We start from the raw sequence: 107,748 nt of genomic DNA, 5'->3' as shown, positions 1-107,748 counted from the left end.
ACACCTCCTTGTGGCGCCTAGTGTGAGGCTCTCGTGGTGTCTAGGAAAGGAGGGGCGATTCAAACTGCAAACCGGCGATCTCTTCAGGTCGGGCGCCGGTATACAGCATCAGCAACGGAATCCAGTAGCTCGCCTCACCTACCTGCCCTTGCGAGCGCAATTGGGCGTTGGTGTAGATCGGGCAACAGAAAATTGCTTCAAGTTCTTCCGTGGTAAACGGTAAACGAGACTTAGTCAGCTTGCCGCGTACGCTTTCCCTAAAGCCCAACGTATCTTGTGCCGGGTTAGTGAGCAGCAACTGCCGACCTACGGCTACCCGAAAAATCGCTTTGATCTTCGCTAATCGTTCATTGATTGTGCCGATCTGCAGAGTCTTGCTCGCACGCATGTACTGAACGAATTCAGTCATCGACGTCGCAGTCAGATCGGCCGGACAGAACAATTTCCGAGTATCGGCGAATTTCATCAGGTCACGCCACGCCGTCTGGTAAGCCAGCACCGTCGACTTGGGTCGCTGTTCCACGAAACTTTGCCAGACATCAAAAACCTGTTGCCAGGATACGCTCGCAGACTGAGCCCGAGCTTGCTGATCGAGCAGCAACTGCGCCGGAGGCTTCACCAAGTCCGGCGCGACCACTTCGTGAGTTTCCCTGATCTTGCCGTCGTGGCGCTCAAGTTGTACGTCAAGCGCACTGATCACAGACTTCAAAAAGCCACGCAACACCTGCGCCCGCTCGTCATCGGAAATCTGTACGCTGACCCCGCACAGATGCAGGAATGCCAAGAACGCGGGCTCGATCCGATCAAAGCAGCCCTGTGCCAGCATGCGACCAAGTTCTTTGCGCTGAGCGCTCAACTTATCGCCAAGCTCGTCAAACTGCTCATCATCCAGCCCCGCCAACCGAGCCGCATCATCGCTAAGCAACACTTGCTGCACCCAAAACCGGCCGAGGTTCTCCACGAAGGGTGCACTCAAATGAGGAACCAGGATGGGTTCTGCAGGGTCCAGCAAGGCCGCGTGGCGCTTGCGCAGGTCAGCGAAGGTTTGGTCGAGTTCGACCATGCACGCGCGCCAGCGCTGGAGGGTGATCGACTCGTCCGAAGTCTTCAAACTGCGCAGGATTTCGTGGCGTCCGCCGTACAAGCTGACGAGATCGTGAGGGACTCGGCGACGGCAGTAGAACGTACCTTTTTTGCCACGGCGGTAAAAATTTTCTGAGACAACTTTCATACGACTTGCACTCCCTGTATGTGTAACAGTTCGTGTAGCAAATCGTTTTATCCACGCAAAAAAACCCTGATTTCCTTGGAAAATCAGGGTTTTAGCTTGATATGGGGTGGATGATGGGACTCGAACCCACGACAACCGGAATCACAATCCGGGACTCTACCAACTGAGCTACATCCACCAACGAACCTGGCGCGCCCGACAGGACTCGAACCTGTAACCCCCGGCTTAGAAGGCCGGTGCTCTATCCGGTTGAGCTACGGGCGCAAGTCTGAATACAGACGCTTGAATTCTTGGTCGGAGTACAAGGATTCGAACCTTGGACCCCCTGCTCCCAAAGCAGGTGCGCTACCGGGCTGCGCTACACTCCGACATCAGAGGCGTGGACTATACCTGCGGGCAGCCACCGCGTCAATCCCCATTGAGCAGGCTGGCATATAAATGCGAAAATATACAGCTTGATATCCCGCCCTCCACTTCGGAAGCCTTACACACATGTCGGCACAAATCATCGACGGCAAAGCCGTCGCAGCAGCACTGATCGAAGAAGTCCGCGCAGGCGTTGACGCCCGCCTTGCCGCAGGCAAGCGTGCCCCTGCCCTCGCCGTCATCCTGATCGGCGACGACCCGGCGTCGGCCGTTTACGTGCGCAACAAGAAAAAAAGCTGCGAGAAGGCCGGCATCCGTTCGCTGGCCTGGGACCTGCCGGCGTCGACTACGCAGGAAGAACTGCTGGCCATCGTCGACCAGCTGAACGCCGACAACGAAGTGGACGGCATCCTGGTCCAGTTGCCGTTGCCCGAGCACATCGACCCGCAGGCCGTGATCGAACGCATTGCCCCGCACAAGGACGTGGACGGCTTCCACCCCTACAATATGGGCCGCCTCGCGATCAAGATGCCGCTGCTGCGCCCGTGCACACCGCGCGGCGTGATGACGCTGCTGGAAAAATACGGCATCGACCCGAAGGGCAAGAAGGCGGTGATCGTCGGTGCGTCCAATATCGTCGGCCGCCCGCAGGCACTCGAGATGCTGCTGGCGCGCGCGACGGTGACCGTCTGCCACAGCGCGACCGAAAACCTGGCCGCAGAAGTGGCGGCGGCCGACATTGTCGTTGCCGCGGTCGGCAAACCCGGCTTCGTCAAGGGCGAGTGGGTCAAACCTGGCGCGGTGGTGATCGACGTCGGCATCAACCGCCTGGCGGACGGCACGCTCGCCGGTGACGTGGAATTTGCCCAGGCTAGCGAACGCGCGGCCTTCATCACGCCGGTACCGGGCGGTGTCGGCCCGATGACCATCGCGACCCTCTTGCAGAACACGCTCGATTGCGCGAACCTGCACGCATGACCTTCTGAATACCCGAGCTCGACGCCACCGCCCACGGGTGCGTGGCGTTTTGCTTTCTATGGATACCTCACGGACACCCCATACGATGAACTCGAAACCCGCCACCGCCACCTTGCTGGTGAGTTGCCCCGACCGCAAGGGGCTGGTCGCAGCCATTGCCAACTTCCTGCTGACGTATAACGCGAACATCATGCACGCGGACCAGCACCAGGACCTCAGCGAAAAACTGTTCCTGATGCGCGTGCAGTGGGAACTGGAGGGCTTCACCCTGCCGATGGAAAGCTTCGGCGCAGCCTTCGCGCCGATCGCCGCCGAACACCAGATGCAATGGCGTGTTTCGCTGTCGACCCGCAAACCGCGCATGGCGATCTTCGTCTCCAAATACGAGCACTGCCTGGTCGACCTGCTGCACCGCTGGCGCATCGGCGAGCTCGACTGCGAGATTCCGCTGGTAATCTCCAACCACGAGGACTGCCGCCGTATCGTCGAATTCAACGGCATTCCCTTCCATGTACTTCCGGTCAACAAGGACAACAAGGCCGAAGCCGAGGCTGAACAGTGGCGGCTGATGGAAGAAGCCGGCGTCGACTTCATCGTGCTGGCCCGCTACATGCAGGTGCTGTCCGAGCGCTTCGTCGAGCGCTACCCGAACCGCGTGATCAACATCCACCACAGCTTCCTGCCGGCTTTCGACGGCGCCAAACCCTACCACCGCGCGTTCGCGCGCGGCGTGAAGCTGATCGGCGCGACCAGCCACTATGTGACCGAAGACCTCGACGAAGGCCCGATCATCGAGCAGGAGGTGACCCGAATCTCGCACCGCGACAGCGTGGAAGACCTGGTCGAGAAGGGTCGCGATCTTGAGAAAGTGGTGCTGTCCCGCGCCGTGCGCTGGCACATCGACAACCGGGTCCTGTCGTACAGCAACAAGACCGTCGTGTTCGACTGAGCATGCAGGCCATCTTCCACGACGCGATCGACCTGATCCGCGGGCGGGTGCAGCCGCTCGCCCATTACAACTACCCGCCCTGGCAGCCGGCGATCCTGCTGCTGCTCAGCGGTCTGGTCGGCGCGGCCGGCGCGACCGACCTGGGCGACGACATCGCCGGCCGGCTGATGCTGTTCACCCTGCTGGGCACCGCCGAGAGCATCCTGCTCGCCGGGTTCATGCGCCGCTGGCTGAAGTTTGCCGATACCGGCGCGCAACGTCCGCTGTTCGGCATCATCGTCGCCGTCGGCGCGGTGCAGTTGCTGAGTCCGTTGGCCAGCTGGCTACCCGGCGACGTCGCCGACGCGGTCACCATGGTGATCGCCCTGTTCGGCATGCTGATGATGATCAACGCGCTCGCGGCAGTCAGCGGAAACACCCGCATGCGCGTGCTGCTGGGCACGCTGCTGTTCAGCCCGATCGCCGCGCTATTGATGATGCTGGCTTTCTCGGCGGGCGAGTCGCTGGGCTGGGTCATCCTGCCGGTGACGGCTGCGGCCGGCGGCTGAAGCCTCCCCCAAATGCAAACGGCGCACCCGGATAAGGGGTGCGCCGTTTTTTTGCCTGCAACGCGCGTCAATCGACCTTGGCGATATAACGAGCCAGCGCGAGAAAGGCGCGGACCGCCTCGCTCTTCGGTCCCTCTTCCCCGCGCAGCTTTGCATAACGGCGCAAGATCGCGCGCGTCTCGATATGCAGGTCCTGCTCCGTGTCCGGCGAGGCGACCAGCGCCATGCGCGCCATTTCCCCCTGCGGACGCGCGGTGCCCTGCCCGATGCACAGGTAGACCTTGTGCGCGTTGTGCGCGGTGATGTGGTCGAACAGGTAAAGCATGGAGTTGACGCGCAAACCCGTCTCGTCTCGGATATGGCGCAGCAAGGCCTGCGAACGCAACTCGCCGCGCTCGGCACGGCCGCCGGGCAAGGCAAAACGCCCCCCCAAGGGCGCCGTCACCAGCACGCCGTCAGGCATCTCGACGATCGCCGTCGCCCTGCGGATCAGGGACGGGGACAACTGGCGCTCGGGTCTTGTTTCTCGATGTGTATGCATGGATTCCAAAATCAGTTCGAACGTAGTGCCAATGGGCTCGTGACCCAACTCCGACACGCAAAGATTGTACAAGCATCAATAATTGCGCTCAAATGCTTTTGTTAATAACAAAGCAAAGGAGCATAACGTTATAACCACTACGCCTGACCTACAAGTAAACAGCAATCCCCATTTGCAAAAGCCCGGCACGGCCGAGCTTTTGCATGGGACGCAACCGTGCCGCCGCCGGCACGGTCTGTCCGTCCTTACACCAGCGCGGCAATCAGCGTGTCACGCACGGCGTCGACGGTCTGGGTGCCGTCGATACGCACATACTTCGGCGCGCTCGCGTCGCCACCGGCGGCCATCTTCGAATAGAAGCCGACCAGTACTTCGGTCTGCTCGTGATAAACGTCGAGGCGCTTCTTGACGGTCTCTGCCTTGTCGTCCTCGCGCTGGATCAGCGCTTCGCCGGTCTCGTCGTCCACGCCTTCGGCCTTGGGCGGGTTGTACTTGACGTGGTAGGTGCGACCGGACGCCACGTGTACGCGACGGCCCGACATGCGGTCGATGATCGCCTCGTCCGGCACGTCGATCTCGACCACGTAGTCGATGGTCACGCCAGCAGCCTGCATCGCCTCGGCCTGCGGGATGGTGCGCGGGAAGCCGTCGAACAGGAAGCCGTTCGCGCAGTCTGCCTCGGCGATGCGCTCCTTGACGAGACCGATGATGATGTCGTCACGCACCAGGCCGCCCGCGTCCATGATGGCCTTCGCCTCGAGGCCCAGCGGCGTGCCAGCCTTGACTGCGGCGCGTAGCATGTCGCCGGTCGAGATCTGCGGGATGGCGAACTTTTCGCAAACATACTTGGCTTGGGTGCCCTTGCCGGCGCCCGGTGCGCCCAACAAAATCAGTTTCATGGTCTGTGACTCCGTGTCTGGATAAGGTTGTTCAGTTTGTCAGGATGGCTCGCACCCGCTCGAGGTCGGCAGGCGTGTCGACGCCGGCCGCAGGTGCCTCGTCGACGGTCACCACCGCGATGCGGTGGCCATGCCAGAGCACGCGCAACTGCTCGAGCGCTTCGAAAGTCTCCAGCGGGGACGGCGAGAGCGTGGCGTAGACGGACAAGAATCCCGCCTGGTAGGCGTACATGCCGATATGCCGCAGCGCCGGCAAGCCGGCTGGCAGCGTGTCCGTGCGTTCGGCAAACGCGTCCCGGGCGTAGGGGATGGGCGCCCGGCTGAAATAAGCAGCAAGGCCGTCCTGATCCAAGACCACCTTGACGACGTTCGGGTTAAAGAAGTCGGCTGCCGAGTCGATCGGGTGCGCCATGGTCGCCATCGGCAACTGCGAAGAAACGAGCGCACCGGCCAAGCGGTCGATCAGGGCGGGTTCGATCAGCGGCTCGTCGCCCTGCACGTTGACGACGACCGCGTCGGCGGGCAGCCCGAGACGGCCGGCCACCTCGGCCAGCCGGTCGGTGCCGCTCGCATGGTCTTCCCGGGTCAGCATCGCCTCGACGCCATGCGCTGCGCAAGCATCGACAATTTCCTGATGGTCGGTCGCGACCACCACCCGCGCGGCACCGCTTTGCGCTGCGCGCTCAGCGACCCGCACGACCATCGGCTTGCCGGCAAGGTCGGCCAGCGGCTTGCGCGGCAGGCGGGTGGACGCCATGCGCGCGGGAATGACCACAGTAAAGCTCATTGACCGACCTCTTCGTCGGCCGGCAGTTCGCGCGCCTCGCTCTCCAGCATCATCGGGATGCCGTCGCGGATCGGGAACGCCAGGCGATCGGGCTTGCAGATCAGCTCTTGCGCGTCCTTGGCGTAGAACAGAGGCCCCTTGCACAGCGGGCAGACCAGGATTTCAAGAAATTTTGCGTCCATTCGCGTCTCTTAATTTCAGTTGCGCGGCGATCCACCGGGCAAGGTCGGGCGACAGCCTCGCCCTGACCGGCAAAGCCCATAGTCTAGCATGATTGATGCCGTACAATTTGACGGCATCCTTGGTGGTCACCACCAGTGCGTCGGCCTGTGGCAGGTCCGCAGCAGTGAACGCATGGTGGTCCGGGAAAGCCAGTGTCGCATCGCAACGCAGACCGAGCGATGCCAGCGTCGAAAAGAAGCGCTCCGGATGACCGATACCGGCCAGGGCGACCACGCGCTCGCCGGAAAAATCGGCTGCCTGGCGCCGGTTGCCAGGTTTGCCCACCTCGAAAAACTCACCCGCCTCAAGCGCCATCGTAAAGCGCGGCACGCCCGCCACCTCGGGCAGCGGCCCCGTCGCTTCGCCGTTGACCACCAGCGCGCCAACCCGACTCAGGCGCGAGGCGCGCTCGCGCAGCGGCCCGGCCGGCAGCAGGCAACCGTTACCCAGACCACGCGTGCCGTCCAGCACGACCAGCTCCAGGTCACGCGCAAGCCGGTAATGCTGCAGCCCGTCGTCGGACAGGATCAGGTCAAGTCCGGGGTGAGCCGCCAGCAGCAAGGCGCCGGCCGCGACGCGGTCGCGCCCGGTGGCTACCGGCACGCCGCTTTGCGCGAAAAGCAGCGGTTCATCGCCGACTTCGCTGGCCGTATCACCTGCACGCACGAGGCCAGGCTCGCGGCGCGAGCCGCCATAACCGCGGCTGATGACGCCGACACGCAGGCCCAAGGCCTGCAGCGACTCGATCAGGGAGAGGGTCAGCGGGGTCTTGCCGACGCCGCCGACGTTGATATTGCCGACCACCACCACCGGACAGGCCAATCGCGCCTGGCGCAAGAGACCAAGCCGGTAGGCAAGACGCCGTAAACCGCTCACCAGCGCGAACAAGGCCGAGAGCGGCCACAGCAACACAGCCAGCCACGGACGCGGCGCGTACCAGTGGCGTTCGATCACACCCGCCACCTAGCCTCCCGCGTCGGTACGCGTCGCGAAGGTCAGCTGGGTCAGCCCGGCCTGGCGGGCGGCCTCCATCACGTTGACGACCCACTGGTGCTCGGCGCGCGCGTCGGCGCTGATGACCACCACCGGGTTCTGCCTGCCGCTCGCGTCCGCCTGCAAAAGCTCGGTCAACTGGCCAAGCGAAGGTTTGGCAAGGCGCGTCTTGCCGACAACCACTTCGCCGCCGGCGCTGACCAGCACGTCCATCTCGGCGCTCTTTTGTTCGGCCGCGCCGGAGTCGGCCGTCGGCAGGTTGACCTCGATCTCCGAGTAACGCGAATACGTCGTCGTCACCATCAGGAAGATCAGGATGACCAGCAACAAATCGATCAAGGGGATGAAGTTGATCTCGGGCTCGTCCCGCTGCTGTCCGCGTCTGAAATTCATCGCCGTTTACCCGCCGCTCCTCAGCCCTTGTACGGCCTCGACCAAGCGGATCGCCTGCGCCTCCATCTCGACCAGCAGGCTGTCGACGCGGGCGCGGAAGTAGCGGTAGAAGATCATGCTGGGAATCGCGACAATCAGGCCGAAGGCCGTGTTATAGAGCGCGACCGAGATGCCGTGCGCCAGCTGCTGCGGGTTGGTGCCGGTCGGCGACTGCGAGCCGAAGATCTCGATCATGCCGATCACCGTCCCCAGCAGGCCGAGCAGGGGCGACATGGCCGCGATGGTGCCCAGCGTGGTCAGGTAGCGTTCGAGCTCGTGCCCGACCAGACGGCCTTCGTCTTCGATCGCTTCTTTCATCACTTCGCGCGAGCGCAAGGCGTTGCGCACGCCAGCAGACAGCACCCGCCCCAGCGGCGAATGCGCGGCCAGTTGCTGCACCAGCGCCTCGCTCGGCCCCGACGCGCGGCAGGCGGCAATCGCGTCATCGGCAAGCCCCGCAGGGGCTATGCGGGAAGCCCGCAGGGTGAACAGGCGCTCAAGGATGATGGCAAGAGAGATCACCGACGCGGTGATAATGGTCCAGATCGGCCAGCCGGCAGCCTCGATAATCGCCCACACAGAGTGTTCTCCAACGCTTGTCCAAGCGCTAGACTCTAGCCGCGAACGCCGGCAACGGCAAGCCGGCAAGGACAAACGGGAATAACGCTCAAGGATGCGGGGCTGGCCGCAGCCAGAACCGACGGCAGGAATTCGCCGCAAGCCACTGTAGCAAAAGCATTTTTCTGATGCATCCACAAATTCTGTGGATAACAATGTGTACAAAACGGCGCAAAGGCTGATGCAGCAAGCGCTGCGACTGTCTTGCACACAATTGCGTCAGTCCGGCAAACCATTGATTTTATTGGACAGGTGCCGCCCCTGACGGCACGGGCAACCGGAAATCGCCTTGTCCGACAATTGAAACCCGCCAACCCCGCCCCTGTGGATGACTTGACAAGCATGCTTTTTACCGACCAGAGCGCCGACATCATCAGCGTCAGCACGCTCAACCGCATGGCGCGCAGCCTGCTGGAAAACGGCCTCCCGCCGCAGTGGATCGGCGGCGAGATTTCCAACCTGACGCTCGCGGCCTCCGGCCACGCCTATTTTTCGCTGAAGGACGCCAGCGCACAGGTGCGCTGCGTGATGTTCCGCCAGCGCATGTCGCGGCTCGCGTTCACCCCGCGCGAGGGCATGCAGGTCGAGTTGCGCGGGACGGTCACCCTGTACGAGGCACGCGGCGACTACCAGATCGCCGTCGACACCATGCGCGAGGCCGGCCTTGGCCGCCTGTTCGAGGCTTACGACCGGCTGCGCCGCCGCCTCGCCGAGGAAGGGCTGTTCGACGAGGCGCGCAAGCGCGCGCTGCCGCCCCACCCCAGGGCGATCGGCATCGTCACCTCGCCCGCTGCCGCCGCGCTGCGCGACGTCGTCACCACCTTGCGCCGGCGCATGCCGTCGATTCCGCTGGCGCTCTACCCGACGCCGGTACAGGGCAGCGACGCCGGCCGCCAGATCGCGCAGGCGATCGCCACGGCCAGCCGGCGCGACGAGGTGGACGTGCTGATCGTCTGCCGCGGCGGCGGCAGCATAGAGGACTTGTGGGCGTTCAACGAAGAGGCCGTCGCGCGCGCGATCGTCGCCTGTCGGATCCCGGTGGTCAGCGGCGTCGGCCACGAGACCGACACCACCATCGCCGACTTTGCCGCCGACCGCCGCGCGCCCACGCCGACCGCGGCGGCCGAGCTGGTCTCCCCCAGCCGCGACGCGATGCAGTTCCAGTTGGAGCGCAGCCGCCGCGCGCTGATCCGTGCGCTCTCCCGCCTGATCACCGACAAGCAGCAGCGGCTGGATTTCTGCGCCCGCCGCCTCGCCCACCCGGGCGAGCGCATCCGCGCCCAGCACCGCCAACTCGAACAGACCAACAGCCGGCTACGCTACCTGATCCACGCGAGACTCACGCTTGCCCGCTCGCGCGGCGACGCACTGGCCAAGCGCCTGCGCAAGCCCGACCTCGCCGCCCGTTCCGCCCGCCTGCGGGCGCTGGAGACGCAGCTGGCACAACACGCCACGGCCGCGGGTTCGGCGCGGCAGCTGCAGCTGGCCCGGCTCGAGGCCGCGCTGGAGGCGATGAACCCGCATGCCGTGCTGTCCCGCGGTTACGCGATCGTGCGCAACGACCGCGGCGAGACCGTACGCGGGGTCGAGCAACTGAGCAACGGCGAGCATGTGACGCTGCAGTTGGCGCACGGCGAGGCCGGCGCACGGATCGAGCTTGCGCGCGGCGCGCAGGGCCAGTTGCCGTTCTGACGCCACAATACTTGACATCAGCATTGCGCTTGGCGACGATGGCTGCCTGTTAAAACGGCCGTTTGAACCATGCGCATCAGCCCCTCGCTCTTCAAGACCCTGATCAACCTGTGGCCGCCCTACCTTGGCGCCGGCATCCGCGTGGGACATATCGGCCACGACTGGCGCCGGGTCGAAGTGAAGATGAAACTCGGGCTCGCCAACCGCAACTACGTCGGCGTCCACTTCGGCGGCAGCCTGTACTCGATGACCGACCCCTTCTTCATGCTGATGCTGATGAAGGCGTTGGGTCGCGACTATATCGTGTGGGACAAGGCCGGCAGCATAGACTACCTGAAGCCCGGCAAGGGGACCGTGCGCGCGCTGTTCAGCATCGACGACGCGCTCATCGAGCGCATCAGGGCCGAGACCGCACACGGCGACAAGACGCTGCCGCAACTAAGCGTGGAGGTGCAGAACGAGCAGGGTGAAGTGGTCGCCCGCGTGCACAAGACGCTCTATGTGAGGCGCAAGCAGGAAAAGAAGGAAAAACAGGACCGCCCGGATTAGGCGTTTATACGACATGCACGACCCGGGCGGCAGCGGCGGGCCGAATGCAGGCGACCGTGAAAGCCGCCCGGAAATTTATGCGAAGAAGGCTTAGTCGCCGAAACCGCAGAACACTTCGCGCATCATCTTGAGCACCTCGAGCGTGCGGATGTCGCCCACCCGGTAGTACACGCGGTTCGCGTCCTTGCGGGTACGCAGGACGCCCTTGTCCCGCATGATCGCCAGGTGCTGCGAAATATTGCTTTGCGAGGTCCCCACCTTGTCCACGATATCCTGCACGCTCACTTCCTGGTCCTCGAGGACGGAAATGATCTTGAGTCGCAGCGGATGGGACATGGCTTTCATCGCACGCGATGTCTGCTCAATCTGATCGTCGTTAAACAGCAAGGTATTTCTCCGGTAGCGGTATTTTTATCTGGATACAGCGATTTTGTTTACAATAATACCGATCTCGGCAGTTAGCATCAAGAAGCTCTAATATTCTGAACGTATACCAGACATGCGCGCACAAACTCCCGTTCTTCTGCTGATTCTCGACGGATTCGGCGAACGCTCCGACAGCGAGCACAATGCGATCCATCACGCCCACACCCCCAACCTCGACCGGCTGCGCAAGGCGTACGCCTTCGGCACCATCGACGCTTCCGAAGGTTACGTCGGCCTGCCCGGCGGCCAGTTCGGCAATTCCGAGGTCGGCCACCTGAACATCGGCGCCGGCCGCGTCGTCCAGCAGGACATCAGCCGGATCGACACCGACATCGAGGCAGGCCGCTTCGCCGCCAACCCGGTGCTGGCCGAAGCGTTCGCCAAGAGCCAGGGACACACGCTGCATGTGCTGGGCCTGCTCTCGGACGGCGGCGTGCACAGCCACGAGGCACAGATCTTCGCGCTGATCCGCGCGGCGCAAGCCGCCGGCGTCGGGCGCGTCGCGCTGCACGCCTTCCTCGACGGCCGCGACACCCCGCCGCGCAGCGCGGCGACTTACCTTGCCCGCCTGGACAAGGTGCTCGCCGATTGCCCGGCGGCACGGCTCGCCACCGTAAGCGGCCGCTACTGGGGCATGGACCGCGACAAGCGCTGGGAGCGCGTCGAGCCCGCGTACCGGCTGATCGTGGACGGCGAGTCCCCGCTCACCGCTAACAGCGGGCTTGAGGCGCTCGACGCGGCGTACGCGCGCGGCGAGAACGACGAATTCGTCGCGGCGACGCGCATCGGTGCGCCCTGCCCGATCGTAGACGGCGACGTCGTGCTGTTCATGAACTTCCGTGCGGACCGCGCCCGCCAGCTCACCCAAGCGCTGACCGACCCGGCGTTCGGCGGCTTCCAGGCCCGCCAACCGAAGCTTGGCTTCTTCGCGACGCTCACCAGCTACGGCGAAGCCTACCCGAACCCGGTGCTCTACCCGCCGCAGACCATCCGCAACGGCTTCGGCGAGTACCTCGCCGCACAGGGGCTCGCCCAGCTGCGCATCGCCGAGACGGAGAAGTACCCGCACGTCACCTACTTCTTCAACGGTGGCGAAGAAGCGCCCTACCCGGGCGAAGAGCGCATCCTGGTGCCCTCGCCCAAGGTCGCCACCTACGACCTGCAGCCGGAGATGAGCGCGCCGCAGGTCGCCGCGCATATCGTCGACGCGATCGCCAGCGGCCGTTTCGACGCCATCGTCTGCAACTTCGCCAACGGCGACATGGTCGGCCACAGCGGCAACTTCGACGCGGCGGTGAAGGCGGTCGAGGCGCTCGACATCTGCGTCGGCCAGTGTGTCGACGCCATGCTCGCGGCCGGCGGCGAAGTGCTGATCACTGCGGACCACGGCAACTGCGAGGAAATGTTCGACCACACGCACGAGCAACTGCACACGCAGCACACGCTCAACCAGGTGCCCTTCCTCTACGTAGGGCGCAAGGCGCACATCCGCGCCGGCGGCTCGCTGCGCGACATCGCGCCGTCGCTGCTCTCGATGATGGGCCTGTCCCAACCCGCGGAAATGACCGGCCGCTCGCTGATCGAATGGCAGTGAAGACCCCGGGCAGACTGCACGTCGTGCTGCTGGCGCTGGCTGCCGCCACCGCCAGCGCCAACACGCCGCAGCTCGCGCCGCACCAGCAGGATCTGAGCTCGGTCCGCAAGGAAATCCGCTCGCTCAAGCGCGACATCGCGCAGAAGGAAGCTGACCGCAAGGAAGCGCAGGACGCGCTGCGCGAATCCGAGCGCGCGCTCAAGGCCACCCACCAGGCGCTGGGCGAACTCGCGCGCAAGCGGCAGGATTCCGGCGCGCGGCTCGCAGCCCTGACCCGCGAGCTCGAGGCGACCCGCGACAGCACGCTGGACCTGAAGACCCGCATCGCCGACATCCTGCGCCGCCAGTACCGCGGCGGCCACCACGACGCCCTGCGCCTCGCGCTGAACGAGGGCGACCCCAACCGCAACGCGCGCGACCTCGCCTACTACCGCCATATCGCGCGCGCGCAGCAGGCGCTGGTCGCCCGCCTGCTCGAACAGGAACAGGCGCTCGCCCAGCTGGCCGACGAGATCGGCCGGGAGCTCGAGCGGCTCGGCCTGCAAAGCCACCTCGCCGAGAGCCAGCAGGACAAGCTGCAGCAGGCGCGCGAGGAGAAACAGCAGCAAACTCAGGCGCTGGCCAGCGAGATCCGCAGCAAGCAGGGCACGCTGACCAAGCTGCAGCAGGACGAGCGCCGCTTGAGCAGCCTGATCGCGCAGATCAACCGCCAGATCGAGGCGCAGCGCCGCGAGGCGGCGAGAAAGCGCGCCGAGGAACGCAAGGCGCGCGAACTTGCGCGCCAGCAGGAAAACGCGCGCCGCCGCGAACTGGCGGCCGAGGCCAAACGCCAGGGCAAGACCCTGCCCACCGAGCAGACCCGCCAGATCGCGGCCGAACCGGTGGACAGCGTCGCCGACGCCAGCCTGTCAGGCAGGGCCTTCCGCAGCCTGCAAGGACGGATGAAGCTGCCGGTCGCAGGCTCGCTCGCCGGCCGTTACGGCTCGGCCCGCCAGGAGGGCAGCAGTTGGAAGGGCCTGTTCATCCGCACCGGGCCCGGCCAGGCCGTGCGCGCGGTGGCCGACGGCAGCATCGTCTACGCGGACGCCTTGCGCGGCTTCGGCAATGCTGTGATCATCGATCACGGCGGCAACTACATGACCGTTTATACAGGCCTCTCCAGCATCGGCCGCAGCAGCGGCCAGCAGGTCAGCGCAGGCGACACGGTCGGCCTGACCGGCTCGCTCGACAGCGGCGAAACCGGTCTTTACTTCGAATTGCGCCATATGGGCCGCCCGATCAATCCGCAAAGCTGGATGCGTTAAGTCCGGCACCGAGATTACAGATGAAAAAATTCTCCCTCAGCAAGATCGCCCTCGTCACCGCCGGTGCCTTCGCCGGCGCGATGCTGACGGTCAGCCTGCAGGCCGTCGCGGACAAGAGCCAGCCCTCGCCGCTGCCTCTGAACGAGCTGCGCACGTTCGCCGAGGTGTTCGGCCGCATCAAGCAGGACTACGTCGAACCGGTCGAAGACAAGAAGCTGATCAACGACGCGATCCGCGGCATGCTCACCGGCCTCGACCCGCACTCGGACTTCATGGACGAGGAAGAATTCAAGGAGCTGCGCGAAGGCACGCAGGGCGAGTTCGGCGGTCTGGGCATCGAGATCGGCGCCGAGGATGGCCTGGTCAAGGTGATCGCGCCGATCGAGGACACCCCGGCGCAGCAGGCGGGCATCAAGAGCGGCGATCTGATCATCAAGATCGACGACACGCCGGTGCGCGGCCTGAGCCTGACCGACGCCGTCAAGAAGATGCGCGGCAAGCCCGGCAGCAAGGTCACGCTGACCGTCGCGCGCAAGACGGAGGCCAAGCCGCTCGTCTTCACGCTGACCCGCGCCATCATCAAGACCCGCAGCGTCAAGTCGCGCATGCTCGAACCGGGCTACGGCTACGTGCGTGTCGCCCAGTTCCAGGAGCGCACCGCCGAGAACCTCGTGCAGGCGCTGGAAACCCTGTACAAGGACAACAAGGCACCGCTCAAGGGCCTGGTGCTCGACCTGCGCGACGACCCGGGCGGCCTGCTCAACGGCGCGGTCGGCGTCTCGGCGGCCTTCCTGCCGAAGAACACCCTGGTCGTCTACACCGAAGGGCGCACCGAAGACGCCAAGATGCGCCTGAGCGCGCTGCCGGAGAACTACCTGCGCCAGGGCGAGCGCGACTACCTCGCCCGCCTGCCCGCAGGCGTGAAGGACGTGCCGCTGGTCGTGCTCGTCAATGCGGGGAGCGCCTCGGCGTCCGAGATCGTCGCCGGCGCCCTGCAGGACCACAAGCGCGCGGTCGTCGTCGGCACCCAGACCTTCGGCAAGGGCTCGGTACAGTCGGTGCTGCCGCTGGCCGGCAGCGGCGGCATCAAGCTGACCACCGCCCGCTACTTCACACCGAATGGCCGCTCGATCCAGGCCAAGGGGATCACCCCCGACGTCGAAGTCGCCGAGAGCACCGTCAACGGCGTCAGCAACCCGCTGCGCGTGCGCGAGGCCGACCTCGACCACCATCTGGCCAACCCACAGGACAAGGGCGGCGCCGGGGTCGGCGGCAAGCCGCAGCCGTCCGCCGCGCCCGTCCCGAACGGTACGGAGCCGGACAAGCCGGTTACCCCCGCCAAGGACGACAAGGGCGTCGGCAACGACTACCAGCTCTCGCAGGCCTTGAACATCCTCAAGGTTCAGCAGATATTGATGCAGAAGCAAGGCAAGAACTGAGGGCGCTTGGGTGCGCCCGGAAGGGCGCAGCCATGAATACGACCGGACTCTACAAGTGCAGGACACTGGCCCTGGCCGACGCCCGCGCGGTGGAACTCGCAGCCGCCTTGCTGTCGGCCGACGGCTACGCCTGCCTTGCCCTGCCTGCGATGCACCGACTGGTGGTTTCCTACGCGCTACCGGAGCACACCCTCGAGCGCGCGCTCGCGCTTGTCGCACCGCATGGCCTGCTGCCGCCGGCAGGCTCGCTGCAGGCCTGGCACCTCAAGCTGATCCTGTTCGCCGAAGGCGTGCAGCTCTCCAACCTCGACACCCCCGTCCCCGACACCAAGGGGCGGCAGGCGTTCTCGCGCATCTACCAGCACCACCCGCACGGCGACCACGACGACACCCCCGAAGAGTTGCGCCGCGAGCGCTAGCCCAATGACATCGCGGCAGGCTTCCTGCTAACCTTGCGGTTTTCCGTCGACCCATGGGATAGCCGGATGCTGCAACCCGAATTCGTGCTGGCCTTCCGCGAGGCGGCGCCGTATATCAACGCCTTCCGCGGCAAGACCTTCGTCGTCGCCGTCAGCGGCGAATGCCTCGCCGCCGGCGACTTTCCCCGCCTCGCGCAAGACCTGAACCTGCTGGTCAGCCTCGGCGTACGCATCGTGCTGGTGCACGGCATCCGCCCGCAGATCGACGCGCAACTCGCGCTCAGGGGCGTCGAGCGGCGCTTTCACGCTAACCGCCGCATCACCGACGCTCAGACGCTCGCCTGCGTGAAGGCGGCGATCGGCGAGGCGCGCCATACGCTCGAGGCGCAGCTGTCGATGGGCATGCCCAACTCGCCGATGCACGGCGCGCACCTGCGCGTCGCCAGCGGCAACTTCGTGATCGCCAAGCCGCTGGGCGTGCTCGACGGCGTCGACATGCAGTACTCGGGGCAGGTGCGCCGCATCGACGCCAGCGCGATCGCAAGCAAGCTCGAGGGCGGCGAACTGGTGCTGCTCTCGCCGATCGGCTACTCGCCGACCGGCGAGGCGTTCAACCTGACCATGGAAGAGCTGGCCTATCACAGCGCGCTCTCGCTGGGCGCCGAGAAGCTGATCTTCATGGTCGGCTCGGCGGGACTAATCGACCGCGGTGGCCACTTCCACGGCTCGATCACCTGCGACGAGGCACGCGCGCTACTCGAGCAAGGCCTCAGGAGCGACGAGGTCGCCACCTGCCTGCCGTGGGCGATCCGCGCGACCGAAGACGGCGTGCGCCGCGCCCACCTGGTCGACGGCAACGAGGACGGCGCCTTGCTGGTCGAACTGTTCACCCACTACGGCAGCGGCACCATGATCGTGCGCGACGAGCTGGTGAAACTGCGCGAGGCGAACATCGACGACATCGGCGACCTGCTGGCGCTGATCGGCCCGCTCGAGGAACAAGGCGTGCTGGTGCGGCGCAGCCGCGAACACCTGGAGATGGACGTCGACCACTTCACGCTGCTCGAACACGACGGCAAGGTGTTCGGCTGCGTGGCGCTCTACCCCTTCCCGGACGAGCGCATGGGCGAGCTCGCCTGCCTGGTGGTCGCCCCCGAGCGGCGCGCCAGCGGCTTCGGCGACAAGCTTCTCGAGCATGTCGAGAAGCGTTGCCGCGCGTCGGGCATCGACACCCTGTTCGTGCTGACCACGCGTACCGCGCACTGGTTCGTCGAGCGCGGCTTCGAGGAAAAGCCGCCGGCCATCCTGCCGCTTCGCAAGCGCGAACTCTACAACGGCCAGCGCCGCTCCAAGGTGCTCGTCAAACCCCTGTAGAGGCAGGGCGGGCATGGTTGGAGGCGGCTTGCGGCTGTGACACAATACCGGTGTTAACCACCGATACCCCGAAACAAGGATTTGTCATGGCAAGAATGGTCAACTGCGTGAAACTCGGCCGCGAAGCGGAAGGCATGGACTTCCCGCCGCTGCCGGGCGAGCTGGGCAAGCGCGTGTTCGAAAGCGTCTCCAAGGAAGCGTGGCAGGGATGGCTGCGCTACCAGACCATGCTGATCAACGAGAACCGCCTGAGCCTCGCCGACGCGCGCGCGCGCCAGTACCTCGCGCAGCAGATGGAAGCGTATTTCTTCGGCCAGGGCGCCGAAATGCCCGCCGGCTTCACCCCGCAGGCCTGACCTGCCGCGCGCCGGCTTGCCCGGCGCGCCCCGCCCTTCGCACGCGCCCGCAAAAGACTAAAGAAGAGACCATGAACACCCCTGCACAAGACCTGCTGCTCAACCGCGAACTGGGACTGATCGAATTCAACCGCCGCGTGCTCGCGCAAGGCGAGGACGAAACCCTGCCGCTGCTCGAGCGGCTGAAGTTCTTGTGCATCGTCTCGTCCAACCTCGACGAGTTCTTCGAGGTACGCGTCGCCTGGCTGAAGGACAACGCCCAGCACAACCCCGGACGCATCCTCGCCGACGGCAACACGCCGGGCAGCACGCTCGAGCGCGTCACCGACGCCGCGCACAAGCTGGTCGCCGGACAGTACGCGCTGCTGACCGACGTGATCCTGCCCCAGCTTCGCGAGGAAGGCATCGTGTTCCTGCGGCGCCGCGAGTGGACGGCCGCGCAGCAGGCGTGGATCCAGGCGTTCTTCTTCCGCGAGCTGATGCCCATCCTGACGCCGATCGGCCTCGACCCGGCGCACCCCTTCCCCAAGGTCCTCAACAAGAGCCTGAACTTCGCCGTCGAACTGGAAGGACGCGACGCGTTCGGCCGCGCCTCCGGCATCGCCATCGTGCAGGCGCCGCGCATCCTGCCGCGGGTGATCCGCCTGCCGGCCGAGGTGTGCGACGGCAACCCGAACACCTTCGTGTTCCTGTCGTCCATCCTGCACGCGCATGTGCACGAGCTGTTCCTCGGCATGACGGTGAAGGGCTGCTACCAGTTCCGCGTCACGCGCAACAGCGAGCTGACGGTCGAGGAAGAGGACCTGAAGAACCTGCGCACCGCCTTGCAGGGCGAGTTGCGCCACCGCCAGTTCGGCCAGGCGGTCCGCCTCGAGATCGCCGACACCTGCCCGGCGCATATGGAAGAGTTCCTGCTCACCCAGTTCAACCTGCAGCCGCAGGACGTGTTCCGCGTGAACGGGCCGGTCAACCTGGTACGCCTGATGCAGGTGCCCGACCTGGTCGAGCGGCCCGACCTCAAGTTCCCCGCCTTCGTGCCTTCGCTGCCGCTGGCACTGCAGAACAAGGCCAACCTGTTCGACGCGGTGCGCCAGGGCGATTTGCTGCTGCACCACCCCTACCAGAGCTTCCAGCCGGTGATCGACCTGTTGAACCTGGCCGCGATCGACCCGCAGGTGGTCGCGATCAAGATGACGGTGTACCGCACCGGTACCGACTCGGTGCTGATGGACTCGCTGATCGCCGCCGCGCGTGCCGGCAAGCAGGTGACGGTGGTGCTCGAACTGATGGCGCGCTTTGACGAAGAGGCCAATATCGGCTGGGCGAGCCGGCTGGAGGACGCCGGCGCGCACGTCGTGTACGGCGTGTTCGGCTACAAGGTGCACGCCAAGATGCTGATGGTGGTTCGCCGCGAAGACGGCCTGCTGCGCCGCTACGTACACCTGGGCACCGGCAACTACCACCCGCGCACCGCCCGCCTCTACACCGACCTGGGCCTGCTCACCTGCAACGAGGACATCGCCAGCGACGTCAACGACATCTTCGTGCAGCTCACCGGCCTCGGGCGCGCAAGCAAGCTCAAGCAACTGGTGCAAAGCCCGTTCTCCCTGCACGGCACCATGATGGCGGCGATCGCGCGGGAGGCCGAACACGCCAAGGAAGGGCGGCCGGCGCGCATCATCGCCAAGATGAACGCGCTGCTCGAACCGCAGATCATCCACGCGCTGTACCGGGCGAGCCAGGCCGGCGTCAAGATCCAGCTGATCGTGCGCGGCGTGTGCGCGCTGCGCCCCGGCGTGCCCGGTCTGTCCGACAACATCACCGTGCGCTCGCTGGTCGGCCGCTTCCTCGAACACCCGCGCGTGTTCTACTTCTACAACGACCGCGCCGAAGACCTCTACATCGCCAGCGCCGACTGGATGGGCCGCAACTTCTTCCGCCGTATCGAGACCTGCGTGCCGATTCTGGATGCCCGCATCAAGCGCCGCATCATCAAGGAGGCGCTGCGCCTGGGGCTGACCGACAACGTGAACGCGTGGGAGATGCAGCCTGACGGCAGCTACCGGCGCAAGGGCGGGCGCGGCAAGGCCATGTGCGCGCAGCAGGCGCTGCTCGCCGAATACGTGCGTCAGGGCTGAACGTCATGGACATGACGATGCTGGGTTACTTGGGCGCGGCGCTGCTCGTGCTCGTCGGGCTGGCCGGGGTGGTGCTGCCAGCCCTGCCCGGCCTGCCGCTGATGCTGGCAGGCTTCGTGCTTGCCGCGTGGCTCGACCAGTTCCAGCACGCCGGCACGATCACGCTGGTGACTCTCGCGGCGCTCACGGCGGTGGGCATGGCGGCCGACTTCGTCGCCGGCCTCTTGGGCGCCAAGGCCTTCGGCGCCAGCCGGCAGGCCCTGTGGGGCGCGTTCGCCGGTAGCGTGATCGGGCTCTTCCTCGGCCTGCCCGGGCTGATCCTGGGGCCGCTCGTCGGCGCCAGCGTCGGCGAGTTCATCGCGCGCCGCGACGCGCTGCAGGCAGGCAAGGTCGGCGTCGCGACCTTCGTAGGCTTCTTGATCGGCACCGCGGCCAAGGTCGGCTGCGCGCTGGCCATGCTGCTCGTGTTCGGCGGCGCCTGGCTCTTCTCTTGAACCCCGCCTACGCGGCGACGCGCTGCAGGCGGTGCGCCATGCGGTCGACGAAATGGCGGCCGCAGGCGAGCCCCATCCGGTAGTCGTTCTCCAGCGCGTCCTGCGAGCTGCCCAGCACGTTGCTCGCCAGCGGTACCCGCGGCGCGAGCTCGACCACGCACACCTGCGGCGGCGGCGCGTCGATGAACGCCTCGGCGTCGCAATACCCCTTCTTGTGGCGGATCATCACCTGCGCCATCTCGCCCAGGCGGCCACTCTCCGGCAGACGCCCCTCGCCGCGCATCGGCTTTTCGCGGTGCGTATACGGCACCGTACGGATCACCACGATCAGGTCGGCGCCCTGCTCGTACGCCGCGCGCACCGGTACCGCGTCGGCGACGCCGCCGTCCCAGTAGCGGCGCCCGTCGAGTTCGACCCCGCCGCGGTAAAACATCGGGATCGCGCTGGACGCCTTGATCGCCGGCATCCAGCCGCGCTGGCGCGGCGGCAGGTACTCCGCCTGCAGGGTGTCGACCCGGCTCGCGCACATCAGCAACTGGCGCCCCTCCAGCCGCTGCTCGGCCCGCTTGAGCTCCAGCGGCAACTCGCTCCTCGCGATTTCCATCAGCCAGTCCAGGTCGAGTAGATGCCCGCCGCGGATAAAGCGCACCGGGCTGAAGAATTCCTTGCTGGTGGAAAAGCGCGTAATCAGCGTACGCGCGTAGCCGCGCTGGGCGGCCACGTACGCGGTCAGGTTCTGCGCGCCGGCCGAGGAGCCGATCATCAACTGGAAGGGGAAGTAGTCCTGCTCGAGGAAGGCGTCGAGCACGCCTGCGGTGAAGATGCCGCGCTGGCCCCCGCCCTCGCACACCAGCGCGAGACGGCGGTACGGCAGGTAGCCGTTTTCGGCGGCACGGCCCGAAACACGGATATTGAACGGCATGAGGAGCGCTCCGGCAGATTCGTTTTTATCCGTACAGTTTAGACAGCGGAGACATCGCTGCAAAACGCGTAAAAACAAAAAACCCAGCCAAAGGCTGGGTTTTTCTTAATCTGGCGTCCCCACGGGGAATCGAACCCCGGCCGCCGCCGTGAAAGGGCAGTGTTCTAACCGCTAAACTATAGGGACTTTGGTGCACCCGGAGCGATTCGAACGCCCGACCCTCTGGTTCGTAGCCAGATACTCTATCCAACTGAGCTACGGGTGCGTTTTCTGGCGGAGAAAGAGGGATTCGAACCCTCGATACAGGTTTAAGCCCGTATGCTTCCTTAGCAGGGAAGTGCCTTCGACCACTCGGCCATTTCTCCGTTCAGAGAGCCGCAATATTACCGGCGACCCTCTGATCCGTCAAGCGGAATTACTCAGAAATTTTCTGATCGAGGCCAAAAGCCTTGTGCAATACGCGAACAGCCAATTCCAGATACTTTTCGTCGACGAGCACCGACACCTTGATCTCGGAAGTCGAGATCAGCTGGATGTTGATGCCCTCTTCGGCCAGCGTGCGGAACATGGTCGAGGCGACGCCGCAGTGCGAGCGCATGCCGACGCCGACGATGGAGATCTTGGCGACCTTGTCGTCGCCCTCGACGCGGGCGGCGCCGATATGGGTCTGCACGTCGCGCAGGATGGACAGCGCCTTGTTGTATTCGCCGCGCGGCACGGTGAACGAGAAGTCGGTCGCGCCGTGGTCGCCGACGTTCTGGATGATCATGTCGACTTCGATATTGGCGTCGGCGACCGGCCCCAGGATCTGGTAGGCGATGCCCGGGCGGTCCGGCACGCCCTTGACGTTGATGCGTGCTTCGTTACGGTCAAAGGCGATCCCCGCCACTACGGCCTGTTCCATGCTTTCGTCTTCCTCAAACGTGATCAGCGTGCCCTCGCCTTCGTCCTCGAAGCTGGAGAGCACACGCAGTCTTACCTTGTATTTGCCGGCGAATTCCACCGAACGGATCTGCAGCACCTTGGAGCCCAGGCTCGCCATCTCGATCATCTCCTCGAAGGTGATCGTCTTCAGGCGGCGCGCCTCGGGCACCACGCGCGGGTCGGTCGTGTACACGCCGTCCACGTCGGTGTAGATCTGGCATTCGTCGGCCTTGAGCGCCGCGGCGAGCGCGACGGCCGAGGTGTCCGAGCCGCCGCGGCCCAGCGTGGTGACCGCGCCGTCCGCCCCGATGCCCTGGAAGCCGGCGACGATGACCACGCGACCGGCCGCGAGGTCTTCTCGCATCGGGCCGTCGTCGATGGCCGCGATGCGCGCCTTGCCGTGCGCGCTGTCGGTCTCGACCCTGACCTGCCAGCCGCAGTAGCTCTTGGCGTCCAGGCCGATTTCCTTGAGCGCCATCGCCAGGAGGCCGATGGTCACCTGCTCGCCGGTGGCGATGACGACGTCGAGTTCGCGCGGGTCAGGCTCCGCCTGGATCTCCTTGGCCAGCGCGATCAGTCGGTTGGTCTCTCCGCTCATCGCGGAGACCACGACCACCACGTCGTGCCCCTGTGCCTTCCACTTGGCGACACGTCGGGCGACGTTCTTGATGCGCTCGGCCGAGCCCACCGAGGTGCCGCCGTACTTTTGTACGATAAGTGCCATGCTGATTTATGTATTTAGGGTTAAATGTCGAGCTTCGATTCTGTCCATATATTTGTCCTAAATGCAAGGCCACAGCCGCCCGCAAACAGGCTTTTTTTCACGCCGCAGCAGCAGGGTTTTCCCTGACTGGATCACAACAGCCGCTCGGGGTGGCTGTAGACGTTGGCGCGCCCGGGACGCACGAAGCCCGCCAGCGTCAGCCCGTGCCGCGTCGCCAGTTCGACGGCAAGCGACGTCGGCGCCGATACGGCCGCGAGCAGTTCAACCCCACAGCGCACGCACTTGTCGACCATCTCGTAGCTCGCACGACTGGTCACCAGCGCGAAGCCGGTACGCATACCGGTACGCGCGCGCCAACCCAGCAGCTTGTCGAGCGCCACATGGCGGCCGACGTCCTCGAAACAGGCTTCAAGCGCACCGTCTGCCCGCACCCAGGCCGCCGCATGCGTCGCACCGCACGCACGCGCCATCGGCTGTGCGCCATGCAAGGCTGCGAGCGCCGGGTCGAACACGGCGCGCGAAAAACGCTGCGTGAGCGCAAGGGTCGGCAAGGGCTGGAACAAGGCGTCGAGTTGCTCGACGCCGCACAAGCCGCAGCCGGTGCGTCCCGCCAGTTGTCGGCGGCGCGCCTTGAGTTCGGCAAAACGACGGGTCGCCAGTTCGACCCGTACCTCCATCCCCTGACAGGCCGGCCGCACTTCGATGTCGTACACCTCGGCCGCGTCGGCAGCGATGCCTTCGCTCAGGGTGAAGCCGAGCGCGAAATGCTCAAGGTCCTGTGGGGACGCCATCATCACCGCGTGCGACAACCCGTTGTACACCAGCGCGACGGGCGTCTCGACCGCGAGCGCGTCGTCGCTCGCCACGGCCTCAGGCAGGCGCAGGATACGCGACACAACCAATACATCAGACATAAGGGAAATCCTGACTTAGGACTGGTTTGAGCAAGATTAAAGAGACTGTCATAATAACCACACTGCAATCGGTATCTATCGAAATATCGAAGGCCAACGCATAACAACAAACTGCAATTTAGACACCCTCCCCCGGAGATCGACCATGCAAGTCAGCAGACGACAGTTTTTCAAACTGTGCGGCGGCGGCATGGCAGGGACCACCGTGGCGGCGCTCGGCTTCACGCCGGGCGTGGCGCTGGCCGATACGCGAAGCTACAAGCTTCTGCGCGCCAGCGAGACACGGAACACCTGCCCCTACTGTTCGGTAGGCTGCGGCATCCTGATGTACAGCCTCGGCGACGGCGCGAAAAACGCCAAGTCCGAGATCTTCCATATCGAAGGCGACGCCGACCATCCGGTCAACCGCGGCGCGCTGTGCCCGAAAGGCGCCGGCCTCGTCGACTTCATCCATAGCCCGAACCGCCTGAAGTACCCCGAGGTCCGCGAGGCGGGCAGCACGGAATTCAAGCGCATCTCCTGGGACGAGGCGTACAGCCGGATCGCCCGCCACATCAAGGCGGACCGCGACGCCAACTTCGTCGAGAAGAACGCCGACGGCGTGACCGTCAACCGCTGGCTGACCACGGGCTTCCTCGCCGCGTCGGCCTCGAGCAACGAAACCGGCTGGCTCACGCAGAAGTTCGTGCGCTCGCTGGGCATGCTGGCAGTCGACAACCAGGCGCGCGTCTGACACGGCCCGACGGTGGCAAGTCTTGCCCCTTCATTTGGCCGTGGTGCGATGACCAACCATTGGGTTGACATCAAGAACGCGAACCTGATTGTCGTCATGGGCGGCAACGCAGCCGAGGCACACCCGGTGGGCTTCCGCTGGGCGCTCGAAGCGAAGACCCGCAACAAGGCGAAGATCCTCGTCATCGACCCGCGCTTCACGCGCACGGCGTCGGTGGCCGACTATTACGCGCCTATCCGTACCGGCACCGACATCACCTTCCTGTCGGGGGTGATCCGCTACCTGCTGGAGAAGGGTGCGTACAACAAGGAATACACGCTCGCGTACACCAACGCCGCGCTCCTGGTGAACCCGGACTTCGCTTTCAACGACGGCCTGTTCTCCGGCTACGACGCCGAGAAGCGCAAGTACGACAAGGCGACCTGGAGCTACCAGCTGGGCGAGGACGGTTTTGCCAAGCGTGACGATACGCTGGCCGACCCGCGCTGCGTCATCAACCTGCTCAAGACCCATGTCTCGCGCTACACGCCCGAGATGGTCGAGACGATCTGCGGCACGCCCAAGGACGCCTTCCTCAAGGTGTGCGAGTACCTCGCCGAGACCGGCGCGCACGACAAGACCACGTCATTCCTGTACGCGCTGGGCTGGACGCAGCACTCGATCGGCGCGCAGAACATCCGCACCATGGCGATGATCCAGCTGTTGCTCGGCAACATGGGCATGGCCGGCGGCGGCGTCAACGCGCTGCGCGGGCACTCGAACATCCAGGGTCTCACCGACGTCGGCCTCTTGTCGCAGAGCCTGCCGGGCTACTTGCGCCTGCCGTCCGAGAAGGAAACCACCCTCAAGGACTTCTTCGAAGCGACCACGCCCAAGCCGCTGGCCGACGGCCAGATGAACTACTGGCAGAACACGCCAAAGTTCCATGTGTCACTGATGAAGGCGTTCTGGGGCGACAACGCGACCGCGGATAACGACTGGGGTTACGACTGGCTGCCCAAGTGGGACAAGGGCTACGACGTCCTGCAGTACTTCGAGATGATGAACGAAGGCAAGGTCAACGGCTACTTCTGCCAGGGTTTCAACCCCGTCGCGTCGTTCCCGAACAAGAACAAGGTCGTCGCCTCGCTCTCCAAGCTCAAGTTCCTGGTGATCATGGACCCGCTGGTCACCGACACCTCGACCTTCTGGAAGAATCACGGCGAGCACAACGAAGTCGACAGCGCGAGCATCCAGACCGAGGTGTTCCGCCTGCCGACCACCTGCTTCGCCGAAGAGGAAGGCGCGATCGTCAACTCCGGCCGCTGGCTGCAATGGCACTGGAAAGGTGCCGACGCGCCGGGCGAGGCGCTGACCGACGTCGAGATCGTCGCCGGCATCTACACCAAGCTCAAGGGGCTGTACGCCAAGGAAGGCGGCGCCAACCCCGAGCCGATCATGAAGCTCTCGTGGGCGTACCGCGACGCGCATGACCCGAAAGCCGACGAGCTGGCCCGGGAGCTGAACGGCCGCGCGCTGGCCGACCTGCCCGACCCGAAAAAGCCGGGCGAATTCCTCGCCAAGAAGGGCGAGCAGCTGCCGGGCTTTGCCGCGCTGCAGGACGACGGCAGCACCATGAGCGCGTGCTGGATCTTCGCCGGCAGCTGGACGCAGGCGGGCAACCAGATGGGGCGCCGCGACAACGCCGACCCGTCCGGCCTCGGCAACACGCCGGGCTGGTCGTGGGCGTGGCCGGCCAACCGCCGCATCCTGTACAACCGCGCGTCCAACAAGCCGGACGGCACGCCGTGGGACGCCAAGCGCACGCTGATCAAGTGGAACGGCGAGAAGTGGGCCGGCATCGACGTGCCCGACTTCAAGGCCGACGAGCCGCCGGGCAGCAAGATGGCACCGTTCATCATGCAGGCCGAGGGTCTGGGCCGCCTGTTCGCGCTGGACAAGATGGCCGAGGGCCCGTTCCCCGAGCACTACGAGCCGTTCGAGAGCCCGATCGGCACCAACCCGCTGCACCCGAAGGTGGTCCACAACCCGGCCGCGCGCATCTTCAAGAAGGATGCCGAGCAACTGGGCAACAAGGCCGACTTCCCGTACGCGGCGACGACCTACCGCCTAACCGAGCACTTCCACTACTGGACGAAGAACGTGCTGCTCAACGCGATCGTGCAGCCCGAACAGTTCGTCGAGATCGGCGAGGGTTTGGCCAAGGAGAAGGGCATCGCCCACGGCGACATGGTCAAGGTGTCGAGCAAGCGCGGCTACATCAAGGCGCGCGCGGTGGTGACCAAGCGGATCCGTACGCTGAAGGTGAACGGCCAGGACGTCCACCATGTCGGCATCCCGATCCACTGGGGCTACGAAGGCGTGGCGAAGAAAGGCTTCCTCGCCAACACGCTGACGCCGTTTGTCGGGGACGCGAACACGCAGACGCCGGAGTTCAAGTCCTTCCTCGTCAACATCGAGAAAGCTTAAGGGGAGACGCCTATGCAATCGCAAGACATCCTGCGCCGCTCCGCGAGCCCGACCCAGCCGCCGATCGCACGCGCGCATAAGACCGAGGTCGCCAAGCTGATCGACGTGACCACCTGCATCGGCTGCAAGGCCTGCCAGGTCGCGTGTTCGGAGTGGAACGACCTGAGGGACGAAGTGGGCAGCTGTAACGGCACCTACGACAACCCGACCGACCTCTCCGCGCAGAGCTGGACCGTGATGCGCTTTAGCGAGCACGAGGAAGGCGACAAGCTCGAGTGGCTGATCCGCAAGGACGGCTGCATGCATTGCGCCGACCCGGGCTGCCTGAAGGCGTGCCCGTCGCCGGGCGCGATCATCCAGTACGCCAACGGGATCGTCGACTTCCAGTCCGAGCACTGCATCGGCTGCGGCTACTGCATCGCCGGCTGCCCGTTCAACGTGCCGCGCATCAACGCACGCGACAACAAAGCGTACAAGTGCACCCTGTGTTCCGACCGGGTGACGGTCGGCCAGGAGCCCGCCTGCGTGAAGACCTGCCCGACCGGCGCGATCCGCTTCGGCAGCAAGGAAGACATGAAGGTCCACGCGGCCGAACGTGTCGCCGAGCTGAAGACGCGCGGTTTCGAGCAGGCGGGCCTGTACGACCCGCAAGGCGTCGGCGGTACCCACGTGATGTACGTGCTGCACCATGCCGATAGGCCGGAACTGTACGCCGGACTGAAGAAGGACCCGGCGATCAGCACCACCGTCAGCCTTTGGAAGGGCGTGCTCAAGCCGCTGTCGACCATCGGCCTTGCGGTGTCGGTGCTATTCGGCTTCTTCCACTACATCGGCGTCGGCCCCAACAAGGCCGATGACGACGAGGAAGAAACCGGCAAGCCCGAGGGTGGCCAGGGCAGCAAGGAGGACAAGGCATGAAGGAAAAGCTGATCCGCCGCTACAACGCGGCCGAGCGCGTCAACCACTGGATCGTCGCGGTGTGCTTCATCGTGCTGGCGATCTCGGGGCTGGCCTTCTTCTACCCGGCGTTCTTCTGGCTGACCGGCGTGTTCGGCACGCCGCAGCTCGCGCGCATCGTCCACCCCTTCGTCGGCGTGGTGATGTTCGTCGGCTTCTTCGTGCAGTTCCTGCGCTACTGGCACCACAACTTCATCGACCGCGAAGACGTCAAGTGGATGAAGTCGGTGAAGGAAGTGCTGAGCGGCCACGAAGTCGGCGACATCGGCAAGTACAACGGCGGCCAGAAAGGCATGTTCTGGATGATGACCCTGTGCATGCTGGGGCTCTTCTCCACCGGCGTCGTCATCTGGCGCCCGTACTTCGCCCAGTACTTCCCGATCGACCTGATCCGCGTCGCGCTGTTCGTGCACGCCTGGGCGGCGCTGGCGCTGATCGCGGGTATCATCATCCACGTCTACGCGGCGATCTGGGTACGCGGCACCATCCGCGCGATGGTCGAAGGCGTGGTCACCGAGGCGTGGGCGAAGAAGCACCACCCGCGCTGGTTCCGTGAAGTGAAGGCCCGCCAGGAGCAGGAAAAGTAAATGAGCATCCGCATCGTCCCCGAGGGCGAGCTCAAAGCGGCGGCGGGAGAGATCCCGCCGCTTTTGTTGCCCGACCCGCAAACGCTGTACCTCGCCCGTGCCGAGCGCCTGGAGAAACTCGCTGCAGGCCACCCGATGGCCAACTACCTGCGTTTCTGCGCCAGCGTCGCCCGCGCGCAGCACAAGCTCGCACAGCAGCCGCTCGCCTTGCCTGCGCGTGACGCCTACCTTGCGCAATGCGCCGAACACGAGCTGCCGCCGCTCGCGCCGCCCGGCTGGGCGCGTGACGCGCGCTGGCAGGACGGCCTCGCCGCCCTGCTCGCCGACATCGCCCCGGCCTGCCAAGGCCCCGCTGCCGACGCCGTCGCCCGCTTGCAGGCGATGGACCACGCCGAAGTGGAGGCCATGGCCGACGCGCTGCTGGCCGGCCACTTCGGCGACGCCGACCCGGCCGCCGCGCCGCTCATGTGGGCCGCGCTGTCGGTCTACTACAGCACGCAGGCGAACCAGTTGAAGGTGACCGCCAGGCCCGAGCCGGGCGACGCGCGCGAGCTGTGCCCGGTCTGCCACCAGGCGCCGGTCGCGAGCGTCGTGCGCATTGGCGACAAGGCCGGCCTGCGCTACCTGCACTGCACCTTGTGCGAGAGCGAGTGGCACTACGTGCGCGCGCAGTGCAGCGCGTGCGAATCGAGCCGCGACATCGGCCTGTGGACGCTGGACGACGCGCGCGCTGCGGTGCGCGCCGAGACCTGCGGCGAGTGCAACAGCTACCTCAAGCTGATGGCGCTCGACATCGACCACCAGCTCGAACCGGTCGCCGACGACCTGGCCACCCTCGCGCTCGACGCCGCAGTCGAGGAGCAGGGCTTCGCGCGCAGCGCGATCAACCCCTTCCTGTTCCCCGCGCACTGAGCGCTTCCCCCGGCCGCCGCGAGGCGGCCGGAGTATTTTCCTGATCGCCTCCTCTGCCCTCCGGCAGTTGCACGCCTTGACCAAGTATTAATACCATATGCATTATGATGGCTTGCCATGACTGCTGTCGCCCCATGCCTGCCCAGTCACTCAAACGCTGCTTTCGCGAACCTATTCCCGAAATCCACGAAGCCGCCCGCTATCTGGACGCGGCTATCAGCGCACATCTGGCCGGACGGCACGCACTGACCCGCGAGTTGCTGGCTGCCGCCGACGACCCGGCGGTGTGGGCCTGGACCGACTCGGTATGGGGCGCGCAAAGCCCCTACGTGCAGATCAGGCCGCTGGCCAGTCAGCCGACCACGCCTAAAACCACCGCACGCATGCCGACGGCCCAGCAAAAACGGGAACTGCTCGCACGCGATGGCTACCGCTGCCGGTATTGTTCGCTGCCGGTCATCCGCGCCGAAGTCCGGCGCAAGATGCACACGCTCTACCCTGACGTCGTCCCTTGGGGAAAGCGGAACGACCTGCAACACGCAGGCTTCCAGTGCCTGTGGGCACAGTACGACCATGTGGTACCGCACGCACACGGCGGCAGCAACGAGCTGGACAACCTGGTGCTGTCATGCGCCGCCTGCAACTACGGGAAGACTCACTACACGCTGGAGCAACTCGGGTTGGCCGACCCGCGCGACTTTGCACCACTCATTACAAGCTGGGATGGGCTCGAGCGGCTGTTCAATAGCACAGCCCGAGCTTAGGGTGGGTTAGCCGCTGACCGTGCACAGCAAGAGAAGCGGCGCGAGGGAATGGCGGCGTAACCCACCGCTTAGCCCCGCGGTAAATGGTGGGTGACGGTCTGCGGCCTGTCCCACCCGACCCAGCAGCCCAACCCCGCCCCATCACTTCACCGGCGGCGACAGCGGCCGCAGCGGGATCGGCGTCGACATCACGATCGAGGTGCGTGTCTCGCCGAAGTGGTTGATCGCGCCGACCAGCGCCTCGAGGTGGGCGATGTCGCGGGTGACCACCCGCAGCATGTACGAGTCCTGCCCGGTCACGTGCACGCACTCGATCACCTCCGGCATTTCAGCAAGTTTCGCGAGCAGCTTCTGCTTGCCCGGCTGCGGCGTCGTCATGCCGATCAGCGCCTGCACACCGTAACCGACCGCGACCGGGTCGACCAGCGCCCGGTAGCCGCGGATCACGCCGGCTTCTTCCAGCCGCTTGAGCCGCTCAGACGTCGCCGGCACCGACAGGCCGACCCGTGCTGCCAGTTCGGTCAGCGAGAGCCGGCCATCCTGCTGGATCGCCTGCAGCAACGCCCACGCCTTGCCATCTATTTCCATATTTAGGCCCCCGTTACTTTGACTAACGCTTTTTCAGGCAAATTAAAAATTTACCTGAATAATTGCATTCACGCGACGTTGGTTCACCTTGAAAATAAAGGCTCCACAAGCAAAGGAGCAAGAAATGTCGTCGGCTACATTGTTCTGGCAATCGGCGCTGGTCGGGCTGTCGGTCGCGGCGCCACTGGGGCCAATCGGCCTGTTGTGCATGCAGCGCTCGCTCGAATCCGGCGCGCGCCGTGGCTTCGTCAGCGGACTGGGCGCGGCCAGCGCCGACGCGCTGTACGCGCTGTTGGGTGCACTGGGTGCTGGCACACTATTGCGGATGTTCGCCGGATGGGAGGGCTGGCTTGCCGGAGCCGGCGCCGCCTTCATGCTCTGGCTGGCGGTGGGCATACTGCGCGCACCCGCTGCGGCCGACGCGGCCGGCGCGCGTGAGAGCGGCGGACTGTTGTCCGCCTACACGTCGGTGCTCGCGCTGACAGCGACCAACCCGCTGACGGTTTCCTCGTTTATCGCGATCTTCGCGACGCTCGGCGTGCAGCAGCAGACTGGCACTAGCAGCCTGCTCTTCGCGCTTGGCGTGTTCGCCGGCTCGGCCTTGTGGTGGGGGCTGCTCAGTCTGGGCTGTGCCCTGCTTGGCAGGCAGGTGACCATGCCGCTACGCGTGCGGATCAACCGTTTCGCCGGCCTGCTGCTGGCGGTCTTCGCTCTGTTCAAGCTTACGCAACTACTTGCCTGAGTCTGGCGGGCTGCTCTCTCCGGACAGCCCGCCCCTGCCCCCTCTGCCGCCTTCTGGCAGGGATCACGCTTTGCCCCTCGCAAGTCCGGCGTCGTCCTGCGCAGCCCCGGCCAACCAGACATTCCATTGTTATTAACGGATGCGGCTATTTTTTCATCCGCAATTAAATACACGCAAAAAACTTAAATACCGGATAAACACTTAGACCAATCCGCCATAAATCACAACATTAAAATACCACTATCGGGCGGGCAAATATAAAACATCGCCCTACACTGTGAAAATCGTGAACAGCCCAAAGGAATCAACGGCTTCATTCATTCTCGCGATTCTCTTACAAAACCCTTAACAGCGCTACGTAATCCATCGCATGCGGAACAATCTCCGTGCGGGTGACGCATGTCCGTTGCGCGGGAAGCTTAAACCCTAGTACTGACCTAACACATTAAAAGGTTACCCAATGACAGTCCAGTTTATTCGTGGAGAGGTTATCAGTTTCAAGGACGATCCTTTCCTTTGCGGTTCTGAAAGCGCCATTGTGCACGAGGAAGACGGCTTGATCTGCATCGAGGACGGCAAGATCAAGGCGTTCGGCAGTTACAGCGAGATCAAGGGAATGATCCCGGCCGACGCAAGTATTACCCATTACAAGGACTCGATCATTTGCCCGGGATTTATCGATGGCCATGTGCACTATCCGCAAATCCAGATGATCGGCGCCTTTGGCGAGCATTTGCTTGACTGGCTGAACAAATATACCTTCCCGACCGAAAGTAATTTCGCCGACAAGTCTTATGCAGACGATGTCGCCAAGCGTTTCCTGAAAAAACTGATCGGCGCCGGCACGACAACCGCCGCCGTCTATTGCACGGTGCACCCGCAATCAGTCGACGCCTTTTTCGAGGAATCTTCGCGCTGGAATACGCGGATGGTCGCCGGTAAGGTCCTGATGGACCGCAACGCGCCCGAATGGCTGCTCGACACCGCGCAAAGCGCCTACGACGACTCCAAGCGGCTCGCCGGGAAGTGGCACCATGCCGGCCGCCAGCTCTACTGCGTGACGCCGCGTTTCGCACCCAGCTGCTCGGACGAACAGCTTGAGCTGGCCGGCCAGTTGCTGAAGGAACAAACCGACCAGCCCCTGTTCATGCAGACCCACCTGGACGAGAACGTCGACGAGATCGCCTGGGTGAAGCAGCTGTTCCCCGGCAGCAAGAATTATCTCGACGTGTACGACAAGGCCGGGCTGGTCGGTCCGCGCTCGATCTTCGGCCACGGCGTGCATTGCGACGAGGACGAATTCCACGTGCTGCACGAAAAGGGCGCCGGCATCTGCCACTGCCCGACCTCGAACAACTTCCTGGGTAGCGGCCTGTTCAAGGCCTTCGTCGCCAAGGACGAGAAGCGTCCGGTGCGCGTGGGCCTCGGCACCGACCTGGGCGCCGGCACTTCGTTCTCGCAACTGAGCACCCTGAACGAGGCGTACAAGGTTTCCGAGCTGAACAACACCAAGCTCGACGCAGTGCACGCCTTCTATCTGGCCACTCGCGGCGGGGCCGAACTGCTGTATCTGGAAGACACGATCGGCTCGATCGCACCGGGCATGGAGGCCGACATCACCGTCCTCGATTGCGGCCACGACGAATTCACCCAGTGGCGGATGGGTTACGCCAACGACCTGAATGAACGCCTGTTTATCCTGATGTGTCTGGGCAATGAACGGAACGTGAAATCCACCTATGTCTACGGCCGCTGCGTTTATGACCGCGACCGCGCGGAGCCTTTCCAGTACCCGCAAGACTGAACGGTCTTCCCGATAGCAGAAACCGGCGCCAGCCATCCACAGCGGGTGGCTGGCATAAAGGCGGTTGACGCACCTCCATTCAAAAACATAGGGAAAAACATACCATGGAACACCCTATCATCGAAGGCAGCCAGTACAAGCAAGGCGGTGGCCGGGCCTGGCTGGTCTGGGGCTTATGCACGATCTTCGTCCTGTATGTATTCGGCGCGCAGACCATTTTCGCCGTCGTGCAAGGTTCTATCCAATCCTCGCTTAGTTTGAATCTCGCGCAGATTGCCCTGGTCGGCTCCGTCTATACCTGGGCTTTTGCCGTCTGCCAGTTTTTCAGCGGTCCGATCCTCGATAACTTCGGCTCACGAAAATCGATGATCCCGGCCGTCGCGCTGGCTGTGGCCGGGGTCTGGCTTTATGCGACCGCGCAGAACCTGCCGATGCTGCTGCTCGCACAGGTGGTGATGGCGCTGGGCGCGGTATTCGGCTTTGTCGGCGCCGGTTACGCCGGCGGGATCTGGTTCGGCATGGCCAATTTCGGCCTGATGTTCGGCCTGGTCGAAACCTCGTCCAGCGTGGCTTCGGCCTTCGAACAACAACTGACCGCGCTCGCGCTCAAGTACATCACCTGGCGCGAACTGATGGAAGGCATCGGCGTACTCGGTCTCGTGCTGTTGGCCGGGGTGGTGCTTTGGGTACGCAACCCGGTACCGGTCAAGCCGCAAAAGGCCAACGTTGTCGGCAAGGTTTTCAGCGACCTGTCGGTATTTCTCAAGTCGCCGCAGCACTGGATTTGCGGGGTGTGGGGCGGTATTACCTTCGGCATCAACCTGGCCGTCGGCGTGATCTGGGCACCGCACATCATGACGGCCAAAGGCTTCGACATGGCGGTCTCGAACTGGGCGGCGTCGCTGGTCTGGCTGGGGCTGGGCGTCGGCAGCCTGATCTGGCCGAAATGGACGGACTGGGTGCATAGCCGCAAGAAACCGGCACAGATCGGCATCGTGATCCAGCTCTCGACGCTGGCAGCGCTGATCTACCTGCCGGGTGACGTTTCGGCGGTGGTGTTCCTGCTGCTGTGGTTCATCAACGGGGTGGGCTCGGCCAACGAGATGAACGCTTTCCAGATTGCCGCCGATATGGTGCCGCCGTCACTGGTGGGCGCGTCCGCAGCCTTCGTCAATGGCCTGATGTTCATCATCGGCGGCATCCTGATGAACGTCCCGGCCCAGCTGTTGGGCGCGCATGACCAGCATGCCGCTTACGCCTACCTGCCCTATATCGGCGTGCTTGCGCTGGCGCTGGTGCTGGCCTTTGTCCAGAAGGAGTCTCATCCGTCGGCAGTGCACGGCAAGGCGTAGACATCTGCGCCTCCCCGGGCTGCGGCGCTTCCCGGCCGCCGCAGCCCGTTTAGCTTGCCACTTGCTCAACCGTGCTTGCCCGGTCACGCGTGCTACAGGATCCCGCCTATGGAAAACCCGTCCACCGGGCTTGCCCGCTTCCTGCCCCTTAGCCTGCAAGGCAAGCTTGCCTGGTGGCTGGCGGTACTGTTCCTGCTCTACCAGTTCAACATCCAGACCACCTACTCGGTCATCAACCCGCACGTGCAGCACACGCTCGCGCTGAGCCTGTCGCAGGTCACGCTGGCGGCCTCCGCCTACAACTGGGTGTACGCGGTCTGCCAGACCATGAGCGGCAGCTTCCTCGACAAATACGGCACTCGCCGTACTTTGCTGCTGCCGATCGCGTTGGTGGTCGCCGGCGTGTTCTGTTACGCGCGGGCCGACAGTTTCATCGAGCTGCTCGCTGCACAGGTGCTGCTGGCCGTCGGCGCATCGGTCAGTTTCGTCAGCGCGGGGTTTATCGGCGGCGTCTGGTTCGGGCAGAAAAAATACGGCCTGTTGTTCGGGTACGTACAGGCGCTGGCCGGCCTCAGTTCGGCGCTGAGCATCACCTTCATCAAGCAGGCGGTCGAGCAGGCAGGCTGGCGTAGCGTGCTGCTGCTTGCCGGCTGCGCCGGCCTCATCCTCTACCTGCTGTTCCTCATGCTGTTCCGCGACCCGCCCCCGCACTACAGCGACTTCTCGAGCGGCGGCTCAGGCAAGCTCCTGGACGACCTGCTGCAGATCGTCACCCGGCATCGGGATATCCTGCTGCTTGGGCTGTGGGGCGGCATCGCTTTCGGCAGCCAACTCGCGTTGGGGGTGGTCTGGGTCCCCAAGATTGCGGCCTGGCAGGGGCAGGATACGGCGACTGGTGGCTACGCGGTCGCCGCGCTGTGGCTGGGACTGGGTGTCGGCGCGCTGTTCTGGGACAGGCTGGGCTACCACCGCGCGCAGAAGAAGGGAATCATCTCCCTCGGCTTCGCGGTCATGATCGTCTCGCTGGCACTGATGTTGCTGCCGCTCGGCCAAGGCCAGTACTGGCTCATCGTATTGTCCTTCGTGTTCGGCTTCGGCAACGGCGTCCACATGCTCGCGTTCTCGTGTGCGGCGGACAAGGTGCCCTCGTCCATCCTGGGTTCGGCCTCGGCCCTGATCAACGCCGCTTTCTTCATCATCGGCGGGGTATTGATCAGCCTGCCCAGCCTGCTCGTCGAGTACACCGGCACCGGCATGCAAACCGCGCTGTTCAGCCTGGTGTTGGCGCTGGGCCTCGCACAGTGCCTGGTGCTGACAGTCGACGCAGCCACCCGGCCGCCAAGCACGCCGGGCCCGACGACATCCGCACGCTAGCGGTGGCAAGATGGCCTAGTGGTTGCCGCCCCACAAGGGCGGCTCGGACAGCGCGCCCAGTTGTTCGCGCAGGGTGAGCACCTGTTCTTCCCAGTAGCGCTGGGTGCCGAACCACGGGAAGGCACTGCCGAAGGCCGGGTCGTCCACGCGGGCGGCGAGCCACGCCGAGTAGTGGATCAGGCGCAGGGTGCGCAGGGCCTCGATCAGGTGCAGTTCACGCTCGTCGAATTCGGCGAAGTCCTCGTAGCCGGCGAGCACGGCGGCCAGTTGCGCCTGCTGCTCGCTGCGGCTACCCGAGAGCAGCATCCAGATATCCTGCATCGCCGGCGCCATCCGGCTGTCGTCCAGATCCACGAAGTGCGGGCCGGCGTCGGTCCACATCAGGTTGCCGGCGTGGCAGTCGCCGTGCACGCGGATCAGCCGCACGTCCCCCGCGCGCGCGTACGCCGCGCGCACCGCGTCCACGCACTGTCGTGCGACCACCTGCCACGGCTCGACAAGCTCGGCCGGCAGCAGGCCACTCTCAAGCACCGTTGTCACCGCCGCGTCGCCGAAGCTTGCGGCGTCTAGCGTGCCGCGCGCCTGGTAGCGGCGGCAGGCGCCCAAGGCGTGGATGCGGCCAAGAAAACGGCCCAGCCATTCGAGCACGTCCTCATTATCCAGCTCGGGCGGACGGCCGCCGCGCCGCGCAAACAGCGAGAACAGGAAGCCGTCGTGCTCGAACAGCGTGTGCCCGCCGAAAACCAGCGGCGGCACCACCGGGATCTCGGCGTCGGCCAGTTCCAGCGAGAACGCGTGCTCCTCCAGAATGGCCTCGCGGCGCCAGCGCCCGGGGCGGTAGAACTTGGCGACCAAGGGCGGTTCGTCGTCGAGGCCGACCTGGTAGACGCGGTTCTCGTAGCTGCCCAGCGCCATCAGGCTGCCGCTGGCGCGCACGCCGACGCTTTCTACGGCGTCGAGCAGGAAGTCCGGCGTCAGCCGGGCGAAGGGGTGCAGGGATTCGGTCATGTGCCGATTATAAGCGCCGGCGCGCTTGCTGCGCCTGCCGCAGGCTGGCATCCTCGCAGGCTTTGCTATCGGACGATCGCCTTTACATGCACCACCGTCTGCTCGACCCCGGCGGCTTCATGCGCGCCGGCTGGCGTCTCGCCCAGAACCCGCGCCTGCGCCGCCGCGCCGCGCGCCGCCGCGCACGCCTGCCGCTGGCCGGGCGCCTGTTCTACCTGCTGATCGCGCCGCCGCTGTGGCTGTTCCTGCACGCCGCGCTGGCGGTGCTGATCGTCCTCTTCCTATTGATGCCTGTGTTCTGGCTGTTCGACCTGACCTGACCATGCCGCTTGCCGACCTCTTCCGCGCCCTGCCGCAAACCGACCGCCTGCTCGCCGGCCCTGCCTTCGCGCAACTGATAGAACGCCATGGCCGTAGCGCCGTCGTCGCCGCGGCGCGCTGCGCGCTGGACGCTGCGCGCGACGAAATCCGCGCAAGCGAGGCGCTGCCCGCCTGGGCGCAAACGCCCGAACAGCTGGCCGCACGCGTCGCCGCGCAGCTTGCCACGCGACGGCGCACCACCCTGCGCCCGGTGATCAACCTGACCGGCACCGTGCTGCACACCAACCTCGGCCGCGCCAGGCAGGCCGACGCGGCGATAGCCGCGGTGGTCGCCGCGATGCAGGGCGCGGTCAACCTCGAGTACGACCTGGATGGTGCCGGGCGCGGCCACCGCGACACGGCGGTAGCGGAGCTGCTGTGCACGCTGACCGGCGCCGAGGCGGCGTGCGTGGTCAACAACAACGCGGCGGCCGTGCTGATCGCGCTCTCGGCGCTCGCCGCCGGGCGCGAGGTGATCGTCTCGCGCGGCGAACTGGTCGAGATCGGCGGCGCGTTCCGCATGCCCGACGTGATGCGCCAGGCCGGCTGCACGCTCGCCGAGGTCGGCACCACCAACCGCACCCACCCAAGGGACTACACCGGTGCGGTCAACGAGCGCACCGCGCTGATGATGAAGGTGCACACCAGCAATTACTCGATCGAGGGCTTCACCAGGAGCGTGTCCGAGGCGGAACTCGCGCCGCTCGCGCACGAAATGGGCCTGCCACTGGTCACCGACCTGGGCGCGGGCGCGCTGGTGGACCTTGCCGCCTACGGCCTGCCGGCCGAGCCGATGCCGCAGGCGATGATCGCCGCGGGGGTGGATCTCGTCACCTTCTCCGGCGACAAGCTGTTGGGTGGCCCGCAGGCCGGGCTGATCGTTGGCCGGCGCGAACTGATCGAGCGCATCCAGTCGCACCCGCTCAAGCGCGCGCTGCGCTGCGACAAGATGACGCTCGCCGCGCTGGAGGCGACGCTCAGGCTCTACCTCGAACCCGAGCTGCTGGCCGAACGCCTGCCGACGCTCAGCCTGCTCACCCGCGACGCGGACGAACTCTGCGCGCAGGCCGGCCGCGTCGCCCCCGCCCTGCAGTCGCTGCTGGGAGACGCGTTTGTCGTCGCGGCCGAGCCTTGCGCGTCGCAGATCGGCAGCGGCTCGCTGCCGGTGAACCGGCTGCCCAGTTGGGCAGTCACCGTGCGCGCCGCCGACAATCAGGACCGCACTCTCAGGCAACTGGCCGACGCCTGGCGCGCCAGGGCGACCCCGGTGATCGGCCGGCTGGGGGATGGCAGGCTGTGGCTAGACATGCGCTGCCTCTCCGACGAGGCGGCGCTCTGCGCCGCGCTTACCGCGCCCTAAGGCACGCAGGCCGGATCGGCCGCACGCCGCATCGCCCCGAGCAGCGTGTCCAGGGCGCACGCGCCGTCCGGGCAGGCGTTTAGCGTCACCCGCGCACGCGCAGGCGCGACCTCGTTGCCGCCGGCGAGCAGGCCGGACAGCGGCTGCGCCCAATACTCGGCCCTCACCTCGCGCGCACCGCCCTCGCCGCGGTACACCGCGAACACCAGTGCACCGGCCGGCGGCGTCGCGCGCACCGGCCAGTCGGCCACCTGCCAGCGCGCGCCGAGCAAGGCGCCGACGTTGGCTAGGTTAGTGTCGTGACCGACCAGCACGCTCAAACGCGGAGAACCGGGCGTCCCCGCGCGCACAAGCTCGGCAGCTAGCCGCGCAAGCAACGCCGAACCGCGCCTTTGCGCAAGGTACGGCGTCCATTGCGTGAGGGCGAAGGCGGCCACATGCGCGTCCAGCATGCGCGAGAGCGCCGCCGCGCCGGCCCTCTGCCCTTCCGGCCACTCCACCGCGTCCAGCATCAGCACCTCGGCCGCGTCCGACGCCAGCGCGAGGCCGCCTGCGAGCGCGATATTGGCGTGGCCGTCGGCACGGCGGGGCACAATGCGCGTCGGCAGCCGCGTCAGCGCGCACGGTGCGCGCACGCCTTCGCTCGCGCACAGCGCGTCGGGCGTGGGCCCCAGCGCCTGCTGGATCAGCGTGAGCGACGCCGCCTGCCTGTCCGCGTAGCGCGCAAGGTCGCCCCCGGCCGCCGCCAGCATCGCGGTGCGGGCCTTGCCGGCATCCAGCGCGCACACGCCGGCCTTCACCGGGTGGAACAGCGCATCAAGCTTGCCGCTGGCCGACACCACCCGTGGCGGGCACGCGGCGGACAGCCCGCGCGCGAGCGCGGCGGCGGTCGCTCGCGTGCGCTCGTCCACGTCCGCGTATAGCGAGATTTCGTCGGACTGCGGGCACGCAGCCAGCCCGAGCCGTGCGCCGTAGGCGCGGCCCATAGTCTCGGCGAGCGCCGCGCCGCGCGCGGAGAGTTCACCCCGCCCGACCGTCCACGCAGGCCACGGCCGCGCGCTCCACTGCGCCAGCGTGTCGGCGTGCTGGGTCGGCGCGCGCACCCCGTGCCGCGAGAGCACCACCAAGGCGAGCGGCGCGTCATCCACCCTGGCCACCTCAGCCGCCACCGGCCACGCACCAAACACGCACGCGCACGCCAACAAACACCGCTGCCATCCCCGCATCGCCACCTCCCCGTCATCGACATGCAGACAGTATGGGCTCAGGCATAAAAAAAGCCGGAGCAAGGCTCCGGCTTTGTGCAGCATGCGAATGCTTAAAACTTGTACATGACACCCGCGCCGATGCGCTTGACTTCCGCGTCGTAGAAGTCGACGTCGGAGTCGGACTTGCCGTAGGCCGCGTTGACGAAGCCGCTGACATTCTTGTAGCCGAACAGTTCGTGGCGCATCAGGTTGGCACCGACCACGAAGTCCTTGGTGTCGGCCTTCTTGCCGAACAGCGGGTTCACTTCGTCGAACTTCTGCTGGCCGGCGTACAGGTTTGCGGTCAGGGTGTACAGGCCGCTGCGGTAGCCGTAGTCAAGCTTGAAGCCGGCGGAGTCGTTGCTCATCGCCTTGCCGTCCATGTCGTGCTGGCCGATGACCACACCCGGGGCCAGGAAGTGGCCCGGCGCGAATTCCCAGTCGTACGACAGGTTGAAGCGGGTGGTGTTGCCGTTGCGGTCGAGCAGCGAGGCATCCGCAGCGGACAGGTTCGTTCCGTTGCGGCTGTTCTCGTCGTCGAGTTCGATCTTGCGGCGGGTCACGTCGGCGCTGAAGTTGCTGCCGAGGATGTTTTCCCAACCCAAGCGCACGCCGGTCGACTTGCGCTTGGTTTCTTCGCGGTCGGTGTTCAGCGCGTACGGGTTGGCCCACACGTCCTTGGTGCCGAAGCCGCTGAACACCAGGCCGGCCGAGACGATGCCGTTATTGCCGATTTCCTGGCGCACGCCCAACTGCTGGGTGAAGTCGAGGCGCAGCGCGTCGTGCACCTGGTTGCCCAGCACGAACTGGGTGCGGCTGTCGGCCAGCGTGTAGCGCAGGTCCAGCATCAGCAGCGGGTCGGTCACGCTGTTGCCGTCCGGCGTGCCGCGGTTGCTGATACGTTCGTTGTCGTCGCCCTTGTACAGGTTGGACGCGACGTTGCTGCTGGAAACACCGATACCGACCGAGCCGGAGAAGCCGTTGGTGGTCGGGATCGGGTTGACGGCTGCGTGGGCCGAGCCGGCGGCCAGCACGAAGGCCGCGATGGGGGTCAGAAATCGCATGGGTTATCCTGTTGGTAGATGGCCGCCGCCACAGGGCAACGGCACAGGTGAGCTTGTGACCGGCATCCTTACATGGATAGAGTTTGATTTCTAACAGGTGTGAACTATTTCACACCAAGCTGCGATAATACACACTTGAAACCATCCCGGCGCCCACCCGCCACGCACCTGGCATTTGCCCTGTACACATGACGCAACACCTAGACCCGAGCGCCGAACGCCACGCGGCGGCGCGCAAGACTACCTTCATCAGCATCGTCGTCAACCTGGTGCTGACCGTGCTGCAGATTGCCGTCGGCTTCTTCGCCCGTTCGCAGGCGTTGATCGCGGACGGTCTGCACTCGCTGTCCGACCTGCTGGCCGACTTTGTGGTACTGATCGCCAGCCACCACAGCCGCAAGGGGCCGGACGAAGACCACCCCTATGGCCACCAACGGTATGAGAACGCCGCCTCGCTGGTGCTAGGCCTGCTGCTGCTGGCGGTCGGCGTCGGCATGCTGGTGTCGGCTGCCGGTAAGTTCAACGACCCGGGGTCCATCCCCCGCGTGCACCCGCTCGCGCTGTTTGTCGCGCTGTTCACCCTCGTCAGCAAGGAAGGGCTGTTCCGCTACATGCTCGGCATCGCCGAGCGGGTACGCTCGACCATGCTGGTGGCCAACGCCTGGCACGCGCGCTCGGACGCGTTGTCGTCGCTGGTGGTCGCGCTGGGCATCGCCGGCAACATGCTGGGCTACCCGCTGCTCGACCCGGCGGCGGCGCTGGTGGTCGGCCTGATGATCGTGAAGACCGGCGGCGAGTTCGCGTGGGACGCCCTGTCCGACCTGATGGACCGCGCGGCCGACGCCGAGGCCGAGGCGAAGATCCGCCAGACGCTGCTCGCGACGCCGGGCGTCGCCGGCCTGCACGACCTGCGCACCCGCAAGATGGGCGACATGATCGTGGTCGACGTCCACCTCGAAGTGGATGGCGAGCTCAACGTGCGCGAGGGGCACGCGATCGCGCTGGATGCGCGCGCGCGGGTGATGGCCGAGCACCCGGTGCTCAACGTGATGACCCACGTCGACCCGGCGCACTGAACGATGATCGTCGCCACCGCAGGCCATGTCGACCATGGCAAGACCTCGCTGATCCGTGCGCTGACCGGCACCGACGCTGACCGCCTGCCCGAGGAGAAGCGGCGCGGCATGACACTGGACCTCGGCTACGCCTTTCTTGAGCGCGCCGGCGGCGGACGCATCGGTTTCGTCGACGTGCCCGGCCACGAGCGTTTCCTCGGCAACATGCTCGCCGGCGTCGGCGGGCTGGGCCACGCGCTGCTGGTGGTCGCCGCCGACGACGGCGTGATGCCGCAGACGCGCGAACACCTGGCCATCCTCAAACTTGCCGGCGCCGCCGGCGTCAGCGTCGTGCTCACCAAGCGCGCACTGGTGGACGACGCGCGCGCGCTTGAGGTACAGGCCGAACTGGACGCGCTGTTCGCCTCGCTCTCGCTTACCCCCGCCGCGCGCTTCGAGGTGGACAACGTCAGCGGCGACGGCATCCCCGCCTTGCGCGACTTCCTCGCCGCGCTGCCGGAAGCGGACGCCGCGCCCAGGCGCTTCCGGCTGGCGATCGACCGCGTGTTCACCGTCAAGGGCGCCGGCCTGGTGGTCACCGGCAGCGCGCTCGCGGGCAAGGTGGCCGTCGGCGACAGCGTGTGGCTCGCCGGCCGCGCGGCGCCCTTGCGCGTGCGCGCCTTGCACGCGCAGTCGCAGGCTGCCGAGCTCGGCCTGGCCGGCGAACGCCTCGCGCTCAACCTGGCGGGTGATATCAAGCGCGAAGACGTCGAGCGCGGCGACTGGCTGCTCGGGCGGGCAGCCCCCGCGCCTTGCCAGCGGGCGAGCGTCGCGCTGCACCTGCTGCCCGGCGTGGCGCTCAGCCACTGGCAGGCCGTGCAGGTGCACCACGGCGCGTCCCGGGTGACCGGCCGCGTCGCGCTGCTGGACGGCGCGCTTGCCGAACTGGCGCTGGATGCGCCGCTGTGGCTCGCTGACAACGACAGGCTGATCGTGCGCGACGCCGCTGCCCGCGAGACGCTCGCCGGCGCGCGCGTGCTCGAGCTCGCGCCCCCCGCGCGCGGCAAACGTGCACCGGCGCGCCTGGCTACCCTCAGCCAGCTTGCCGCGTGCGACCGTGACGCGGCGGCGCTCGCGCTATTGGCCGACGCCGACGCGGTGGAACTCTCCGCGTTCGAGTGGGCACGCCAGCGGGACGACTGCGAGGCGCTGGCCTTGGCCGCAGGCCTGAAGGTGGCCGCTGGCTACGCGGTGTCGCCGGCACGCTGGGATACGCTGGCAAACACCTTGCTGGGCAGGCTTGCCACCCTGCACGCGGCGCAACCCGACCAGCGCGGCGCCGCACGCGAGCGCCTCAAGCGCCTCGCCTTACCGCGCAGCCCGCAGCCGCTGTTCGACGTGCTGGTGGCGGACTTGCTCTCAGACGGCCGGCTCGCGCAAAGCCAGGGCTGGCTGCACCTGCCCGGCCACGTGCTGGCCTTCAATAGCAGTGAGGCCGCACGCTGGCCGCTACTTGCGGCGCAACTGGGCGACACCGACGGCTGGGTGCGCGACCTGGCGCGCGCGGCCGGCATGGAAGAGACCGAGGCGCGCGCGCTGCTGAAGACGGCCGCACGGCTGGGGCTGGTGGTCGCCATCGTCCCCGACCGCTACTACCGCGCCGCGCGCGTCGAAGAGATGGCCAGCATGGTGCGCGAGATCGCCCAGCGCGACGGCCATGTCGACGCGGCGAGCTTCCGCGACGCGGTCGGCGCCGGGCGCAAGCTGGCGATCCAGATCCTCGAATTCTTCGATCGCAGCGGGCTGACCCGCCGCCAGGGCGACCGCCACCTTCTGCGCGACGCGCAGCTCTTTGCGCCGCCTGCGGCGGACGGCCAAGCCTGATAGAATACGCGCTCCTTGCGGAAGGTCTGCGTCCCCGGTGGGGCGGCCGGTCTTCAAAACCGGATGGGGCCGCCAGCGGTCCCGGGTGGGTTCGACTCCCATGGCCTTCCGCCACCATCGCCGTCTAGGGTAAGCCCCGATGGCAAGCACCGGCCGCCGGGGCTTTAATCGGGGCATCGCAAGCCAGGCATCCCGCACATGAAAATCGGCCTGTTCGTCCCCTGCCACGTCAACGAGCTCGCCCCCGAAGTCGCCATCGCGACGCTCGAGCTGCTCGAAGGCTACGGCCTCACCGTCGACTACCCGCTCGCGCAGACCTGCTGCGGCCAGCCGCAGTTCAACAACGGCGACGTGGCCGGCGCCAACCGCGCCGCCATGCGTTTTGCCGACGTGTTCGACGGCTACGACTACATCGTCAGCCCCGGCACCAGCTGCGTGAGCCACATCGGCGCGCACACCCCGGACGCTCTGTCGGGCACCCGCTCGCGCGTCTACGAACTGGTCGAATTCCTGCAGGACGTGCTCAAAGTCGAGCATCTGCCCAAGCCGGTGTACTTCCCGCACAAGGTATCGTTGCACCAGAGCTGCCACGGCCTGCGCCTGCGCGCACACGCGACGCCGTCCGAGCGGATGCTGCCCTGGCAGTCGCGCCTCGAGCGCATCCTCTCTCTCGTTGACGGTGTCAGCGTCGTCCACCCGCCCAGACGCGACGAGTGCTGCGGCTTCGGCGGCAGCTTCTGCGTCGACGAGCCCGACGTCTCGGTCGCGATGGGCGAAGACCGCGTCGACGGCCACGCGGCGACCGGCGCCGAATTCATCGTCGGCGCCGAGCCCTCGTGCCTGATGCATATGGGCGGGGTGATCCGCGCGCAGGGCAAGCCGATCCGCCCCCTGCACATCGCGCTGCTACTGACCGGGCGGGGGGGCGCATGAAAGACGACTCCATCCGCCACCCGGACGCCGCGCGCGCCTTCCTCGCCGACCGCGAGCGCGCACGCTGGCACGACTCGGCGATCTGGTGGGTGCGCCAGAAGCGCGACGCGCAGATGGCGCAACTGCCCGAGTGGGAAACACTGCGTTCGATGGCCGAGCAGATCAAGGCACATACGCTGTCGCATCTGGACGAATACCTCGAGGCATTCGAGCGCAAGGCGCAGGAAAACGGCGTCGTCGTGCACTGGGCGAAGGACGCCGACGAACACAACCGCATCGTGCACGGCCTGCTCGCCGAGCGCGGGGTGAACAAGCTCGTCAAATCCAAGTCGATGCTCACCGAAGAATGCGGGCTCAATCCCTACCTCGAGGCGCGCGGCGTCGAGGTGATCGACACCGACTTGGGCGAGCGCATCGTGCAGCTGCGCCACGAGGCGCCCAGCCACATCGTGATGCCGGCGATCCACCTGAAGAAGCAGCAGATCGGCGAGCTGTTCGAGCGCGAGCTGGGCACCGAACCGGGCAACGCGGATCCGACCTACCTCACCCACGCCGCGCGCGCCAACCTGCGCGGACATTTCCTGAGCGCTGGCGCCGGCCTCACCGGCGTCAACTTCGCGATCGCCGAGACTGGCGGCTTGGTGGTGTGCACCAACGAGGGCAACGCGGACCTGGGCAGCGCGCTGCCGCCGCTACATATCGCGTGCATGGGGCTGGAGAAGCTGATCCCCAGGCTCGAACACCTGGGCGTGTTCACCCGCTTGCTGGCGCGCTCGGCGATCGGCTCGCCGACCACCACCTACACTTCGCACTTCAACAAGCCGCGTCCGGGGGGCGAGTTGCACGTGGTGATCGTCGACAACGGCAGAAGCGAGATCCTCGGCCGCGCAGACTTCTACCAGAGCCTGCGCTGCATCCGTTGCGGCGCGTGCATGAACACCTGCCCGGTCTACCGCCGAAGCTCGGGCTACAGCTACAGCTACATCATCCCCGGGCCGATCGGCTCGACGCTCGGCCCCAGCCGCGACATCAGGAAGCACGCGAGCATGGCGTTCGCGTGCACCACCTGCGCCTCGTGCGACAACGTCTGCCCGGTACGCATCCCGCTCTCCGGGCAACTGGTCGCCCAGCGCGCGCGCGCGTGGCAGGCCGGCGCGCTGCCAGCGGGCAAACGCGCGGCGATTGGTGCGCTCGGCGCGCTTGCCCGCCACCCGGCGCTATTCGCGCTGGCCGGCAAGACGCTGCGCAAGGTCGTGCCCATCCTGCCCGAACGCATCGCGCAAAACACCCCGTACAGCCGCCCGGGGCGTGCGCTGCCCGAGATGCCGGCGCAGAGCTTCCGCGAGTGGTGGCTGCAAAACAGGAAGAAACCATGAGCCGGGACGACATCCTCGCGCGCATCCGCCGCCACCGCCCGACTGCCAGCAAGCTGCCCGACATTCACGCGCCGGCCTTCATCTGCTATGAAGACCGTTTCGCACAGTTCGCCACGCTGATCGGCAACCTCGGTGGCCACGCGCTGACGCTCGCGCCGGGGCAGACCGTGCGCGAGGCGGTAAACGCACACTGGCCAGAACAGGGCCGGGTGGTCGACACCAGGCAAGCGATGCTCGACGAGGCGGCAACCCCGCACGACTGGGCCGACGTCGACATCGCCATCGTGCCCGGCCAGCTTGCGGTCGCCGAGAACGCCGCGGTGTGGGTGAGCCAGGACGCGCTTGCCTACCGCTCGCTGTACTTCCTCGCGCAGCGGCTGGCGATGGTCGTGCCGCAGGGGGCCTTGGTCGACACCATGCGCGACGCCTACGACCGCGTCGAGTTTGCCGAGCACGGCTTCGGCAGCTTCATCTCCGGCTCGTCGCGTACCGCCGACATCGAACAGAGCCTGGTGATGGGCGCACACGGCGCGATGGCCGCGCTGGTGGTGTTCGAGTAACAGGCACCAAAAAGCCTGCCGGCGACAGAGCGCGGGCAGGCGATGCAAGAAAAAAGCCGGCGCGATGCGCCGGCTTTTTTGCGGGGTCAGACCGGGATCAGGCTTCGCCGACCACGATGACCTTGATGGCAGCCACGACGTCGTGGTGCAGTGCGATCTCGAGGTCGTACTCGCCGATGGCCTTCAGCTGGCCGTTCGGCATACGCACTTCGGAGCGCGCCACTTCAACACCAGCGGCGGTGATCGCAGCGGCGATGTCGGCGTTGGTCACCGAACCGAACAGACGGCCGTCAACGCCGGCTTTCTGAGCGATGGTGAACTCGGCGCCTTCCAGCTTCTCGGCGCGGACCTTGGCGTCAGCCAGGATCTCGGCTTGCTTGGCTTCCAGTTCGGCGCGGCGGGCTTCGAACGCTTCCAGGTTGGCGGCGGTCGCGCGCTTGGCCTTGCCCTGCGGGATCAGGAAGTTGCGGGCGTAGCCCTCTTTCACCTTGACCACGTCACCCAGTTGACCCAGGTTAGCCACTTTTTCGAGCAGAATGATTTGCATCTTGTGTAGTCCCTTTCTGTCGACTTAGTGCTGGTCGGTGTACGGCAGGAAAGCCAGGAAACGCGCGCGCTTGACCGCAGTGGTCAGCTGGCGCTGGTAACGGGCCTTGGTACCGGTGATACGGGCCGGGATGATCTTGCCGTTTTCGGCGATGAAATCCTTCAGCAGGTCGACTGCCTTGTAGTCGACGTGCTTGATGCCTTCTGCCGTGAAGCGGCAGAACTTCTTGCGCTTGAAGAGTTGACGAGCCATTTTCTTAACCTTTTACAAATTCTGCGGATTCGATGTGCAGTACCAACCTCGGGTTGCGCAGGCTGCGTTGACTGAGGAAACCCTCGAACGTCAGCACCTGCCCGGCGACCCGGCCGGCGAACTTCCTGCCGGCTTCGCCGACCATGACGGCCTGTATCTCACAGCGCACGTCGCGGTCGAGGCCGGCTTCGCGTTGTCTGGAACCGTGTGCCAGCCACATCTCCAGCACCGGGATCCCGGCGGGGGTGTAGCGCAACGCTTCCTCACGCGTCACCGACGCGGTCAGTACCAGTCTGTTCTGCAAGGACTGGCCTGGGATCAGGCAGCAACCTCGCCTTCGGCGGCCGGCTGGTTGTCCAGCAGGTTCTTGGCCTTCTCATCCTTCATCATCGGGGAAGCCTCGGTGACGGGCTTGTCCATCTTGATGGTCAGATGACGCAGAACGGCATCGTTGAATTTGAAGGCGTGCTCGATCTCGGCCAGGGTCTCAACGCCGCACTCGACGTTCATCAGCACGTAGTGAGCCTTGTGCACTTTCTGGATCGGGTAAGCCAGCTGGCGGCGGCCCCAGTCTTCCAGGCGGTGGATGGTGCCTTCGGCGCCCAGGACCATGCCCTTGTAACGCTCGATCATGGCCGGGACTTGTTCACTCTGGTCCGGATGGACGATGAACACGATCTCGTAATGACGCATGTAAACTCCTTGTGGCTATAAAGCCTTTCGCCATGCGGTAGCGAAAGGCAAGGGTTGAAACCGGCGGATTATACGCAAGCGGGTCGTCCGAGGCAAACGCGGCCTCAGCCGACGACCTCGAAGCCGGCGTCGCTGATCGCCTCGGCGACCAGTTCGCGCTCGGGCAGCGCGCCGTCGTACTCGACCTCGACGCGGCCGCTGGCCAGGTCGACCGTCACCTTGTGCACGCCGTCGAGCGCCTCGACCGCGCGGGTCACGCCGGCGGCGCAACCGCCGCAACTCATGCCGGCCACCTGCAGGATCATCTTTTGCATCTACTTGACTCCCGTCGCGTAAGAAATCAGCGGCCGGCCAGCGTGCGCTGGCGGCGGCTCTCGGACAGCACCATGCCGGCAGACACCGACACGTTCAGGCTCTCGACCGTGCCGAACATCGGGATCGACACCAGCACGTCGCAATGTTCGCGGGTCAGCCGGCGCATGCCCTCGCCCTCGGCCCCCATCACCCACGCGAGCGGGCCTGCCGCGTCGAAGTGGTAGAGGTCGGTGTCGGCCTCCATGGTGGTGCCGGCGATCCACACGCCGCTGTCCTTCAAGTCGCGCAGGGTGCGCGCGAGGTTGGTCACCGTGATATAGGGCACCACCTCGGCCGCGCCGCAGGCGACCTTGGAGACGGTGGCGTTGATGCCGGCCGAGCGGTCCTTCGGCGCGATCACCGCGTGCGCGCCCATCGCGTCGGCCACGCGCAGGCAGGCGCCGAGGTTGTGCGGGTCGGTCACGCCGTCGAGGATCAGCAACAAGGGCGGCTCGGCCAGGTTTTCCAGCACGTCGTCCAGCGTCACGTGGCTGCGCGAGGCATCGATCACCGCGGCGACCCCCTGGTGGCGTGCGCCGCCGGTCATGCTGTCCAGCCGGGCCTTGTCGACAATGTGCAGCTTGATGCCTTCGGCCGCGGCCTTGTCGAGCACGGCCTGCGCGCGCGCGTCGTGGCGGCCGCCGGCCAGGTAGATCTCGATCAGGCTCTTCGGGTTCTGCCACAGGCGGGCGTTGGCCGCGTGAAAGCCGTGTATGAGTTTGCGGTTGCTCACCTTGGGATTCCCGTCGCTATTCATAAGGCCGCGTATTCTACCTCCGCCTCGCGCTGCGCCGCCACGGCGAGCCGGTCGATGCAGGCGGGCAGCTCTGCCGCCGGCAGCGGACGGCTGAACAAATAGCCCTGCAGCGCGTTGCAGCCGTTGTCGCGCAGGAAGGCGCTCTGCGCTGCCGTCTCCACGCCCTCGGCGACCACGGTATAGCGCAGCTTGCGCGCCATCGCGACGATGGCTTGCGCGATGGCCACGCTGTCGTCGTCGCCGGGCAGCCCTTCGACGAAGGAGCGGTCGATCTTCAGCGTGTCCAGCGGGAAACGCTTGAGCATGGACAGCGACGAGTAGCCGGTGCCGAAGTCGTCGAGCGCGAGGGTGACGCCCAGCGCCTTGAGCTGGCGCAGCACCAGCACCGCCTCCTCCGGCTTTTGCATCAGCAGGCTCTCGGTCAGTTCGACCTCGAGGCGGCTCGCGTCGATGCCGGCCGCCTCCAGCGCGCCGTCGATCATGGACACGAGGTCGGCCTGCTCGAACTGTCGCGCCGACAGGTTGACCGCGACCCTTGGCACATGCACGCCTTGCGCGTCCCAGCGGGCCATCTGCAGGCAGGCCTCGCGCAACACCCAGGCGCCGATCTGCTTGATCAGCCCGGTCTCCTCGGCCAGCGGGATGAAACGCACCGGCGACACCAGCCCAAGCTGCGGGTGGCGCCAGCGGATCAGCGTCTCGACACCGAGCAACTCGCCGCGTAGAGGTGAGAGCTGCGGCTGGTAATGCAGCTCGAACTCGCCCTTTTCCAGCGCCTGCCTGAGCGCGTTCTCCAGCAGCAGCCGCTCGACCGTCTGCGAATTCATGTCGGCGTTGAAGAACTGGAAGGTGTTCTTGCCCTGCTCCTTGGCACGGTACATCGCGACGTCGGCGTTCTTGAGCAGGGTGCGCGCGTCGATGCCGTCGCCTGGGTACACGCTGACGCCGATGCTGGCGGTGACGAACAGCTCCTGGGTTTCCAGGAGCAGCGGCTTCGCCAGTTCGGCAAGCACCTCGTCGGCGATCGCACAGAGCTGCTCACGGCTGCGGTAGTCCTCGACGATCAGCGTGAACTCGTCGCCGCCCAGCCGCGCGACCATGCCGTAACGGCCACAGATGCGGGTCAGCCGCGCGGAGATCTCGGTCAACAGGCCGTCGCCTGCCTGGTGGCCGAACGAGTCGTTGATCAGCTTGAAGCGGTCAAGGTCGATGAACATCAGCGCGAGGCGGAACTCGTCGTCGGCGCTGCCGCCGGCCAGCGCGTTGTCGAGGTGGCCGATCAGGTGGCTGCGGTTGGGAAGGCCGGTCAGCGGGTCGTGGTTGGCCAGGAAGTGCAGCCGCTCTTCGGCCAGCTTGCGCTCGGTGATGTCGGTGAACACGCCGACGTAGTTGCTGATGGCGCCGTCCGCCTCGCGCACCGCGGAGAGGGTCAGCTCGGCTGGGTACCACTCGCCATCCTTGCGCTTGTCGTACATCTCGCCGCTCCAGAAACCGGTGCGCGACAGCTCGGCCAGCAGCGCGCCGCCACCGTCCACGCCGCGGAACATCCGCGACACGCGCCCGGCCGCTTCCTCGTAGCGGTAGCCGGTGATGCGGGTGAACGCCTGGTTGACGGTGATGATGCAGCCGGTGGCGTCGGTGATCAGGATGCCCTCGGTCGAGTTCTCGAATACCTTGGCCGCCAGTCTCAACTCGGTCTGCGCCGACACGCGGTCGGACACGTCGATCGCGACGCCGATGAACGCCGGCTCGCCGCGGTACTCGATCAGCCGGCTATGCACCTCGATGTCGACCGCCGAGCCATTCCTGTGGCGCAGGCGGGTCGAGAAACGCATCACCTTGACCTTCTGCTCCTTGCGCAACTGGATCTGCCGCGCGATCCGCTCGACCTCCTCCGGCATCAGGTAGTCGTAAAGCATGACACCGGCCAGCTCCTCGACCCGGTAGCCGCCCATCTCGGCCAGCGTCGGGTTCAGGTAGACGATGCGGCCGTCCTGCTGGATGAAGATGCCGACCAGGGACTGCTCGACCACGGCACGGTACTGGTCGATCATCTCGCCGCGCGCCTGTTCGTCCCGCTTGATGTCCGTGACGTCGGACGCGATGGTGCCGACCCCCGACAGCCGGCCGCCGCTGTCGAACAGCGGGAACATCGTCGCAAGCCAGGTGCTAGCCTCCTCGCCCAGCACCACCTGCTCTTCCTGCTGGCAGACCTCACGGCTCGCACGGACCCGGCCGGCGAGCGCTTCCAGTTGCCCGGCCAGCGCGGGGGGCAGGAAATCGCCGGAGCGCCGGCCGATCACCGCCGCTTGCGGCACGCCCAGCAGCGACGCGCACGCCTGGTTGGCCAGCAGGTAGCGCCCGTCCAGGTCCTTGATCGCCATGATGTTCGGGCTCTGGTTGATCAGCGCCTCGAAGCGGGCGTGGCTGTCGCGCAGCGCCTGCTCCTGCCGGCGCAGCCGCGCGCTCGCGAGCGAGAGCATCAGCGCGGCCGTCACGCTCACCGCGCTGAGCAAGGCGCCGCTCAAGGCGTCTGCCGTGGCTACGGGCTGGGGGTGCCCCAGCCACGCCAGCGTCCACGCCCCCGCGTACACGGCAAGCGGCCCGGCCATGCCGAAACGGCCGGCCGCCCACAGGTAGAGCGGCGCATAGCAAAGTTCGAGCGGGACCTGCGAGGCCTGTGCGTGGCCGTAACCGAACCAGAGCAGGCCCTGCACGCCCAGCACCAGCACAAGTTCGCAGGCCGCCGGCCAGCCGGGCCTGTGCTGCCAGAGCGCCGCGCCGGCGCAGGCAAGCAAGGTCGCCACCGCCAGCCACAGCGCGGGCAGCGTCGTGACGGCCGCCCCGCCCCAGTCGCCGGCGAGCACCCACGGCACAAGCGCGAACAAGGCCGGCAACACCGTCAGGCGCAACAGGAACAGCAGCAGGCGGCCGCCCGTCGACGGTGCCTCGCGGAGCGCGCCACGCATCAGCTGCAGCGCGCCCGCGCACAACAACAGCGAGGTGCCCCACCGGGCGGCCACAGGCACCCCCAAGGGCAGCAAGACCGCCGTGAACAGCGCAAGCCCGCCCCAGAACGCCCGCGAGGCCAACAGCGGCGCACCGGCGTCGCCCCGCAAGCGGGACACCCACCACAGCACCAGTGCGGCATGCATGAACCACAGTGGCGAAATCAGTACGCCCTGCGCGAACAGGTCGGGCAAGCTGCCCGCAACAAACGGCTCGGCCGTGATCGGCCAGATAGCCGGACTCCACTGCATGGTTACCCTCATCCCTCTTGCTGTTGGCGGTGCCTGGCCTGCAGGCGTCGCGGCCCGCGTCTTTGCGCGGTGACGCGCTTATAATAACGGCTTAACCCCGACCTTGTAGCGCAATGTCATTACCTGCCTCCCTGCCGTGGCCCATCGCCGGCCAGAAAACCCGTCTCGTCACCCCGCCGGCCGGTGCCGACGCCGCCTGGCTCGCCGCACAGGCGGGCGGCGACACGCCCCTGCTGGTGCTGGCCGCCAGCGCGCAAGCCGCGCAAAGGCTGAAGACCGAGATCGCCTTCTTCCGTCCGGCCCTGCGCGTCGCGCTGCTGCCGGACTGGGAGACGCTGCCGTACGACCACTTCTCGCCGCACGCCGACCTGGTGTCCGAACGCCTGCTCACGCTGTGGCAAATCCGCCAAAACGCGTGCGACGTGGTGATCGCGCCGGTGGCGACCGCGCAGGGGAAGCTGCCGCCGCCGTCCTTCCTCGCCGCGCGCACCTTCTTCCTCAAGACCGGCCAGTCCCTCGACGTCGACGCGCTGCGCGCCGACCTCGTCACCGGCGGCTACCAGCACGTGACGCAGGTGATGGTGCCCGGCGAATTCTCGATCCGCGGCGGGCTGGTCGACCTCTACCCGATGGGCAGCACGCTGCCGTTCCGGGTCGATTTGTTCGACGACGAGATCGAATCGATCCGCACCTTCGACCCGGACAGCCAGCGCACGCAGGACACCGTGCCCGAAGTGCGCATGCTGCCGGCGCGCGAGTACCCGGCCGACGAGGCCGGCGTCACCGCCTTTCGCCAGCACTGGCGCGAGCGGATGGAGGGCGACCCCAGCCGCAGCCGCATCTACCGCGACGTGTCCGCCAGCAGCTGGCCGGCCGGCATCGAGTACTACCTGCCGCTGTTCTTCGACGAGACGGCGACGCTGATCGACTACTTCCGCACGGCGCCCACCGTGGTGCTGCTGGGCGACGCGATAGGCGCCGCCGAAGAGTTCTGGCGCGAAGTGGAGAGCCGCTACCGGATGGGCCTGGGCGACCCGGAGCGGCCGCTGCTGCCGCCCACCGCGCTCTTCTTGCGCGCCGACGAGTTGATGGGTTTGGTGAAGCCCTTGCCGCGCTTCGAGACGGGCGACACGGGTGAGGCGCTGCCGTTTGCCGCGCTGCCCGACCTGGCCGTCGAGCGCCGCGCCGACGCGCCGCTGCAAAAGCTGGCCGACTATTTGGCCGCCACCGACGCGCGCGTGCTGCTGCTCGCCGAGAGCCTGGGCCGGCGCGAGACCATGCAGGCCTTCCTCGCCGACAACGGCATCCGCACCCAGACGGTCGACAACTGGGCGGCGTTTGTGTCGGGCGACATGAAGGTCGCGCTGTCGGTCGGCCCCCTGTGGTCGGGCTACGCGCAACTCGACCCTGCACTGGTCGTCATCACCGAGTCCGAACTCTACCGTCACGTCGCGCGCGCCGGCACGCGCCGGCGCAAGCGCGTCGCCAGCTCGGACAGTATGTTGCGCGACCTGGCCGAGGTGAAGGTCGGCGACCCGGTGGTGCACGAGGCGCACGGCATCGGCCGCTACATGGGCCTCGTCACGCTGGACCTGGGCCTGGGCGAGACCGAGCTGATGCAGCTGGAGTACGCCGACGGCGCGGTGCTCTACGTGCCGGTCGAACAACTGGCGATGATCTCGCGCTACGCAGGCGCCGCCGCCGACGAGGTACACCTGCACCGCCTGGGCAACCCGGCGTGGGAGAAGGCGCGCAAGAAGGCCGCCGAGAAGGCGCGCGACACCGCTGCGGAGCTTCTCAACCTCTACGCGCAGCGCGCGCTGCGCGAGGGGCACGCCTTCACCATGAGCCACCACGACTACGAGGCGTTCGCCGAGGGCTTCGGCTTCGAGGAGACGGCCGACCAGGCCAGCGCCATCGAGGCGGTGATCGCCGACATGACCTCGGGCAAGCCGATGGACCGCCTGGTGTGCGGCGACGTCGGCTTCGGCAAGACCGAAGTCGCGCTCAGGGCCGCCTTCGTCGCGGTGATGGGCGGCAAGCAGGTGGCGGTGCTGGTGCCGACCACGCTTCTGGCCGAACAGCACGCGCAAAGCTTCGCCGACCGCTTCGCCGACTGGCCGGTGAAGATCGCCAGCCTGTCGCGCTTCAACACCTCGAAGGCGACGACGGCGGCGCTCAAGGGGCTCGCCGACGGCTCGGTCGACATCGTGATCGGCACCCACAAGCTGGTGCAGCCGGACGTGCACTTCAAGAACCTCGGCCTCGTCATCATCGACGAGGAGCACCGCTTCGGCGTGCGCCAGAAGGAGCAGCTCAAGCGGCTGCGCGCCAACGTCGACGTGCTGACGCTGACCGCGACGCCGATCCCGCGCACGCTGTCGATGGCGCTGGAAGGCCTGCGTGACTTTTCCGTGATCGCCACCGCCCCCAGCCGCCGGCTGTCGGTGAAGACCTTCGTCAGCCCCTTGCGCGACGGGGTGATCCGTGAGGCGGTGCTGCGCGAACTCAAGCGCGGCGGCCAGGTGTTCTTCCTGCACAACGAGGTCGACACCATCCCCAATATGCGGGACAAGCTCGCCGAACTGTTGCCCGAGGCACGCATCGGCGTCGCCCACGGCCAGATGCCCGAGCGCGAACTCGAGCAGGTGATGCGCGACTTCATGCAGCAGCGCTACAACCTCCTGCTGTGCTCGACCATCATCGAGACCGGCATCGACATCCCGAACGCCAACACCATCCTGATCAACCGCGCCGACCGCTTCGGCCTCGCCCAGCTGCACCAGTTGCGTGGCCGGGTCGGGCGCAGCCACCACCAGGCCTACGCCTATTTGCTCACGCCGGACGGCATGACGCGCGACGCGCAAAAGCGGCTGGAGGCGATCCAGCTCTCCGAGGAGCTGGGCGCGGGTTTTTATCTGGCGATGCACGACCTGGAGATCCGCGGCGCCGGCGAAGTGCTGGGCGAGGGCCAGTCGGGAGAAATGCAGGAAGTCGGCTTCGGCCTCTACACCGAGATGCTCAAGCAGGCGGTGCGCGCGCTCAAGAAAGGGCGCGAACCCGACCTCGACCAGCCGCTGGGGGTGACTACCGAAGTCAACCTGTACAGCCCGGCGCTGCTGCCCGAGGCGTACTGCCCGGACGTGCACGAGCGGCTGGTACTCTACAAGCGGCTCGCCACCTGCGAGAGCAGCGACGAGATCGACGCCATGCACGAGGAGCTGATCGACCGCTTCGGCCTGCCGCCGCAAGCCGTGAAGACGCTGATCGAGAGCCACCAGCTGCGCCTGATGGCCAAGGCCCTCGGCGTCGCCAAGCTGGAGGCGAGCGACAGCGTGGTGCAGCTGAGTTTCGTCAAGAAACCCGACGTCGACCCGATCAAGATCATTGCGCTGATGCAAAGCGGCAAGGGCTACAAGATGGCCGGCCCCGACAAGCTGCGCTGCGAGGTGAAGCTCGCCGATGTCGCCGCGCGCGTCGCCAAGGTGCGCGAGATCATGAAGGCGCTGGCCTGACCCTCACCCGCCCCTCTCCCGCCCGCACCGTAGGGTAGGTTAGGCCGCAGGCCGTAACCCACCAGCCAGCGGGAGAAGACATCGTGCAGGGCGTAGGGTGGGTTAGGCCACAGGCCGTAACCCACCGGCCAGCGGGAGAAGACACCGTGCAGCGCCGCCCGCGGGCAGGCAGCCCTGCCCCGCGTGACGCCGCGCGGCAAGGGTGGCTAGCCCCTCAGCCGGCCTGCGCGGCCGCGCTCGGCGCGGCTTCGTTTTGGCGCTGGCTCAGCCACACCCCTGCGAACACCAGCACGCAGGCGAACCACTGCGCGGCATTCAGCGTCTCGCCGAGGATGGCCCACGCCAGCAGCACCGCGAACACCGGGATCAGGTTGGTGAACATCGCCGCCTGCGCAACCGGCACCCGACACACCGCCCAGGTGTAGAGCCCGTACGAGCCCAGCGTGATGCCGGCGCCCAGATACACCACCCAGAAGCTCGGCCACAGCGGGAACACGGTCGGCCATTCGACCCACGGCGTGAACATGGCGGCGCCGAACCACAGACTGCCGGTCACCGACTGCACGCAGGTGAGCAACAGCGGCGAGTAGCGGCCGGACAGGCGCTTGGCGACCAGCATGTAGGCGGCCCCGCACACCATCGCCAGGAACTGCAGCAGGTTGCCGAGCACCGGGTTGGGCGCGGATGCGCTCTCACCTGCCCCGGCGGTCAGCCAGACTACACCGGCCATCGACACTGCCATCCCCGCCCACATGCGCGCCGATTGCCGCTCGCCGAGGAACAGCATCGCGCCGACCGCGACCAGCATCGGCAGCGTCGCGGTGAGGATCGCCGCCTGAGACGCGCTGGTGAGCATCAGCGCCTGCGCCTCGAACAGGAAATAGAGGCAAGGCTCGGCCAGCCCCAGCGCCAGAAGCCACTTCCAGTCCCCCTTTCGGTAGTGGCCGCGCGCGCCGGTCAGCCGGATCAGCGGCAGCACGCAGACGGTGGCGATCAGCATGCGGGCGAACAGCACGGCGACCGGGTCGAACACGGCGAACACGTATTTCAGCGCAATGAAGGAACTGGCCCACAGCAGCATCGCAAGGATCAGCGCAAGGTAGGGAAGCATACAAACCACCAGACATTTTGCTCATGGCATTTTGCCACCTGATAGCATACGCCGTCTAACTTACGCAGCGGTGGGTGCGCGCACAAAAAACCCGCAGCACGCTGCGGGTTTTTCGCGTCCGGCTCGCGCCGCCTTATTTCAGTAACTCGACCTGCTTGACGTCGACTTCGTCCTGCCCGGCCAGTTCGCGGTCGACCTCGCCGCTCAGGCGCACGCGCTGCTTGGCATCGAAGTTGGCCTTGGGCATGTGCTTGTGGTCGATCTCGACCGTGATCTCGCCGCTGGCGTCACGGAACAGGTAACGATCCTTGCCCAGGTGACGGACGATATGGCCTTCGAGCACCACCGCCGTGTCGTCGGCCGCCTTGATCGCCTCTTGCGCGCTCATCTTGGCGGGCGGCTGCGCGCCGGGGCCGGTGTAGCCGGCCTGGGCGATCAGCGGTGTACCGACGGTGAGGGCGAGGGCCAGCGCGAGGACAGTCTTCTTGGCAGACATGGAATGCTCCTGTTCTTCAATATGGATAAAGGGTAGAACTTCGACCTACGTTATAGGCCGACTCTGGCGGACTGCCTGCCTCAGTCGAGCAGTTCGACGCGCTTGACCTCGACTTCTCGCGCCCCGTACCACGCCTTGTCGACCTTGCCGCTCAGGCGCACGCGGACCTTGTCGTCGAAGGCGACGCCGGGCAGGCGCTTGTCGTCGATCTCGACCTCGCCCTCGCCGCTCTGGTCGGCAAACAGGTAGCGCTCGTGGCCGAGCTTCTTCGTGAGGCGCCCTTCGAGCAGGAAGGCGGCGTCGTCGCCGGCGGACTGGGCCTGGGTGATGGTGCGCACGGCAGGCGCGCTGCCCGGCCCCTGGTAGGCGGCGTAGGCGGCGAGCGGAGCAAGTGCGGCAAACAGGGCGGCGATGGCGGCTTTTTTCATGCGGGTTGTCCTTGTGCGTTGGCTTTCGATGCACGCATTAGGCCCGAGCCACCTTAAAGAAAACTTAAGCGAGCAGGCTCTTTCACATCTCGCGCAGACAAAACAAAACCGCCCAGCAAGCCGGGCGGTTCGGGACGCGAAGGCAGCAAACGCTTACGCGTTCAGTTCCTTGGCAAGGTACAGCCAGGTCTCGACCACGGTGTCCGGGTTCAGCGACACGGTCTCGATGCCCTCTTCCACCAGCCACTTGGCGAAGTCGGGGTGGTCGGACGGGCCCTGGCCACAGATACCGACGTACTTGCCCTGCTTGCGGCAGGCGCTGATGGCCATCGAAAGCATCGCCTTGACCGCGTCGTTGCGCTCGTCGAAGGTCGTGGCGATCGGGCCGCCGGAGTCGCGGTCGACGCCGAGGGTCAGCTGGGTCATGTCGTTCGAGCCAATCGAGAAGCCGTCGAAGTACTCGAGGAACTGCTCGGCGAGCACCGCGTTGGACGGCAGTTCGCACATCATGATCAGGCGCAGGCCGTTTTCGCCGCGCTTGAGGCCGAAGCCGGCCAGGATGTCGACCACCGCGCGCGCTTCGGCGACGGTACGCACGAACGGGATCATCACCTCGACGTTGGTCAGGCCCATCACGTCGCGCACATGCTTGATCGCACGGCACTCGAGCTCGAAGCAGTCGCGGAAGCTGTCGGCGACGTAGCGCGCGGCGCCGCGGAAGCCGATCATCGGGTTCTCTTCGTGCGGCTCGTACAGGCTGCCGCCGATCAGGTTCGCGTACTCGTTCGACTTGAAGTCGGACATGCGTACGATGACCTTCTTCGGCGAGAAGGCCGCGGCCAGCGTCGACACGCCTTCGGCGATCTTGTCGACGTAGAAGTCGACCGGACTCGCGTAGCCGGCGATGCGGTCGCTGATGGTCGCCTTCAGGTCGGCCGACAGGCTGTCAAATTCGAGCAGCGCCTTCGGGTGGATGCCGATCTGGCGGTTGATCACGAATTCCATGCGGGCGAGACCCACGCCTTCGTTCGGCAGCTGCGCGAAGTCGAACGCGAGTTCCGGGTTGCCGACGTTCATCATGATCTTGACCGGGCTCTTCGGCATCGAGTCGAGCTTGAGGTCGATCACTTCGACGTCGAGCAGGCCTTCGTAGATCAGGCCGGCGTCGCCTTCGGCGCAGGAAACGGTCACTTCCATGCCGTCACGCAGCACGTCGGTCGCGTCGCCGCAGCCGACCACGGCCGGGATGCCCAGTTCGCGCGCGATGATCGCCGCGTGGCAGGTACGGCCGCCGCGGTTGGTCACGATCGCAGCCGCGCGCTTCATCACCGGTTCCCAATCCGGGTCGGTCATGTCGGTGACCAGCACGTCGCCGGCCTTCACGCGGTCCATCTCGGACGCGTCCCTGATCATGCGCACCACGCCCTGGCCGATCTTCTGGCCGATCGCGCGGCCTTCGGCCAGCACGGCGGACTTGCTGTTCAGGCGGTAGCGGCGCAGCGTGTCGACGCGGTTTTCCTGCGACTTCACGGTCTCGGGACGCGCCTGCAGGATGTAGAGCTTGCCGTCGACGCCGTCGCGGCCCCACTCGATGTCCATCGGACGCTGGTAGTGCTTCTCGATGATCTGGGCGTAGCGCGCCAGCTCCTCGATCTCGGCTTCCGAGATCGAGAACTGCTTGCGCAGTTCGGGCTCGACGTCCAGCGTGCGCACCGAGCGGCCGGCTTGCGACGCGTCGGTGAACTCCATCTTGATCAGCTTGGAGCCCATGGTCTTGCGCAGGATGGCCGGGCGGCCGGCATCCAGCGTCGGCTTGTGTACGTAGAATTCGTCCGGGTTCACCGCGCCTTGCACCACGGTCTCGCCGAGGCCGTAGGAGGCGGTGATGAACACCACGTCTTCGAAGCCCGACTCGGTGTCGATGGTGAACATCACGCCGGAAGCGCCGATGTCGGAGCGCACCATGCGCTGCACGCCGGCGGACAGCGCGACCACGTCGTGGGCGAAGCCCTTGTGCACGCGGTAGGAGATCGCACGGTCGTTATACAGCGACGCGAACACATGCTTCATCGCGTCCTTGACGTTGTCGAGGCCGCGGATGTTGAGGAAGGTTTCCTGCTGGCCGGCGAACGAGGCGTCCGGCAGGTCTTCGGCCGTGGCGGAGGAACGCACGGCGACCGAGATGTCGGCACCGCCGGCGTCGTCGACCATCTTGGCCCACGCCTGGGCGATGTCCTGGTCGAGCTTCTCCGGGAACGGCGTGTCGATGATCCACTGACGGATTTCCTTGCCGACGCGGGCCAGCTCGGTCACGTCATCGATGTCCAGCTGGTTCAGCTTCGCATTGATGCGGTCGGCCAGGCCGTTGTGGTTCAGAAAGTCACGGTAGGCCTCGGCCGTGGTGGCGAAACCGCCGGGGACGCGGACTCCGGAACCCGCGAGTTGACTGATCATCTCGCCGAGGGAAGCGTTCTTGCCGCCCACCTCTTCGACGTCGGTCATACGCAGCTTCTCGAACCAGATGACGTAGCTGTCAGCCATCACTATCTCTTCCTGTGTGGATTGGACGAATTTCGGTTGCGCGATTCTATACGAATACTCGGTGCATTGCGTAAGGTTTTGCACCGCAATATGAATGCTGCATGACGCGGCAAACACCCGGCCCCGCGCAAGGCGGCGATATAATAGCGCAATCCGCAGCAGACATTTATTGATCCAGATAGGGGGAAACCCATGCCACACCGCCGCTCCGCCTTCTTCGTGTCCGACCGTACCGGCATCACCGCCGAGGCAATGGGCTCGACCCTGCTGACCCAGTTCGAGCAGGAGTTCAAGCGCGAGACCATCCCCTACGTCGACACCGTCGAGAAAGCCGAGGAAGTCGTCGCCACCATCCGCGAGCGCGCGGGTTCGGACCACCACCGACCGCTGCTGTTCACCAGCATCGTCGACCCGGCGATACGGGCGGTGTTCAAGGTCGATTGCGCGCTGTCGATCGACTTCTTCGAGACCTTCATCGGGCAGATCGAAAACGAACTGGGGCAGAAACCGTCGCTGCTCGTCGGCAAGACGCACGGCCTCGTCAACGAGGAGCGTTACGACTACCGGATGGCCGCGGTGAACTTCTCGCTCGACCACGACGACGGCGTCAAGCTCAAGGACCTCGAGGAGGCCGACGTGATCCTGGTCGGCGTGTCGCGCTCGGGCAAGACGCCGACCTGCCTGTACCTTGCGCTGCAATACGGGATCAAGGCGGCCAACTACCCGCTGACCCCGGAAGAGCTGGACTGCCCGACCCTGCCCAAGATGCTGCTGCCGTTCCGCCAGAAGATCTTCGGGCTGACCATCGACCCGCAGCGCCTGCACAACATCCGCACCGAGCGGCGCCGCGACTCGCGCTACGCGAGCATGGACAACTGCCGCTACGAGGTGAACGAGGCCGAGTCGATGTTCCGCCAGCACGGCATCCCGTTCATCAGTACCACCCACAAGTCGATCGAGGAGATCTCGACCACCATCATGCTCAAGGCCGGCCTGACCCGCCGTTTCTGAGCCTTGACAAGCAGGGACGCCGGGGAAGACGATAGCGCCATGCCCAGCCGATCCAGCCTTCCGAGCTTGAACTGGCGCCGCTAGACGCGGCGTCCGAACGGGTGTGCACAGTTTTCACAACCCGGTCCGCCGCCCACCTGCGGCCGACCGGGTTTTCCATTTTTTGAGCGCAGGCGTGGCGGACCTCCTTTTCGTACAGGTATCCTCCATGACCGGACACGCAGACACCATCCTGACCGGAGACAGGCCGACCGGCCCGCTCCACCTCGGCCACTATGTCGGCTCGCTGCGCCAGCGCGTCGAACTGCAGCAAAGCTGCCGGCAATTCATCCTGCTGGCCGACACCCAGGCACTGACCGACAACGCGGGACGCTACAGCAAGGTGACCGGCAACGTGCTGGAAGTCGCCCTCGACTATCTCGCCTGCGGGATCGACCCCGCGCGCTCGACCATCTTCATCCAGTCGCAGGTGCCCGAACTGGCCGAACTGGCGTCCTATTTCCTCAACCTGGTCAGCGTCGCGCGCCTAGAGCGCAACCCGACCGTCAAGGACGAGATCCGCCAGCGCGGTTTCCAGCGCGACCTGCCGGCCGGCTTCCTCGCCTACCCGGTCAGCCAGGCGGCCGACATCACCGCGTTCAAGGCGACGCTGGTGCCGGTCGGCGAAGACCAGGTCCCGATGATCGAGCAGACCAACGAGATCGTCCGCCGCTTCAACACCAGCGTCGATCAAGAAGTGTTGGTCCCGGCCCGCGCGCTGGTGCCGGCCAAGGGCGCACGCCTGCCCGGCATCGACGGCAAGGCCAAGATGTCCAAGTCGCTGGGCAACACGCTGACCTTCAGCGCGAGCCCCGACGAAATCCACGCCGCGGTGCACCGCATGTACACCGACCCGCAGCACCTGCGCGTGTGCGACCCGGGCCGGGTCGAGGGCAACGTGGTGTTCGCCTTCCTCGACGCGTTCAGCCCCGACCCCGCAGGCGTTGCCGCGCTCAAGGAGCGCTACCGGGCCGGCGGGCTGGGCGACACCGCCCTCAAGCGGGAACTGGAACCATTGTTGCAGGCGCTGATTGCGCCGATCCGCGAGCGGCGCGCCGCGCTCGCCGCCGACCCGGCGGCGGTCTGGGCCATCCTGCGCGAAGGCAGCCTGCGCGCGCGCGAGGTGGCCGCGCAGACCCTGGACGAAGTCAAACGGGCGATGGGGCTCGCCTACTTCTGAAGGCCGAAAAAAACCCGCGCCTCGGGCGCGGGTTTTGGACCTGACCAGACAGGCGGCTTACAGCTCCTTGGCGTTCTCGGCCAGGTAGCTGGCGACGCCTTCGGCACTCGCCTTCATGCCCTTCTTGCCCTTGTTCCAGCCGGCCGGGCAGACTTCGCCGTGCTCTTCGGTGAACTGCAGCGCGTCGACCATGCGCAGCATCTCGTCGATATTGCGGCCCAGCGGCAGGTTGTTGACGACCTGGTGCTGCACCACGCCCGAGCGGTCGATCAGGAAGGAGCCGCGGAAGGCGACGCCCTCGTCGGCCTCGACGTCGTAGGCCTGGCACAGCGCGTGCTGGATGTCGGCGACCAGCGTATAGCCGACCTGGCCGATGCCGCCCTGCTCGACGGCGGTGTTGCGCCACGCGGCGTGGGTGAACTGGCTATCGATCGACACGCCGATCACTTCTACGTTGCGCTGCCTGAACTCTTCCAGGCGATGGTCGAATGCGATCAGCTCGGACGGGCAGACGAAGGTGAAATCCAGCGGGTAGAAGAACACCACGGCGTACTTGCCGGCGGTCGCGTCCTTGAAGCTGTAGTTGTCGACGATCTGACCGTCGCCGAGCACGGCGGAGAAAGTCTTGTCGCCATCAAAGAACGGGGCTTGCTTGCCTACGAGTACGGCCATCTGTTTGCTCCTGAGAAGATAGGATTGGTCATCCCGCGCCGGCGCGGGCACCTGCGAAGCGGCCGCGGACAGGTCCACGGCAACCAGAAAGCATATTGCAGCCGAATCAGCCCCTTTCAAGGGGGACGCGCAAAAAAACCGGCCGGGAAAAACCCGGCCGGTTGTCGCGTGCGAGGTGCCGCTTACGCGGTTTCGGTCTTGCGCAGGCGCAGGTTCAGCTCGCGCAGCTGCTTGTCGTCGACATGGTTCGGCGCGTTGGTCAGCAGGCACTGCGCGCGCTGCGTCTTCGGGAACGCGATCACGTCGCGGATCGACTCGGCGCCGCACATCAGCGTCACCAGACGGTCGAGGCCGAAGGCCAGGCCTCCGTGCGGCGGCGCGCCGAACTTCAGGTTGTCCAGCAGGAAGCCGAACTTGTTCTGCTGCTCTTCCGGGCTGATCTTCAGCGCGGAGAACACCTTTTCCTGCACGTCGGCACGGTGGATACGCACGGAACCGCCGCCGATCTCCCAGCCGTTGAGGACCATGTCGTAGGCACGCGCGATGCAGGCGCCCGGGTCGGTCTCCATCAGGTCTTCGTGGCCCGGCTTCGGGCTGGTGAACGGGTGGTGGCACGCGGTCCAGCGGTCGTCGTCCTCGTCGTACTCGAACATCGGGAAGTCGACCACCCACAGCGGGCGCCATTCCTTGACGAAGTAGCCGTTCTCGAGGCCACGCTCGTGGCCGATCTTGATGCGCAGCGCGCCGATCGCCTCGTTGACCACCTTGGCCTTGTCGGCACCGAAGAAGATGATGTCGCCGTCTTGCGCGCCGGTACGCTCGACGATCGCGGCGAGGCCCTCGGCGGACAGGAACTTGACGATCGGCGACTGCAGGCCTTCCTCGTTCGGCTTGGACGCGTCGTTGACCTTGATGTAGGCGAGGCCCTTGGCGCCGTAGATGCCGACGAACTGGGTGTAGTCGTCGATTTCCTTGCGGCTGAGCGCGGCGCCCTTGGGCACGCGCAGCGCGACGACACGGCCGTTCGGCATGTCGGCGGCGCCACGGAACACCTTGAATTCCTCGTTCTTCATCAGGTCGGTCAGTTCGGTGAACTTGAGCGACACGCGCAGGTCCGGCTTGTCCGAGCCGTAGTAGTACATCGCGTCGGCGTACGTCATGCGCGGGAACTTGCCCAGCTCGACCTCCATCACGTCGCGGAAGATTTCCTGCGCCATGGTTTCGGTGATGTCCATGATCTCGTCCTCGTTCAGGAACGAGGTTTCAATATCGATCTGGGTGAATTCGGGCTGGCGGTCGGCGCGCAGATCCTCGTCACGGAAGCACTTGGTGATCTGGTAGTAGCGGTCGAAGCCGGCGACCATCAACAGCTGCTTGAACAGCTGCGGCGACTGCGGCAGCGCGAAGAATTCGCCGGGGTGCACGCGGGACGGCACCAGGTAGTCGCGCGCGCCTTCCGGCGTCGAGCGGGTCAGCATCGGCGTCTCGATGTCGATGAAGCCCTGCTTGTCCAGGTGGTTGCGCACGCCCATCGCGACGCGGTAGCGCAGGCGCAGGTTCTTCTGCATCACCGGGCGGCGCAGGTCGATCACGCGGTTGAGCAGGCGCACGTTCTCGGAGATGTTCTCGTCGTCGATCTGGAACGGCGGGGTCGCCGCGGCGTTCAGGATCTCGATCTCTTTGGCCAACAGTTCGATCTCGCCGGAGATCATCTTGGTGTTGGCGGTGCCCGCCGGGCGCTCGCGCACGATGCCGGTCACCGACAGCACGTACTCGTTGCGCGCGCTGTCCGCCAGCGCGAAGGCCTCGGGGGTGTCCGGGTCGATCACCACCTGCACCAGACCCTCACGGTCCCTGAGGTCGATGAAGATCACGCCGCCGTGGTCGCGGCGACGGTGGGCCCAGCCCTTAACGGTCACGGTCTGGCCGAGGTATTTCTTGTCAATGAGTCCGCAGTAATCGGTTCGCATGCTGTCAGCTTCGGGTAGGTTATTGGGTTGTGCGCGACACCGGGTGTCAGCGCGCCTTGGGTTGGGCCGGCGCGACCATGCCCATCGAGATCGCGTACTTGAGCGCCTCGTCGACGGTCATCGCCAGCTCGCGGGTGTCCTTGCGGGCGACCATCACGAAGTAACCCGACGTCGGGTTGGGGATGGTCGGCACGTAAACGCCGATGAAGTCGTCGCCGACGTCGGCGAGCGCGCGGGCGACGCTCTCGGGCAGCGAGCCGGTCTGGAACGCGACCGTCCACATGTCCTGGTGCGGGAAACGCACCAGCATCGCCTTCTTGAACGACTGCCCGCTGTCGGAGAACAGCGTGTCGCTGACCTGCTTGACGCTGCTGTAGATGCTCTTGACCACTGGGATGCGCACCAGAAGCGCGTCCCACGCGTCAAACAGCTTCTGGCCGAGCACGTTGGCGGCGACCATGCCGGTGCCGATCAGCACCAGCACCGACAGCACCACGCCTAAGCCCGGCACGTCGAAGCCGAACAGGCTCTGCGGGCGCAGCGCATCGGGCAGCAGCACCAGCGTCTGGTCGAGGGTGCCGACGATCATGTCGAGCACCCACCAGGTCACCGCCAGCGGCAACCAGATCAGCAGGCCGGTGACGAGGTAGCCCTTGAGCGTCAGTTTGATATGGGTCATCGCTTAGCCGCAACCGCCGCAGCCGCCGTCGCCGCAACTGTGCTTGCTGCCGCTGTTCTTGAAATCGGTCTGGTACCAGCCGTTGCCCTTGAGCTGGAAGCCCGCGCAGGACAGAAGCTTGGCGTAGTCGGCACTGCCGCACGAAGGACAGGCGGCGACCGGCTCGTCGCTCAGCTTCTGCAGGTGTTCGTGCTGTTCACCACACTTTTCACAGCGGTATTCGTAAATAGGCATCAATTTCTCCAGCACCGGCATTGTGCAGTGCAATAATACATACGGATTGCTGCACCGCAACCAGAACGCGGCGCATATCGGCTCGCGGGCCACCCGGACATGGACCGGGCTGCAAACCGCGCATTATAACCGACTGAACAGGCAATACAAAAACGCAGCGGAAAAATGCCGGACATCAAGTTGTCACGCCTCGTTGGCACGCTAAGGCACAAGACAAGCGCAAGGAGAACACATGAACATGGCACTGAAACCGCTCGCCGGCAAGAAAGGGCTGATCGTCGGCATCGCCAACGAACACAGCATCGCCTACGGCTGCGCGCGCAGCATGCACCTGGCCGGCGCCGAACTGGCCGTCACCTACCTGAACGAAAAGGCCGAACCCTACGTGCGCCCGCTGGCGGAGGCGCTGTCGGCCGGCATCGTCGAGCCCCTGAACGTCGAGACGCCCGGCCAGACCGAGGCCCTGTTCGAGCGGATCGGCGAAGAATGGGGCCAGCTCGACTTCGTCGTGCACTCGATCGCGTTCTGCCCGATGCAGGACCTGCACGGCCGCGTCACCGACTGTTCGCTCGACGGCTTCCTGCGCGCGATGCGCGTGTCCTGCTTCTCGTTCATCGAACTGGCCCGCCACGCCGAACCGCTGATGAAGGAAGGCGGCACGCTGCTGACGATGAGCTATTACGGCGCCGACAAGGTGGTCGAGAACTACAACATCATGGGGCCGGTCAAGGCGGCGCTGGAGAGCACCACCCGCTACCTCGCGCACGAACTCGGCCCCAAGGGCATCCGCGTGCACGCGGTCTCGCCCGGCCCGCTGAAGACCCGCGCGGCAAGCGGCATCGCCCACTTCGACGCGCTGATCGACGAGGCCAAGCAGCGCGCGCCGCAGCACAAGCTGGTCGACATCGAGGACGTCGGCCACACCTGCACCTTCCTGGCGTCCGACTACGCGCGCGCGCAGACCGGCCAGACCGTCTATATCGACGGCGGCTTCAACATCATGGCCTAGAGGAGCGGCAAGCGATGACATACGACGACAACGCCTTCGCCGGCATCCTTGCGCAGGCGCGCGCCAACGGCCCGGTCAGCATGGCCGTCGCCCACCCCTGCAGCCGGGAGGCGCTGCAAGGCGCGCTGGAAGCCGCCGACCACGGCATTGCCACCCCCATCCTGGTCGGCCCCGAATACAAGATCCGCAAGCTCGCGGACGAGCTCGAGCTGTCGCTTGACGGCGTCGAGCTTGTCGACGTGCCGCACAGCCACGCGTCCGCCGAGAAGGCAGTCGAGCTGGTACGCGGCCACCGCGCCGACATCCTGATGAAGGGCAGCCTGCACACCGACGAATTCATGACCGAGGTGCTCGCCCGCGCAACCGGCATCCGCACCGACCGCCGGATCAGCCACGTCTTCATCATGAAGGTCGAGAGCTACCCGCGTTACTTGTTCATCACCGACGCGGCGATCAACATCGAGCCCGACCTCACCACCAAGCGCGACATCTGCCAGAACGCGATCGACCTCACCCACGCGCTGGGCATCAAGGAGCCCAAGGTCGCGATCCTGTCGGCGGTCGAGACGGTGACCCCGGCGATCCGCTCGACCATCGACGCGGCCGCGTTGTGCAAGATGGCCGACCGCGGCCAGATCAGCGGCGCGCTGCTCGACGGCCCGCTCGCCTTCGACAACGCGATCTCGCACGCGGCGGCCGACACCAAGGGCATCCACTCGCCGGTGGCCGGCGAGCCGGACATCCTGCTGGTACCGGACCTCGAGTCGGGCAACATGCTCGCCAAGCAGCTGACCTACCTCGCCGCCGCCGCGTCGGCCGGCATCGTGATGGGCGCGCGCGCGCCCATCGTGCTGACCAGCCGCGCCGAAGACGCGCACGGCCGCCTGGCCTCGAGCGCCGTCGCCAACGTGCTGGCCCGCCAGCGCCGGCCGGGGGACCGCCCATGAAAAAGGCGCTGATCGCGGTCAACGCGGGCTCGGCGACGCTGAAGTTCCGCGCCTATCAGGACGGCGCGCTCGTCGCGCGCGGGCTGATCGACCGCATGGGCATGGCCGGCAGCACGCTGACGCTCTGCGCGGCCGACGGCGCCCCCCTCGCCCAGCATGCGGTCGGCGCGAGCCGCGAGGCGGCCGCCGCGGCGATGCTGGACGCGCTGGGCGCGGCCGGCATCACGCCCGGTGCGGTCGTGCACCGGGTGGTACACGGCGGCGGCGTCTACACCGACGCGACGGAAATCACCCCCGAGGTGCGCGAGACGCTGGCGCGCTTCATCCCGCTGGCGCCGCTGCACCAGCCGGCCAGCCTGGCGGTGATCGACGCCTTCGCCCTGACCCACCCCGAAATCAGGCAGATCGCCTGCTTCGACACGGCGTTCCACGCTGGGCAGGACACGCTGGCCACCCGCTTCGGCATCGCGCGCCACTGGCACGACGAGGGCGTGCGCGCCTACGGCTTCCACGGCCTCTCTTACGCGGCGATCACCCGCCAGTTGCCTCTCCTGGGGCTGGCCGACGCGCGCGTCGTCGTCTGCCACCTGGGCAGCGGTGCCAGCGCGTGCGCGATCCGCGCCGGGCAAAGCGCCGCCTCGTCGATGGGGCTGTCCGCGCTGGAAGGGCTGATGATGGGCACCCGCCCGGGCCACCTCGACCCGGAAGTGCTGCTCTACTGGCAGGAGCGCCACGGCATGGATGTCGCCGCGATCCGCGACGAACTCTACAAGCGCTCCGGCCTGCTTGGCGTGTCGGGCATTTCCGCCGACATGCGAGAGCTGCTGGCAAGCAGGCAGCCGGAAGCGGCCGAGGCGGTCGAACTGTTCTGTTACCGCGTCGCGCGCGAGGTCGCCTCGCTCGCGGCGGCGATGGGCGGCGTCGACGCCCTGGTGTTCACCGCCGGCATCGGCGAGCGCTCGCCGGAAATCCGCGCTCGGGTGCTCTCGCGGCTCGCCTGGCTGGGCTTCGCGCTGGATACGGCCGCCAATGACGCGGGCGGGGCGAGGCTCACCGGCGAGGACAGCCCGCGCCACGCCTGGGTGCTCGCCACCGACGAGGAAGGCGAGATGGCGCTGGAGGCGGCACCGCTGCTCGCCTAGCGTCCGCCCACGCAAAAGCCCCGCACCAGGCGGGGCTTTTGCGTATTCTGCTGGCCGGAGCCTGCTGGCTCCGTACCGCTCAGAATCAGGCCATGGCCTTGATCTGTGCGGACAGGCGGCTCTTGTGACGAGCGGCCTTGTTCTTGTGGAACACGCCCTTGTCGGCGATGCTGTCCATCACCTTGATGGACGACTGGAACACCACCTTTGCGGCAGCCTTGTCGCCAGCGGTAACTGCCTTGAGCACTTTCTTGACTGCGGAACGGAACGCAGTACGCAGGCTGGCGTTGTGCGCGCGCTGCTTGAGAGCCTGGCGTGCACGCTTGCGAGCTTGTGCGCTGTTAGCCATGAATCTTTCTCCTGATGAGCGGAATCTGAAACCCGCGATTCTATTCGTTAAGCACTGGTTTTGCAACAGGAATCCCGCCCGAGTAAACTGGCGCCCTGTTGCATAAACGATAACAACGATTTTCCATGAATCTACTCAAGGCGCTGGCGGCTGTCAGCAGTTTGACCCTGGTCTCGCGCGTGCTGGGCTTCGTGCGCGACGCGATCATCGCCCGCGTCTTCGGTGCCGGTTTCGCGACCGACGCCTTCTTCGTCGCGTTCAAGCTCCCCAACCTGCTGCGCCGCATCTTCGCCGAGGGCGCGTTCTCGCAGGCCTTCGTGCCGGTGCTCGCCGAGTACCGCCGCGAGAAGAGCGAGGACGAGACGCGCGCCTTCCTCGCGCATGTCGCCGGCCTGCTCACGCTCGCGCTGGTGGGGGTGACTGCCCTTGGCATGCTGGCCGCGCCCTGGGTGATCTGGGTGTCGGCGCCGGGCTTCGCCAAGGAGGCCGACAAGTTCGCGCTGACCGTCGACCTGCTCAGGATCACCTTCCCCTACATCCTCTTCATCTCGCTGTCGTCGCTCGCCGGCAGCATCCTCAACACCTGGCGCCAGTTCTCGGTGCCGGCGTTCACGCCGACGCTCCTGAACGTGTCGTTCATCGCCTGCTCGCTGCTGCTGGCGCCCTACTTCGACCCGCCGGTGCTGGTGCTCGCGTGGGCGGTGTTCATCGGCGGCCTCGCCCAGCTTTGCTACCAGCTGCCCTACCTGAAAAGGATAGGCATGCTCGCCTGGCCGCGCCTGAACCTGAAGGACGCGGCGGTGTGGCGGGTGGTCAAGCTGATGGGGCCGGCCATCTTCGGCGTGTCGATCGCGCAGGTGTCGCTGGTGATCAACACCATCTTCGCGTCCTTCCTGGTTTCCGGCAGCGTGTCGTGGATGTACTACGCCGACCGCCTGATGGAGTTCCCGACCGGCATCCTCGGCGTCGCGCTGGGCACCATCCTGCTGCCTTCGCTGTCGCGCCACGCCGCCGACAAGTCGGCCGGGGAGTATTCGAAGCTGCTCGACTGGGGCATCCGCCTGTCGCTGCTGCTGGCCATCCCGGCGTCGGTAGGGCTGGCGGTGATGGCCAAGCCGCTGATCTCGACCCTGTTCATGTACGGCCGCTTCACCGAGCTGGACGCCGAGATGACGCGCCAGGCGCTGGTCGCGTACGCGGTGGGGCTGACCGGGCTGATCATGGTCAAGGTGCTGGCGCCCGGCTTTTACGCGCGCCAGGACATCAAGACGCCGGTCAAGGTCGGCATCTTCACGCTGGCGATGACGCAGCTGATGAACCTCGCCTTCGTCTGGCATCTAAAGCACGCCGGCCTTGCGCTGGCGATCGGCCTGGCGGCGCTGATCAACGCGATCGCGCTGCTGGTGCTGTTGATCCGCCGCGACATCTACCGCCCGCAGCCGGGCTGGGCAGGCTTCGCCCTCAAGGTGACGCTCGCCTCCGCCGCGATGGCCGGCGCACTGTGGGCGCTGGAGACCTGGCTGCCGGGCAATTGGACCGGCCACGCCTGGCAGCGCGCGCTATGGCTGGGCGGCCACCTGTGCGCGGCGGCCACCGCCTATTTCGCCGTGCTGTTCGCGCTGGGGCTGCGCCCGCGCCACTTCATACGCCGCGAGGCGTAAGCCCTCAACTGCCGGCGACGGGCGCGCCGACCAGCCGGCGCAGCCTGACCCGCAGCGCGTCGAGGTAGGTGTACACCACCGGCAGCACGACCAGCGTGAGCAGGGTCGAGGTCACCAGGCCACCGATGATCGCCTGCGCCATCGGCCGCTGCGTCTCCGAGCCTTCGCCGCTGGCGAGCGCCAGGGGCAGCATGCCGAAGATCATCGCAAGGCTCGTCATCATGATCGGGCGCAGCCGCACGCGCCCGGCCTCGACGATCGCCGCGTCGCGCGGCGCGCCTTCGCGCCTTGCCTGGCCGATGAAGTCGACCAGCAGGATGCCGTTCTTCGCCGCGAGCCCCATCAGCATCACGATGCCGATCACCGAGAACATGTTGAGCGTCGACCCCCACGCCCACAGCGCGAAGAACACGCCGACGAACGACAGCGGCAGCGCGACCATGATGGTCAAGGGCAAGGTGAAGCTCCTGAACTGCGCGGCGAGGATCATGTAGATGAACACCACGCCCAGCGCCAGCGCCTGCAGCGCGTAGCTGAACGATTCCTGCATGTCTTGCCGCTCGCCCTGCTGCGACAGCTGCACCCTGGGCGGCAGCGGCGTGTCCGCGAGCAGGCGGTCGACGTCGGCGAACACCGCCCCCGGCGAGCGCCCCTGCACGTTCGCGCTGATCGACACTTCGCGCATCAGGTCGACCCGCTCGATCTGGCGCGGCGAGCGGGCGTCTTCGGTGCTTGCCAGCGCCGAGAGCGGCACCATGGCAGCGGCGCCGCCCGCGCCCGGCGCGGCGACGGTCAGCATCTCGAGCAGGGCGTCGGCGCGCTCGGCCTTGGGCAGTTGCAGCACCACGTCGTAGTTCTCGCCATCCGGCGCCTCCCAGGTCGTCACCTGCGCGCCGGCCGTCAGCGTCGCGAGCGTCTGCCCGACCCGTGCCGGGTCGACGCCCAGGGCAGCCGCCGCGTCGCGGTCGACGCGCACGGTCAGCGCAGGGTCCGCCTCGTCAAGGCTGGTCGCCACGTCGGACACGCCATCCACGCGGCGGATGCGCTCGGCGAGCATCGCCGCGGTGCGCTCGAGCTCGGCGACGTTGCCGCCGCGCACGCCGACGTTCACCGGCTTGCCGCCCCCGCCGTGCTGGCCCAAGGCGGACACCTCGTCGACCTCGACGCCGGCGACCCCGCCCGCCAGCGCGCGCGCGTCGCGCATCAGCGCGTCCTGGTCGCGGGTGCGGTCGACGGCGCGGCCGATGTCGACCTTGACCCTCGCCTCGGTCTTGCCGGCGCCAAAGCGCCCGCCGGCAACCTTGACCTCGACCGAGCGCACCTCGGGCAGGGTGCGCAGCCTCGCCTCGACTTCGCGCGCCTTGCGCTCGCTGTATTCGAGCGTCGAGCCCGGCGGCGCCTTGAGCACGACGACGAACTCGCCCTTGTCGGCGCGCGGCAGGAATTCGCCGCCGATCGCCGGTACCAGCGCGAAGCTGCCCACGGTCAGCAAGGCGGCGGCGGCGAGCACCGTCTTGCGGTGCGCCAGCGCCCAGGCGACCACGCCGACGTAAGCGTCGGCCAGGCGGTCGAGCGAGCTCTCGAACCAGTCGAGCATGCGTCCGAGCGGGCCGCGGTGGCGGTCGCCGTGGTGGTGCGGGTCGGCCCACACCGACGAGAGCATCGGGTCGAGCGTGAAGCTCACCAGCATCGAGATCAGCACCGCGACGACCACGGTCAGCCCGAACTGGTGGAAGAACTTGCCGATGATGCCGCCCATGAAGCCGACCGGCAGGAACACCGCGACGATGGTCAGCGTGGTCGCGAGCACCGCGAGGCCGATCTCGTTGGTGCCGTCCAGCGCCGCCTGGCGGTGCCCCTTGCCGAGCGCGGCGTGGCGGACGATGTTCTCGCGCACCACGATCGCGTCGTCGATCAAGAGGCCGATCGACAGCGACAGCGCCATCAGCGTCATCAGGTTCAGCGTGAAGCCCAGCGCCCACACCGCGAACAGCGTGCCGATCAGCGAGATCGGCAGCGTCAGCCCGGTGATCACCGTGCTGCGCCAGCTCCCCAAGAACAGGAACACGATGAGCACGGTAAGCGCAGCCCCCTCGACCAGCGACTGCCTGACCTCGGCGAGCGAGCGCTCGACGTCGACCGACTTGTCGTAGGTGACGGTCAGCACGGTGCCGGCCGGCATCGCCGGCTTCAGGGCGTCCAGCGTGCGCTTGACGCCCTCGGCGACCTCGACCACGTTGGCGCCGCGCGAGGCGCGGATGTCGACGCCGACGCCGGGCTTGCCGTCGATCAGCGCGACCGACACCCGCTCGGCCTCGGCGTCGCGCACGATGGCGATGTCGGACAGCCTCACCTCGCCGTCGGCGCGCCGGCTCACCAGCAGGTCGCCGAACGAGGCGGGCGTCGCGAACTTGCCCTCGACGCGCAGGCTGCGCTCCTGCTCGGAGCCGCCCAAAGCGCCGGCCGCCCAGTCCCGGTTGCCGGCCGACAGCGCCGAGGCGACGTCGTCGACGGCGACGCCCAGCGCCTCCAGACGCAAGGGGTCGAGCTCGACGCGCACCTCGCGGCGCGCGCCGCCGAGCACCTTGACCTCGCCGACGCCGCTGACTGTCTGCAGGCGCTTCTTGAGCACGTTGTCGACCCAGTCGGTCAGCGCGCGCGCGCCGGCCTCGGACGAGTTGAACGACAGCGAGATCAGCGGCTCGTCATTCGGGTTGAACTGCGAGACCGCCGGCGTCTTCACCTCGCGCCTGAGCGTGCCCTGCACGCCGGAGACGCGGTCGCGCACCTCCTGCACCGCAAGGTTGGGGTCGGCGGAGAGCTCGAACTCGACGACCAGCGTCGAGACGCCCTCCATCGAGTACGAACGGATATGCTTGATGCCGGCGATGGTGTTGATCGCCTCTTCCAGCGGGCGCGTCACCTCGCTCTCGACCACCTCGGGCGACGCGCCCGGGTAGGCAGTGGTCACCGCGGCGACCGGGAAGCGGATGTCGGGAAACTCCTCGACCGCCATCTTGCTGCCGGCAAACAGGCCCAGCACGGTCAGCGCGATCATCAGCACCGCGGCGAAGTAAGGGTTGTCGACGCTGGTGCGGGTCAGCCACATCGCTCAGCCCCCCGCCGCGAGCGTCACCCGCTCGCCCGCATGCAGCCCCTGAAGCAGCAGCACCCGCTCGCCCGCGCGCACACCGTCGAGCGCGACCTGAGCGTTCGCCTCGTCTTCCAGCAGCGGCGTCACCGGCCGCGCCTTGAGCACGCCGCCCTCCACCACCAGCACGCTCGCGGCGCCCTGCTTGCGCGACAGCGCCGACGCGGGCAAGGCGACGCGGTCGCTGCGCTCGGCGAGCACCACGGCCCCCTTGGCAAACTGGCCGGCCTTGAGGCGGCCGTCCCGGTTGTCGATCCGCACATAGACGTTGAAGCTGCGGCTGCCCTCGTTGGCGACCGGGTTCACGCGCACCACCTGCCCCCACACCGGCGCGCCCCCTTCCACCGACAGCCAGGCCTTCTGGCCGGGCGCGATGGCCGACACCCGCCGCGCGGGCACGGCGGCGACCGCCTCGAGCACCGACAGGTCGGCGACCGCGAACAGCTTCTGGTTGCGCGACACGCTGTCGCCCGGGTTGACGCTGCGCCGGAACAGCACGCCGTCGATCGGCGAACGGATCTCGCTGTCCGTCAGCGCGCGGCGCGCACGCGCGAGCTGCGCTGCCTGCGCCGCCAGGCTGCCCTCGCGCACCTTGTAGTCGCTCTCGAGCTCGGCGATGGCCAGCGCCGAGATGAAGCCCTGCCGGTAGAGTTCGCGCTGCTTTTCAAGCTTGACGCGGGCAAGCTCCAGCCGCGCCTGCTCGTTGGCCAGTTGCGCCTCCTGCTCGCGCACCGCCTCGGCAAGCAATTGCGCGTCGACGCGCGCGAGCAACTGGCCGCGGCGCACCCGCTCGCCCTCGCGCACCGCCACCGCCTGCACCCGCCCTTCGCCCTGCGCGGCCAGTTCGCTGGTCGACAGGGCCGACAAGGTCGCGTTCAGGGGCACGCTCTCGCGCACCGTCGACACGCGGGCGACCGTAACGTCGGCCGCGGAGAGCACTTTCACCGGCGCGGCCGCCTTGGGCGGCGCTTCGGTTTCGGCGCTGCAGGCGGCAAGCGCCGCGAGCAGCAAGGCAAGGAAGGCGCGGCACGGCTGCGTCATCGACAAGCTCCAGGACTGCAGTAAGGGGTCAGGCCGGCGGGTTGACCCCGCGCGGCAACAGCAGCCACAGGCTGCCCTGCTGTTTCATGCGGCCGGCGTACATGCCGGCCTCGGTGCCGAAGCCCCAGAAGAAGTCGGCACGGTTGGCGCCGCGGATCGCGCCACCGGTATCCTGCGCCAGCATCACGCGGCGCAGCGGCGACGCGGTCAGCGGCCAGGTGGTGTCGAGGAACACCGGCACGCCCAGCGGCACGTAGCGCGGGTCGACCGCGACGCTGTAACCGTCGGTCAGCGGCACGCCGAGCGAGCCCAGCGGCCCGCCGCCGGTTTCACCCAGCCTGCGGAAGAATACATAACTGGGATTCACATTGAATAGTTCGTCCATGCGATTCGGGTTGCGCTTGATCCATGCCTGGATGCCCTGCATCGACGCGTCGGCGAGCGTCAGCTCGCCGCGGTCGACCAGGTGGCGGCCGATCGACACGTAGGGGTAGCCGTTCTGCTCGGCGTAACCGACGCGCAGCATGGAACCGTCGTCGAGCTGGATGCGGCCCGAGCCTTGCACCTGCAGGAAGAAGAGTTCGACCGCGTCCTCGACCCAGGCGAGCACCTCGGCCTGGCCGACGCCCTGCCCGGCGCTGATCTGCGCGCGCGGGTAATACGGCACGAAGCGGTTGCCGTCGATGCGCCCCTTCAGCCGCGCGGTACGGCTGTCGATCGCGAACTCGCGCGGACGCGCGACAAGCTCGCCGGCAGATGGGCTTACCTTGCCTTCGACCACCGCGTAACGGTTGGCGCCGGCCGGGCGCAACACCAGCTGCTCGCGCGCGCGCTGCGCGGGCGTCACGTCGGCGACCGCGAGGTCGGCCGGCACGCCGTACACCGGGTAAGGCGTGCGCGCGCTCTTCACGCGGCTGCCGTTGAGCAGCGGCTCGTAGTAGCCGGTGATCAGACCGGCGTCCTTGCCCGCCTCGACGATGCGCCACGGCGCGAACGACTGCTCGAAATAGCGGCGCACCGCCGCGCTGTCGGCCGTGTCGACCGCCGCCGCCGCGCTGCACGCGCCGGCCCAGCCGTCGCGGCGCGCGAGCACGCGGCAGCTCTCGCGCAGCGCGTCCAGGCTCTTGGCGCGCTCGGCGTCGCCCCAGCCGGGCAGGTTCGCGAACGCGACCGGTTCGTAGCGCACGCCTTCGGGCGCGCCGGGGGAAGGTTTGCCCGGCGGCGCGACGCTGGAGCACGCGGCAAGCCACAGGGTGAGGGAGAGCAGCAGGAATGAAGTTCTTTTCATGGACAGGCGGCCCGCACGCGGGCGGAATTCTTGGGCAAACGGCGATTTTGCCGCCTGCCAGGTGACAAGGACAAGCGCAAAAAACCGCCGGGCGTAGCCGGCGGTTGGCAGGGCGTGGTTTTCAGGCGGCTCAGGAGGCCGAGCCGGCCTCGTGTTCGGCGACTTCGGCGCGCACCTTGTCCATGTCGAGGCCCTTCACGGCCTGGATCAGCTGCTCGAACTGCGGCGCCATCATCGCGCCGGCCTGGTTGAACACCATGATGCCGTCGCGCAGCGCGATCAGCGTCGGGATCGAGCGGATGCCGAAGTGGGCAGCGAGCTCCTGCTCTTGCTCGGTGTTGATCTTGCCGAACACGACGTCGGCGTGCTGCCCGGACGCCGCCTCGAACACCGGGCCGAAGCTCTTGCACGGGCCGCACCACGGCGCCCAGAAGTCGAGGATGACGATGCCGTCCTGCTTGACGGTGTCGTTGAAGGTGTCTGCGGTGATGTCGACGTAGGCCATGGCGGCTCCAGTTCTAGGGATGGGATGCGGCGGCGCGTCAGCTTGCGCCGCCCTTTTCTCCTAGGTTGGGCGCGCCGTGCCGCTTGCAAGCGGCCCACCGCATTGTTTTTGCCGATGGGCCGATAGCGTCAGCCAATGAAGGGCAGCGCGAGGAACAGCTTGATCACGATCGCGTTGGCGATGTCGATGAAGAACGCGCCGACCATCGGCACCACCAGAAATGCGAGGTGGGACGGGCCGAAATGCTGGGTCACCGCCTGCATGTTGGCAATCGCCGTCGGCGTCGCGCCCAGGCCGAAGCCGCAATGGCCGGCCGCGAGCACCACCGCGTCGTAGTTGCGGCCCATCACGCGGAAGGTCACGAAGATCGCGTACAGCGCCATCGCCGCCGCCTGCGCGACCAGGAGCACGAAGATCGGCAGCGCGAGCGCGGCGAGATCCCACAGCTTGAGCGACATCAGCGCCATCGCTAGGAACAGCGACAGGCTGACGTTGCCGACCAGCGACACCTCGCGCTCGAACACCTTGTGCACGCCAAGCGCCTCCAGCCCGTTGCGCAGCACCACGCCGACGAACAGCACGCATACGAAGGTCGGCAGCTCGAACGGCGTGCCGCGGATCCAGCCGGCGAGCGCGGTGCCCACCAGCAGGCTGACCGCGATCAGCGCCAGCGTCTCGATGAAGCTGAACTGGGTGATCAGGCGCACATGGTCGGGCTGCTCGAAGCCCTGCGGCTCGTCGTCGGCGTTGTGCTCGGCGCCGGGCGCCTTCACCCTTGAGAGCAACAGGTGCGCGACCGGGCCGCCGAGCAGGCCGCCCAGCACCAGGCCGAAGGTCGCGGTCGCCACCGCAAGCTCGGTCGCCGAGGGCAGGCCGTACTTGTTGGCGAACACCGCGCTCCACGCCGCGCCGGTGCCGTGGCCGCCGGAAAGCGTGATCGAGCCGGCCAGTAAGCCCATCAGCGGGTCGAGGCCGAGCAGCGTCGCCAGCGACACGCCGAGGATGTTCTGCACGACAAGCAGGCCGACCACCACGAAGAGGAAACGCACCAGCGCCTTGCCGCCGCTACGCAAGCGGGCGAGGTCAGCCGACAGGCCGATCGACGCGAAGAACGCCAGCATCAGTGGCGTCTGCAAGGCGGTGTCGAAATGCACCTCGGTGCCGGTCGCCGAGCGCAGCGCGAGCAGCCCCAGCGCGACCAGCAGGCCGCCTGCGACCGGCTCGGGAATGTTGAAATTGCGCAACACCGACACCCGCGCGACGATCATGCGCCCGGCGAGCAACACCAGCGACGCGGCGACCAGCGTGCCGTAGAAATCCAGATCCATTAATCATGCCTCCTGTATTTTTGTTGTAGCCGGCGCCATGCCGGAGCGCTGCTCATGCCTTACGGTGGGTGATGCGCCAGCACTGGTGGATCTTGCGGTTGCGGAAGTCCTCCGGCACCGACTGCGCGCTGATGTCGCGCACCGCGTAACGCGCCTCGAGCGAGGGCTCGAGCGTGAAGCTCCTCAGGTTGTTCGAGAAATAGAGCACGCCATCTTCCGCAAGCAGGTCCATCGCGCAGTCGATGAGCCGGACCTGGTCGCGCTGCACGTCGAGGATTTCCAGCATCTTCTTCGAGTTGGAGAAGCTCGGCGGGTCCATCACGATCAAATCGAAGCGCTTGTTGTCGCGCGCGGCGTCGTCCAGGTACTGGAACACGTCGGCACGCACCAGCTGGTGGCGTGCGAGGTTGACCCCGTTGAGCTCGAAGTTGCGGCGCGTCCAGTCCTGGTAGGTGTTCGACAGGTCGACCGTCTCCGACGAGACCGCGCCGCCGGCCGCCGCGTACACGCTGAAGCTGCCGGTATACGCGAACAGGTTGAGGAAGCGCTTGCCGGCGGCCTCCTCGCGCACGCGCCGGCGGGTGTTGCGGTGGTCGAGGAAGAGCCCGGTGTCGAGGTAGTCGTCCAGGTTGACCCAGAAGCGCTGCCCCTGCTCGCCGACGACGAAGTCGTGGCGCTGGGCCGACAGTTTCTCGTATTGCTGGACACCCTTCTGGCGGCGGCGGGTCTTCACCGCGATGGCATCGCGCCCGATGCCGGTCACCTCGCTGATCGCGCCAAGCACGGCATCCAGCCACGCCTGGTAGCTGTCGTCGTCGATCTGCCAGCCGGTGTCGTATTCGTAGACCTGCGCGCGAGCGCCGTAGAGGTCGACCGCGAGCGGAAACTGCGGGATATCGCGGTCATAGACGCGCCAGGCTTCGATTTCCTGGCGGCGTGCCCACTTGGCCAGATGCTTGTAATTCTTGGCCAGGCGGTTCAAAAAAGGCGAGACGTCGACCATATTGCCCCCTGCTGCGTGAACGTCGAACGCAACAGTATAACAAACCGGTCAAGCCCCACCCCCTGGCGGGCTACTCCTCGGTGCCGTAAAGCGCGACCAGCTTGCGGTAGACGGGTTCTGCGACGTACTGGCGGATCACCTTCTCCCAGCCATCCGGGCCGACCAGGCCCTTGACCATGGTCGAGGACACCTCGGCGTACTCGCGCGGCGGCAACAGGAACACGGTGGTGATCTCGGGGTGCAGGTCCGAGTTGATATAGCGCATGGTGCGCTCGTACTCGTAGTCGCTGGCGGTGCGGATGCCGCGCACGATGTAGTTGGCGTCGATGCTCTGCGCGTAGTTGACCAGGAACTGGTTCTCGAACACCTCGATCTTCAGCTTGTCGAGGCCGCGGGTGACCGCGCGCAGCATCTCGGCGCGTTCCTCAACGCTGAAGGTGCAACGCTTCTCGGGGTTGACGCCGATGGCGACCACCAGCTCGTCAAACAGCTCGACCGCCTCGCGGATCATCCACAGGTGACCGTTGGTCACCGGGTCGAAGCTGCCGGCGTATACGGCTCGTTTCAAGGCGCTCCCCTTTATTCATATTAAATGGTTATCGGCACACTGTAACGCCGACGCCGGGCAGGGGCAAGCCGTCCCTGCTGCAATGCAAAAGCCCCGTGCATCCGCACGGGGCTACACACCAGCGCAAAGCCCGCTTACGCGATTTCTTCGGCGAAGTGGCAGGCGACCTGGTGGCCGTCCACCTCGCGCAACAGCGGCACCTCCTGCTGGCAACGGGCCTGGGCGAACGGGCAGCGCTTGTGGAAGGCGCAGCCTGTCGGCGGGTTGAGCGGGCTGGGCAGTTCGCCCTCGATCTTGATCTTGACCCGCCTGTCCTCCGGGTGGATCGACGGCGTCGCCGACAGCAGCGCGCGGGTGTACGGGTGGCGCGGTGCACCGTAGATCTGCGCCTTGCTGCCCATCTCGACCGTGCGCCCCAGGTACATCACCATCACGTCGTCCGCCACATGCTCGACCACCGACAGGTTGTGCGAGATGAACACGTAGGCGGTCCCCAGCTCCTGCTGCAGGTCCATGAACAGGTTGAGCACCTGCGCCTGGATCGACACGTCAAGCGCGCTGGTCGGCTCGTCGGCGACCACGATCTTCGGGCGCAGCATCATCGCCCGCGCGATGGCGATCCGCTGGCGCTGGCCACCGGAGAACATGTGCGGATAGCGGTAGTAGTGCTCGGGGCGCAGGCCGACGATGCCCATCATCTCCTTGACGCGCGCCTCGCGCTCGGCGGCCGAGAGGTCGGTATTGATCAGCAGCGGCTCGGCCAGTTGCACGCCGATCTTCTGGCGCGGGTTCAGCGACGCGTACGGGTTCTGGAACACCATCTGCACCTTGCTGCGCAGGCTGCGGATGTCGGCCTTGGCGCCGGCCACCACGTCGACGCCGTCAAGCTCGAGCGAGCCCGAGGTCGGCGTCTCGATCAGCGTCAGCGCGCGCGCCAGCGTCGACTTGCCGCAGCCGGACTCGCCGACCACCGCCAGCGTCTTGCCCGCCTGCAACTCGAAGGACACCCCGCCCAGCGCGCGCACCACGCCGGTCGGCTTCAGAAAGCCCTGCGAGACCTCGTAGTGGCGGGTCAGGTCGCGGGCACGCAATACGGTCGCGCTCATCGTGCGGCCTCCTTGTTCAGTAGCGGGTAGTGGCAGCGGTACGCGCCCTCGCCGTGCGTGGTCAGCGCCGGCCTCTGCCTGATGCAATCGGGCTTGGCGTACGGACAGCGCGGCGAGAGCAGGCAGCCTGCCGGGCGGTCGTACTGGCCGGGGACGATGCCCAGCAGCGTCGACAGGCGGCTCGCGCCCTTGCTGTGCTCGGGGATGGACGAGAGCAGCGCCTCTGTGTACGGGTGCACCGGCTGGCGGAAGAGCCCGGGCACGGCGCCCATCTCGACCACCTGCCCCGCGTACATCACCGCCACGCGCTGCGCGATTTCGGCGATCACCGCCAGGTCGTGGGTGATCATGATCAGCGCCATGTTCTGGCTCTTCTGCAGCGAGACCAAGAGCTCCATGATCTGCGCCTGGATGGTCACGTCGAGCGCAGTGGTCGGCTCGTCGGCGATCAGGAGCTTGGGCTTGCACGCGATCGCCATCGCGATCACCACGCGCTGGCTCATGCCGCCGGAGAGCTGGTGCGGGTACGCCGACAACCGGCTCTCGGCGGCCGGGATCTCGACCATCTGCATCAGTTCGAGCGCGCGCGCCTTGAGCGCGGCGCCCCTCAGGCCCTGGTGCACCTTCAGCACTTCCATGATCTGGTAGCCGACGGTATAGCTGGGGTTCAGCGACGTCATCGGGTCCTGGAAGATCATCGCGATGTCCTTGCCGACGATCTTGCGCCGCTCGCGCGCGCTGATGGTCAGCAAATCCTTGCCGTCGAACGACAGCTTGTCGGCGACGATGCGCCCCTGCCCTTCGAGCAGGCCCATCATCGCCATCATGGTCACCGACTTGCCCGAGCCGGACTCGCCGACGATGCCGACCAGTTCGCCCTCATCGACCGTCAGGTCGAGGCCCTCGACCGCGTTGAACGGAGCGTCCTTGCGGCCGAACTGCACGGAGAGGTTCTTGATTTCCAACAGGCTCATTTTGCTCTCCTTAGGCTGCACGCTTGAGTTTGGGGTCGAGCGCGTCGCGCAGGCCGTCGCCCATCAGGTTGATCGCCAGCACCGAAAACAGGATGGTCAGGCCGGGCATGGTCACCACCCACCACGCGCGCTCGATGTAGTCGCGCGCGGAGGCGAGCATGGTGCCCCACTCCGGGGTCGGCGGCTGTACGCCAAGGCCGAGGAAGCCCAGCGCGGCGGCTTCGAGGATGGCCGAGGAGAAGCTCATCGTCGCGTGCACGATCAGGGGCGCCATGCAGTTGGGCAGCACGGTCACGAACATCAGGCGCAGCTTGCCGGCGCCGGCGACACGGCTGGCGGTCACGTAGTCGCGGTTCAGCTCCGTCAGCGCCGAGGCGCGGGTCAGGCGCACATAGCCCGGCAGCGCGACCACCGCGATCGCGATCATGGTGTTGACGAGGCCCGGGCCTAGGATGGCGACGATGGCGACCGCGAGCAAAAGCGCCGGCAGCGCCATCATCACGTCCATCAGGCGCATGATCGCGGGGCCGGCCACGCGCGGGAAGAACGCGGCCACCAGGCCCAGCACGATGCCCGGGATCAGCGACATCAGCACCGACGAGACGCCGATGAAGAGCGACAGGCGCGCGCCGTAGATCAGGCGCGACAGGATGTCGCGGCCGAGCTCGTCGGTACCCAGGAGATAAGCGCTCGAGCCGCCTTCCAGCCAGGACGGCGGCGTCAGCAGGTGGTCGCGGAACTGCTCGATCGGGCTGTATGGCGCGACCCACGGCGCGAAGATCGCCGCGAAGAACACCACCAGCATGAACAGCATGCCGGCGACCGCGCCCTTGTTGAAGGAAAAGCCCTGCCAGAATTCCTTGAGGGGGCTTGGGTAGCTGACCGCCACGTCGTCGGCCGGGGCCTTGAGGGCGCTGTTGGCTTGCGTCATGGTTGCTTCCTTATTTGGCGTGACGGATGCGCGGGTTGGCGATGCCGTACAGGATGTCGACGATGAAGTTGGTCAGGATCACCAGGGTGGCGACGATCAGGATGCCGTTCTGCACCACCGGATAGTCGCGCCGGCCGATCGCGTCGATCAGCCACTTGCCGATGCCCGGCCACGAGAAGATGGTCTCGGTCAGCACCGCGCCGCCCATCAGCACGCCCACTTGCAGGCCCATCACGGTCAGCACCGGGATCAGCGCGTTGCGCAGGGTGTGTACGAAGATCACGCGCGCCGGCGACAGGCCCTTGGCGCGCGCGGTGCGCACGTAGTCTTCCTGCATCACCTCGAGCATCGACGAGCGGGTCATCCGCGCGATCACCGCCAGCGGGATGGTGCCCAGCACGATGGACGGCAGGATCAGGTGCATCAGCGCGTCCTTGAACGCGCCGGCGTTGTACTCGGGGTCCGCCGCCTCGGCGCGCCACGCGTCGATCAGCATGAAGCCGGTGTCCGGCGGGATGTCGAACATCAGGTCCAGCCGGCCCGACACCGGCGTCCAGCCGAGCGACACCGAGAAGAACATGATCAGCACCAGGCCCCACCAGAAGATCGGCATCGAGAAGCCGGTCAGCGAGATGCCCATCACGCCGTGGTCGAACAGCGAGCCGCGCTTGATCGCGGCGAGCACGCCGGCGAGCAGGCCGAGCACACTGGCGAACAGCATCGCGCACAGGGCAAGCTCCAGCGTCGCCGGGAACAGCGTGGTGAATTCGGCCCACACGTTCTCGCGGGTCACCAACGACTGGCCGAGGTCACCCCGCGCCAGGTTGGAGAGGTAATCGAAGTATTGCGCGTAAAGCGGCTTGTCCAGCCCCAGCCGGTGCAGCGCCTCCGCGTGCATCTGCGGGTCGAGCGAGCGCTCGCCCATCATCACCTCGACCGGGTCGCCCGGGATCATCCGGATCAGGCCGAAGGTCAACAGCGTAATGCCGAAGAACGTCGGTATCAGCAAGCCAAGCCGACGAAGGATAAAAGTGAACATCGTTTCTCTCCCGGCACCAGGTGCCGATTCCATTCCCCTTGAAGCCCCGGATCAGGTTTCCGGGCCTTGGGCCGGGTTGTCCCCGGCCCGCCAGACGCGGGCGGCAGGCTCTTGACTGGCTGCTGACCCGCGCCGCTGCCGCCGGTTGCCCGGCGGTCAAACACTTACTTCACCGACACGCCGTAGAAGGAATGCAGGCCGAAGGGGCTGACCTTGAAGCCTTCGACGTTCTTGCGCACCGGCTGGTTGACGGTCGAGTGCGCGATCGGCGTGATCGGCACCTGGCCCTTCAACACTTCCTGCGACTTCGAGTAGAGCTTGCTGCGCTCGGCGACGTTGGTCGTCACCTTGGCCTTCTGCACCAGGTCGTCGAACGGCTTGTAGCACCACTTCGAGTAGTTGCTGCCCTTGACCGAGTCGCAGCCGTACAGGTTGTTCATCCAGTTGTCCGGGTCGCCGTTGTCGCCGGTCCAGCCGATCAGGATCGCGTCGTGCTCGCCCTTCATCGCGCGCTTCATGTACTCGCCCCACTCGTAGCTGACGATCTTGGCCTTGACGCCGACCTTGGCGAAGTCGGCCTGCATCATCTCGGCCATCAGCCGCGCGTTCGGGTTGTACGGACGCTGCACCGGCATCGCCCACAGCGTCATCTCGAAGCCGTTCGGGTAACCCGCCTTGGCCAACAGCTCCTTGGCCTTGGCCGGGTTGTACGCGGTCGACTTGATCGACTTGTTGTACGACCACTGAGTCGGCGGCAGCGCGTTGTCTGCCTTCTGGCCGGCGTCCTGGTAGACCGCCTTCAGGATCGCGTCCTTGTTGACGGCCATGTCAAGCGCCTGGCGTACCTCGAGCTTCTTCAGCGTCGGCTTGTCGACGTTGTACGCGAGGTAACCCAGGTTGAAGCCCGGCTTGCTCAGCACGGTGACGTTGGGGTCGGCCTTCAGCGACGGCACGTCGGCCGGGCGCGGGTAGACGGTGACGTGGCACTCGCCCTTCTTCAGCTTCTGCGCGCGGACCGACGCGTCAGTGGTGATTGCGAACACCAGGTTGTCGAGCTTGACGTCGGCGGGCTTCCAGTACTGCTTGTTGCCGCTAAAGCGGATCTGCGCGTCCTTCTGGTAGCGGCGGAACACGAAGGGGCCGGTGCCGATCGGTTTCTGGTTGATCTCGGAGGCCTTGCCGGCCTTCAGGAGCTTGTCAGCGTATTCGGCCGACTGCACCGACGCGAAGCTCATCGCCAGGTTCTGGATGAAGGCGGCGTCGACGTTCTTCAGCGTGAAGCGCACGGTCTGCGGATCGAGCTTCTCGACCTTGGCGATATTGCCGTCCAGCCCCATGTCGGTGAAATACGGGAACTCGGTCGGGTACGCCTTGCGGAACGGGTGGTTCTTGTCGAGCATGCGCGTGAAGGTGAACACCACGTCGTCGGCATTGAAGTCGCGCGTCGGCTTGAAGTAGTCGGTGCTGTGGAACTTCACGCCCTTGCGGAGCTTGAAGGTGTACACCTTGCCGTCCGGCGAGATGGTCCACGATTCTGCCAGCGCCGGGATCACCTTGGTGCCGCCCCGCTCGAACTCGACCAGGCGGTTGAACACGGTCTCGGCGGACGCGTCGAAGTCGGCGCCGGACAGGTACTGCGCGGGGTCAAAACCACCGGGGCTGCTCTCGGAACAGTAGATCAGGGTTCCGGCCGCCTGGCTTGCTACCGCGCTGGCCATCAGGCCCGCCGCGATCAGCCATTGCTTGCTTCTTTTCATTTTCTGGCTCCACTTCTCTTTGGCTTGGATGGGGTGCGTCCGGTCAGGAACCGACTGCACTCAAAAGACATTATTTAATTACAAACCAATTGACAAGCGCGGATTCTATAATTAATGAATTAATATTCCAAAAGGAAATGTATTATCGCAATAAAATGACAAACAATAAAAGCAGAAAATAATATTCAACCAAATCAGCCGCATGCCACCCGCTAGGGGCGGGCAACAGAAAGCCCTCCGCGTGCGGAGGGCTTTCTGTATATTGTCCGACAGTGTTAGCGGACGCTGACGTTCTGGAAGGTGTAGTCGCCGAACGGGCTGATCTTGAAGCCGTTCACTTCCTTGCGCATCGGCTGGTTGACCGTCGAGTGGGCGATGGTCGACCACGGCAGGTCACGCTTGAACACTTCCTGCGCCTTCGCGTACAACTTGGTGCGCTCGGCGACGTTGGTCGACTTGCGCGCGGCCAGTACCAGCTGGTCGAATTCCTTGCTGCAGTAGCGCGCGTAGTTGGAGCCACCGACCGCCTCGCAGGTCAGCAGCACGCCCAGGAAGTTGTCCGGCGACGCGTAGTCACCGGTCCAGCCGATCAGGCCGGTGTCGTGCTCGCCGTTCTTCATCCGCTTGAGGTACTCGCCCCACTCGTAGCTGGTGATCTTGGCCTTGACGCCGATCTTCGCCCAGTCGGCCTGGATCATCTCGGCCATCAGCTTGGCGTTCGGGTTGTACGGGCGCTGCACCGGCATCGCCCACAGCGTGATCTCGAAGCCGTTCGGATAGCCGGCCTTGGCGAGCAGGGCCTTGGCCTTGGCCGGATCGTAAGCGGCGTTCTTCAGCGACTTGTTGTACGACCACAGCGTCGGCGGGATCGGGTTGGACGCTTCGACGCCCTGCCCCTGGTACACCGCGTCGATGATCGCCTTGCGGTTGATCGCCATGTCGAGCGCCTGGCGTACCTCGGTTTTCTTCAGCAGCGGCTTTTCGGTGTTGTACGACAGGTAGCCGATATTGAAGCCCTGCGACGAGGTCATCTTCATCTTGGGGTCGGTCTTCATCGCGGCGAGGTCGGTCGGCTTCGGGTAGGACATGATCTGGCACTCGCCGGCCTTCATTTTCTGGAAGCGTACCGACGGGTCGGTGGTGATCGCGAACACCAGGTTGTCGACCTTGACCGCGCCCTTCTTCCAGTAGTCCTTGTTCGCAGCGAAGCGGATCTGCGCGTCCTTCTGGTAGCGCTTGAACACGAAGGGGCCGGTGCCGACCGGCTTCTGGTTGATCTCGGCGGCCTTGCCGGCGGCCATCAGCTGGCCGACGTACTCGGCGGAGAGTACCGACGCGAACGGCATCGCGATCTTGGCCAGCAGGTCGGCGTCCGGCTCCTTGAGCACGAAGCGCACGGTATTCGGGTCGACCTTCTCGACTGAGACGATATTGGCGTCGAGGCCGGTGTCGGACGCGTACGGGAACTCGACCGGGTACGCCTTGCGGAAGGCGTTGTTCTTGTTGACCATGCGGTCGAAGGTCAGCACCACGTCGTCGGCGTTGAAGTCGCGCGAGGGCTTGAAGAAGTCGGTGGTGTGGAACTTCACGCCCTTGCGGAGCTTGAAGGTGTACACCTTGCCGTCCGGCGACACGGTCCAGCTCTCGGCCAGGCCCGGCTGCAGCTTGGTCGAACCCTGCTCGAATTCGACCAGACGGTTGTACACGGCGTGGCCGGAGGCATCGAAGCTGTTGCCGCCGGTGTACTGCGCGTTGTCGAAGCCTTCCGGGCTCGCCTCGGAGCAGTAAATCAGCGTGCCGGCGGCGGACGCCAGGTTGGCCGCGGCCAGCAGGCCTGCGGCGACGAGAATGCGTTTGTTTATCTTCATGTAGTTTCTCCCTCAGGTAGAGACGCGGCGGCCAGGGCCGCCGCATGAAACTGACACTAAGCAAACACAATACCAAATGCAAGATCCTTGTCATAAAAAGGCAAAGTTTCTTGCAACCAAGGCATTTAGATGCGGCGCAACACCACGCTGCCGACCGAGTAGCCGGCGCCAAACGACGAGAGCACGCCGATTTCGCCGGATGCGAGGTCGTCGCGGTGCAGGTGCAGCGCGATCACCGAGCCGGCCGAGCTCGTGTTGGCGTAGCGGTCGAGGATCACTGGCGCCTCGTTTTCTGTCGCCTCGCGCCCCAGCACGCGGCGCGCGATCAGCTGATTCATCGCCAGGTTGGCCTGGTGCAGCCAGAAGCGGCGCACGCCCTCCGCCGCGATGCCAAGCTCGCCCAGATGGCCGACGATGTGCTCGCCGACCATCGGGCAGACTTCCTTGAACACCTTGCGCCCCTGCTGGACAAACAGCTTGTCGGGCGCGCCGATGCCCGCTTCGTCGCAACGGTTCAGGAAGCCCGCGTTGTTGCGGATGTTGTTGGAGAACACGGTCGCGAGCTTGCAGCCGAGTACTTCCAGGCGGCCCTCGGCGGTGGCCGCGTCGGCACGCTCGAGCAGCACCGCGGTCGCCGCGTCGCCGAAGATGAAGTGGCTGTCGCGGTCGCGGAAATTGAGGTGGGCCGAGCAGATCTCCGGGTTGACCACCAGCACGGTGCGCGCGGCGCCGGTCGCGATCGCGCTGACCGCGGCCTGGATGCCGAAGGTCGCCGACGAGCAGGCAACGTTCATGTCGTAGGCAAAGCCTGCCGCGCCGATCGCCTGCTGCACCTCGATCGCCACCGCCGGGTAGGCGCGCTGCAGGTTGGAGCATGCGCAGATCACCAGGTCGACGTCACTGCCCGCGCGGCCGGCGCGCGCGAGCGCGTCACGGGCGGCGGCGACCGCCATCTCGGCCTGCACCGACAGCGCCTCGTTCGGCCGCTCACCAAGGTGGGGCACCATGCGTTCCGGGTCGAGCACGCCGGCGGCGTCCATCAGGTAGCGCTGGCGGATGCCGGACGCCTTGACGATGAATTCCGCGCTCGACTCGGGCAGCGGCTCGACGCTGCCCGCTGCGATCGCCTCCGCGTTCGCGGCGTTGGCCTTGCGCACCCACGCGTTGAACGCCTCGACCAGCGCCTCGTTGCTGACCGCGTTGGGCGGAGTGAAAAGACCGGTGCCGCTGATCACGACCTTGTGCATGCAAAAACTCCGCGCGTGCGCGCCTTGCCGCGCGCCGCCTTAGGTTGTCTGGGTTGTAAGTGTTAGCGGCTGGATAATACACCTTCATGCCGGACTGTCATAAGCACCCCCTATCGACTCGCAGGCAGGTGCTGGCACAAAGCCCAAAAATCCAAGTAAAATAATCGGATATTGAAGCGCAAGCCGTGCGGGATACCGGACACGCACGCAATACTTGACCAGTTTGGTCGGAAATAATCATAATAAGCCTGTCCCGCCGCTGCGGGCGCCCACGACAAAGGAAGACTTCACCATGCGACTGACCACCAAGGGACGTTTCGCGGTTACCGCGATGCTCGATCTGGCGCTGCGCGAGAGCCGCGGCCCGGTGACGCTGGCCGGCATCAGCGAACGGCAGGGCATCTCGCTGTCCTACCTCGAGCAGCTGTTCGGCAAATTGCGCCGCAACGCGCTGGTCACGAGCACAAGAGGCCCCGGCGGGGGGTATACTCTTGCCCGTGAAGCAGATGACATCACGGTCGCGCAGATCATCGTGGCCGTCGACGAACCGGTCGACGCCACCCAGTGTGCCGGCCGCGAGAACTGCCATGACAATCACCGCTGCATGACACACGATTTGTGGACCGACCTCAACGCCACCCTGTTCAACTACCTGTCCAACGTCACGCTGGGCGGCCTCGTGCGCCAGCACAAGGCGAAGGAAACCAGCGTGATCCACGACAAGCGCGTACCGGAGCAGGTAGCCGGCGCGGCCTGAAGCAGCGGCCCCATCCAGTGGAGAATCCCAGAAAATGAGCGAACTCAAGTTCCCGATCTACCTCGACTACTCGGCGACGACGCCGGTTGACCCGCGCGTCGCCGACAAGATGATCCCCTACCTGACCGCGCAGTTCGGCAATCCGGCCTCGCGCAGCCACGCCTTCGGCTGGGACGCCGAGGCGGCTGTCGAGAACGCGCGCGTCGAGGTCGCGAACCTGCTGGGCTGCGATCCCAAGGAAATCATCTGGACGTCGGGCGCGACCGAGTCGAACAACCTGGCGATCAAGGGTGCCGCCCACTTCTATCAGGGCAAGGGCAAGCATCTGATCACCGTCAAGACCGAACACAAGGCCGTGCTCGACACCTGCCGCGAACTCGAACGCGAGGGCTTCGAGGTCACCTATCTTGGCGTGCAGGAAAACGGCCTGATCGACATGGACGAGCTGAAGGCGGCGATCCGCCCGGACACCCTCCTCGTCTCGGTGATGTACGTGAACAACGAGATCGGCGTGATCCAGGACATCCCAGCCATCGGCGAAATGTGCCGCGAGAAGGGCGTCCTGTTCCACGTCGACGCCGCACAGGCAACCGGCAAGGTCGACATCGACCTGGCGACCCTCAAGGTCGACCTGATGAGCCTGTCCGCGCACAAGACCTACGGGCCCAAGGGCATCGGCGCCCTCTACGTGCGCCGCAAGCCGCGCGTGCGCCTGGAAGCGCAGATGCACGGCGGCGGCCACGAGCGCGGCTTCCGCTCGGGCACGCTGGCGACCCACCAGATCGTCGGCATGGGCGAGGCGTACCGCATCGCGCGCGAAGAGATGCACACCGAGAACGAACGCATCCGCATGCTGCGCAACCGTCTGTGGAACGGCATCAAGGACATGGAAGAGGTGTACATCAACGGCGACATCGAACAGCGCGTGCCGCACAACCTGAACGTCAGCTTCAACTTCGTCGAAGGCGAGAGCCTGATCATGGCGATCAAGAACCTCGCAGTGTCCAGCGGTTCGGCGTGCACGTCGGCCTCGCTCGAGCCTTCGTACGTGCTGCGTGCGCTCGGCCGCAACGACGAGATGGCGCACAGCTCGATCCGCTTCACCATCGGCCGTTTCACCACCGAAGAAGAAGTCGACTACGCGGTCGAGCTGCTCAAGCAGAAGATCGGCAAGCTGCGCGAACTCTCGCCGCTGTGGGAGATGTACAAGGACGGCGTCGACCTGAACACCGTACAGTGGGCCGCCCACTAAGAGACTGCAACCGCGGGCGGCGCCGCCGCCCGCCCCGGCACCGGAGAACACCATGGCATACAGCGAAAAAGTCCTCGACCACTACGAAAACCCGCGCAACGTCGGCGCTTTCGACAAGGGCGACAACACCGTCGGCACCGGCATGGTCGGCGCGCCGGCCTGCGGCGACGTGATGAAGCTGCAGATCAAGGTCGGCGAAGACGGCGTGATCGAAGACGCAAAGTTCAAGACCTACGGCTGCGGCTCCGCGATCGCGTCGAGCTCGCTGGTCACCGAGTGGGTGAAGGGCAAGACGCTCGACGAGGCGCTATCGATCAAGAACACCCAGATCGCCGAAGAGCTAGCGCTGCCGCCGGTCAAGATCCACTGCTCCATCCTCGCCGAGGACGCGATCAAGGCCGCCGTCGACGACTACAAGCAAAAGCACGGCAAGTAAACAAGGAGTCCAGCATGGCCATCACCCTGAGCGAAGCCGCCGCCAACCATGTACGCAACTTCCTTGCCAAGCGCGGCAAGGGCCTGGGCGTCCGTCTGGGCGTCAAGACGTCCGGCTGTTCGGGCATGGCGTACAAGCTCGAGTTCGTCGACGTTGTCGACGAGAGCGACCTCACCTTCGAGAGTTTCGGGGTCACCGTGTTCACCGACACCAAAAGCCTAGCTTATCTTGACGGCACCGAGCTCGACTTCGTCAAGGAAGGCCTGAACGAAGGCTTCAAGTTCAACAACCCGAACGTCAAGAACGAGTGCGGCTGCGGCGAAAGCTTCCACGTCTGAGCAGCCCCGTCGCCGGGCGGTCCGCCGCCCGGCCCTTTCCCGTCCGGACCGCCCCGCCATGAACCTTGACCTGAAGCAGGACTTCTTCGCGCTGTTCGCGCTGCCGCGCCGCTACGCGATCGACGCGGCCACCCTCGACACCGCCTGGCGCGCGCTGGCCGCCGAGGTCCACCCCGACCGCTTCGCCAGCGCCCCGGACGCCGAACGCCGCGATGCGCTGATGCGGGCAACCCGTGTCAACGAGGCGTACCAGACGCTGAAAAAGCCGGTCAACCGCGCACGCTACCTGCTCAAGCTCTCCGGGGTCGACACCCAGGAAGAGACCAACACGCGGATGCCGGTCGACTTCCTGATGGCGCAGCTCGCGTGGCGCGAGACGCTGGAGGCCGCTCGCGAGGCGAGCGACATCGACGCGCTCGAGGCGCTGCTCTCCGAGATCCGCACCGACACCCGCGAACTCGAGGCCGCGCTCGAAGACGCGATCGATACGCGCGGTGAACTGGAAGAAGGTGCGCTCCTGGTGCGAAAATTGCGCTTCCTGGAGAAGATCGAGCAGGAAACCGGCGACGCCATCGAAGCGTTGCTGTACTGACAACGACCGGGCGCGCGCGCGTGCCCGACGACAAAGACCCGAATCCATGGCCCTCTTGCAAATCGCCGAACCCGGCCTGTCCGCCGCACCCCATCAGCACCGCCTTGCCGCCGGCATCGACCTTGGCACCACCAACTCGCTGGTCGCCACCGTGCGCAGCGGCAGCGCCACCGTACTGCCCGACAGCGAAGGGCACAGCCTGCTGCCGTCGGTCGTCCGCTACTTGGAAGACGGCGGCGTCTCCGTCGGCTACGCCGCGCAGGCCGAACAGAGCAACGACCCGCACAATACCATCGTGTCGGCCAAGCGCTTCATGGGACGCAGCCTCGCCGACATCAGCGAGGCGCCGACGCTGCCCTACCGCTTCGTCGACGCGCCGGGCATGGTCGGCGTACAGACCCGCTCCGGCTGCAAGAGCCCGGTCGAAGTGTCGGCCGAGATCCTCAAGGCGCTGCGCGCGCGCGCCGAGGCAAGCCTGGGCGGCGAGCTGACCGGCGTGGTGATCACCGTGCCCGCCTACTTCGACGACGCGCAACGCCAGGCGACCAAGGACGCGGCAAGGCTCGCCGGTCTCTCCGTGCTGCGCCTCTTGAACGAGCCGACCGCCGCCGCGATCGCCTACGGACTGGACAACGGTGCCGAGGGCACTTACGCGGTATACGACCTGGGCGGCGGCACGCTCGACGTCTCCATCCTGCGCCTGACCCGCGGCGTGTTCGAGGTGCTCTCCACCAGCGGCGATGCGTCGCTCGGCGGCGACGACTTCGACCACCGAATTTACTGCTGGCTGCTCGCAGAGTCCGGGCTGTCCGGACTGTCCGCGCAGGACACCCGATTGTTGCTGACCCGCGCCCGCGAGGCGAAGGAACGCCTGACCGACCACACCAGCGTGCGCATCACCGCCATCCTCACCGACGGGCAGGCGGTCGACCTCACGCTGACGCTGGAGACCTTCAACCAGATCACCCGCACCCTGGTCGACAAGACCATGCTACCGATGCGCAAGGCGCTGCGCGACGCGCGCATCGAGCGCACCGACATCCGCGGCGTGGTGATGGTCGGCGGCGCGACGCGCATCCCGGCGATCCAGAAGGCGGTCGGCGACTTCTTCGGCCAGCCGCCGCTGACCAACCTCGACCCGGACAAGGTCGTCGCGCTGGGCGCGGCGATCCAGGCCAATGTGCTCGCCGGCAACAAGGCCGGCGACGACTGGTTGCTGCTCGACGTCAACCCGCTGTCGCTGGGGCTGGAGACCATGGGCGGGCTAACCGAGAAGATCATCCCGCGCAACACCACCTTGCCGGTGGCGCGCGCGCAGGAGTTCACCACCTTCAAGGACGGCCAGACGGCGATGAGCATCCACGTGCTGCAGGGCGAGCGCGAGCTGGTCGCCGACTGCCGCTCGCTCGGCCGCTTCGTGCTCTCCGGCATCCCGCCGATGGTCGCCGGCGCCGCGCGCATCCGCATCACCTTCCAGATCGACGCCGACGGGCTGCTGTCGGTATCCGCCCGCGAGCAGGCCACCGGCGTTGAAGCGTCGATCCAGATCAAGCCCTCGTACGGGCTGACCGACGAGGCAATCAGCACCATGCTGGCCGACTCGCTGGCCAACGTGCAGGACGACATCCAGGCGCGCAAGCTGCGCGAGGCGGTCGTCGACGCCGAAAGCCTGATCGAGGCGACCCGCGCCGCGCTCGCGAGCGACGGCGACCTGCTCGACGAGCGCGAGCGCGCGGATGTCGACGCCGCGCTCGAAGCCGCCGAGCGTGCCGCCGCCGGCGAGAACACCCGTGCCGTCAACGAGGCGACCGCCGCGCTCAGCCGCGCGACCGACCCCTTCGCCGAGCGGCGCATGGACCGCAATATCCAGCGCGCCCTCAAGGGCCACAACATCGCAGAACTGTAAGGAAGAACATGCCCCGCATCATCGTGCTGCCGCACGCCGAACTCTGCCCCGATGGCACCGTGATCGACGACGCCCCGTCCGGCCAGAGCATCTGCCAGACCCTGCTCGAGCATGGCATCGAGATCGAACACGCGTGCGAGATGTCGTGCGCGTGCACGACCTGCCACGTCGTCGTGCGCGAGGGTGCCGAATCGCTGAACGAGGCGGACGAACTCGAGGAAGACATGCTCGACAAGGCGTGGGGGCTCGAGCCCGACTCGCGCCTGTCGTGCCAGGCGATCGTCGACGGCGCCGACCTCGTCGTCGAGATCCCGCGCTACACGATCAACCACGCCCGCGAACACCACTGAGACCGAGACGAGGACGCCCCATGAAGTGGACCGACATTCACGCGATCGCCGCCGAACTCTACGACCGTTACCCCGAGGTCGACCCGAAAACGATCCGCTTTACCGACCTGCACAACAAGGTGGTCGGCCTGCCCGGCTTCGACGACGACCACGCCCGCGGCGGCGAGAAGGTCCTCGAAGCGATCCAGCAGGCGTGGATAGACGAGGCCGAGTAGTAGCGCCACGCCACGCGCGCCGGCCGCACAAGGGTGCAGGCCGGCTTTTTTTCGCGCCGACAACCCTTGTCGGCTTTGTTGTCTGCCAGCAAGACGAAACCTTGACGGCCGCTTTTATCCTAGAATGCATAAATTCCCGCAAACAGGAGAGGCCGCCATGTTCCGGCTCGTGATTGGAGACAAACGCTATTCCTCGTGGTCGCTCAGGCCCTGGCTCGTGCTGAAGATGCTGGAAGAGCCGTTCGAGGAGGTGCAGGTCCGGCTCTACCAGAGCGATACCCGCGAGCGCATCCTGCAGTACAGCCCGACCGGCAAGGTGCCGCTCCTGATCGACCACCACCTGAAGATCTGGGACTCGCTGGCGATCTGCGAGTACCTCGCCGAGTGCTACCCGGCCGCGGGCCTGTGGCCACGCGAAGCTCAGGAGCGCGCGCTCGCGCGCGCGGTCAGCGCCGAGATGCACTCGGGCTTTGCCGCGCTGCGCCAGCAGATGGGCTTCGACTGCGGCCAGCGCCATGTGATCGAACCCGACGAGGCGGCCCGCGCCGACATCGAACGCATCACCCAGCTGTGGCAGTCGCTGCGCGCGGCACACCGCGAGGCCGGCCCCTTCCTGTTCGGCCGCTTCGGGATTGCCGACGCGATGTTCGCGCCCATCGTGTTCCGCTTCGAGACCTACGGCGTGACGCTCGACGGAGAAGCGGCCGAATACGCCGCGCAATTGCGCGCCCTGCCGGCGATGCAGGCGTGGCACGACGCGGCCCTCGCCGAAGCCCAGGCGGCGGCCGAGGCCTGACGCTTTCCTTGAGCATCAGACTTTGCTAAATTAGCCCGCTTTTCTTTGTGGGGGTGGCCATGAGCAAACCTTTCATCATCGGTGTCGCCGGCGGCAGCGGCAGCGGCAAGACCACGGTTACCCGCAAGGTGGTCGAGACCATCGGCGCCGACAAGGCGGCGGTGATCATCCAGGACAACTACTACCGCGACCAGAGCCACCTGACCTTCGAGCAGCGCCTGTCGACCAACTACGACCACCCGCACGCGTTCGACTGGCCGCTCCTGATCCAGCATATCGACGACCTGAAAAACGGCGTGCCGATCGAGATGCCCCTGTACGACTTCTCGCAGCACACCCGCGCGAGCCAGACCGAGACCGTCGTCACCGGCCCGGTGATCGTGATCGAGGGGATCTTCGCGCTGTACGACCAGGCCTTGCGCGACATGATGTCGCTGAAGATCTTCGTCGACACCGACGGCGACGTGCGCTTCATCCGCCGCCTCGAGCGCGACATCGCCGAACGCGGCCGCACCATGCACAACGTGATCGAGCAGTACATGGCGACCGTGCGCCCGATGCACAACCAGTTTGTCGAGCCGACCAAACGCTTCGCCGACGTGATCCTGCCGCACGGCAGCAACGACCCGGCGGTCGACCTGATCACCGCCCGCGTCGCCGCGCTGGCAAGCTAAGGCACGGCAAGGCAGCAAAAAGGCCGGGGACAACCCCGGCCTTTTGCGTGTCTGGCCTGCCTTATGCGGCGCTGACCGGGATCTTGCCGATCTTCACGCGCCACTCGGCCGGGCCGCTCTGGTGCACGGCCGAGCCCTGGCTGTCGACCGCCACCGTCACCGGCATGTCCTTGACCTCGAATTCATAGATCGCCTCCATGCCCAGGTCGGCGAAGCCGACCACCTGCGCGCCCTTGATCGCCTTGGAGACCAGGTAGGCCGAGCCGCCGACCGCCATCAGATAGACCGACTTGTGCTGCTTGATCGCCTCGATCGCCGCCGGACCGCGCTCGGCCTTGCCGATCATGCCCAACAGGCCGGTCTCGGCCAGCACCTGCTCGGTGAACTTGTCCATCCGCGTCGCGGTGGTGGGGCCGGCCGGGCCGACCACCTCGTCGCCGACCGGGTCGACCGGGCCGACGTAGTAGATGAAGCGGCCGGAGAGGTCGACCGGCAGCGTCTCGCCCTTGTTCAGCATGTCGACGATGCGCTTGTGCGCGGCGTCGCGGCCGGTCAGCATCTTGCCGTTCAAGAGCAGCACTTCGCCCGGCTTCCAGCTCTCGACCTCCTCGCGGGTGACGGTGTCGAGGTCGACGCGGCGGCCGCCGGCGTTGCCGTACTCGATCTGCGGCCAGTCTTCCAGGCTGGGCGCCTCGAGCCTGGCCGGGCCGCTGCCGTCCAGGTGGAAGTGCACGTGGCGGGTCGCCGCGCAGTTCGGGATCATCGCCACCGGCAGGCTCGCCGCGTGGGTCGGGTAGTCGAGAATCTTCACGTCGAGCACGGTGGTGAGGCCACCCAGCCCCTGCGCGCCGATGCCCAGCGCGTTGATCTTTTCCAGGAGTTCGAGGCGCAGCGCCTCGACCCGGGTCAGTTCCTCGCCGCGCGCGGCCTTTTCCTTCACCAGGTGGATGTCGACCGGGCCCATCAGGCTTTCCTTGGCCAGCAGCATCGCCTTCTCCGGCGTGCCGCCGATGCCGATGCCGAGGATGCCCGGCGGACACCAGCCTGCGCCCATGGTCGGCACCGTCTTCAGCACCCAGTCGACGATGGAGTCGGACGGGTTGAGCGCGACAAATTTCGACTTGTTCTCCGAGCCACCGCCCTTGGCCGCGCATATCACCTCGACGTCGTCACCTTCGACGATCTCGTAGTGGACGACGGCCGGCGTGTTGTCCTTGCTGTTCTGGCGCTTGCCGGCCGGGTCGAGCAGCACCGACGCGCGCAGCGTGTTGTGCGGGTCGAGGTAGGCGCGGCGCACACCCTCGTTGACCATTTCCTGCACCGACAGTGTCGCGTCCCACTGCACGTTCATGCCCACCTTGAGGAACACCACCGCGATGCCGGTATCCTGGCAGATCGGGCGGTGGCCTTCGGCGCACATGCGGCTGTTGACCAGGATCTGCGCCATCGCGTCCTTGGCCGCCGGGCTCTCTTCCTTCAGGTACGCCTGGTACAGCGCGTCGATGAAGTCCTTCGGGTGGTAGTAGGAAATGTACTGGAAGGCGTCGGCGATGCTCTGGATGAAGTCTTCCTGGCGGATGCGGGTCATGCGGGTTCTCCAACGGGTGTGGTGGCGCAGTCGGCCTCTTATGGTTCGCCGCTATTGTAAGACGGTGGCCTCGCCAGCGTCACGCCCGCCATGCTCTTGAAATTAGACGACCGGTCTATTACATTACCGGACATGCCCAGACCCAGCAGCTTTCCCGATACCCGCGCCCATATCCTCGCCACCGGCGAGCAACTGGTCCGCCACAAGGGCTTCACCGCCCTCGGACTGACCGAACTGCTCGCCTCTGCGGGCGTGCCCAAGGGCTCGTTCTACCATTACTTCGACTCGAAAGACGCGTTCGGCGAGGCACTGATCGAACACTACTTCGCCATTTACCGCCAGCATCTCGCCGCGCTGTTCGCCGACGACACGCTGGGCGACAGCCGCGCGCGGCTGATCGCCTACTTCGAGCGCTGGCTCGCGGCCGCCGAATGCGACCCGCAGCTGCACACCTGCCTCGCGGTCAAGCTCGCCGCCGAAGTGGCCGACTACTCCGAGCCGATGCGCGTCGCGCTGGACACCGCGATGCAGGGCATCGTCGCCGAGATCGCCCGCGCGATCGGCGCGGCGCAGGCCGACGGCTCGCTTGCCCTCTGCGCGCCCGCGGCGGAACTTGCCGAGCAGCTGTACGCGCGCTGGCTGGGCGCCTCGCTGCTGGCCAAGGTGTCGCGCAGCCACGCCCCACTGGCCAGGGCGCTGCAAGCGACCCGCGCCCTGCTCGCCTGAACCCTCCCTTGCGCCCGCAAACGCGGGCGATTTTTACCTAGCAGCTAGACGAACGGTCTAATACAGGAGTTTGCATGACAGCCCCGACACTGATGTCCCCGCTCGCCATCGGCGAGCTCGTCCTGAGCAACCGCGTGCTGATGGCGCCGCTGACCCGCCTGCGCAATACCGAGCCGGGCGACCTGCCGACCGCCCTCGCCCGCGACTACTACGTGCAGCGCGCCTCGGCCGGGCTGATCATCAGCGAAGGCGTCCATATCTCGCCCACCGCCAAGGGCTACGCCGGCGCCCCCGGCCTCTACGACGAAGCGCAGGTCGCCGCTTGGCGCGACATCAACCAGGCCGTCCATCAGGCCGGCGGGCTAATGGCGATCCAGCTGTGGCACACCGGCCGCATCTCGCACACCAGCGTGCAACCGGACGGTCAGGCGCCGGTCGCGCCCTCCGCGCTCACCGCCGACAGCCGCACCACCGTGCGCATGGCCGACGGCGCGCTCGAGCGCCTGCCGTGCAGCGCGCCGCGTGCGCTGGAGACCGCCGAGCTGGCCGACATCGTCGACGACTACCGCCAAGCGACCGACCGCGCGGAGCGTGCCGGCTTCGACCTCGTCGAAATCCACGCCGCGCACGGCTACCTGCTCAACCAGTTCCTGTCGCCCGAGGCCAACCAGCGTACCGACGCCTACGGCGGCAGTATCGAGAACCGCGCGCGGCTGCTGCTCGAAGTGGTCGACGCCGTGTGCGCCGAATGGACGAGCGGGCGCGTCGGCGTGCGCATCTCGCCGCTGGGCGTGTTCAACGGCCTGTCCGACGTCGGCCAGGAAGACATGGCGCTCTATCTGGCGCGCGAACTGTCGAAACGCAAGCTGGCCTACCTGCACCTGTCCGAGCCGGACTGGGCCGGCGGGCCGGCGTGGCCGGAGGCGTTCCGCCAAGCCATGCGCGCAACTTATACAGGATGCATTATCGGCGCCGGCGGCTACACTGGCGAAAAAGCCCGCCAGATGCTGGAAGCAGGCCATATCGACGCGGTCGCCTTCGGCCGTGCCTTTATCGCCAACCCCGACCTGCCAAAGCGGCTTAAGCTCGGTGCCGAACTGAACCCGCTTGACGCGCGCACCCTGTACGGCGGCGACGCGCACGGCTACACCGACTACCCGGCCCTGCCTGCCTGATTTTTGCCAACCCGAGGGAAAGACCGATGAAACGCGTCCTGTTCGTTTTGACCAGCCACGACAAGCTCGGCGACACCGGCCACCGCACCGGCTTCTGGATCGAGGAATTCGCCGCCCCCTACTACGCGCTCGCGGACGCCGGTGTCGACATCACGCTCGCCTCGCCGCTCGGCCTGCAGCCGCCGATCGACCCGAAAAGCGCGCTGCCCGAGTCGCAGACCCCGGCCACCGTGCGCTTCAACGGCGACGCCGCGCTCAAGGACAAGCTCGCGCATACGCTGACGCTGAAGGAAGTCGAGGCCGGCGACTTCGACGCGGTGTTTTACCCGGGCGGCCACGGCCCGCTGTGGGACCTGACCAACAACGAGGCGTCGCGCCTGTTGATCGAGGCCTTCGCCGCGCAGGGCAAGCCGGTCGCCGCCGTCTGCCACGCACCGGCCGTGCTGCTGCACGCGCGCGGTCCTGACGGCAAGCTGCTGGTGAGCGGCCGCAAGGTCACCGGCTTTTCCGATAGCGAAGAGGAAGCGGTCGGCCTCACCCACGTCGTCCCCTTCCTGCTCGAGGACGAACTGAAGGCGCTGGGCGCGCACTACAGCAAGGGCGACGACTGGGGCGTGCACGTGGTCGAGGATGGCCCGCTGATCACCGGGCAGAACCCGGCGTCGAGCGAAGCGGTCGCGCACGCGCTGCTCAAGCGCCTGAACACGGCAGATTGACCCAAAAACCATTGTTTTCGTCGCAATTTGGCAACGCCGCGTCCGCCCGGACGCGGCGTTTTTAATATTTCATTTGAAGTAATTCCGGCCTTCCGTCGAAAATCCATAGTCAGAAATGCATTTTGGATTTCATCGCGGAGGTTCTTCTTGGAAACGTACCGCCTCACCAGGCCGCTACTCACCGGCCTGTGCCTGCTCGGCCTGGCCGGCCCCGCGCTGGCCGCCACACAGGCCGGCAAGATCCTGTTCAGCCAGGGCACTGTCACCGCCCAGCAAGCCGGCAGTGCCTTGCGCATCGTCGGCAAGGGTAGCCCGATCGACGAAGGCGACACCGTCAGCACCGACGCCAAGGGCTTTGCCGTCATCGAGTACATCGACGGCGCCCGCAACACCCTGCGCCCGGCCAGCCGGCTGACCATCGACCGCTACCGCGAAGACGGCACCCTGCAGACGCTGGCCGCCGGCGGCATCCGCAGTGTCTCCGGCGCCATCGCCAAACTCAGGCCCGACGCGGTCAAGTACCAGACGGCGACCGCGACGCTGGGCATCCGTGGCACCTCTTTCGACGCCCGGCTGTGCGACGGTGACAAAAGCTGCCAGGACCCGCTGCCCAACCCCGCCGCCCGTGCGCTGCTCATCAAGGGTCAGGTCAGCGCCGGCGGCCGGGTACTGGTGAAAGGCGGCGCCGTCGCCGAAGGCGATACGGTAAGCACCGGCGCGGCGTCAATTGCCGTGCTGGCCTTCGCCGACGGCAGCCGCGCCAGCCTCGGCCCCAACACCCGCTTCTCGGTCAAGGAATGGCGTTACGCCAAGGGCCAGGGCGGGCAGGCCGCGCTCAGGCTGGTCGACGGCGCCGCGCGCATCGTCACCGGCGCGATCGGCAAGGCCAACCCGCAGGCGTACAAGGTCCATGCCGCCACCGCCGTGATCGGCATCCGCGGCACCGGCTTCGACCTCAACTGCCGCGCCGCCTGCGCAGACACCAGCGCGCTCGGCGCCGAGGCGCCACCTGCCCAATCCGGCGCACGCGGGCGCGACATGCCGGCCGAAGGCAGCCGCCTGTTCGCGCATACCTGGCAAGGCACGATCGAAGTGGCCACCGGCCCTTACCGCGTACCGGTGAGCGTCGGGCAGGCGCTGGCCGTCAACGTCGGCAACGGTGCCAGCGACTACCTGCCGCGCGTGCCTGCCTTCATGCAGGAGGACACGCTGCCGCGGCCGGACGCCGTCCCCGGCAACTACGACGACGTCGACCAGACGGCGCGGCCGGGCCTCTACAGCTGGGTGCGCAGCGGCCGCGTCGCGCTCGCACAAGGCGGTGGCGAAGTGGCGCTCGCCCCGGGCGAGGCCGGCTACGCCGATCTGGCCGGCTCGGTACCCGAGAAACTGCCCGCCGTCCCCGCCTTCATGGCCGACGACGACACCCCGCTGCCGGACGAGTTCGATGAAGTCCAGACCCGCCTGCAACTGCGCGCCCAGTTGCGCGCCAGCCTGATCGAGGCTCCCGCCCAATGCACGATACGCTGAGACTGCCGATGAAGACGCTGCCCCTGCTGCTCGCGCTGGTGCTGCCGCCGGCGCTTGCCGCCACGGTCGAACCGCGCTTTGCCGTCGCCGCCTATCAGGTCGACGGCGACAACCCCTTGCCGGCCGCCGACACCCAGCGCGTACTCGCCCCGTTTACCGGCGACAACCAAGACATCGGCCGCCTGCAGCAAGCCGCCGCCGCCTTGCAAGGCGAACTGGCCGCTCGCGGCCACGGCTTTTACCGGGTGGTGCTGCCGCCGCAGACGCTGGATGGTACGGTGCGCCTGACACTTGCGATGCTGCCGGTGGGCGAGATCAGCGTCAGCGGCAACCAGCATTTCCCGACGCCCACCATCCGCGCCGCACTGCCCACCCTGCAAACCGGGCAACCACCCGACACCCGCGCGCTCGCGCGCAACCTCGCCCAGTTCAACGACCACCCGGCGCACCGCGCGGTACTCACCCTGTCCGAAAGCCGCGAGCGCGAGGCGATCGACGTGAAGGTCGGCGTCGAGGACGAAAAGCCATGGCTCGCGTTCGCGTCGCTGCAGAACAACGGCAACCGGGAAACCGGCAAATGGCGGCTGTCGGTCGGCGCGCAGGCGTCGCGGCTGGGCGACAGCGACCAGCAGCTCACCGCCTCGTACACCACCAGCCCCGACCGGCACCACCGCGACGTCTCGCAGGCGGGCGCCGCGTGGAAACTGCCGCTGTACGCGCTCGCCACCGACCTGTCCGCCTACGCCGTGTACTCGAATGTCGACTCCGGCACCGTCGGCGGCTTTTTCGACGTGGCAGGCCAGGGCCACTTCTACGGCGTGCGCGCGACACGCCACCTGCTGGGCAGCGGCAAGTTGCGGCAAAGCCTCGGCCTGGGCCTCGACAGCAAGTTCTTCACCAACCGGGTGATGTTCGGCGACGACAACCTGGGCAGCGACGTCGGCGCCCGCCCGCTGTCGCTCTCGTGGAACGGCGAATGGCGCGACGCAAGCGGTCAGGTGAGCAGCTCGTTCGACTTCACCCGCAACCTGCCCGGCGGGCCGGACAACGACGATGCGCACTACGCGGCCAACCGTCAGGGCGCGACGCGCCACTGGCAGGCCTGGCACGCCAACCTCAACGCCAACGCCAGCCTGCCGCGCAACTGGGCGCTCTCGGGCCGCCTGCAGGGGCAGTACAGCGACGACGCGCTGATCCCGGGCGAGCAGTTCGGGCTGGGTGGCAGCCAGAGCGTGCGCGGCTACGAGGAGCGCGAAGTCGCCGGCGAGCGCGGCCTGCTCGCCACCTTCGAAGTATGGACGCCGCCCCTGGCCGACTCGCTCAGGGCGCTCGCGTTTGCCGACGCGGGCACGGTGCGCCGCGTCGACGTGCAGCCGGGCGAGGCGGCCGGCAACACGCTCGCCTCGCTCGGCGCAGGCCTGCGCTGGCAGCCGCACCCGGCCTTCGGCCTCTCGCTCGACCTGGCCTGCCCGCTCAAGGACAGCCCCGCCACCCAAGCCGGCACCTGGCGCGCCCACCTGCTGGCCAGCGCCCGTTTCTGAAGGAGGCCCCATGCCCCATTCGCCCCGCTTCCGCCCCCATACCCTCGCGCTGGCGCTGGCCGCCGCCTTTGGCCAGGCCCACGCGCTGCCCTCCGGCCACAGCGTGGTCGCCGGCAACGTCAGCGTGACGGTGCCCTCGGCCAACGTGCTGAACGTCCACTCGGCAAGCAACCGCGCCATCGTCAACTGGCAGCAGTTCGGCATCGGCGCCGGCCAGACGGTCAACATGGCGCTGCCCTCGGCCGGCAGCGCCATCCTCAACCGGGTCACCGGCGCCGACCCCAGCCGCCTGTTGGGCACGCTGCAGTCAAACGGGCGGGTGTTCCTGATCAACCCCAACGGCGTGGTGTTCGGCGCCGGCGCGCGCATCGACACCGCAGGCTTTGTCGCCTCCACGCTCAATATCAGCGACGCCGACTTTCTGGCCGGCCGCCTCAAGTTCGGCGGGCCGGGCGGCGCCATCGACAACCCCGGCTTGCTGGAAGTGCGCGGCGACATCGCGCTGATCGCGCCGACGCTCACCAACAGCGGCGTGATCAGGAGCGAACAGGGCAACGTGGTACTCGCCGCCGGGCAGAGCGTGGAACTGGTCGACCTGGCCAACCCCGAGCTGCGCTTCGCGCTGCGCGCGCCGGACAACGCCGTGCTCAACCTGGGGCGCATTGAGGCGGCCAGCGGCGCGGTGGCCCTGTTCGCCGCGCAGATCCGCCACGGCGGGCAGATCAGCGCCACCCGCGCCGAAGTCGGCGACGGCGGCAAGATCGTGCTGCGCGCGGACGCCATCACGGTGGACGCCGGCGCCAGCCTCAACGCCGACGGCCAGGGCACAGGCAGCGGCGGGCGCATCGAACTGCTCGCAACCGGCAACGCCGCCGTGCACGGCAGCCTGAGCGCCCGCGGCGGCGCGCAAGGCGGCGACGGCGGCTTTATCGAGACCTCGGGCGCGCAGGTGAACCTTGCCGGCGTCAACGTCGACACCCGCGCGCCGCAAGGCAAGACCGGCGAGTGGCTGATCGACCCGACCGACTTCGTGGTGGCCGAGAGCGGCGGCAATCTCACCGGCAGCCAACTGTCGACCCAGCTCGGGCAGAACAATGTCAGGTTGCAGGCTGTCGCCAGCGGGACAGGCAACGGCGACGTGCTGATCAACGACACGGTGGCCTGGAGCGCCGACACCACGCTGACGCTGGAGGCCCAGCGCAATATCGGCATCAACAGCGCCATCAGCGCGAGCGGGGCGCTCGCCGGCCTGGTGCTCACCCCCGGCAGCGGCGGGCGGCATACGCTGGGCGCAAACGGCAAGGTCACCCTGACCGGCGCCAACGCCCGCCTCACCATCGCAGGCCAAGGCTACAAGCTGATCCGCAACCAGGCCGAACTGGGCGCCGCGCTCAAGCCCGTGTCGTCGGGCAGCACCGACAGCGGCTTTTTCGCACTCGGCGACGACTTCACCTTCGCCGCCGGCTTCACCAGCCGCTCGGGGCTTGCCGCCGGTAGCGTGTTCGACGGCCTGGGGCATACCCTCAGCGGCCAGCAGGCAGCGCTGTTCGACAGCAACGCCGGCCGGCTGCAAAACCTGACGCTGGCCAACGTCAACATCAACCGCACTGCGGTCGACACCGGCGCGCTGGCCAACCGCACCAGCAGCAGCAGCGTGATCGACAACGTGCGCGTCAGCGGCAAGGTGGTGGCAGGTAGCAATACCGGCGCCCTGGTCGGCCGCAATCAGGGCCAGATCAGCGCCAGCCGCTCCGACGCCAGCGTCGACAGCACCGGCAGCAACGTTGGTGGCCTCGTCGGGCTCAACAGCGGCGCGGCGGCCCGCATCAGCGCCAGCAACGCCAGCGGCAAGGTCAGTAGCACCGACTACTACGTATACAATAACGTAGGAGGGCTGGTCGGCAGTAACGAAAACGACGCGCTGATCGAAACCAGCGTCGCCAGCGGCGACGTCAACGGCAGCAGCACCGTCGGCGGCCTCGTCGGGTACAACTACAACGCCAGCATCCGCAGTAGCGAGGCTCGCGGCAAGGTCAGCGGCTCGTCTGACGTCGGCGGGCTGGTCGGCAATAATAATGCCTATCAAGGCAACGCCAGCATCAACGATAGCAGCGCCAGCGGCGACGTCAGCGGCTACTCCTCCGTCGGCGGATTGGTCGGCGCAAATACTCTCACCAGCGCCAGCGTCAGCGGCGGCACCGCCTCCGGCAAGGTGGTCGGCAAAGACCAGGTCGGCGGGCTGATCGGCAGCAACACAGGCACGCTGGAGAACAGCACCTTCAACGGCCACGCCAGCCTCACCACCGGCGGCTGGCTGGGTGGTCTGGTCGGCGGGCAGGCCGACACAGGTATCCTGCGCAACAGCTTCTACAACGCCGACGCGGTCACCCTTAACGGGCAGTTGCGCGTGTTCACCCGCGGTGCGCTGTACGGCAGCCAGTATCAGGCCTGGCTCGATGGCAACCGCAAGCTCGACATCACCAAATACGGTACTACCCTCGCCGCCGACGGCAACGGTGGATACAAAATCGGCTCGCTGCAGGGCCTGCGCGACCTGCTCGGCTTCGCCGACACCGGCTACAGCTTCACCCTCACCAATAACCTCGACCTGAACGGTGACGCCGGCTTCTTCCTGCCTTACTTCAAGGGGCGCTTCGAAGGCGCCGGCTTTACCCTGGCCAACCTCAACGTCGCGCAGGACTTCGGCGGGCGCACCGGCTGGGTCGGCCTCAACGAGGGCAGCCTCGCCAACCTCAAGCTGGCGAGCGCCAGTGTCGCCGGCTACTACTCGGGCTTCAACGGACTGCTGGCGGGCGAGAACCGCGGCAGCATCCAGGCCAGCGAAGCGGCCGGCACCCTCACCGTCAGCGGCAGTGGCAGTGTCTTCGGCAGCAGTGGCGGCCTAGTTGGCATCAACACCACAACCGGCCGCGTTGACGCCGGCGTCAGCCACGGCAGCGTCAAGGGCTACACCATCGGCGGCCTGGTCGGCGGCAACGAAGGCGTGATCAGCGCCAGCCTCTCCGACGCCAGCGTCGACAGCAGCAGCTTCGACAGCATCGGCAGCTTCGTTGGTGGCCTCGTCGGGTTCAACAGCGGCGCGGCGGCCCGCATCAGCGCCAGCAACGCCAGCGGCAAGGTCAGTAGCACCGGCAACTACGTAGGAGGGCTGGTCGGCTACAACGGAAACGACGCGCTGATCGAAACCAGCGTCGCCAGCGGCAACGTCAGTGGCCATGACAACGCCGGCGGGTTGGTCGGGCAGAACTCCGCCAGCATCCGCGGCAGCGAAGCGCACGGCTACGTCAGCACCAACTGGTGGGGGAATCGCGTCGGCGGGCTGGTGGGCTTCAACACTGGCAGCATCAGCAACAGCAAGGCTGATAGCTACGTCTCCAGCTGGAATGACGTCGGCGGGCTGGTCGGCTACAACACTGGCAGCATCAGCAACAGCCGCACCAGCGGCTACGTGGGGGGCATCGAAAATATAGGGGGGCTGGTCGGCTACAACGCTGGCAGCATCAGCAACAGCGAGGCGGGCGAC

The 107,748-nt window shown here is 66.5% G+C and carries 99 protein-coding genes and 7 tRNA genes (1 of these 106 cut by a window edge); 53 read left to right on the top strand and 53 right to left on the bottom strand.

All coding sequences use genetic code 11. The features are described 5' to 3' along the window. Window positions 1-40 precede the first annotated feature (40 nt). The 4 genes from E5K04_RS09715 to E5K04_RS09700 all read right to left on the bottom strand — a co-directional run bounded on the left by E5K04_RS09715 (window position 41) and on the right by E5K04_RS09700 (window position 1,599). Window positions 41-1,231, bottom strand: a complete 1,191-nt coding sequence (locus E5K04_RS09715; protein WP_136553479.1) for a DUF6538 domain-containing protein — start codon at window positions 1,229-1,231, stop codon at window positions 41-43. A 102-nt stretch (window positions 1,232-1,333) separates the two neighbouring features. Then, a tRNA-His gene (locus tag E5K04_RS09710) sits at window positions 1,334-1,409 on the bottom strand. 9 nt (window positions 1,410-1,418) lie between these two features. After that, a tRNA-Arg gene (locus tag E5K04_RS09705) sits at window positions 1,419-1,495 on the bottom strand. 27 nt (window positions 1,496-1,522) lie between these two features. Continuing rightward, window positions 1,523-1,599 (bottom strand) — tRNA-Pro (locus E5K04_RS09700). Between the two features lie 124 nt (window positions 1,600-1,723). Between E5K04_RS09700 and folD the strand changes: the two genes are divergently transcribed. The 3 genes from folD (at window position 1,724) to E5K04_RS09685 (ending at window position 4,072) form a co-directional block, all read left to right on the top strand. Next, window positions 1,724-2,575 (top strand): bifunctional methylenetetrahydrofolate dehydrogenase/methenyltetrahydrofolate cyclohydrolase FolD, encoded by an 852-nt coding sequence (gene folD / locus E5K04_RS09695; RefSeq protein WP_136553476.1) that lies wholly within the window; start codon window positions 1,724-1,726, stop codon window positions 2,573-2,575. An 85-nt stretch (window positions 2,576-2,660) separates the two neighbouring features. After that, window positions 2,661-3,524, top strand: coding sequence for a formyltetrahydrofolate deformylase (gene purU, locus E5K04_RS09690; RefSeq protein ID WP_136553474.1), 864 nt, complete (start codon window positions 2,661-2,663; stop codon window positions 3,522-3,524). Window positions 3,525-3,526: 2 nt separating this feature from the next. Then, on the top strand, window positions 3,527-4,072 hold the full coding sequence (locus E5K04_RS09685) for a hypothetical protein (protein ID WP_136553471.1): 546 nt from the start codon (window positions 3,527-3,529) through the stop codon (window positions 4,070-4,072). Between the two features lie 67 nt (window positions 4,073-4,139). Here E5K04_RS09685 and E5K04_RS09680 read toward each other — a convergent pair whose 3' ends face one another. From E5K04_RS09680 to E5K04_RS09650, 7 genes are all read right to left on the bottom strand, one after another. Beyond that, entirely contained in the window at window positions 4,140-4,613 is a 474-nt protein-coding gene (locus tag E5K04_RS09680; RefSeq protein WP_235844324.1) for an NUDIX domain-containing protein, read from the bottom strand. Window positions 4,614-4,858: 245 nt separating this feature from the next. Then, window positions 4,859-5,512, bottom strand: a complete 654-nt coding sequence (adk, locus tag E5K04_RS09675; protein ID WP_136553469.1) for an adenylate kinase — start codon at window positions 5,510-5,512, stop codon at window positions 4,859-4,861. A 31-nt stretch (window positions 5,513-5,543) separates the two neighbouring features. After that, window positions 5,544-6,299: a 3-deoxy-manno-octulosonate cytidylyltransferase gene (gene kdsB / locus E5K04_RS09670; RefSeq protein ID WP_136553467.1), complete on the bottom strand. Its 756-nt coding sequence runs from the start codon at window positions 6,297-6,299 to the stop codon at window positions 5,544-5,546. Continuing rightward, window positions 6,296-6,481: a Trm112 family protein gene (locus E5K04_RS09665; protein WP_136553465.1), complete on the bottom strand. Its 186-nt coding sequence runs from the start codon at window positions 6,479-6,481 to the stop codon at window positions 6,296-6,298. Before E5K04_RS09665 ends, kdsB begins: the two co-directional genes overlap by 4 nt. Further along, a complete protein-coding gene (lpxK, locus tag E5K04_RS09660; protein WP_136553463.1) occupies window positions 6,462-7,475 on the bottom strand; it encodes a tetraacyldisaccharide 4'-kinase in 1,014 nt (337 codons plus the stop codon). The genes E5K04_RS09665 and lpxK overlap by 20 nt, the downstream gene beginning before the upstream one ends. Window positions 7,476-7,484: 9 nt before the next feature. After that, on the bottom strand, window positions 7,485-7,907 hold the full coding sequence (locus E5K04_RS09655) for an ExbD/TolR family protein (RefSeq protein WP_136553461.1): 423 nt from the start codon (window positions 7,905-7,907) through the stop codon (window positions 7,485-7,487). A gap of 6 nt (window positions 7,908-7,913) precedes the next feature. Then, window positions 7,914-8,525: a MotA/TolQ/ExbB proton channel family protein gene (locus E5K04_RS09650; RefSeq protein ID WP_136553459.1), complete on the bottom strand. Its 612-nt coding sequence runs from the start codon at window positions 8,523-8,525 to the stop codon at window positions 7,914-7,916. A gap of 381 nt (window positions 8,526-8,906) precedes the next feature. Between E5K04_RS09650 and xseA the strand changes: the two genes are divergently transcribed. Further along, complete coding sequence (gene xseA / locus E5K04_RS09645) at window positions 8,907-10,256, top strand: exodeoxyribonuclease VII large subunit (RefSeq protein WP_136553457.1); 1,350 nt, start codon at window positions 8,907-8,909, stop codon at window positions 10,254-10,256. A gap of 69 nt (window positions 10,257-10,325) precedes the next feature. Next, a complete protein-coding gene (locus tag E5K04_RS09640; RefSeq protein ID WP_136553455.1) occupies window positions 10,326-10,805 on the top strand; it encodes a DUF4442 domain-containing protein in 480 nt (159 codons plus the stop codon). Between the two features lie 90 nt (window positions 10,806-10,895). Here E5K04_RS09640 and E5K04_RS09635 read toward each other — a convergent pair whose 3' ends face one another. Further along, entirely contained in the window at window positions 10,896-11,150 is a 255-nt protein-coding gene (locus tag E5K04_RS09635) for an ArsR/SmtB family transcription factor (protein ID WP_203525769.1), read from the bottom strand. Between the two features lie 154 nt (window positions 11,151-11,304). On the opposite strand from E5K04_RS09635, the gene gpmI reads away from it, so the two are divergent. From gpmI to E5K04_RS09595, 8 genes are all read left to right on the top strand, one after another. Further along, a complete protein-coding gene (gene gpmI, locus E5K04_RS09630; protein WP_136553451.1) occupies window positions 11,305-12,825 on the top strand; it encodes a 2,3-bisphosphoglycerate-independent phosphoglycerate mutase in 1,521 nt (506 codons plus the stop codon). Further along, window positions 12,816-14,129: a murein hydrolase activator EnvC family protein gene (locus E5K04_RS09625; protein WP_136553449.1), complete on the top strand. Its 1,314-nt coding sequence runs from the start codon at window positions 12,816-12,818 to the stop codon at window positions 14,127-14,129. The genes gpmI and E5K04_RS09625 overlap by 10 nt, the downstream gene beginning before the upstream one ends. Before the next feature lie 20 nt (window positions 14,130-14,149). Further along, window positions 14,150-15,568, top strand: a complete 1,419-nt coding sequence (locus E5K04_RS09620; protein WP_136553446.1) for a S41 family peptidase — start codon at window positions 14,150-14,152, stop codon at window positions 15,566-15,568. 32 nt (window positions 15,569-15,600) lie between these two features. Further along, the gene (locus E5K04_RS09615; protein ID WP_136553445.1) at window positions 15,601-15,987 is read left to right on the top strand and encodes a hypothetical protein; all 387 of its coding nucleotides are present in this window, start codon (window positions 15,601-15,603) and stop codon (window positions 15,985-15,987) included. 66 nt (window positions 15,988-16,053) lie between these two features. Next, complete coding sequence (argA, locus tag E5K04_RS09610) at window positions 16,054-17,361, top strand: amino-acid N-acetyltransferase (protein ID WP_136553444.1); 1,308 nt, start codon at window positions 16,054-16,056, stop codon at window positions 17,359-17,361. Between the two features lie 86 nt (window positions 17,362-17,447). Continuing rightward, complete coding sequence (locus tag E5K04_RS09605; protein WP_136553443.1) at window positions 17,448-17,717, top strand: oxidative damage protection protein; 270 nt, start codon at window positions 17,448-17,450, stop codon at window positions 17,715-17,717. Between the two features lie 71 nt (window positions 17,718-17,788). After that, the gene (ppk1, locus tag E5K04_RS09600; RefSeq protein WP_168929200.1) at window positions 17,789-19,855 is read left to right on the top strand and encodes a polyphosphate kinase 1; all 2,067 of its coding nucleotides are present in this window, start codon (window positions 17,789-17,791) and stop codon (window positions 19,853-19,855) included. Window positions 19,856-19,866: 11 nt separating this feature from the next. After that, window positions 19,867-20,349, top strand: a complete 483-nt coding sequence (locus E5K04_RS09595) for a DUF456 domain-containing protein (protein WP_136553486.1) — start codon at window positions 19,867-19,869, stop codon at window positions 20,347-20,349. A 7-nt stretch (window positions 20,350-20,356) separates the two neighbouring features. Here the strand turns inward: E5K04_RS09595 and E5K04_RS09590 are convergent, their stop codons facing one another. The 6 genes from E5K04_RS09590 to fdhD form a co-directional block, all read right to left on the bottom strand. Continuing rightward, entirely contained in the window at window positions 20,357-21,271 is a 915-nt protein-coding gene (locus E5K04_RS09590) for a patatin-like phospholipase family protein (protein ID WP_136553440.1), read from the bottom strand. 111 nt (window positions 21,272-21,382) lie between these two features. Further along, window positions 21,383-21,457 (bottom strand) — tRNA-Glu (locus E5K04_RS09585). 2 nt (window positions 21,458-21,459) lie between these two features. Continuing rightward, a tRNA-Arg gene (locus E5K04_RS09580) sits at window positions 21,460-21,536 on the bottom strand. A gap of 6 nt (window positions 21,537-21,542) precedes the next feature. Beyond that, a tRNA-Ser gene (locus E5K04_RS09575) sits at window positions 21,543-21,636 on the bottom strand. Between the two features lie 50 nt (window positions 21,637-21,686). Beyond that, a complete protein-coding gene (locus tag E5K04_RS09570) occupies window positions 21,687-22,919 on the bottom strand; it encodes an aspartate kinase (RefSeq protein WP_136553438.1) in 1,233 nt (410 codons plus the stop codon). 131 nt (window positions 22,920-23,050) lie between these two features. Beyond that, window positions 23,051-23,833 (bottom strand): formate dehydrogenase accessory sulfurtransferase FdhD, encoded by a 783-nt coding sequence (gene fdhD, locus E5K04_RS09565; protein ID WP_136553436.1) that lies wholly within the window; start codon window positions 23,831-23,833, stop codon window positions 23,051-23,053. A gap of 145 nt (window positions 23,834-23,978) precedes the next feature. Between fdhD and fdnG the strand changes: the two genes are divergently transcribed. From fdnG to E5K04_RS09540, 5 genes are all read left to right on the top strand, one after another. Next, window positions 23,979-27,035, top strand: a complete 3,057-nt coding sequence (fdnG, locus tag E5K04_RS09560; protein ID WP_136553434.1) for a formate dehydrogenase-N subunit alpha — start codon at window positions 23,979-23,981, stop codon at window positions 27,033-27,035. Between the two features lie 12 nt (window positions 27,036-27,047). Beyond that, complete coding sequence (fdxH, locus tag E5K04_RS09555; protein WP_136553432.1) at window positions 27,048-27,953, top strand: formate dehydrogenase subunit beta; 906 nt, start codon at window positions 27,048-27,050, stop codon at window positions 27,951-27,953. After that, on the top strand, window positions 27,950-28,579 hold the full coding sequence (locus tag E5K04_RS09550; RefSeq protein WP_136553430.1) for a formate dehydrogenase subunit gamma: 630 nt from the start codon (window positions 27,950-27,952) through the stop codon (window positions 28,577-28,579). The genes fdxH and E5K04_RS09550 overlap by 4 nt, the downstream gene beginning before the upstream one ends. Further along, on the top strand, window positions 28,580-29,491 hold the full coding sequence (gene fdhE / locus E5K04_RS09545) for a formate dehydrogenase accessory protein FdhE (protein ID WP_136553428.1): 912 nt from the start codon (window positions 28,580-28,582) through the stop codon (window positions 29,489-29,491). Window positions 29,492-29,625: 134 nt separating this feature from the next. Next, window positions 29,626-30,255 carry an HNH endonuclease gene (locus E5K04_RS09540; protein WP_136553426.1) on the top strand — a complete coding sequence of 210 codons (630 nt, stop codon included), beginning with the start codon at window positions 29,626-29,628 and terminating at the stop codon, window positions 30,253-30,255. A 141-nt stretch (window positions 30,256-30,396) separates the two neighbouring features. On the opposite strand, the gene E5K04_RS09535 is transcribed toward E5K04_RS09540, so the two are convergent. After that, entirely contained in the window at window positions 30,397-30,843 is a 447-nt protein-coding gene (locus tag E5K04_RS09535) for an Lrp/AsnC family transcriptional regulator (protein ID WP_136553424.1), read from the bottom strand. A 124-nt stretch (window positions 30,844-30,967) separates the two neighbouring features. Here E5K04_RS09535 and E5K04_RS09530 point away from each other — a divergent pair, with 124 nt between their 5' ends. The 4 genes from E5K04_RS09530 (at window position 30,968) to E5K04_RS09515 (ending at window position 36,115) form a co-directional block, all read left to right on the top strand. Further along, the gene (locus E5K04_RS09530; RefSeq protein ID WP_136553422.1) at window positions 30,968-31,585 is read left to right on the top strand and encodes a LysE family translocator; all 618 of its coding nucleotides are present in this window, start codon (window positions 30,968-30,970) and stop codon (window positions 31,583-31,585) included. Window positions 31,586-32,045: 460 nt separating this feature from the next. Next, window positions 32,046-33,389: a guanine deaminase gene (gene guaD / locus E5K04_RS09525; RefSeq protein ID WP_136553420.1), complete on the top strand. Its 1,344-nt coding sequence runs from the start codon at window positions 32,046-32,048 to the stop codon at window positions 33,387-33,389. Between the two features lie 104 nt (window positions 33,390-33,493). Continuing rightward, on the top strand, window positions 33,494-34,741 hold the full coding sequence (locus E5K04_RS09520; RefSeq protein ID WP_136553418.1) for an MFS transporter: 1,248 nt from the start codon (window positions 33,494-33,496) through the stop codon (window positions 34,739-34,741). 108 nt (window positions 34,742-34,849) lie between these two features. After that, window positions 34,850-36,115 carry an MFS transporter gene (locus E5K04_RS09515; protein WP_136553416.1) on the top strand — a complete coding sequence of 422 codons (1,266 nt, stop codon included), beginning with the start codon at window positions 34,850-34,852 and terminating at the stop codon, window positions 36,113-36,115. A 15-nt stretch (window positions 36,116-36,130) separates the two neighbouring features. Here the strand turns inward: E5K04_RS09515 and E5K04_RS09510 are convergent, their stop codons facing one another. Beyond that, the gene (locus E5K04_RS09510; protein WP_136553414.1) at window positions 36,131-37,123 is read right to left on the bottom strand and encodes a serine/threonine protein kinase; all 993 of its coding nucleotides are present in this window, start codon (window positions 37,121-37,123) and stop codon (window positions 36,131-36,133) included. A gap of 86 nt (window positions 37,124-37,209) precedes the next feature. Between E5K04_RS09510 and E5K04_RS09505 the strand changes: the two genes are divergently transcribed. Both E5K04_RS09505 and selA read left to right on the top strand, forming a co-directional pair. Then, on the top strand, window positions 37,210-37,443 hold the full coding sequence (locus E5K04_RS09505; protein WP_136553412.1) for a hypothetical protein: 234 nt from the start codon (window positions 37,210-37,212) through the stop codon (window positions 37,441-37,443). 2 nt (window positions 37,444-37,445) lie between these two features. Further along, window positions 37,446-38,843, top strand: a complete 1,398-nt coding sequence (gene selA / locus E5K04_RS09500; protein ID WP_136553410.1) for an L-seryl-tRNA(Sec) selenium transferase — start codon at window positions 37,446-37,448, stop codon at window positions 38,841-38,843. Here selA and E5K04_RS09495 read toward each other — a convergent pair. After that, window positions 38,840-40,000: a histidine-type phosphatase gene (locus E5K04_RS09495; RefSeq protein ID WP_168929199.1), complete on the bottom strand. Its 1,161-nt coding sequence runs from the start codon at window positions 39,998-40,000 to the stop codon at window positions 38,840-38,842. The genes selA and E5K04_RS09495 overlap by 4 nt on opposite strands. A gap of 161 nt (window positions 40,001-40,161) precedes the next feature. Next, complete coding sequence (locus tag E5K04_RS09490; protein WP_136553406.1) at window positions 40,162-41,154, bottom strand: DUF2860 family protein; 993 nt, start codon at window positions 41,152-41,154, stop codon at window positions 40,162-40,164. A gap of 188 nt (window positions 41,155-41,342) precedes the next feature. Between E5K04_RS09490 and E5K04_RS09485 the strand changes: the two genes are divergently transcribed. The 6 genes from E5K04_RS09485 to E5K04_RS09460 all read left to right on the top strand — a co-directional run bounded on the left by E5K04_RS09485 (window position 41,343) and on the right by E5K04_RS09460 (window position 46,962). Continuing rightward, the gene (locus tag E5K04_RS09485) at window positions 41,343-42,230 is read left to right on the top strand and encodes a cation diffusion facilitator family transporter (RefSeq protein ID WP_136553404.1); all 888 of its coding nucleotides are present in this window, start codon (window positions 41,343-41,345) and stop codon (window positions 42,228-42,230) included. 3 nt (window positions 42,231-42,233) lie between these two features. Further along, on the top strand, window positions 42,234-44,093 hold the full coding sequence (selB, locus tag E5K04_RS09480; RefSeq protein ID WP_136553402.1) for a selenocysteine-specific translation elongation factor: 1,860 nt from the start codon (window positions 42,234-42,236) through the stop codon (window positions 44,091-44,093). A gap of 19 nt (window positions 44,094-44,112) precedes the next feature. Next, window positions 44,113-44,207, top strand: a tRNA-Sec gene (locus E5K04_RS09475). Window positions 44,208-44,291: 84 nt separating this feature from the next. Further along, window positions 44,292-45,026: a (Fe-S)-binding protein gene (locus E5K04_RS09470; protein ID WP_136553400.1), complete on the top strand. Its 735-nt coding sequence runs from the start codon at window positions 44,292-44,294 to the stop codon at window positions 45,024-45,026. Next, a complete protein-coding gene (locus E5K04_RS09465) occupies window positions 45,023-46,402 on the top strand; it encodes a lactate utilization protein B (RefSeq protein ID WP_136553398.1) in 1,380 nt (459 codons plus the stop codon). The genes E5K04_RS09470 and E5K04_RS09465 overlap by 4 nt, the downstream gene beginning before the upstream one ends. Continuing rightward, a complete protein-coding gene (locus E5K04_RS09460) occupies window positions 46,399-46,962 on the top strand; it encodes a LutC/YkgG family protein (RefSeq protein WP_136553396.1) in 564 nt (187 codons plus the stop codon). The genes E5K04_RS09465 and E5K04_RS09460 overlap by 4 nt, the downstream gene beginning before the upstream one ends. A 97-nt stretch (window positions 46,963-47,059) precedes the next feature. On the opposite strand, the gene rplI is transcribed toward E5K04_RS09460, so the two are convergent. The 7 genes from rplI to E5K04_RS09425 form a co-directional block, all read right to left on the bottom strand. Next, a complete protein-coding gene (rplI, locus tag E5K04_RS09455) occupies window positions 47,060-47,509 on the bottom strand; it encodes a 50S ribosomal protein L9 (RefSeq protein ID WP_136553393.1) in 450 nt (149 codons plus the stop codon). Between the two features lie 24 nt (window positions 47,510-47,533). After that, entirely contained in the window at window positions 47,534-47,761 is a 228-nt protein-coding gene (rpsR, locus tag E5K04_RS09450; protein WP_136553391.1) for a 30S ribosomal protein S18, read from the bottom strand. A 4-nt stretch (window positions 47,762-47,765) separates the two neighbouring features. Continuing rightward, window positions 47,766-48,065: a primosomal replication protein N gene (gene priB / locus E5K04_RS09445; RefSeq protein WP_136553390.1), complete on the bottom strand. Its 300-nt coding sequence runs from the start codon at window positions 48,063-48,065 to the stop codon at window positions 47,766-47,768. 14 nt (window positions 48,066-48,079) lie between these two features. Beyond that, complete coding sequence (gene rpsF, locus E5K04_RS09440; protein WP_136553388.1) at window positions 48,080-48,454, bottom strand: 30S ribosomal protein S6; 375 nt, start codon at window positions 48,452-48,454, stop codon at window positions 48,080-48,082. A gap of 104 nt (window positions 48,455-48,558) precedes the next feature. Further along, the gene (locus E5K04_RS09435) at window positions 48,559-48,768 is read right to left on the bottom strand and encodes a heavy-metal-associated domain-containing protein (protein WP_136553386.1); all 210 of its coding nucleotides are present in this window, start codon (window positions 48,766-48,768) and stop codon (window positions 48,559-48,561) included. Between the two features lie 26 nt (window positions 48,769-48,794). Further along, window positions 48,795-49,541 carry a 23S rRNA (guanosine(2251)-2'-O)-methyltransferase RlmB gene (rlmB, locus tag E5K04_RS09430; RefSeq protein ID WP_136553384.1) on the bottom strand — a complete coding sequence of 249 codons (747 nt, stop codon included), beginning with the start codon at window positions 49,539-49,541 and terminating at the stop codon, window positions 48,795-48,797. Window positions 49,542-49,561: 20 nt separating this feature from the next. Beyond that, the gene (locus E5K04_RS09425) at window positions 49,562-52,825 is read right to left on the bottom strand and encodes an EAL domain-containing protein (protein ID WP_235844322.1); all 3,264 of its coding nucleotides are present in this window, start codon (window positions 52,823-52,825) and stop codon (window positions 49,562-49,564) included. A 113-nt stretch (window positions 52,826-52,938) separates the two neighbouring features. Between E5K04_RS09425 and mfd the strand changes: the two genes are divergently transcribed. Then, entirely contained in the window at window positions 52,939-56,340 is a 3,402-nt protein-coding gene (gene mfd / locus E5K04_RS09420; RefSeq protein WP_136553381.1) for a transcription-repair coupling factor, read from the top strand. Window positions 56,341-56,554: 214 nt separating this feature from the next. Here the strand turns inward: mfd and E5K04_RS09415 are convergent, their stop codons facing one another. The 4 genes from E5K04_RS09415 to ppsA form a co-directional block, all read right to left on the bottom strand. Then, a complete protein-coding gene (locus tag E5K04_RS09415) occupies window positions 56,555-57,451 on the bottom strand; it encodes a DMT family transporter (RefSeq protein WP_136553379.1) in 897 nt (298 codons plus the stop codon). Window positions 57,452-57,584: 133 nt separating this feature from the next. Continuing rightward, window positions 57,585-57,947: a YgiW/YdeI family stress tolerance OB fold protein gene (locus E5K04_RS09410; protein ID WP_136553377.1), complete on the bottom strand. Its 363-nt coding sequence runs from the start codon at window positions 57,945-57,947 to the stop codon at window positions 57,585-57,587. Window positions 57,948-58,027: 80 nt separating this feature from the next. Further along, on the bottom strand, window positions 58,028-58,375 hold the full coding sequence (locus E5K04_RS09405; protein WP_136553374.1) for a YgiW/YdeI family stress tolerance OB fold protein: 348 nt from the start codon (window positions 58,373-58,375) through the stop codon (window positions 58,028-58,030). Window positions 58,376-58,528: 153 nt separating this feature from the next. After that, a complete protein-coding gene (gene ppsA / locus E5K04_RS09400) occupies window positions 58,529-60,916 on the bottom strand; it encodes a phosphoenolpyruvate synthase (RefSeq protein ID WP_136553372.1) in 2,388 nt (795 codons plus the stop codon). Between the two features lie 192 nt (window positions 60,917-61,108). Here ppsA and ppsR point away from each other — a divergent pair, with 192 nt between their 5' ends. Continuing rightward, window positions 61,109-61,927 (top strand): posphoenolpyruvate synthetase regulatory kinase/phosphorylase PpsR, encoded by an 819-nt coding sequence (gene ppsR / locus E5K04_RS09395; RefSeq protein ID WP_136553370.1) that lies wholly within the window; start codon window positions 61,109-61,111, stop codon window positions 61,925-61,927. Window positions 61,928-62,135: 208 nt separating this feature from the next. Further along, complete coding sequence (gene trpS / locus E5K04_RS09390) at window positions 62,136-63,146, top strand: tryptophan--tRNA ligase (RefSeq protein WP_136553368.1); 1,011 nt, start codon at window positions 62,136-62,138, stop codon at window positions 63,144-63,146. 57 nt (window positions 63,147-63,203) lie between these two features. Here the strand turns inward: trpS and E5K04_RS09385 are convergent, their stop codons facing one another. The 4 genes from E5K04_RS09385 to E5K04_RS09370 all read right to left on the bottom strand — a co-directional run bounded on the left by E5K04_RS09385 (window position 63,204) and on the right by E5K04_RS09370 (window position 66,701). Beyond that, a complete protein-coding gene (locus E5K04_RS09385; protein ID WP_136553366.1) occupies window positions 63,204-63,818 on the bottom strand; it encodes a peroxiredoxin in 615 nt (204 codons plus the stop codon). Between the two features lie 182 nt (window positions 63,819-64,000). Beyond that, entirely contained in the window at window positions 64,001-65,788 is a 1,788-nt protein-coding gene (aspS, locus tag E5K04_RS09380; RefSeq protein WP_136553364.1) for an aspartate--tRNA ligase, read from the bottom strand. Between the two features lie 46 nt (window positions 65,789-65,834). Then, complete coding sequence (locus tag E5K04_RS09375) at window positions 65,835-66,467, bottom strand: DUF502 domain-containing protein (protein WP_136553362.1); 633 nt, start codon at window positions 66,465-66,467, stop codon at window positions 65,835-65,837. A 3-nt stretch (window positions 66,468-66,470) separates the two neighbouring features. Continuing rightward, window positions 66,471-66,701, bottom strand: a complete 231-nt coding sequence (locus tag E5K04_RS09370) for an FmdB family zinc ribbon protein (RefSeq protein ID WP_136553360.1) — start codon at window positions 66,699-66,701, stop codon at window positions 66,471-66,473. Window positions 66,702-66,933: 232 nt separating this feature from the next. On the opposite strand from E5K04_RS09370, the gene fabI reads away from it, so the two are divergent. From fabI to E5K04_RS09355, 3 genes are read left to right on the top strand one after another with little or no spacing between them, the layout of a single operon-like run. Further along, entirely contained in the window at window positions 66,934-67,710 is a 777-nt protein-coding gene (gene fabI, locus E5K04_RS09365; protein WP_136553358.1) for an enoyl-ACP reductase FabI, read from the top strand. Window positions 67,711-67,724: 14 nt separating this feature from the next. Beyond that, window positions 67,725-68,657: a phosphate acetyltransferase gene (locus E5K04_RS09360; RefSeq protein WP_136553356.1), complete on the top strand. Its 933-nt coding sequence runs from the start codon at window positions 67,725-67,727 to the stop codon at window positions 68,655-68,657. Beyond that, a complete protein-coding gene (locus tag E5K04_RS09355) occupies window positions 68,654-69,799 on the top strand; it encodes an acetate/propionate family kinase (RefSeq protein WP_136553354.1) in 1,146 nt (381 codons plus the stop codon). Before E5K04_RS09360 ends, E5K04_RS09355 begins: the two co-directional genes overlap by 4 nt. Window positions 69,800-69,884: 85 nt before the next feature. Here the strand turns inward: E5K04_RS09355 and rpsT are convergent, their stop codons facing one another. Next, entirely contained in the window at window positions 69,885-70,148 is a 264-nt protein-coding gene (gene rpsT, locus E5K04_RS09350) for a 30S ribosomal protein S20 (RefSeq protein ID WP_136553352.1), read from the bottom strand. A 125-nt stretch (window positions 70,149-70,273) separates the two neighbouring features. Between rpsT and murJ the strand changes: the two genes are divergently transcribed. Further along, complete coding sequence (murJ, locus tag E5K04_RS09345) at window positions 70,274-71,809, top strand: murein biosynthesis integral membrane protein MurJ (protein ID WP_136553350.1); 1,536 nt, start codon at window positions 70,274-70,276, stop codon at window positions 71,807-71,809. A gap of 4 nt (window positions 71,810-71,813) precedes the next feature. On the opposite strand, the gene E5K04_RS09340 is transcribed toward murJ, so the two are convergent. The 14 genes from E5K04_RS09340 to E5K04_RS09275 form a co-directional block, all read right to left on the bottom strand. After that, window positions 71,814-74,918 carry an efflux RND transporter permease subunit gene (locus E5K04_RS09340; RefSeq protein WP_136553348.1) on the bottom strand — a complete coding sequence of 1,035 codons (3,105 nt, stop codon included), beginning with the start codon at window positions 74,916-74,918 and terminating at the stop codon, window positions 71,814-71,816. A gap of 3 nt (window positions 74,919-74,921) precedes the next feature. Continuing rightward, window positions 74,922-76,001, bottom strand: coding sequence for an efflux RND transporter periplasmic adaptor subunit (locus tag E5K04_RS09335; RefSeq protein ID WP_136553346.1), 1,080 nt, complete (start codon window positions 75,999-76,001; stop codon window positions 74,922-74,924). A 28-nt stretch (window positions 76,002-76,029) separates the two neighbouring features. Beyond that, on the bottom strand, window positions 76,030-77,289 hold the full coding sequence (gene mltA / locus E5K04_RS09330; protein ID WP_136553343.1) for a murein transglycosylase A: 1,260 nt from the start codon (window positions 77,287-77,289) through the stop codon (window positions 76,030-76,032). A gap of 130 nt (window positions 77,290-77,419) precedes the next feature. After that, window positions 77,420-77,794 carry a thioredoxin gene (gene trxA / locus E5K04_RS09325; RefSeq protein WP_136553341.1) on the bottom strand — a complete coding sequence of 125 codons (375 nt, stop codon included), beginning with the start codon at window positions 77,792-77,794 and terminating at the stop codon, window positions 77,420-77,422. 128 nt (window positions 77,795-77,922) lie between these two features. Continuing rightward, window positions 77,923-79,122: a sodium/glutamate symporter gene (gltS, locus tag E5K04_RS09320; RefSeq protein ID WP_136553339.1), complete on the bottom strand. Its 1,200-nt coding sequence runs from the start codon at window positions 79,120-79,122 to the stop codon at window positions 77,923-77,925. Between the two features lie 52 nt (window positions 79,123-79,174). Continuing rightward, window positions 79,175-80,125 (bottom strand): class I SAM-dependent methyltransferase, encoded by a 951-nt coding sequence (locus tag E5K04_RS09315; RefSeq protein WP_136553337.1) that lies wholly within the window; start codon window positions 80,123-80,125, stop codon window positions 79,175-79,177. A gap of 70 nt (window positions 80,126-80,195) precedes the next feature. Then, the gene (coaD, locus tag E5K04_RS09310; protein ID WP_136553335.1) at window positions 80,196-80,693 is read right to left on the bottom strand and encodes a pantetheine-phosphate adenylyltransferase; all 498 of its coding nucleotides are present in this window, start codon (window positions 80,691-80,693) and stop codon (window positions 80,196-80,198) included. 134 nt (window positions 80,694-80,827) lie between these two features. Then, complete coding sequence (locus E5K04_RS09305; protein ID WP_136553332.1) at window positions 80,828-81,799, bottom strand: peptide ABC transporter ATP-binding protein; 972 nt, start codon at window positions 81,797-81,799, stop codon at window positions 80,828-80,830. Then, entirely contained in the window at window positions 81,796-82,773 is a 978-nt protein-coding gene (locus tag E5K04_RS09300; protein ID WP_136553330.1) for an ABC transporter ATP-binding protein, read from the bottom strand. Before E5K04_RS09300 ends, E5K04_RS09305 begins: the two co-directional genes overlap by 4 nt. 10 nt (window positions 82,774-82,783) lie before the next feature. After that, window positions 82,784-83,704 carry an ABC transporter permease subunit gene (locus E5K04_RS09295; protein ID WP_136553327.1) on the bottom strand — a complete coding sequence of 307 codons (921 nt, stop codon included), beginning with the start codon at window positions 83,702-83,704 and terminating at the stop codon, window positions 82,784-82,786. Between the two features lie 10 nt (window positions 83,705-83,714). Then, complete coding sequence (locus tag E5K04_RS09290) at window positions 83,715-84,743, bottom strand: ABC transporter permease subunit (protein WP_136553325.1); 1,029 nt, start codon at window positions 84,741-84,743, stop codon at window positions 83,715-83,717. Window positions 84,744-84,907: 164 nt separating this feature from the next. Then, window positions 84,908-86,500 (bottom strand): ABC transporter substrate-binding protein, encoded by a 1,593-nt coding sequence (locus E5K04_RS09285; RefSeq protein WP_136553323.1) that lies wholly within the window; start codon window positions 86,498-86,500, stop codon window positions 84,908-84,910. A 275-nt stretch (window positions 86,501-86,775) separates the two neighbouring features. Further along, on the bottom strand, window positions 86,776-88,368 hold the full coding sequence (locus tag E5K04_RS09280; RefSeq protein WP_136553321.1) for an ABC transporter substrate-binding protein: 1,593 nt from the start codon (window positions 88,366-88,368) through the stop codon (window positions 86,776-86,778). A 125-nt stretch (window positions 88,369-88,493) separates the two neighbouring features. After that, window positions 88,494-89,615 carry a beta-ketoacyl-ACP synthase III gene (locus tag E5K04_RS09275; protein WP_136553319.1) on the bottom strand — a complete coding sequence of 374 codons (1,122 nt, stop codon included), beginning with the start codon at window positions 89,613-89,615 and terminating at the stop codon, window positions 88,494-88,496. A 292-nt stretch (window positions 89,616-89,907) separates the two neighbouring features. Here E5K04_RS09275 and iscR point away from each other — a divergent pair, with 292 nt between their 5' ends. The 10 genes from iscR (at window position 89,908) to udk (ending at window position 96,931) form a co-directional block, all read left to right on the top strand. Continuing rightward, window positions 89,908-90,372 (top strand): Fe-S cluster assembly transcriptional regulator IscR, encoded by a 465-nt coding sequence (iscR, locus tag E5K04_RS09270; RefSeq protein ID WP_136553317.1) that lies wholly within the window; start codon window positions 89,908-89,910, stop codon window positions 90,370-90,372. Window positions 90,373-90,406: 34 nt separating this feature from the next. Next, window positions 90,407-91,624, top strand: a complete 1,218-nt coding sequence (locus E5K04_RS09265; RefSeq protein WP_136553315.1) for an IscS subfamily cysteine desulfurase — start codon at window positions 90,407-90,409, stop codon at window positions 91,622-91,624. Between the two features lie 52 nt (window positions 91,625-91,676). Beyond that, window positions 91,677-92,060, top strand: coding sequence for a Fe-S cluster assembly scaffold IscU (iscU, locus tag E5K04_RS09260; RefSeq protein ID WP_136553313.1), 384 nt, complete (start codon window positions 91,677-91,679; stop codon window positions 92,058-92,060). 14 nt (window positions 92,061-92,074) lie between these two features. Next, window positions 92,075-92,398 (top strand): iron-sulfur cluster assembly protein IscA, encoded by a 324-nt coding sequence (gene iscA, locus E5K04_RS09255; RefSeq protein ID WP_136553311.1) that lies wholly within the window; start codon window positions 92,075-92,077, stop codon window positions 92,396-92,398. Window positions 92,399-92,456: 58 nt separating this feature from the next. After that, the gene (gene hscB / locus E5K04_RS09250; protein WP_136553309.1) at window positions 92,457-92,990 is read left to right on the top strand and encodes a Fe-S protein assembly co-chaperone HscB; all 534 of its coding nucleotides are present in this window, start codon (window positions 92,457-92,459) and stop codon (window positions 92,988-92,990) included. Between the two features lie 46 nt (window positions 92,991-93,036). Then, the gene (gene hscA / locus E5K04_RS09245; RefSeq protein ID WP_136553307.1) at window positions 93,037-94,896 is read left to right on the top strand and encodes a Fe-S protein assembly chaperone HscA; all 1,860 of its coding nucleotides are present in this window, start codon (window positions 93,037-93,039) and stop codon (window positions 94,894-94,896) included. Between the two features lie 8 nt (window positions 94,897-94,904). Then, a complete protein-coding gene (gene fdx / locus E5K04_RS09240; protein WP_136553305.1) occupies window positions 94,905-95,246 on the top strand; it encodes an ISC system 2Fe-2S type ferredoxin in 342 nt (113 codons plus the stop codon). A 20-nt stretch (window positions 95,247-95,266) separates the two neighbouring features. After that, window positions 95,267-95,461: a Fe-S cluster assembly protein IscX gene (gene iscX, locus E5K04_RS09235; protein ID WP_136553303.1), complete on the top strand. Its 195-nt coding sequence runs from the start codon at window positions 95,267-95,269 to the stop codon at window positions 95,459-95,461. 157 nt (window positions 95,462-95,618) lie between these two features. After that, window positions 95,619-96,257: a glutathione S-transferase family protein gene (locus E5K04_RS09230; RefSeq protein ID WP_136553301.1), complete on the top strand. Its 639-nt coding sequence runs from the start codon at window positions 95,619-95,621 to the stop codon at window positions 96,255-96,257. A gap of 59 nt (window positions 96,258-96,316) precedes the next feature. After that, entirely contained in the window at window positions 96,317-96,931 is a 615-nt protein-coding gene (gene udk, locus E5K04_RS09225) for a uridine kinase (RefSeq protein ID WP_136553299.1), read from the top strand. A 61-nt stretch (window positions 96,932-96,992) separates the two neighbouring features. On the opposite strand, the gene E5K04_RS09220 is transcribed toward udk, so the two are convergent. After that, window positions 96,993-98,519: a fumarate hydratase gene (locus tag E5K04_RS09220; RefSeq protein WP_136553297.1), complete on the bottom strand. Its 1,527-nt coding sequence runs from the start codon at window positions 98,517-98,519 to the stop codon at window positions 96,993-96,995. Window positions 98,520-98,651: 132 nt separating this feature from the next. Between E5K04_RS09220 and E5K04_RS09215 the strand changes: the two genes are divergently transcribed. The 6 genes from E5K04_RS09215 to E5K04_RS09190 all read left to right on the top strand — a co-directional run. Continuing rightward, window positions 98,652-99,245: a TetR/AcrR family transcriptional regulator gene (locus E5K04_RS09215; protein WP_136553294.1), complete on the top strand. Its 594-nt coding sequence runs from the start codon at window positions 98,652-98,654 to the stop codon at window positions 99,243-99,245. A gap of 74 nt (window positions 99,246-99,319) precedes the next feature. Next, a complete protein-coding gene (gene nemA / locus E5K04_RS09210; protein ID WP_136553292.1) occupies window positions 99,320-100,420 on the top strand; it encodes an N-ethylmaleimide reductase in 1,101 nt (366 codons plus the stop codon). 26 nt (window positions 100,421-100,446) lie between these two features. Next, complete coding sequence (locus tag E5K04_RS09205; protein ID WP_136553290.1) at window positions 100,447-101,136, top strand: type 1 glutamine amidotransferase domain-containing protein; 690 nt, start codon at window positions 100,447-100,449, stop codon at window positions 101,134-101,136. Window positions 101,137-101,283: 147 nt separating this feature from the next. Next, complete coding sequence (locus tag E5K04_RS09200) at window positions 101,284-102,663, top strand: FecR family protein (protein ID WP_168929198.1); 1,380 nt, start codon at window positions 101,284-101,286, stop codon at window positions 102,661-102,663. After that, entirely contained in the window at window positions 102,648-104,204 is a 1,557-nt protein-coding gene (locus tag E5K04_RS09195; RefSeq protein ID WP_136553286.1) for a ShlB/FhaC/HecB family hemolysin secretion/activation protein, read from the top strand. Before E5K04_RS09200 ends, E5K04_RS09195 begins: the two co-directional genes overlap by 16 nt. A 10-nt stretch (window positions 104,205-104,214) precedes the next feature. Further along, window positions 104,215-107,748, top strand: partial view of a GLUG motif-containing protein gene (locus E5K04_RS09190; RefSeq protein ID WP_136553284.1) — the 5' portion only. The gene runs 2,847 nt beyond the window's last position; 3,534 of the gene's 6,381 nt are visible here — the first part of the coding sequence; its start codon is at window positions 104,215-104,217; its stop codon lies beyond the right edge, outside the window.

Source organism: Crenobacter intestini (assembly GCF_004919095.1).
GTDB lineage: Bacteria > Pseudomonadota > Gammaproteobacteria > Burkholderiales > Chromobacteriaceae > Craterilacuibacter > Craterilacuibacter intestini.
The sequence above is the reverse complement of the archived record's forward strand: the minus strand, read 5'-3'. Positions and strand labels throughout refer to the sequence as shown.

What these genes read in the sequence shown, in the direction of transcription:
- E5K04_RS09540 (WP_136553426.1), top strand. Translation starts at nt 29,626, where the DNA reads ATGCCTGCCCAGTCACTCAAACGCTGCTTTCGCGAACCTATTCCCGAA.
- E5K04_RS09335 (WP_136553346.1), bottom strand. Translation starts at nt 76,001, where the DNA reads ATGACGCAGCCGTGCCGCGCCTTCCTTGCCTTGCTGCTCGCGGCGCTT.
- selB (WP_136553402.1), top strand. Translation starts at nt 42,234, where the DNA reads ATGATCGTCGCCACCGCAGGCCATGTCGACCATGGCAAGACCTCGCTG.
- E5K04_RS09205 (WP_136553290.1), top strand. Translation starts at nt 100,447, where the DNA reads ATGAAACGCGTCCTGTTCGTTTTGACCAGCCACGACAAGCTCGGCGAC.
- E5K04_RS09505 (WP_136553412.1), top strand. Translation starts at nt 37,210, where the DNA reads ATGCACCACCGTCTGCTCGACCCCGGCGGCTTCATGCGCGCCGGCTGG.
- E5K04_RS09615 (WP_136553445.1), top strand. Translation starts at nt 15,601, where the DNA reads ATGAATACGACCGGACTCTACAAGTGCAGGACACTGGCCCTGGCCGAC.
- E5K04_RS09305 (WP_136553332.1), bottom strand. Translation starts at nt 81,799, where the DNA reads ATGAGCGCGACCGTATTGCGTGCCCGCGACCTGACCCGCCACTACGAG.
- E5K04_RS09300 (WP_136553330.1), bottom strand. Translation starts at nt 82,773, where the DNA reads ATGAGCCTGTTGGAAATCAAGAACCTCTCCGTGCAGTTCGGCCGCAAG.
- fdhE (WP_136553428.1), top strand. Translation starts at nt 28,580, where the DNA reads ATGAGCATCCGCATCGTCCCCGAGGGCGAGCTCAAAGCGGCGGCGGGA.
- E5K04_RS09595 (WP_136553486.1), top strand. Translation starts at nt 19,867, where the DNA reads ATGACGATGCTGGGTTACTTGGGCGCGGCGCTGCTCGTGCTCGTCGGG.
- E5K04_RS09410 (WP_136553377.1), bottom strand. Translation starts at nt 57,947, where the DNA reads ATGTCTGCCAAGAAGACTGTCCTCGCGCTGGCCCTCGCCCTCACCGTC.
- trxA (WP_136553341.1), bottom strand. Translation starts at nt 77,794, where the DNA reads ATGGCCTACGTCGACATCACCGCAGACACCTTCAACGACACCGTCAAG.
- aspS (WP_136553364.1), bottom strand. Translation starts at nt 65,788, where the DNA reads ATGCGAACCGATTACTGCGGACTCATTGACAAGAAATACCTCGGCCAG.
- E5K04_RS09355 (WP_136553354.1), top strand. Translation starts at nt 68,654, where the DNA reads ATGAAAAAGGCGCTGATCGCGGTCAACGCGGGCTCGGCGACGCTGAAG.
- E5K04_RS09460 (WP_136553396.1), top strand. Translation starts at nt 46,399, where the DNA reads ATGAGCCGGGACGACATCCTCGCGCGCATCCGCCGCCACCGCCCGACT.
- E5K04_RS09370 (WP_136553360.1), bottom strand. Translation starts at nt 66,701, where the DNA reads ATGCCTATTTACGAATACCGCTGTGAAAAGTGTGGTGAACAGCACGAA.
- fdx (WP_136553305.1), top strand. Translation starts at nt 94,905, where the DNA reads ATGCCCCGCATCATCGTGCTGCCGCACGCCGAACTCTGCCCCGATGGC.
- murJ (WP_136553350.1), top strand. Translation starts at nt 70,274, where the DNA reads ATGAATCTACTCAAGGCGCTGGCGGCTGTCAGCAGTTTGACCCTGGTC.
- ppsA (WP_136553372.1), bottom strand. Translation starts at nt 60,916, where the DNA reads ATGGCTGACAGCTACGTCATCTGGTTCGAGAAGCTGCGTATGACCGAC.
- E5K04_RS09275 (WP_136553319.1), bottom strand. Translation starts at nt 89,615, where the DNA reads ATGCACAAGGTCGTGATCAGCGGCACCGGTCTTTTCACTCCGCCCAAC.
- mltA (WP_136553343.1), bottom strand. Translation starts at nt 77,289, where the DNA reads ATGAAAAGAACTTCATTCCTGCTGCTCTCCCTCACCCTGTGGCTTGCC.
- E5K04_RS09715 (WP_136553479.1), bottom strand. Translation starts at nt 1,231, where the DNA reads ATGAAAGTTGTCTCAGAAAATTTTTACCGCCGTGGCAAAAAAGGTACG.
- E5K04_RS09485 (WP_136553404.1), top strand. Translation starts at nt 41,343, where the DNA reads ATGACGCAACACCTAGACCCGAGCGCCGAACGCCACGCGGCGGCGCGC.
- E5K04_RS09315 (WP_136553337.1), bottom strand. Translation starts at nt 80,125, where the DNA reads ATGGTCGACGTCTCGCCTTTTTTGAACCGCCTGGCCAAGAATTACAAG.
- nemA (WP_136553292.1), top strand. Translation starts at nt 99,320, where the DNA reads ATGACAGCCCCGACACTGATGTCCCCGCTCGCCATCGGCGAGCTCGTC.
- E5K04_RS09285 (WP_136553323.1), bottom strand. Translation starts at nt 86,500, where the DNA reads ATGAAAAGAAGCAAGCAATGGCTGATCGCGGCGGGCCTGATGGCCAGC.
- E5K04_RS09665 (WP_136553465.1), bottom strand. Translation starts at nt 6,481, where the DNA reads ATGGACGCAAAATTTCTTGAAATCCTGGTCTGCCCGCTGTGCAAGGGG.
- E5K04_RS09465 (WP_136553398.1), top strand. Translation starts at nt 45,023, where the DNA reads ATGAAAGACGACTCCATCCGCCACCCGGACGCCGCGCGCGCCTTCCTC.
- argA (WP_136553444.1), top strand. Translation starts at nt 16,054, where the DNA reads ATGCTGCAACCCGAATTCGTGCTGGCCTTCCGCGAGGCGGCGCCGTAT.
- E5K04_RS09360 (WP_136553356.1), top strand. Translation starts at nt 67,725, where the DNA reads ATGACATACGACGACAACGCCTTCGCCGGCATCCTTGCGCAGGCGCGC.
- rpsT (WP_136553352.1), bottom strand. Translation starts at nt 70,148, where the DNA reads ATGGCTAACAGCGCACAAGCTCGCAAGCGTGCACGCCAGGCTCTCAAG.
- kdsB (WP_136553467.1), bottom strand. Translation starts at nt 6,299, where the DNA reads ATGAGCTTTACTGTGGTCATTCCCGCGCGCATGGCGTCCACCCGCCTG.
- gpmI (WP_136553451.1), top strand. Translation starts at nt 11,305, where the DNA reads ATGCGCGCACAAACTCCCGTTCTTCTGCTGATTCTCGACGGATTCGGC.
- E5K04_RS09550 (WP_136553430.1), top strand. Translation starts at nt 27,950, where the DNA reads ATGAAGGAAAAGCTGATCCGCCGCTACAACGCGGCCGAGCGCGTCAAC.
- iscU (WP_136553313.1), top strand. Translation starts at nt 91,677, where the DNA reads ATGGCATACAGCGAAAAAGTCCTCGACCACTACGAAAACCCGCGCAAC.
- E5K04_RS09435 (WP_136553386.1), bottom strand. Translation starts at nt 48,768, where the DNA reads ATGCAAAAGATGATCCTGCAGGTGGCCGGCATGAGTTGCGGCGGTTGC.
- E5K04_RS09470 (WP_136553400.1), top strand. Translation starts at nt 44,292, where the DNA reads ATGAAAATCGGCCTGTTCGTCCCCTGCCACGTCAACGAGCTCGCCCCC.
- E5K04_RS09605 (WP_136553443.1), top strand. Translation starts at nt 17,448, where the DNA reads ATGGCAAGAATGGTCAACTGCGTGAAACTCGGCCGCGAAGCGGAAGGC.
- E5K04_RS09340 (WP_136553348.1), bottom strand. Translation starts at nt 74,918, where the DNA reads ATGTGGCTGACCCGCACCAGCGTCGACAACCCTTACTTCGCCGCGGTG.
- E5K04_RS09295 (WP_136553327.1), bottom strand. Translation starts at nt 83,704, where the DNA reads ATGACGCAAGCCAACAGCGCCCTCAAGGCCCCGGCCGACGACGTGGCG.
- fdxH (WP_136553432.1), top strand. Translation starts at nt 27,048, where the DNA reads ATGCAATCGCAAGACATCCTGCGCCGCTCCGCGAGCCCGACCCAGCCG.
- E5K04_RS09535 (WP_136553424.1), bottom strand. Translation starts at nt 30,843, where the DNA reads ATGGAAATAGATGGCAAGGCGTGGGCGTTGCTGCAGGCGATCCAGCAG.
- E5K04_RS09375 (WP_136553362.1), bottom strand. Translation starts at nt 66,467, where the DNA reads ATGACCCATATCAAACTGACGCTCAAGGGCTACCTCGTCACCGGCCTG.
- fdhD (WP_136553436.1), bottom strand. Translation starts at nt 23,833, where the DNA reads ATGTCTGATGTATTGGTTGTGTCGCGTATCCTGCGCCTGCCTGAGGCC.
- E5K04_RS09680 (WP_235844324.1), bottom strand. Translation starts at nt 4,613, where the DNA reads ATGCATACACATCGAGAAACAAGACCCGAGCGCCAGTTGTCCCCGTCC.
- rplI (WP_136553393.1), bottom strand. Translation starts at nt 47,509, where the DNA reads ATGCAAATCATTCTGCTCGAAAAAGTGGCTAACCTGGGTCAACTGGGT.
- E5K04_RS09570 (WP_136553438.1), bottom strand. Translation starts at nt 22,919, where the DNA reads ATGGCACTTATCGTACAAAAGTACGGCGGCACCTCGGTGGGCTCGGCC.
- mfd (WP_136553381.1), top strand. Translation starts at nt 52,939, where the DNA reads ATGTCATTACCTGCCTCCCTGCCGTGGCCCATCGCCGGCCAGAAAACC.
- E5K04_RS09635 (WP_203525769.1), bottom strand. Translation starts at nt 11,150, where the DNA reads ATGAAAGCCATGTCCCATCCGCTGCGACTCAAGATCATTTCCGTCCTC.
- gltS (WP_136553339.1), bottom strand. Translation starts at nt 79,122, where the DNA reads ATGGATCTGGATTTCTACGGCACGCTGGTCGCCGCGTCGCTGGTGTTG.
- selA (WP_136553410.1), top strand. Translation starts at nt 37,446, where the DNA reads ATGCCGCTTGCCGACCTCTTCCGCGCCCTGCCGCAAACCGACCGCCTG.
- E5K04_RS09215 (WP_136553294.1), top strand. Translation starts at nt 98,652, where the DNA reads ATGCCCAGACCCAGCAGCTTTCCCGATACCCGCGCCCATATCCTCGCC.
- E5K04_RS09195 (WP_136553286.1), top strand. Translation starts at nt 102,648, where the DNA reads ATGCACGATACGCTGAGACTGCCGATGAAGACGCTGCCCCTGCTGCTC.
- E5K04_RS09385 (WP_136553366.1), bottom strand. Translation starts at nt 63,818, where the DNA reads ATGGCCGTACTCGTAGGCAAGCAAGCCCCGTTCTTTGATGGCGACAAG.
- E5K04_RS09510 (WP_136553414.1), bottom strand. Translation starts at nt 37,123, where the DNA reads ATGACCGAATCCCTGCACCCCTTCGCCCGGCTGACGCCGGACTTCCTG.
- E5K04_RS09415 (WP_136553379.1), bottom strand. Translation starts at nt 57,451, where the DNA reads ATGCTTCCCTACCTTGCGCTGATCCTTGCGATGCTGCTGTGGGCCAGT.
- rpsF (WP_136553388.1), bottom strand. Translation starts at nt 48,454, where the DNA reads ATGCGTCATTACGAGATCGTGTTCATCGTCCATCCGGACCAGAGTGAA.
- folD (WP_136553476.1), top strand. Translation starts at nt 1,724, where the DNA reads ATGTCGGCACAAATCATCGACGGCAAAGCCGTCGCAGCAGCACTGATC.
- E5K04_RS09625 (WP_136553449.1), top strand. Translation starts at nt 12,816, where the DNA reads ATGGCAGTGAAGACCCCGGGCAGACTGCACGTCGTGCTGCTGGCGCTG.
- udk (WP_136553299.1), top strand. Translation starts at nt 96,317, where the DNA reads ATGAGCAAACCTTTCATCATCGGTGTCGCCGGCGGCAGCGGCAGCGGC.
- ppk1 (WP_168929200.1), top strand. Translation starts at nt 17,789, where the DNA reads ATGAACACCCCTGCACAAGACCTGCTGCTCAACCGCGAACTGGGACTG.
- purU (WP_136553474.1), top strand. Translation starts at nt 2,661, where the DNA reads ATGAACTCGAAACCCGCCACCGCCACCTTGCTGGTGAGTTGCCCCGAC.
- E5K04_RS09490 (WP_136553406.1), bottom strand. Translation starts at nt 41,154, where the DNA reads ATGCGATTTCTGACCCCCATCGCGGCCTTCGTGCTGGCCGCCGGCTCG.
- E5K04_RS09230 (WP_136553301.1), top strand. Translation starts at nt 95,619, where the DNA reads ATGTTCCGGCTCGTGATTGGAGACAAACGCTATTCCTCGTGGTCGCTC.
- E5K04_RS09590 (WP_136553440.1), bottom strand. Translation starts at nt 21,271, where the DNA reads ATGCCGTTCAATATCCGTGTTTCGGGCCGTGCCGCCGAAAACGGCTAC.
- hscB (WP_136553309.1), top strand. Translation starts at nt 92,457, where the DNA reads ATGAACCTTGACCTGAAGCAGGACTTCTTCGCGCTGTTCGCGCTGCCG.
- E5K04_RS09620 (WP_136553446.1), top strand. Translation starts at nt 14,150, where the DNA reads ATGAAAAAATTCTCCCTCAGCAAGATCGCCCTCGTCACCGCCGGTGCC.
- E5K04_RS09265 (WP_136553315.1), top strand. Translation starts at nt 90,407, where the DNA reads ATGAGCGAACTCAAGTTCCCGATCTACCTCGACTACTCGGCGACGACG.
- guaD (WP_136553420.1), top strand. Translation starts at nt 32,046, where the DNA reads ATGACAGTCCAGTTTATTCGTGGAGAGGTTATCAGTTTCAAGGACGAT.
- iscR (WP_136553317.1), top strand. Translation starts at nt 89,908, where the DNA reads ATGCGACTGACCACCAAGGGACGTTTCGCGGTTACCGCGATGCTCGAT.
- adk (WP_136553469.1), bottom strand. Translation starts at nt 5,512, where the DNA reads ATGAAACTGATTTTGTTGGGCGCACCGGGCGCCGGCAAGGGCACCCAA.
- E5K04_RS09655 (WP_136553461.1), bottom strand. Translation starts at nt 7,907, where the DNA reads ATGAATTTCAGACGCGGACAGCAGCGGGACGAGCCCGAGATCAACTTC.
- xseA (WP_136553457.1), top strand. Translation starts at nt 8,907, where the DNA reads ATGCTTTTTACCGACCAGAGCGCCGACATCATCAGCGTCAGCACGCTC.
- trpS (WP_136553368.1), top strand. Translation starts at nt 62,136, where the DNA reads ATGACCGGACACGCAGACACCATCCTGACCGGAGACAGGCCGACCGGC.
- E5K04_RS09290 (WP_136553325.1), bottom strand. Translation starts at nt 84,743, where the DNA reads ATGTTCACTTTTATCCTTCGTCGGCTTGGCTTGCTGATACCGACGTTC.
- E5K04_RS09405 (WP_136553374.1), bottom strand. Translation starts at nt 58,375, where the DNA reads ATGAAAAAAGCCGCCATCGCCGCCCTGTTTGCCGCACTTGCTCCGCTC.
- ppsR (WP_136553370.1), top strand. Translation starts at nt 61,109, where the DNA reads ATGCCACACCGCCGCTCCGCCTTCTTCGTGTCCGACCGTACCGGCATC.
- E5K04_RS09220 (WP_136553297.1), bottom strand. Translation starts at nt 98,519, where the DNA reads ATGACCCGCATCCGCCAGGAAGACTTCATCCAGAGCATCGCCGACGCC.
- E5K04_RS09425 (WP_235844322.1), bottom strand. Translation starts at nt 52,825, where the DNA reads ATGCAGTGGAGTCCGGCTATCTGGCCGATCACGGCCGAGCCGTTTGTT.
- hscA (WP_136553307.1), top strand. Translation starts at nt 93,037, where the DNA reads ATGGCCCTCTTGCAAATCGCCGAACCCGGCCTGTCCGCCGCACCCCAT.
- fabI (WP_136553358.1), top strand. Translation starts at nt 66,934, where the DNA reads ATGAACATGGCACTGAAACCGCTCGCCGGCAAGAAAGGGCTGATCGTC.
- E5K04_RS09520 (WP_136553418.1), top strand. Translation starts at nt 33,494, where the DNA reads ATGGAACACCCTATCATCGAAGGCAGCCAGTACAAGCAAGGCGGTGGC.
- E5K04_RS09515 (WP_136553416.1), top strand. Translation starts at nt 34,850, where the DNA reads ATGGAAAACCCGTCCACCGGGCTTGCCCGCTTCCTGCCCCTTAGCCTG.
- iscX (WP_136553303.1), top strand. Translation starts at nt 95,267, where the DNA reads ATGAAGTGGACCGACATTCACGCGATCGCCGCCGAACTCTACGACCGT.
- E5K04_RS09280 (WP_136553321.1), bottom strand. Translation starts at nt 88,368, where the DNA reads ATGAAGATAAACAAACGCATTCTCGTCGCCGCAGGCCTGCTGGCCGCG.
- E5K04_RS09640 (WP_136553455.1), top strand. Translation starts at nt 10,326, where the DNA reads ATGCGCATCAGCCCCTCGCTCTTCAAGACCCTGATCAACCTGTGGCCG.
- E5K04_RS09530 (WP_136553422.1), top strand. Translation starts at nt 30,968, where the DNA reads ATGTCGTCGGCTACATTGTTCTGGCAATCGGCGCTGGTCGGGCTGTCG.
- iscA (WP_136553311.1), top strand. Translation starts at nt 92,075, where the DNA reads ATGGCCATCACCCTGAGCGAAGCCGCCGCCAACCATGTACGCAACTTC.
- E5K04_RS09685 (WP_136553471.1), top strand. Translation starts at nt 3,527, where the DNA reads ATGCAGGCCATCTTCCACGACGCGATCGACCTGATCCGCGGGCGGGTG.
- rpsR (WP_136553391.1), bottom strand. Translation starts at nt 47,761, where the DNA reads ATGGCTCGTCAACTCTTCAAGCGCAAGAAGTTCTGCCGCTTCACGGCA.